Here is a 92,558-nt window from a genome sequence, read left to right as displayed (position 1 = left end):
CAGAAGCTAAAAGGCCTGAGTCCGGTAGAGTATCGAACTCAGGCCCAGATAACCGTCTGACAAACCGTCCAACTTTATGGGGTCAGTTCAGATAATTCTGCGGCTTCTATTTCCCTTTAGGATGGCTAACGCCAAATAGTATTGGCTAGCACTGACTAATACTGCTTACTGAAGTCATTTATCCAACGGGATCAACGGGGTATGTGAGGGTGCCAAGATGCCCATGGCTGGCGTAAGGGGTGCCGGTGTCATTTGGCTCGCGGGTTGCGATTGATGCTGCGTCCCGCCAAAATAGCAGAGCGTTTTCCAAGGTTCCGAAAGCGGACTACAGGTCTTTGCACAATTGTCGCCATAATGCGAATGAGGACCACCACACGCATAAGTTAGAGTGGAAAATCCTGTACCAACAATAAATAAGATGGCCGCACCGGTGGTTAACATAGACTTTTTCATATTAATGCTCCTTAGAGATGGGGTATTCCCCAAGAGCACTGTAACCACCAAGAATATCGTGATCCCAGCAGTATCAAATGATGATTGACCCTATGTTTATGTTAAGAAAACGTTATTTATAGTTGGCTTATATTTTCGAAAGAAGAGAGGTGAGTTATTTATACTTCGGGGCGAAAAGAGAAAGTACTGAAAATTGGCGACGCTATTAATGCGCAAAAATAGTGGGAAGAAAATCATCTCTTCCCACTGTATCACTTACCCGCGCTTATTCGATCCGCGACGCCCGGCAGTAGCGGCCGGAGCAGCATTACCTACATTTTGACGGGTAGAACCTTTACGGGCAGTGCCTTGGCGGCCAGCAACCTGACGACCAGCAACTTCCGTATGGCGTTTAACCGCGCGGCGAATTTGATTGGCTTTAACCCGGCGACGATCTTTTTCCACCGGCAATTTGCTGACGGTTTCAGAATCCAGCTCAACCAATTCACGCAGATAGTTGGTTGCTTTCAGATCTAACTCAGTCCAGCCACCACGTGGCAGACCTTTCGGTAGATTAATATCACCGTAACGCACTCGGATCAGACGGCTAACCTGCACGCCAACCGCTTCCCACAAACGGCGAACTTCACGGTTGCGCCCTTCGGTCAAGGTGACGTTGTACCACTGGTTAAGCCCTTCTCCGCCCTGGAAGCTAATGGTGCGGAATGCCGCTGGACCATCTTCCAATTGCACGCCACGACTCAACTGCTTGATCTTTTCATCATCAATTTGACCAAACACCCGCACCGCATATTCGCGCTCAACTTCGCGGCTTGGATGCATCAGGCGATTGGCGAGTTCACCGTCAGTGGTGAACAGCAATAAACCTGAGGTATTGACGTCCAAACGACCTACCGCTACCCAACGCGAACCACGCAGTTTAGGCAGACGATCGAATACCGTCGGGCGGCCTTCAGGGTCATTGCGAGTACAAAGTTCGCCTTCCGGCTTGTAATATGCCAGAACACGGCACACGGCCTCTTCAGATTCGGTAATAGCAAGAAGATGGCCATCAAGGCGGATTTTAGTGGCTTGGGTCACTTCAACACGATCACCCAGCGTGGATATTTTACCATCTACGCTGACACGGCCCTGCTGAATAATAGCTTCGATTTCCCGACGAGAACCATGACCGGCTCGAGCCAAGACTTTCTGTAATTTTTCACCCACAACTTTAGCGCCCTGCGGTTTAGGGCTTTGTGGCTTTGAGTTTGGTAATTTCTGGTCTTCTGACTTCTCGCTCATTGAGCAACCTCTAATGTCGCCTTCACAGGCGTCGTGTTATATATTGTAATCAATAAGTTAAGCTCACAATCAAGCAGAACTCATTGATTGTAATACATTTTGGAACCCAGCATGGCGCGCTAAAAATCGCGCAAAAGGCCCTACATGCTGGTTCGTGACCGAGCATATTACACTAATTTCACAGCCAAGGATTCAAAAAGTGTCTCATCACCCTTTTCGCCCTAAGAAACTTTCACTTTGCTGTAGCAAGAATCATCAAAATGTACCCATCGTCTCATTACAATGCTGAACAGCGGCATATTAGGCGTCAGTGGTTAAGGCACCCAATTATATTTAGTGCTACAGGTAATAATCAACACCTATTGGAATTCAGAGTCAACATAAGAACTCATCATCAACAGCTTGCGGTGCAAGTAAAGTTCTGAGTATCTCGTTGATCGTTTTAACCCCTAATTTATTATATATATTTCGCCGGTGAGCACTGGCTGTTTTACTTTTCATATTCAGCCGTCTTGATATGTCGGTATTTCTTAGCCCGAGTAATATGCATTCGAGCACTTCATTCTCCCGGAGAGTTAGCTGCGATTTTATTTTACTCGTCAGATCAAGTCGATCAAAGCCCTTAGGGGTTTTGCATGAAGAGATTAATTTAATTATCATTGACTTAACTTTATCTATAGAGGCTGTCTTACATAAAATCCCGTCCGCTAAGATTGCGAGATAAGTAAAATCCTCGGTCTCTTCATGTTTTCTGCAAAAAACCATCACGAAAGAGCAAGGGTTTGATTCTCTTATTTGACTAATGGTATTAAACACCTTAGATGGCGCGATATTATCAACATCTAAAATAACGACACTTTGCTCGTCTGATTTAATATATATGCTCTCATCATCGACTGAATGACTTTTCTCAATTTTGATATCTATTGTTTCACCCGCCACTTTCTTTATTTCTTTGACGATGATTTCGAATGAAAATATTGTTAGGTTACAATTACTCACCACCATGACTCTCATGACGTTGCATCGTTCCTTTTCCGCGAGTTTATTCTGAATGCGACAGTTTGAATTGGATGCAAATAAATAACGGTGCCGAAGCACCGTTTTTATCAGATCTCTCCAAGATTAGAAGTTGTATTTCACCCCTAACATCACTGCGGTATCGCTGTAACCTTTGTCGCCGAGTTGCTGGCCCACGTTACCCCAGACATTCAGTTGCTTATTCAATTGCCCCTCAACGCCCACTTTCAGTTCACCGATATTCTTCGCGCCAGCCTGCTTCACTTCAACTGCGTTCATATTGGTGCCAAAATCTTTGGTATTGTGGATCCAGTTGGCTTCCACAAAGGGTTGGAACTCGCGATCCTTACCATTATCACTTTCGTGGTGGCCTTTCATATAAGAACGCAGGCCCAGACGGGTCTGGATATTAGCGTCGCCCTGCCCACTCACTTGTGTGCCGTTAGCTTCACGATGGTCATCGGCCTTAACACCCATCCAGGTGATTTGTGCTTTTGGCTGGATAAAGTAGGTTTCGTTCTTCGACTTATTCTCACCGATCTTAAAGGTATAGCCGCTCTCTACCGAGGCGGTGATCCCTTTAGATTTGTACTCTTCAGTCGCCAGCCCTTCACCCTTCACGCTGTTGTTAAACCAGCTGTACTGCGCCCAACCATCGACATACAAGCCAGACTTATCTTCGTCGTTGGCATACCAGGTGCTGTAAATACCCGTGCTGTAACCATTAACCGAGCCGCTTGACTTATAACCAGTGCGCGCATTGGTGTCGCTTTTGCTATTCCCGTAACCGGCCATCACCCCCAGATGTAAGCGGTCCAGGCCATTATTGCTCCACTGAGCAATATCGCCGCCCAGTTGCATCACATAACGGTTGCTTTGCGTTTTCAACTGACCACTGGTATCACGTGAACGATTATGACCGCCTTCATTACGTAACCACATGCTGGTGACTTTCTGCTCACCGGTAAGCACATCAATATATTGTGTTTCGCCCAAACGATCATGCAGACGAGTCACAAACATATTGTTGGCTGATGCCAGGTTAGCGATGTAACTGCCCGCCTCTGGGCGTTTATCTTCTTCATCTGGGCCACCGGGGATGCTCGGATCAACCGGGTCATTGCTCAGGCTGGTCAGATACCAGTTAGTGGCATTCTGGCCCGCGCCACGCTTCAGGCTGTAGTCATATGCACCCGCAACGATACGGCCACTTTGCACGAAATCACCGTCTGACTGGCCGTTCACCTGAATCAATTCAATCCCGTTCAGGGTCTTAGCCCCCAAACCGCCCGCATTATCCACACTGACGTTGGTAGTACCGCTGGTGTTACCGTTGACAATCATGCTGTCGGTCGCGGAGTTATCATCACCCAGCGCCGTGTTGAAATGCAGCAGACCGTTGTCACCAATATAGTTGCCGTTGACCACTAATTGATTGCCCGTGGTGCCGGTACCGTCACTGATTTTATTACCAATAAATACCGTACCGCTGTTGGTCAGGTCAGTGCCAACAGTGAAGATATTGCTGGCCGGCGCCAGACGGTTCAAGAGTGATGTGATGGGTGCCGTTGGGTTGCCGACAAACAGCACGCCCTTGTTATCAATGGCACCTGCCACCCCACCGAAGCCGCCCATAAAGGCACCGTCAGCGATATTGACCTGCTGGCTGGCCAGCGTCATTGGGTCGGCGCTGCTACCTAAGATCAGGCCACCCGCATTGATATCGGTCTGCCCGGTGTAAGCCGCAGTTTGGGTCAATGACACTGTTCCGCTGCCGTTTTTAGTCAGGCTGCCGCTGCCGGTAATGCTGTTTGCCAGCAACCAGTCACTGGCGCTATTAAGCACTAATGAGCCGTCGTTGGTGACCGCAGCGGTGCCCAGATGCTCTGCCTGAGAGGCGGTTAACTGACTGCCGCTGGTAATATCAAACAGGCCGCTGAACAGAGTGTTATCACCGGTTAGCGTGATATCGCTGTTATCTTCCAACACCACACTACCCGCATCACTGATGGCGTTCGCCAACTGACCCGCGGCACCTTTCAGTGTCAGTAAACCGGCGTTGACGATATTGCCACTGCCCAGACCAACTGCGCTATTCAGTAAGGCTTGCGCACCGCTGGCAATGTTGGTGGTCGCCGTCAAAGTGCTGTTCGCACCGTTCACCGTCAATGTATCAGCAGCAATGGTGAACTCACCGCTGCCGGTCAGTTCACCATCAGACACACCGCCCTGACTCAAGGTTAAGCTGCCACCATTGAGATTGACCGATGAACCCGCACTGCTACTCAGCTCACCGACAGTTTGGCTGTGGCCGTTCATATTAAAGGTGGTATCCGCTGCCAAAGAGAGCAGTGAGGTGTTCCCCAGCACATGGTCATTTAGCATCTGCAAGGTGCCGCTGCGCACATCGGTAATACCGGTGTAGTCGTTGTTCAGGTTAGAGAGTGACACACTGCTGCCCGCACCCGTATCAATCGCCAAATCACCACTACCGGTCACTCTGGCACTCAAATCTGCCGCATTGCCAGTCTTATTAGTGGCATACAGCGATAACGCATCACTGCCGCTACCCAGCAGTTCCACTTCGGTCAGGCCGTAGCCGACATACAAACCGTCATTATTCACCCCACTGGTCAGGCGATAGTCGTAAGTCCCTTTCGCCACTGTGGTGCCCCCCTGAGCAATATCGGCTGTGGTGGCATCGGTAATCACATTGCCATTTTGGTCTTGTAGCACTAAATTGCCGCCGTTACCCACCACCGTGGCGTCACTAATGGCCAGTTGCAACTGGGTATTGGTGTCATCCTGTTCGAGGATTGGCAGCAGAGGATTGACTTGATTCTGGCTGTTATCAATGCTGCCGATATTCACTTCTACCGTGCCCGCCCCGCGCAGATCCATCTCATTGGTGGTGTGAATGGAGCCTTTCGCGACAGTCTCACCCGGAGTCCCGGTGTCAAACTTCACCGTACCACCATCAAACACTAATCCGCCGATAGTTTGGACATTGTCACCTACCGTGGTGATGCTGTCCGCGCCCAATTTCAGGGTGGCATTAACTAATGCTGCCGTGTTATCTGCTGCCAGTTCAAAGGTCGCATGGCCCAGAGCCAGTACCCCATTAAAGGCGTTTTGCGCCGCATTGGCGGTAAAATCGAATGCATTACCGGCGGTGTTAACTGCCATGGTGCCAAGGCCACTCAACTTGTTGTTAAAACTCACTGCATTCAGGTTGTTGAGTTGCAACAGGCTGCCGTCACCCAAGTTAAAACCGGTGTTCAGGTTGTCATCCTGGCTATCGCCAAGCGCCAGCAAGATATTTTCCAATGTGAATGTTGAGTTATTAACCAGGTCGATATAATCCATATTACTGATAGCATCAGCGTCACTCAGGGAATAAACCGAGTTATCAAAGCGCAGGGTATCCGTGCCCGTGCCGCCGTTCAGTGAACTGAACACGCCAGTATCGGCTAATGTCAGATCTTTCAAAATAAACAGGTCGTCACCCGTGCCGGTGGTGAAATCAGTGCCTTCACTGCCTTGCATCAGGGTCACGGTGTTGTTGCCCGCTAACAGATCCACCTTGCCGACAATCTTGCCATCAGTAGCATTGGTAAAGGCTACACCATTACCGCTAGTGGTGATCACCGCTTGTTGTGCCGCGCTGTTGGCCTGAATGGTGCCGCTGTTGACGAAGCTGTTGACAAAACCATTATCGATATCGACAACAGGGCTGCTCAGTGACTCAGAGATCAGGTTACCGGACTGTTCAACTTGCGCCGTGGTGCCGCCAACGATAAGCGCGGCACCGCCTGCTGCATTGTTAACATTCACGCTAGCGCCGGTTTTCAGATTCTGGCTGGAGTTGGTCACAATCCCTTTACCATCGGCCGAATTAACGTTAATCACCAAACCTGCCGAGTCGGACATATCCAGCGTGTTGTTGGTCTGCGTGTTGCCAGTATTGGCAAACAGAATACCTGTGCCGCTACCATTGACATTAATCTCACCAGAGTTGGTTGCCGCCATCGAGGCACCAGTACGCACACCGGCACCATTGCCGACGGTCAGCGTGGTATCTTTTAACTGAATACCCGCGATTTCCGCTTTATTTTCAATAGCATTACCGCTACCACCGGCTGTCATGGTGATAGTTGCGCCATCAACAGTCAGGGCGATAGCATCGGTATCGAGCAGTACGCCATGCGCAGTGCCGCCCGCTTTGGTTTCGCCGTTACCGGACAGAGTCAAACTCGCACCAGCCCCCAGCAGATAAGCGGCGGTGCCGTCAGTGGCGTTGACGATACCGCTGTTATTGACAGTCGAATTAGCGCCCTGAATATTCACCGCAGTACCATTTACGGTGATCAGGTTTTCGTTGGTCAGGATCCCGCCATCTACCAGCACACCCGTACTGCCGGCCTGGGTGAAATCGATAGTGCCACTATGAATCAGTTCACCGCCGTTGCGAGCGATATAACCGTAAGCGCCTGAGGCAGTGTTACCGGTGGTCAACACGGCAGAACTGGTCAGCACAGATTTGCCGGTAGCTCCGGTGGCAATACCATCCAGACCATAATAGTTACCATCGACGATACCCGCCGTCGCGCCGTCGCCACTTAATTGCAAACTGGCGTTCGCCGTGATAGTGCCTGTTGCGCCACCCTCGACTTTCACCCCAGAAGCACCCTCACCTGAGAGCACCATATCTAAAGCACCGGAGTTAAACGTACTGCCCGCGCCAGCAACCTGGATCAGCGAGGAGTCTTTACCGGTGCCATTCATGGTTGAGGCCGTGGTCCCAGTGAAAGAGGCCCCTTTATCGACACGATATAGGGTAGAGCCTTCGGTTGAAACAGTTTCATCACCACTGGCAATGTTATTAATGCTAGAGCCAGTACCGTAAATCAGGTAGCCCACCTGTTTTTTGCCAGAGACGAACTCAACCTGGCCCACGCCTGTGACATTAATTGTCCCTTTATCTTCAGCTACCACCCCGATAGCGCCATCGCCCGTTAAATTAACCTGGCCGGAGAGATTCGCCACCGCGCCCACACCGATGGCCTGAATACCGTAGTTTGCCAAATTGGTGGCTGGATCAAGCCCGTTATTGACATAGATATGGCCGCTATTGGTGGCTGAGCTATTGGTCAATACTTTAATACCGACGCTATTGATGCCATTAATGACGATATCGCCATTGTTGAAAATATTGGTGGCATTATTACTGGAAGAAATACCGATATTCTGCGCTGCATTTTGTCCTGGTGTCGCACCAGCACCGTTTAGTTCGATGGTGCCGTTCTGATTGACCGCAACTCTCTCCCCTTGCGCATCAATGGCGATAGAGTTTTCAGTTTTGCTGCCAATCACAATTTTGCCGATCGTATTATTGGTAAAGGTGGCAATATTGGTCAAATTTACCGTGTCTTGCACTAACCTGACGGCATAAGATTGGGTCTTAATGGCCAGGTCAGTGACCACATCTGTTAGTGTGCGTTGGGCCTGGCGGCCAACATAGACTGTGCCGTTGTTTTCAAAGGTAGAACCTTTCTGCACACTGACCCCTTCGTTGACATATCCGGCGGGAGGCGACAAATCGACGCTGGCTGCGATATTAATCGCGCCGTTATTGACGAAAGTAGAGTTGCCATCAATGATGGCCGCACGGGTATAAGAACTTGCCGCACGTGAAGCGGTATTAATAATACCGTTGTTAATGACTGACGAACTACCATTTGCCAAAATCGCAGTATGGCTGCCGCTGGCGATATTCAGAGGTAATACGGCGGTCGGTGAGGATTTGAAATCCAACATTTCAGGGTTAGTCCCTGCATCCAGCACACCGGTCGCTTCATTAATAACATGACTGTCCGTGGCAAAGATAATATTCGTTCCCCGCACACTAGCGGCGACTGAACCTAAGGTGCCGGCATTATTCAGTGTTGCACCATCGTTCAAACGAACCACTGAAATGTCAGTGTTGAAAGCCTGAATATTGGCATCAGTCCCAATATTCACAATGGCATTTTGCCCATCACCATGAATAAAGGCGACCCGACTAGAGTCGACAATGTGGTTGACGGCATCATTGGCGCCAATACCCATATCAATATAAATAGGAGTGACTTTGGGTGAAGTATTGGAGCCGTTGGTGATGTATGCCCGTGACAACTCAGCTTGATAGCCTTTGCTGTCCAGTACAATTGCGCCACTCTTTATGCCAGCGATCAAATCATTATTATATTTCTGGAAATCTGCAAAATTTTGAACATTCTGCGCACCTAAATAAGGGCTGGTAAAGGCACCGGTAAAGTCATCAAGTACAGCATTAGCCACTGAGGTGCTGCTATCACGAATGTTATTGCTGTTATTACCCAGATTTACCACGGTCTTGGAGTTATAATTTAAGACGGTATCCTGAGCGGAAACACTGTTTGATTCGACATAAAATGCCGAGGATGTTGTTACCGCTGCCTCACTTTTCAAACCACCTTTAAGAATGGCACTAAAATAGTTATCACTATTATTGACCCAGCCTGCGGCAGTGCTACCTACATTAACATTCAGGTCACTTCCATCTTCTAGATGGAATAAGTTACGATTAACATACTGACCATTTTCGCCGACCGCATAGGATATTGGCACCACAAACTCGGACAACGGCTTAATTGACATGCCATTGCTGCTATACACATTAATAGTGATTAATGCGCCAGTGCCTTTGGGATCAAGGAAGGTTTCGGTAACCGTATCACCTAGGTTGAAAATGTTCTTACTAATCAGATTCTCTGCACCATAAAGGAAATTACCTGCTGGAATATCGCCTAATTTGCTGTTTTTAAAACCAGCATCACCGCGGGCAATATTGTTAAAGCTCCCCGCTAAGGTATTGCCTGTGCCAGTAAAGGTCTGTGTAAAGTCAACTTCAGGCGTAAAAACAGGCACATCGATATCGGCAGCAAATGCTGAGCCGGCACCTAACGCCAATATCAGCGTCATCGCAATTTGACTTAAACGCGCAGGTGCCGCCACAGAGGAAGTTAGGCCGACAGTTCCTGAACAGAATGACTTAGTTTTTTTACCCGACTTGGAAAACTCTGATGCAACATCATAGCGACCTAAGGCACTATTCCAAATGACTTTAAATACTTGATTCATAGAACTCTCGACTTTCTCTGTATAATTATGGGGTGTGATTAACGAGCAGCATTTTTCTTAATTAATGCGCGCATAATTAATCTGACTAACTTCCACTGGTGGGTGAATTAATACTTATAATAGTTCATTGGTATCGATAATAAACCCTCACAGTCAATCAGATATATAGGAGTAAGTAACGAAATTCGTAGGACGCATCCTACATCCAGCGTGGAAATATCACATTATCCATATAAATCAATAAGTAGATGATCAGCAATAAGCAAGAATATTCTTAATGAATATATAATTCAGGCATAAGAATAACCTTATAACAGCTAAATCAGACCATTAAGAATAAATATTTAACAGCAGCACGGGATAGCGACTTAAATACTGTTTTGAAAAGAAATGTAAATAGCCTTCTTAAGAAGAGTTTTTATTTCATATGAGGGTTTCTCTTTTTAATACCTTTCTTATCCCATAGCCTTAAAAAAGCATGTCGAGTATACATAGAAAACATAATTATTGGTGTTTATAGTTTTAATTTATATTAAAACGATGCTTTACTCTGCAATTGTTGAGTTAAAGAGATACTGTGAAATTTTATTCTGTTAGTTGGATTAATTCCTAGAATAAAAGATCGTCTAATGAAATTGAAGGTGTCTTTATTATATTTACAATTAAAATCTCATTGGATCTGTCTTAAAAAGATAATTTATTAAAAGTAAGTGGCTAAGCAATAGAATATATAGATAATTATCGATGTGAAATTAGTTTTACATTTTAATAGTTTATTTAAATTGCTGAATTATGGCTATTTCATAAAAATCAAAACCAATAGCACAGCCATCAAACCGTAATTACTACATACATTTCAATTAGATACATTTAAGTGGTCGTTTTTTTACACCATAAAAACAGAAAATTGTTAATGTAAAATAGAAGGATTTTAATATGACCAAGCCACTGTCGGAATAACTGCAATGCATGAAAATACAAAATGTGTGATTTATTAAGCAATATCGAGTGGGTTGGCATTACTGGGTGATGGTTAAACGGGGGAGTATCGCGCAATCAAAGGATCAAAAAGTAGATGGGAACATCAGTGCCACGAGGAGAAAATAGGCCGCAGCAAAAGCCGGTTGGATACGACACGTTGAAATCACCCTGCCTCACACGGCAGCATGTTTGTTCAACAACCCAATCCTATCCAACAACGGCTAATTTTAACCAACGTAGTCACAACCAACAGCTGTGCGCGTTAGCGGAATGGTGTGGCGTCACCCGCGCCTTCACGGATAACTTCCACAGAAGAGTCAGTGAGATCAATTACCGTGGTCGGTTGCTGGCCCAGTGAACCGCCGTGGATGATTAAATCCACTTGTTTGCCCAGATGCTCTTTAATCTCTTCCGGATCAGATTCGGCAAAGTCATTGCCTGGCAGCATCAAGGTGGTCGACATCAACGGCTCACCCAAGACATCCAGCAAAGCCAGCGCTATCGGGTTAGAGGGCACACGCAAACCAATGGTTTTACGTTTATCATTCATCAAACGCCGAGGCACCTCTTTTGTCGCTTTTAAAATAAAGGTGTAGTTCCCGGGCGTATTGTTTTTGATCAGTCGAAATGCCGAGTTATCGACATACGCATAGGTCGATAGCTCAGATAGATCACGGCATACCAGTGTGAAGTTATGATTGCCATCCAACTGACGAATACGACAGATACGTTCCATTGCCGTCTTATCTTCTAAACGGCAGCCAAGGGCGTAACCAGAATCTGTTGGGTAAACCACCACACCGCCTTTGCGCAGAACATCAACACTCTGGTTGATTAAGCGCGGTTGCGGATTTTCTGGGTGAATATAAAAAAATTGACTCATGACTCTACCTCATCATCCAAACTGCGATCGGTAGTGGCTGGCTCTACAGGCCAATCACGCCATACCGGTTCCACCCCAGCGGGCAGCCACAATTTGCGGCCCAACTCAATCCAGGAACAAGGTTGATGGAAATCAGACCCCTGGGATGCAAGTAAATTATAGTCGCGCGCATATTGTGCCAGTTGCGCCCTTTCATGGGGAGCTTGCTGGCACTGGGCAACTTCCATGGCGTCACCACCATGTTCAGAAAAGTGCGCTAACAAACGCTTCAGCCATTTAGCGGTTAAATCATAGCGGCCGGGGTGCGCCAATACGGCTTGCCCACCAGATTGCTGAATTGCATCAATAGCTTGCTCTATTGTACACCATTGTGCGGGAACATAACCGGTCTTGCCCTTGGCTAAGTACTTTTTAAAAACCTGCCCGACATTACTTGCCAACCCCTGCTCCACCAGATAGCGGGCAAAATGCCCGCGGGTGACCTGACCACCCTGCGCCAATCGATTAGCCCCTTCCCAGGCACCTGGGATGCGCGCTTTTGCCAGACGGGCACTGATCTCCTGCGCCCGCACATAGCGGTGATCAGACTGTTCGCGCAACAGTTTACAGATGCTGGCATGGTTAACATCAATACCTAGCCCCACAATATGGATCTCGTGGTTTTCCCATAAAGTGGAAATTTCTACGCCAGAAATAAGCCGTAATGCCAGTTTTTCCTGCGCAATAGTCGCGGCTGCTTCAGTCAATCCTGCCGTGGTGTCGTGATCGGTGATCGCCAACACACTAACACGCATCTGCGCGGCTCTTAGCACCAACGCCGAGGGGGTGAGTGAGCCGTCAGACGCCGTGGTATGGCTATGCAGATCATAGAGCCTAAAGGCCGTTGATGTCGCAGCCGTGTCAGATAAGGTGGAGTTATCAGTCAAAACAAAAGTCCAGAAAAAACGTGGCTGACTATCATACCCGCGAATATGAGACTTAGGTTAATCAATCTTACACTGCCACTGATACTGTTAGCGCGCTCAACACAAAAAATCCGCCATTCTAAGCATGATAAAAAACAATCATTCAGGGGTTGACATTTACCTCACGAACCAGTTAACTAGTACACAAGTTCACGGAACATATAGCTGATGCCCAGCAATAGTGGCAGCACCATTAAACTGAATATAATCATAGGATAAGCAATGAAAATCACTCTGATCTCCTTACTGCGTTGGTGGCACATCTCCCTCTCTCGGGCGGTGTAATCGCGCATACCAGTCATCAGACAGTGCAGATTGCTTCAGCCCGCTAATAGCGGGTTTTTTTATGGATATATTTCGGCGTAACCGCTTTTTCAGGATCACTTTTCGAGACCAATAAAATGATGCAGACTCCGCGCCCCACTCTACAGTTACTGACCGCCACGGCGTGTTACCGCGATGACCCCACCGCGCTGTTTCACCAGTTATGCGGCGCTCGTCCAGCCACCTTGTTGCTTGAATCAGCGGAAGTCACCAGTAAACAGAACCTGAAAAGCCTGCTGATTATTGACAGTGCGCTGCGTATCACCGCACTGGCACAAACCGTCACCCTTGAAGCGCTGACACCTAATGGTGCCGCGTTATTACCTTTGCTGGATGCAGCATTACCGCCACAGGTTGAGATTCAGGTGCGCCCGAATGGCCGTGAATTAACTTTCCCGATGATTGATGAGGTGCAGGATGAAGACTCGCGGTTACAGTCATTATCGGTTTTTGATGCATTACGTCTGCTGCTGCAACTGGTTGAGACGCCAGCGGCTGAGCGGGAAGCGATGTTTATCGGCGGCCTGTTCGCTTACGATTTGGTGGCCGGTTTTGAAAATTTACCGCCACTACGCCATGACCAGAATTGCCCTGATTTCTGTTTCTATCTCGCCGAAACCTTATTGATTTTGGATCATCAGCATCGTTCAACTCAGTTACAAGCCAGTCTGTTCACGCCGAATAGCGATGAGCATCAGCGCCTGAGTCATCGTTTAGAGCAGCTAAGTTACCAGCTACAGCAAACCGCCCAACCTATTCCTGCCACATCCGTACCTGAGATGGCGTTACAGTGTAACCAATCGGATGAAGAGTATGGTGCGGTGGTCAGTGAATTGCAGCAAGCGATCCGCGAAGGTGAAATTTTCCAGGTGGTGCCATCCCGCCGCTTCTCTCTGCCTTGCCCCTCGCCGCTGGCGGCGTACCAAACACTAAAAGAGCACAATCCCAGCCCCTACATGTTCTTTATGCAGGATAACCAATTCGCCCTGTTCGGCGCATCGCCTGAAAGCGCACTGAAGTACGACGCCAGCAATCGCCAGATTGAGATCTACCCGATTGCCGGTACTCGCCCCCGTGGGCGGCGGGCCAACGGGGAGTTGGATGCTGATTTAGACAGCCGGATTGAGCTGGAGATGCGCACTGACCATAAAGAGCTGGCGGAACACTTGATGCTCGTGGATTTGGCCCGCAATGACCTGGCCCGTATTTGTGAACCGGGCAGCCGTTATGTCGCTGATTTAACGAAAGTTGACCGCTACTCCTTCGTGATGCATCTGGTTTCCCGCGTCGTCGGCACCCTACGCCAGGATCTGGATGTGCTCCATGCTTATCAGGCTTGCATGAACATGGGCACCCTGAGCGGTGCGCCAAAAGTTCGCGCCATGCAATTGATTGCCGAGCGCGAAGGCTCGCGTCGCGGCAGTTATGGCGGTGCCGTGGGCTATTTTACCGCCCATGGCGATCTGGATACCTGCATTGTGATCCGCTCGGCCTATGTCGAACAGGGTATCGCCACTGTTCAAGCCGGTGCGGGGGTGGTCCTCGACTCAATTCCGCAGGCGGAAGCCGATGAAACCCGCAATAAGGCACGTGCTGTACTGCGGGCAATTGCAACAGCACACCATGCCAGGGAGATTTTCTGATGGCCGACCTCTTACTGCTCGATAATATCGACTCCTTTACTTACAACCTGGTGGACCAACTGCGCGCCAGTGGTCATCGCGTGGTGATTTACCGCAATCAGATTGCCGCTGACACCATTATTGAGCGCTTACAGCAGCTGGAACAACCGGTGCTGATGCTATCCCCCGGCCCCGGCACCCCGGCTCAAGCCGGTTGTATGCCAGAATTATTGCAGCGCCTGCGCGGTCAGTTACCGATTATCGGCATCTGTCTCGGTCACCAAGCCATCGTCGAAGCCTATGGTGGCCATGTCGGTCAGGCCGGCGAAATATTGCATGGCAAAGCCTCAGCCATTGAACACGATGGGCAAGGTATGTTTGCGGGGATGCCTAATCCCTTGCCGGTAGCCCGCTATCACTCATTAGTTGGCAGCAATATCCCCACAGAATTAACTGTTAACGCCCGTTTCGGCGAGATGGTCATGGCGGTGCGTCATGATGCTCACCGCGTTTGTGGCTATCAATTCCATCCGGAATCGATTTTAACCACTCAGGGTGCTCGTTTGCTGGAACAGACACTGGCCTGGGCCTTATCCCCTGCGGATTTGAAGCCACCGCGGCGTTAGCAGCACGCCAGGTTCTTGGGGGATAGAATATTTAAGGAATTTATGATGCAAATATTATTAGAAAAATTATTCCGCGCCGAGTCACTGAGCCAGCATGAGAGCCAACAGCTGTTTGCCGCTATCGTGCGCGGTGAACTGGAAGCGAGCCAACTGGCAGCGGCATTGATCAGCATGAAAGTGCGGGGTGAAACACCAGCCGAAATAGCCGGCGCGGCACAAGCCCTTTTGGCCGATGCGCAACCCTTTCCGCGCCCTGACTACATGTTCGCCGATATTGTCGGCACCGGCGGCGATGGCACCAACAGCATTAATATCTCCACCGCCAGCGCCTTTGTGGCCGCCAGTTGTGGGGTAAAAGTGGCGAAGCACGGTAACCGCAGTGTCTCCAGCCGCTCTGGCTCGTCAGATCTACTGGCCGCTTTTGGCATTCGTCTGGATATGAGTGCCGAACAGTCACGACTGGCGCTGGATGAGTTAGGGGTCTGTTTCCTGTTTGCGCCGCAGTATCACACCGGTTTTCGTCATGCGATGCCAGTGCGCCAACAGTTGAAAACCCGCACCCTGTTTAATGTGCTGGGGCCATTGATTAACCCTGCCCGTCCGCCACTGGCGCTGATTGGTGTTTACAGCCCTGAGCTGGTGTTACCCATTGCGCAGACACTCAAAGTTCTTGGCTATCAACGTGCCGCAGTGGTACATGGCGGAGGGATGGATGAAGTGGCAATTCATGCTCCAACGCAGGTCGCTGAGCTGAATAACGGCAATATCGAAACTTATGAATTAGCGCCAGAAGATTTTGGTCTGAGCCGCTACCCACTGAGTTCGCTACAAGGTGGTGCGCCGGAAGAAAACCGTGACATTTTAGCACGCTTGTTACAAGGTAAAGGCGAACCGGCACACGCCGCAGCCGTCGCCGCTAACGTGGCGCTATTGCTGAAATTGTACGGCCAGGAAAACTTGCGTCATAACGCACAGCAAGCATTGGAAATGATCCACAGCGGTCAGGCGTTTGATCGTGTTACTGCTCTGGCAGCAAGGAGATAGATGATGCAGGAAACCGTACTTCACAAAATAGTGCGCGATAAAGAGATTTGGGTTGCCGCGCGCAAAGTGCAACAGCCGTTGGCTCGTTTTCAAAACGAGATCACCCCGAGCCAGCGCGACTTTTATCAAGCGCTGCAAAGCAATAAGAGCGTGTTTATCCTGGAGTGTAAAAAGGCATCCCCCTCCAAGGGCGTGATCCGCGATGATTTTAATCCAGCCGACATTGCGGCTGTTTATAAGGATTATGCTTCGGCTATCTCGGTGTTGACTGACGAAAAGTACTTTCAGGGTAGCTTTGATTTCTTGCCGCAAGTCAGCGCAGTCGTGACTCAGCCGGTGTTGTGCAAAGACTTTATTATCGACGCCTATCAGGTACAGCTGGCCCGTTTTTATCAGGCGGACGCCATCTTACTGATGTTATCGGTACTGGATGATGACCGCTATCGCCAACTGGCCGCGCTGGCACACAGTCTAAAGATGGGCGTGTTGACGGAAGCCAGTAATGCCGAAGAGCTGGAGCGCGCTATTGCATTAGGTGCCAAAGTCGTGGGCATCAATAACCGTGATTTGCGTGATCTCTCCATCGACTTGAACCGCACCCGCGAACTGGCACCGCGTCTGCCCGCCGGTGTGACGGTCATCAGCGAATCGGGCATCAATTCTTACCACCAGGTGCGCGAATTAAGTGATATTGCCCACGGCTTCCTGATTGGCAGCGCGCTGATGTCTGAAGCCAACCTCCATGCCGCTGTGCGCCGCGTATTACTGGGTGAAAATAAAGTGTGTGGCCTGACTCGCGCTCAAGATGCCGCTGCCGCCTATCACGCCGGTGCCCTGTATGGTGGGTTGATTTTTGTTGGCAGCTCACCGCGCAATGTGGATATTGCTCAGGCCCGGGCGGTGATCAGTGGTGCGCCGCTGAAATACGTTGGGGTGTTCCGTGATGCCAAAATAGAGACCATCCAACCCATCGCCGAGCGCTTAGCGCTGGCTGCCGTGCAGTTGCATGGGCAAGAGGACCAAACTTATATCGATCAATTACGTCAAGTTTTACCTGCCAATTGCCAGATCTGGAAGGCGCTGAGTGTCAGCGATACCCTGCCTGCCCGCAACTTGCAGCATGTTGAGCGTTATGTCCTGGATAATGGTCAGGGTGGCAGCGGCCAACATTTTGACTGGTCACTGTTAGCTGGCGAGTCACTGGATAACGTCTTGCTGGCCGGTGGCTTGAGTGCCGACAACAGTGCTGTTGCAGCACAATTGGGCTGCGCGGGCCTGGATTTCAACTCCGGTGTCGAAAGCGCCCCCGGCATTAAAGATCCACAGTTGATCGCCGCGGCATTCAAAGCATTGCGGACTTATTGATTTCATTTATAGCCACAGATTGGTTAATCCTATAAAGGACAAAAAAAATGACCACACTTAATCCCTATTTTGGCGAGTTCGGTGGCATGTATGTGCCACAGATCCTGATGCCAGCACTGAAACAACTGGAAGAGGCTTTTGTCAGCGCTCAACTGGACCCTGAATTTCAGACGGCATTTCAGGATTTGTTGAAGAACTACGCCGGTCGCCCGACGGCGCTAACTCTGTGTCAAAACCTGACCGCAGGGACGAAAACCAAGTTATATCTGAAACGTGAAGACTTGCTACACGGCGGCGCGCACAAAACCAATCAGGTTTTGGGTCAGGCGCTATTAGCAAAACGTATGGGCAAGACTGAAATCATTGCTGAAACTGGAGCCGGTCAACATGGCGTGGCGTCAGCACTGGCTTGCGCCCTGCTGGGCTTGAAGTGCCGCATCTACATGGGGGCGAAAGACATTGAGCGCCAGTCACCGAATGTGTTTCGTATGCACCTGATGGGGGCCGAAGTTATCCCGGTGCACAGTGGATCTTCAACACTGAAAGATGCTTGTAACGAAGCGCTGCGCGACTGGTCTGGTAGCTACGAAACCGCTCACTATATGCTGGGAACCGCCGCAGGCCCGCATCCTTACCCGACCATTGTGCGTGAGTTCCAACGTATGATTGGCGAAGAGACTAAAGCGCAGATGTTAGCCCGCGAAGGTCGTCTACCCGATGCCGTACTGGCGTGTGTCGGGGGCGGTTCCAACGCCATCGGCATGTTCGCTGACTTTATCGATGAGCCGAATGTGGGGTTAATTGGTGTCGAACCCGCGGGACTTGGCATCGAAACGGGTCAACATGGCGCACCACTTAAACACGGCAAAGTGGGCATCTACTTCGGTATGAAATCACCGATGATGCAGACCAGTGATGGCCAAATCGAAGAGTCTTACTCCATCTCTGCCGGGCTGGATTTCCCATCGGTCGGGCCACAACATGCCTATTTAAACAGCATTGGTCGCGCCGATTATGTTTCGGTGACCGATGATGAAGCGCTGGACGCCTTCAAAGCGCTGTCATGCCAGGAGGGGATAATCCCCGCGTTGGAGTCCTCCCATGCGCTGGCTCATGCCTTGAAAATGATTAAAGCGTCGCCGGAGAAAGAGCAGATATTGGTGGTCAATCTGTCCGGTCGTGGTGATAAAGATATTTTCACCGTTCACGATATTCTGAAAGCTCGGGGAGAGATTTAATGGAGCGTTATCAACAGCTTTTCCAACAATTAGCCGCCAAAAAAGAGGGGGCGTTTGTACCTTTTGTACAGTTAGGCGATCCCTCACCCGCGCTATCGTTAGAGATTATTGACACCTTGATTGCTGCCGGTGCCGATGCGTTGGAGTTGGGCATCCCTTTCTCTGACCCGCTGGCCGATGGCCCGACGATTCAAAATGCCGCGCTACGTGCCTTTGCCGCCGGGGTCACACCGGCTATCTGTTTTGAGATGCTGGCGGAAATTCGCAAAAAACATCCGGCGATCCCAATTGGCCTGCTGATGTATGCGAACTTGGTATTCCATAACGGGATTGATACTTTCTATCAACGTTGTGCTGAGGTGGGCGTGGACTCGGTGCTTATCGCTGACGTGCCATTTGAAGAGTCAGCCCCCTTCCGGGCTGCCGCTTTACGCCACAACATTGCGCCGATCTTTATCTGCCCACCGAACGCAGATGATGATTTGCTGCGGGAAATTGCCTCCCATGGCCGTGGCTATACCTATCTGCTCTCCCGCGCTGGTGTGACGGGCGCTGAGGATCACGGTCATCTACCGCTAAATCATCTGATCGATAAGTTGCGGGAGTATCATGCGGCGCCCGCACTGCAAGGTTTTGGCATTTCAGAACCTGAACAGGTGAAAAGCAGTTTAGCGGCTGGGGCAGCAGGCGCTATTTCAGGTTCCGCCATTGTAAAAATCATTGAAAACAATCTCTCGCAGCCCGCTGTGATGTTGGCACAACTGACCCGTTTTGTGGCTGAGATGAAAGCCGCAACACGCAGCTAATTGGTAGATAAGCGCCCGATGGCTTGTTCAGCTCCGGCGCTTTACTCTCTTTTTTCAATATCTTCCTCACTTCAGATTCACCGTGAATTTGAATAAAAGCCATCCATCACTAATAATCATGTAACACACTAAGCATTTTTTTACATTTATGGTGCCGTGCGTGCGCTATAGCACTGTGTAAACTATGCATTAATGCCACATTCAATGAGTGTTTAGTGTTTAACCCATCCCCTTGTGACATCAATAACATGGAGAGTCATTTATGAAGCTTTTTAAGACCCTTTCAGCCTTATGCATTGCCGTCATTATGGCAATGGCCGTATCAGCTTGTGCGCCAACAGCAAAATCAGAAGGAACCGGTGGTTATCTCGATGATACTGTCGTCACCACTAAGGTTAAGTCCGCGCTGCTGGGAGAGAAGAATTTAAAATCGACTGAGATCAGTGTTGAAACTTTCAAAGGGCGGGTTCAGTTGAGTGGCTTTGTTAGCTCACGTCAGGATGCAAACCGTGCGGTGCAGATCACCCGCTCCGTACCTGGGGTGAAATCAGTCAGTGATCAAATGCTGATCCGCTAGTGTTATGTTTGGAGGCGCATCTCTGCGCCTCCATTGCAAAGCCCCCTCTGCAATTATGAGTTCTCAAGTAAATGATTCGGGTGCGCGAGTGCCGCTAACACCGCTGTAGCCCCAAGGACGAAGGGTAATTAGAAACGGTAACCCGCGCCAAACATAAACACCCATGGATCAAGACGAGTGCTAATGCTCTGCTCTACACCACCTGCTTTGAATTTCACGTCTGACTCGATATTCATCCACCAGACTGACATATTCAGCATCCAGTTTTCACTGACCATGTAATCCATACCGGCCTGACCGGCAATCCCCCATGAATCTTTCACACTCAGGTCGGTTAGACCCGCAGCAGAACCGGTACTATTGAATTTTTCATCAAAGAACTTGGTGTAGTTCAAGCCAATACCCAGATATGGGCGCAGTTTGTCTTGTTTGTCGCGGAAATAGTATTGCGCTATTAAGGTTGGCGGTAATTGCTTAACTTCTGCAATATCACCGGTTGGCCCGAGGCCAATTTTATGGCGGAACGGCGTGGCGGCCAGCAATTCTACCCCGATATTATCCGTAATCAGATAACTGAAGGTCAGACCCAGTTGGGTATTATTATCCGCTTTGAAGGAACCATAACCTAATACGTCATCAGACCCGGTATTTGGCCTGACAGTTGCTGTCCCTGCCCGGAAAATATAATCGCCTGCTTGATGCGCGCTTGCCGCAGTCGGTGCCAGAGCTGCTACGGCTAACAATGCCAAAGTGATTTTTTTCATTATCCATTCCATTTGTAGGTATATTCGCGAGCAGAATATACCTACAAATGATTATTTATGATCCACTCGAGATCACATCTTTTGCAACAACTTAAATAAATCCTATTTTATGTAGGGTTATTTAATTCATTCATTATATTGAAATTGATCTGGATCATAAAAGCCGTTTTGGTGAGGTCGGCCACTCTGTTTCTTGCTCAATTTATGCTGACCACCCCTCTCCTTGCCAGCCATTTGCCCCCTCAGGCGAAGGCCATACCCATAATCACATCCTGTGATCACGCCCGCGCGCACTATGGGTTGCTACCGTTACCTATTGATAACGTCAAGGTAATTAGATTAGAAGAAATCAGTCGTCGGCCAATCTCAGTGTCCCATAGCGCCCCATAACAAGGTATAATCATTAGCTAAGCACTATTTTTTCGACTCCAAGGAGCTTTCATGCCTATCACGGCTAACACTTTATACCGTGACAGTTTTAACTTTTTACGTAATCAGCTGCCCGCGATCCTGCTGCTGGCCCTACTGACTGCGTTCATTACCGTCATGCTAAATCAGGCTTTTATCCCTGACACTGAACAACTGAATCTGTTAAACACCACGGAAAACGATATTACCTCATCGGCAACTGTCAGCATCAGTGAGATAGTCTCGCAAATGACACCAGAGCAGCAGATGGTGCTACTCAAAGTCTCTGCTGCGGCAACTTTCTCTGCATTAGTCGGTAACGTATTATTAGTGGGTGGAATGTTAACGCTGATCTCGATGGTCTCTCAGGGCCGGCGTGTGAGTGCACTGCAAGCGATTGGGATTTCCGTCCCTATTCTGCCTCGCTTACTACTGCTGATGTTTATCGGCACCTTGTTGATTCAGTTAGGGTTGACGATGTTTATCGTGCCCGGTGTTGTTATTGCCGTCGCACTGTCGTTGTCGCCGGTTATTGTGACCACTGAAAAGATGGGTGTTTTTGCCGCAATCAAAGCCAGCACTAAATTGGCCTTCGCCAATGTCCGGTTGATTGTTCCGGCCATGATGTTGTGGATAGCAGCCAAATTGATTTTGCTGTATCTGGTAAGCCACCTAACGGCTCTGCCAACCCCTATTGCGACGGTTGTTTTAAGTGCGCTGAGCAATCTGGTCTCTGCACTGTTACTGGTCTATCTGTTCCGCTTATATATGTTGTTGCGGCCAACAGATGTTACCGCGTAAATATCGCTGCAGATAAAGTGACAAAAGGAGGTTAATGACAAACCTATTTTGTCACTCCGAAACTGGCGGGGCGACTGCACCGATGGGTGCTCCGACGGCTCACGCCGTTACGACCCATTCAGCACATTTCCCCGCTTATCAACTTTTTCAGCCGTCTGAAAAGGGCCATTACGGGCCCTTTTTTACGGTTTAACTCCTGCTAACACTCCCCCTGGCTCAACCTGCTAACTGATTTCAGGCTCTGGATCAGCTGCTGATTCGTGCTTCTCGGCGACCCGCTGTTTACTCTGAATCAGCTTCAGTGCCAGATAGAGATCCGGCACCAAAATCAGGTCATCGTCATGGCTTTTCAGCCGATTAATACGGAACCACCGGGTCAGTTCAGTGCGTCGCCCCGCCAATATCAACTTAATATTGCGCTGTTTCAGATCACGCTTAAGCTCATCGATCGCCGCCAAAACACTGATATCGGCATAGGTGAAACTAGCCACCGCATCAATGACCACCCAATCCGCCGGATGAGGCGTGCTATCGACCAAATTTAGAATACGCCGCTTAAAATAGGCCACATTAAAATAGGTCAGTGGTGAGTTAAAACGATAAATCATCACTCCAGGCACAGGTTTAATGCCATTTCCACTGCGCATTGAATGAATCATACCATCGGCATTCACCCCTAATAGCTGCTCTGTCGGGCGGAATACGGTGCGTAAGAATTGTAATAAGCCCAATAATACCGCCAAACCGATGCCACTTATTACGCCGACCAATACCACACTGACAAAGGTAAAAATCGCCAGATAGAAAGCCTGCGTATTACGTTTACGCAACTGCCATAAACTGCGAAATCCCAGCAGTGACCAGGCGGCATAAATCAGCACCACACCCAGCGCCGCGATGGGAATAAATTGCAGTGGGCGGGTTAAAAACAGCAGTACCATCGCAATGACCAGTGCGGCAATAATCGACACCAGTTGGCTCTTACCATTATTAGCATCATTCACCGCAGTGCGGGTACTGGCTCCACTGATAGCAAAACCTTGGGATAACGCGGAAACAATATTGCTAATACCCAAGGCGCGCAGCTCCACATCCGCATCCACCTCATAGCCATTTTTGGCGGCAAAGCTGCGGGCGGTCAGCATCATGCTAACAAAACTGACCACCGCAAGGTTCAGGGCCGGAATAACCATGTCGCGCAGCAGACCCGGCTGGAAATCAGGCCAATGTACCATCGGCAGCCCGCCGTCAAATCCACCGACCACCGCGACACCAAATTGCGCCATATTGGCGGCCCAAGAGACGAAGGTCGCGATAACAATCGCCAGCAACGGCGCAGGCCAGTTGGGTCGTAACCATTTGACGCCATACAGCACCACAAAAGTCAGCAGCGAAATGGCGACCGTGGGCAGATGGCTGTTATACAAATTATGAGGTAGCGCCAAAACCCGCTCAATCAGTTGTGGCGGGCGGGTCATAAAACCAAAAACCTTACCCAACTGATCGACAATAATAGTAATAGCCACACCATTCAGTAAGCCGGTCAGGATGGGGCGCGATAATAGATCGGCCAATGCACCCAGCTTGAAGCGGCTGGCCACCAGACACCATGTCCCCATCATTAATGTCATCATGATGGTTAACTGCCAGTGAACCTCACTGCTCCCTGCCGCCAGGGGGGCAACCACGGCGGCTATCACCGCACAAGTCGCGGCATCTGGCCCGACAATCAATTGTCGCGATGAACCAAAGAATGCGTACGCAATCATCGGTAAAATACATGAATATAAGCCGACGGCGGCACTGACACCGGTCAATTCGGCATAGGCAATGGCAATAGGAAGTGCCACTGCCGCCACGGATAACCCGGCCCTGAGATCGGGTTTGAACCAGTCACGTTCATAAGCCATTAATTGGGTCAAACCTGGCATCCATTGCCGAAGTGATTTTCTCTGCATATTGACTCCATCAACCCTTAACCCAATATTTATTACTTATCATGCTGGCTAAATGCATCACTAGCAATATACCGACAAGAACTGTTACTTGTTTATCGTAAGTTTCTGCAAATTCCACTGGCAGAGCGCGCATTCCGGCAGATAATTAAGGATAATAGTGTTTTACCGCTAGTACCCTCACCTCACTGAATCCGGTATAGTCGGGCGGTGTACAAATGATGGATTGATTCATGAAGCAACTTTTAGATTTTCTCCCATTGGTCGTATTTTTCGTTTTCTACAAGATGTATGACATTTTTGTCGCCTCAGGGGCATTGATTGTCGCAACATTATTGGCGTTGGCCTTTACCTGGCTGAAATTCCGCAAGGTAGAGAGGATGACGCTGATAACCGCCGCGATGGTGTTGGTATTCGGCACCTTGACGCTGGCATTCCACAGCGACCTATTCATTAAATGGAAAGTGACGGTGCTGTATGCGCTGTTTGCCGTCGCCTTGTTGGTAAGCCAATGGTTTATGAACAAACCATTGATTCAGCGGATGCTCGGTAAAGAGCTGACACTGCCTGATGCAGTCTGGTCAACGCTCAATATGGCATGGGCACTCTTTTTCCTGGCCTGTGGCTTGCTGAACATCTATGTGGCGTTCTGGTTACCACAAGATATCTGGGTGAACTTTAAAGTCTTTGGCTTAACCGCGATGACTCTGGTATTCACCCTTATCAGCGGCGTTTATATCTATCGGCATATGCCAGAAGAGCAGAAAAAGTCATAATTTCAAATAACAAATAGCCCAAGTCATTGGCGTTGCTGGGGGTAATATCCTCGCAGCGTCAAGTAATCAGGTTGAGAAGCAGGCAGAGATGACTCAGGAACAACTATCACCTCGCGGTGAGCAATCATTACCTAACGGTGAATTAGTACTTCGCACCCTTGCCATGCCCGCAGATACCAATGCCAATGGCGATATCTTCGGTGGCTGGTTAATGTCGCAAATGGATATTGGTGGTGCCATTCAGGCTAAAGAGATAGCACATGGCCGCGTTGTCACGGTAAGAGTTGATGGCATGACTTTCCTTAAACCGGTCGCGGTGGGTGATGTGGTCTGTTGCTATGCGCGCTGTATTAAAACGGGCCGTAGCTCCATCACCATCAATATTGAAGTCTGGGTGAAAAAGGTCTCTTCCGAGCCAATTGGTCAGCGCTATCGCGCCACAGAAGCGGTGTTTACCTATGTGGCCGTGGATGATGCAGGTAAAGCCCGTGGGCTGCCTGATGGCCGAGGGAATTTTGAGGTTGGTGCAACGCAATAGCGGCAAACCAGCCCACTGATGTCAGAAGGGTCGCCCTAACAGCGACCCTTCTGCTTTTATAAGCGAATATGGCTGGTGACCGAGTATCTTGTGGTCGGTTAATCCATCTCCATATTGCCACCAATCTTAAAGACGATGGTGGTGACATAATCTTTGGCGGCAACCGCTTCAAAGCGCCATTTGCGCATCACTTGCTTCACTTCACGCTCAAAGGTATTACGCGGAGTGGCTTCCAGAATACGCACATTGGTGACACGACCCTCTTCGTCAATGTCATACTGTACTTTCACCTGCCCTTCGACCCCTAACGCCAGCGCTCTTGCTGGATAGGTGGGCTTCGCCTTGCTCAATGCTCTTGGCCCTGCCGTGGTAGAGGCCCCCGGTGCTGCGGCTTTCGGAGCCGATTTTACCGGTGCATTATTAGCCACCAGCGCGGGCTCATCCGACTTAAATGGCTTATCGTCCGGCGCTGCTTCTGTTCTCTTCACTTCCGGCTTTTTAACCTCTTTTTTCACCGGTTTTGGCTTAGGTTTCGGTTTTGGCTTTACCGGTTCAGGAATGGGCACGGGAACAGGTTCTGGCAGCACTTCAGGTTCAGGCGGTGCCTCTTCAACCGGTTCAGGTTCGGCCTGTGGTTCTGCCGCCGCAGGTTGTGGTGCAGCAAAGGCCGCAATATTGACCATAGTCACCGCAATGGGTGCATCCTCTATTTCAGGCTGTACACTCATCTGATCTACCGAAACATAGAGTAACGCCGCAACCACGCTGCCATGTAACCCTACTGAAAATGCGATTGGCCACGTAAGCCGTCGACCCAGGAAAAATTTATTTAGCTGCATAATAATTCAGTATCCTCTAATGCAGCTAAGTTTAAATGCAAATAGCAATCATATTCAATACGTAACAGCAAACAATCTTACCCTTAAACCTTAAATGGTGCTTTAAACGACGATATCAACGAAATAACACTTTCTGTTTACCCTCAGTTATCATTTTATTTCATCATTAACCATCGGTGTACCCACTTGCTCATCGGCAATATAACCCATTTGGCACTTGATTGAATTTATCGATTGAACATGCTGTTATGGTGCGCTGAATAAGTGACTGGGGTGAACACCCACAGCCGACATCCTTGAAACTTGATACATAATGAATAGACAAATTTAAAAGGTGAAACATGCTGTATGTAATCTTTGCCACTGATCTCCCTGATTCACTTGAGAAGCGTTTATCCGTGCGCCCTGCTCATTTGGCGCGTTTACAAGCATTACAGGATCAAGGGCGTCTACTGACTGCTGGCCCTAATCCGGCCATTGACAGCGCCGACCCCGGAGCTGCCGGATTCACCGGTTCTACCGTGATAGCCGAGTTTGCCTCACAACACGAGGCCGAAGCCTGGGCCGGGCAAGATCCTTATGTCGCCGCAGGGGTTTACCAATCTGTCATCGTCAAACCCTATAAGCGCGTATTCTGAGTCAATCCTCTTTTGTCAGAGCCGCTAACTCCCCCAGCGGCCCTATCCTGTCAGGCTATTACATCTCTTTAATCATCTTTACTTATCATTACTGAGAATCAGTGTCTAATCTGATATCACTTTTGTAGCATGACCCTGAGTCATTTTGTTAAATACGGAGATGAAGACTATGCAGTGTCCAGTATGCAAAGATACCCAACTGGTGATGTCTGAACGTAAAAGTATTGAGATTGATTATTGCCCAAACTGTCGGGGTGTCTGGCTAGATCGTGGGGAGCTCGATAAAATCATCGAAAAATCAGCTGAGAGCACACCAGCTCCGGCGGCTACCGCCCCTTACGCAGAGAACAGAGAGCGCGATCGTGACCATGGACGTGACCGCGATCATCATGGCTATTCAAAATCTAAGCCTTACAAGAAGAGAAGTTTTCTGTCAGATCTGTTTGATTAACCCTCTCACCGACCTCATAGATGCTGCATTAATCAGTACGCCTGAGCCTAGGCGTACTTTTTGTCATTGCACTTTAAGTTGATACCTTCACCTGCCAATATCAGGGCGCTAAACTTTGTAGTGCTTCAACCAATGCTCTTCGCAGGCATCAACGGCTTTATCCAGCATGTGCGCCGGTGATTTTAATATCATATGATCTTTTCTTACCCAGACAGGATAAGTGTGTTTGCCAGCAGCAATGACTTGCTCAGCATAAATTGCGGCGTGGTAGAGCAGCTCAGACTCTTCACAATAAATTTCGTACTTATAAAGCGCGGTGCTGACTTTCAAATCCCCGAAGAATACGGTTTTAGCTAATTTATATTGAGACATGAACGATAAGCCTTTGCTGTAATAGGGATGATATCATCCGCCGAACCGCGTTATATAACTGTGATACTCGCAGCAAAAGCCCCCTAACCTCATGTCCTATGAGCAAAAATTCAGATTTACTCTAGCGGTAACCGATGAACATCATTCAGCGGCAATGAATTAAATAGGTAACCTTGCATGGCATCAACGCCGATATCGGCTAATTGGATAAACTGCTGGCGAGTCTCAACCCCCTCGACTATCACGCACTGGCAATTTTCACGCAATCGCGTGACCAGATTTTCGAACGTGACACTCCCCGCCCATTGCCAATAAAAATGCTTATCCACTTTAACGCATTCAAAGAAGCCACTGGACACCGCCGCGAGGTGAGAATTACCACTGCCAAAATCGTCTAACCACAATGCGTATCGTTCAGCCAACTTACTTAATAGCGTATTCTTCGGCCCATCACTGAGATTGGGGAAACTCTCCATTATCTCCAGCCGGATAAAGGGCATCGACCCTAACAACGAGATGATCTCTTTGTCGTCCAGCACAGCCTGTGCCATATCAAAATCTATATTTATCGAGAGTACTATTTGATGATCAATAAACCATCTCTGGTGAATGGCTACTGCGAATAATTGGTCACATAACAATTTAGTTTTCATCTGAGCATTAAGTTGATGCAAGAATCGCTCAGTATAAATGGGCGACTTAAAAGAGGTAGTCGTAAACCGGCTCAATAACTCAACAGCAAATAACTTACCGTTCGGCCTGTAAACAGGCTCACAGATAAAAGAGCAATCAACTGCAATGTCTAGCCTGCTATCCACAGTAAAATCCTTTTATTTAATAAGGATAGCAGTATTGATCAATTGATAAAATTGATCAATTTTTTATTATTGATCAATAAAATCGATGAGCAGTGCTAACCAAAAAAGCAGAAATGAAAATCAACCCATTGATAGATAGGAAATATTACTTAATCATGACGATTAACAAACTTATAATTGAATTCTTATATATTTTACTGAGGGGAATGGCCGCTTCGAACAACCAAACAGTAACACCCCTGAAACTGAACGATCAGAACGAAGCGACCTAATATAGAGAGTAGCGCTATGTCATTCTTATGTGAAATAAACTGATAATCTACTATGTTGCACCACTTATTATTAATATTGACATAGGAATTGTCGTATTTTTCTAATTTAGGATAGGTATGTTTTTTCTGCGAAAAAGTTCGCCATTTAAAGTGGAAAATATCATCACTGAATTCAAAGCTGGCAACAATCTATTGACAAGAACACCCAGAGTGACCTGACAACGAAAAAGATTATAGGGCCTATTGGGGAGCGAAAAGCTATTAAGTGCCTGACATATATCATGGATAAAACAAAAACAGCCTCTAAAGAGACTGTTTTATGACTACCTCAGCGCATCACCACTCATAAGCAACCGTGAACAATAGCGACCTTCGATGCTGATGATCATTACGCTGTCTAATGCTGTAGATATGACGATAACGCCGTGACTGCCCTTCAAGCCAGCGACTTCTTCGACGCTGATTTTGCCGTAGCATACGCCAGCGGCCCACCTCATTTTTACTCCGTCTCATGAAACAACTCTTCCATAGCTGAGAACTGGGCTATTATAGACCTTTCATCTCCTCAGCCAAGCCGCTGTTGGGAGAAATCCTCTATTTAGCGAAAACGCTCTATATTTATTCGTCTGGATAGACCCCAAAGCCGTCTAAAAACACCCAAAAGTACCGATCAATTATTTAATTATCCGTTGCAAGTCCTTTAGGTTAAAAGATTTTACCTAGTAATATCTCTGCTTAAAGGTTTCGCCTTTGCCATACTGTGCGTACACTCTTTATTGACCGTTTGTGAACAGGACTTCCGCCCTCATGACAACATTTTATACCGTAATCAGCTGGCTCTCAGTTTTTGGCTATTGGTTGCTCATTGCCGGGGTAACCTTGCGTATTCTCATGAAGCGCAGAACCGTTCCTTCGGCCATGGCATGGCTACTTGTTATCTATATTCTGCCTTTGGTCGGAATAATCGCATACCTCTCGTTTGGGGAACTTCATCTTGGTAAACGCCGTGCCGAACGAGCAAAAGCAATGTGGCCCTCTACCGCGCGTTGGCTGAGTGAACTGAAGGATTGCCAACACATTTTTGCCACTTCCAATAGTGAAGTCGCCACGCCACTCTTCCAATTATGTGAGCGCCGCCAAGGCATCAGTGGCGTTAAAGGCAATCAACTACAGCTATTGACCACCACTGACGACACGTTAAAAGCGCTGGTGCGTGACATTGAATTAGCCCGCCACAACATAGAAATGGTGTTTTATATCTGGCAACCCGGTGGCCTGGTTGATCAGGTTGCCGAATCCTTAATGTCCGCAGCACGCCGTGGGGTCCATTGCCGACTGATGCTCGACTCCGCCGGTAGCCAGCAATTCTTCCGCACCCCGTACCCCGCCATGATGCGCAATGCCGGGATTGAGGTGGTCGAAGCTCTCAAAGTGAATGTATTTCGCGTTTTTCTGCGCCGCATGGATTTACGCCAGCACCGCAAAATCGTCTTGATTGATAACTATGTCGCCTATACCGGTAGCATGAATATGGTTGATCCACGCTTCTTCAAGCAAGATGCCGGAGTGGGCCAGTGGATTGACATGATGGCGCGGATGGAGGGCCCAGTAGCGACCACCATGGGGATCGTGTATGCCTGTGACTGGGAGATTGAAACCGGTAAACGAATTTTGCCGCCCCCGCCGGATAACCCTATTATGCCGTTCGAAGAGGAGAGCGGCCATACGATTCAGGTTATCGCCTCCGGCCCCGGCTTCCCTGAGGAGATGATTCATCAGGCGCTGCTAACTGCCGTGTATGCAGCTCGCGAACAGTTAATCATGACCACCCCCTATTTCGTGCCGAGCGATGATTTACTCCATGCCATCTGTACCGCCGCACAGCGCGGTGTCGATGTCAGTATTATCGTGCCACGAGAAAATGACTCGATGATGGTCCGCTGGGCAAGCAGAGCCTTCTTTTCAGAATTGCTGGATGCTGGGGTTAAAATTTACCAGTTTGAAGGCGGGCTGTTGCACAGCAAAAGTGTGCTGGTCGATGGTCAACTGAGCCTGGTGGGGACAGTCAATTTGGATATGCGCAGCTTATGGCTGAACTTTGAAATCACGCTGGTCATTGACGATGATGGCTTTGGTGCTGATTTAGCGCAAGTGCAAGACGATTACATTGCCCGCTCGGTGTTATTAGATGGTGAGTTGTGGAATAAACGCCCTCTCTGGCACCGTGTCACTGAGCGACTATTCTACTTCTTCAGCCCACTATTATAAGACGTCGAGCCGTTCATGGCTGTCTTAATGAAGATGTTCTGAGTTATCGGCATCAAACCGCATAATAATTGTAAAAGCGGTCTATGGAGTGTTTTAATGAGCGCAATCTGCCAATGATAAATGGGAATCTGCACATGGACCAGAATGCACCAGAGCCAAGCTCAATGGATCTTAATAACCGCCTGACTGAAGATGAAACACTGGAACAGGCTTACGATATTTTTCTTGAGCTGGCGGGTGATAATCTCGACCCAGCTGATATTTTATTATTTAACCTTCAGTTTGAAGAGCGCGGTGGCGCAGAGCTATTTGACCCCGCCGAAGATTGGCAGGAACATGTCGATTTTGATTTGAACCCTGACTTTTTCGCCGAAGTGGTCATTGGTCTGGCGGACAGTGATGGCGAAGAGATTAACGATATATTTGCCCGTGTTCTCTTATGCCGCGAAAAAGACCATAAACTTTGCCATATCTTGTGGAAAGAGTAATTACACCATCGCAATGGTTGCTCTATTGAGTCATGGTTTTTATAACGTCAGCATTTTATAAAACCATAATTTTATAAAACCATAGATAGCAAAAACTCCCCGTCATCTATTTGGCGGGGAGTTTTTTTACTGGCCGATGACAGCCTGCATCATCGCTTTATAGCGGATCAACTTTTAGACAAGAGACTGCATGACGGAAACTACCTTCCAGCAATGGGCGGGTTTTCGCACATTCTGGCCCGGCAATGGGGCAGCGAGTCCGAAATACACAGCCTGATGGCGGGTTAATCGGCGAAGGCAACTCACCTTCCAGCAACTGAATAACTTTCGCCCTCTCTTTATCTGGATCAGGAATTGGCACCGCCGACATCAGCGCCTTGGTGTAAGGGTGCTGCGGATTATGATAAACCTCATCATAAGTGCCCAATTCAACAGCATGGCCGAGATACATCACCAAAACGCGGTCAGAGATATGTTTTACCACCGCCAAATCATGAGCAATAAAAATCAGTGATAATCCCATTTCACGCTGCAATTGCTGCAACAAATTTACCACTTGCGCCTGAATTGACACATCCAGCGCAGAGACCGGTTCATCACAAATCACCAGCTTCGGCTCAAGGATCAGCGCGCGAGCAATACCAATACGTTGACACTGACCACCCGAAAACTCATGGGGATAGCGGTTGATTAAGTTTGGCAGCAAGCCAACCTTCAGCATCATCGCTTTGACTTTATCTTTGACCTCCTGGCGCAGCATTTTGGGATGATAAGTCCGCAGTGGCTCGGCAATGATTTCGCCAATCGTCATGCGCGGATTCAGTGATGCCAGCGGGTCCTGAAATATCATCTGAATATCACTGCGGATGTCACGCCACTCGGTCGCATTCATGTTAAGCAAATCTTTACCTAACCATGCCACACTGCCGCCAGTGGCTTTCACCAAACCAATAAGGGCGCGCGCAAAAGTCGATTTACCACAACCTGACTCACCCACCACACCCAAGGTTTCGCCTTCATACAGACGTAATGTCACACCATCAACGGCTTTTAATGTTTTTGAGGGTTGCCAGAACCACTGTTTGCCGTCCTGAATATCAAAATGAACTTTCAGGTCGGCCACCTCCAACAAGACTCTCTTCTCTGTCATGGCATTCATACCAACTCCCCCACTGGCTTGTAGCAGGCACGTAAACGGCCTTCACCAAAATGCTCCAATGCTGGCGCCGTAGAGCAGCGATCCATTGCATATTGGCAACGGGGCTGGAACGGGCACCCTTTCGGCAAGCGCAGTAAATTTGGCGGATTACCCGGTATCGTCATCAGAGAGTCGCCTTCGGCATCCAGACGAGGAACCGCATTCAGCAGACCAATAGAATAAGGGTGGCTTGGGTGGTAAAACACGTCGCGGGCTTGACCATACTCCATTGTTCGCCCCGCATACATCACCAAAACTTTATTACAGATACCGGCAACCACCCCCAAATCATGGGTGATCATGATGATTGCGGTATTGAACTCACGTTTTAGTTCATTCAGCAAAGTCATGATTTGAGCCTGAACTGTAACGTCCAGAGCAGTGGTAGGCTCATCAGCAATCAATAACTTAGGCCGACACAGCAGCGCCATCGCAATCATCACTCGCTGACGCATACCGCCAGAGAATTCATGTGGGTACATGCGCATACGTTTACGCGCTTCCGGCATTTTTACCGCATCCAACATGCGGATTGACTCCTCGAACGCCTCACTTTTACTCATCTTTTTATGCAGTTGCAGCACTTCCATTAGCTGCTCTCCCACCCGCATATAAGGATTCAGCGAGGTCATTGGGTCCTGGAAAATCATCGAGATCTCTTCGGCCCGCAAACGGTTCAACTGCTTCTCTGGCAGATTCAAAATCTCCCGGCCATTAAACTTCGCCGAGCCGCCTATCCGGCCATTACTGGCAAGCAGCCCCATCAAGGCAAAAGCTGTTTGCGATTTGCCAGAACCGGACTCGCCCACGATGCCTAATGTTTCCCCGGCACGCAGATCAAAATTGAGTGCATTGACCGCAGTCACATCACCATCCGGAGTGCCGAAGGTCACGGTAAGATCTTTTACATCCAACAGTACATTTTGTTCCAACAACGCAGATTGCTGAACAGCAGAGTGATTATCAATAGTCGTCATGGTGCTACTCCTCAGCGATCTTTCGGGTCGAGGGCATCACGCAAGCCATCGCCGATAAAGTTAAAACAGAACAGAGTCACGACCAGAAATCCGGCAGGAAACATCAGTAACCATGGGGAGACCTCCATTGAGTTGGCACCATCACTCAACAATGCGCCCCAACTACTGAGTGGCTCTTGTGTGCCTAAACCGAGGAAACTCAGGAAAGATTCAAACAAAATCATGCTGGGAACCAGCAAAGAAGCATACACCACCACCACGCCCAAAACGTTCGGGACGATATGGCGCAAGACGATATTGCGAGTGGAAACCCCCCCCACCAATGCCGCTTCGATAAACTCTTTGCGCTTCAGACTTAATGTCTGCCCACGGACAATACGCGCCATATCCAGCCAGGACACCATGCCGATCGCCACAAATATCAACAAAATATTCTGGCCGAAGAAGGTCACCAGCAGAATAACGAAGAACATAAACGGAAATGAGTTAAGGATCTCCAGCAAGCGCATCATCAGTGAGTCAACTTTCCCACCCAAATAGCCCGATAAAGAACCATATAATGTGCCGACAACCACGGCAACCAGCGCCGCAGCAACCCCCACCATCAATGAGATTCGGCCACCAATAGCGACACGAACCAGCAGATCACGACCAGAGGAGTCGGTGCCGAAATAGTGCCCGGACTCGAGATCAGGAGCCGCCGACATCATGCCCCAGTCAGTATCCGAATAGCTAAACTGCGCTAGCATCGGGGCAAAAATAACAAACAGAGTAATCAACACCAGGATCACCAAACTGGTGATCGCCGCGCGGTTATGAATAAAGCGGCGGCGGGCATCCTGCCAAAGGCTGCGCCCTTCAACTTCCAGCTTCTCACTGAAAACTTCCAGAGCTTCGCTATTTTTCTTGCTCAACATAATTGGCGTGCTCCAGTGCTAGTAACGGATTTTAGGATCGATAACGGCATAGAGCACATCAACAATCGCATTGAATAAAATGGTTAAAGCGCCGACCAAAATAGTCAAACTCAAGACCAGAGAGTAATCGCGGTTTAACGCTCCGTTAACGAACAGCTGACCTATCCCCGGCAAGCCGAAAATAGTTTCAATTACCATTGAACCGGTAATAATGCCGACAAACGCAGGCCCCATATAGGACAAAACTGGCAGTAATGCCGGTTTCAATGCATGGCGTAAAACGATAGTGCGCAGCGGTAAACCTTTCGCGCGCGCTGTGCGAATAAAGTTGGAGTGAAGCACTTCAATCATTGAACCACGGGTAATACGCGCGATACTGGCAATATAGGCCAATGACAACGCCACCATCGGTAAAATAATAAACTTCGGCGCTCCACCGTTCCAACCACCGCCCGGTAACCATTTCAATATAATGGCGAAAACCAGCACTAATAACGGTGCCACCACAAAACTCGGGATCACCACCCCAGTCATGGCAAACCCCATGACGGTATAGTCCCACTTGGTATTTTGGTTTAACGCCGCAATAACGCCAGCGCTAACACCCAATACGACGGCGAGCAAGAATGCAGCAAATCCGAGTTTAGCTGAAACAGGAAACGAGGCGGAAACCAACTCGTTCACCGTGTAGTCTTTATATTTAAACGAAGGCCCAAGATCACCTTGTGCCAGTTGACCCAAATAATTGAAATATTGCTTATAAACGGGGTCGTTGAGGTGATATTTTGCCTCAATATTAGCCATCACTTCGGGTGGAAGATTACGCTCACCGGTAAATGGACTACCAGGGGCGAGACGCATCATAAAGAATGAGATGGTTATCAAAATAAATAGTGTCGGAATTGCTTCCAGACAGCGGCGTAGAATAAATTTTAACATTGCCTGTACCTTTAGCCTCTTACTACAAATATCATCAAGCAATCAGGGCAGCACGCAAGTTAAGCGGCTGCCCTGAAGATATTAGTGCTTGATAATATAAAGATCTTTAACGTGCATATTATCCAGTGGATCTTTGCCGGTATAACCACCGACATAAGGTTTCACTAAACGGGCATTCACGTAATAGAACAGCGGCACAATAGCAGAATCTTTATCCAGCAATACCTCAGCTTGTTGGTACAAGCCAGCACGCTCTTTTTCAGATTTAACTTTCAGCGTATCTTGTATCAGCTTATCAAACGCCGGGCTCTTATAATGCACGGTGTTATTACTGCTGTCAGAGAGCATCATGTTCAGGAATGAAGAGGGTTCATTGTAGTCAGCACACCAGCCGGCACGGGCAACATCGAAAGTCCCTTGATGGCGGGTATCAAGGAAGGTTTTCCACTCCTGATTTTCCAATTTAACCTCAACACCCAGATTTTTCTTCCAGATCGATGCCGCAGCAATCGCCAGCTTCTTATGCAGGTCAGAGGTGTTGTATAACAGGTTGAATGTCAATGGCTTATCTTTAGTGTAACCAGCTTCTGCCAGCAACTTCTTCGCCACTTCATTACGTTTTTCTTGTGTCCAGCTAAACCACTCTGGTGGCGTCAGTTCGGCACCACTGGTGTACGGTGGGGTGAAACCATAAGCCGGTAAATCACCCTGATTTTTCACTTTGTTCACGATGATATCGCGATCCATACCCAGCTTCAGCGCTTCACGAACGCGAGCATCGGTGAATGGTGCTTTTTGGTTATTGATTTCGTAATAATAGGTACACAGGTACGGGTCAACATGAACTTCTTGTGGGATCTCTTTTTTCAGTTTCTGGAATAACTCGATCGGCATATTATTATAAGTCATGTCGATTTCACCGCTGCGATAGCGGTTAACGTCAGTCACTTCAGAAGAGATCGGCAGGTAAGTCACTTGATTGATTACTGTTTTCGCGTTGTCCCAATAAGTTGGGCTGCGCTCTAATACAATACGTTCGTTAACGACCCAGTCTTTCAGCTTATAGGCGCCATTACCAACAAAGTTCTGTGGCTGGGTCCACTTCTCACCAAACTTCTCTACCACAGTTTTATTAACCGGGGACATAGATGGGTGAGCTAACAGTTTTTCCAGATAAGGAACTGGCTCAGTTAGCGTGACTTCCAGAGTATGGTCATCCAACGCTTTTACACCCAAAGTATCAGGTGATTTTTTGCCAGTAATAATATCGTCGATATTTGCGATATGGGCATATTGAACATAGCTTGCATAAGGAGAAACCGTTTTAGGGTCTGCCAGGCGCTGCCAGCTATAAACAAAATCCTGTGCCGTTACAGGGTCACCATTTGACCATTTTGCATCTTTACGAAGATGGAAAGTCCAGACTTTAAAGTCTTTATTATCCCAGCTTTCTGCCACACCCGGCAGGATCTTGCCGTTAGGATCGTTAATTACCAACCCTTCCAGCAAATCGCGAGAGATATTTGATTCTGGTACACCTTCAATTTTATGTGGATCCAGTGACTGAGGTTCAGAACCATTATTACGGACTAAAACTTGTTTCTCCGCCAGTTGTACGCCAGCTGGCACATTAGCTGCAAACGTATTTCCTACAGCCATCATACCCAAGGCAGCCGCAATGCCCGCGGCCAGCAGATTTTTCTTCGTGATGTTGGTCATGCTTATATCCACTCCAATTTTTATTATTGCATCACCCAGTGACTGGGCAAGCTTCACCTTTAAAAGGTATTTTTAATTTACATCGTCCGGGGAACGAATCCGGCAATGTAAGACCCTATATGTATTAGCATCAGGTTGAAAAATATACTGTGCTATACATCCCTATTACCTGGCCTATCGGCCTATAGACTTCTACTGCTCTATTTCTGACTACTGCAATTTACGGATATAGAGATTTTTTAAATCCGTTAAATCTTGTGGGTCCTTACCAGTAAATCCCCCCACCGTTGGCCGAATAAGGCGGACACTGACACGATAGTAAACCGGCACCATGGCAGAATCCTTATCCAGCAAATTTTCAGCCTGTTGATATAGCGCCGTGCGCGCTTTGACATCTGGAACCACCAGCGCTTTGGCTAATAGCGCGTCAAACTCAGGGCTTTTATAGAAGAAAGTATTATTGCTGCTATCTGATAACAGCATGTTCAGAAAGGCGGTTGGCTCATTGTAGTCACCACACCAGGTTGCTCTGGCAACATCAAACTGACCTTGGTGACGGCTCTCTAAAGATGTTTTCCACTCTTGGTTTTGCAAAGTGACGGTCGCACCCAGATTTTTTTGCCACATAGATGCTGCGGCAATGGCTTGTTGCTTATTTTGATCTGACGTGTTGTAGAGCAATTTAAACTTCAATGGATTTTCTGCGTTATAACCCGCTGCAGCGAGCAGTTTCTTAGCCTCAGCATTACGCTTTTCCTGAGGCCAGTTTGCCCACGCCGGTAAGGCAAAATTGCCGCCGTCAGTAAATGTTGGGGTGAAACCATAAGCTGGGATCTGCCCTTGCCCCATAATTTTGGTCGCGATAATGTCGCGATCCAGCGTTAATTTAATTGCCGTTCTCACCCGCGCATCAGTAAATGGCGCTTTTTTATTATTAATTTCGTAATAGAAAGTACAAAGATATGGGCTAACGTGAACCTGCGATGGCAGCTCTTTTTTCATTTTGGCAAATAGATTAGGCGGAATGGCACTATTGGTTATATCAATCTCACCGCTGCGGTAGCGATTGATATCGCTGACTTCTGAGGTTATCGGTAAGAAAGTCGCCTTATTAATCACCGTCTCGCTGTTATTCCAGTAAGTCGGGCTGCGTTCCAGCGCAATCCGTTCGTTTACCACCCACTCTTTTAACTTAAAAGCGCCGTTACCGACAAAGTTCTGTGGCAGCGTCCATTTATCACCATATTTTTCAATAGCTTCACGCTTAATCGGTTTCATCGAAGTGTGCGACAACATGCTGATAAAATAGGGGACCGGCTCGGTGAGCGTGACCTGCAAGGTTTTAGTGTCTAGCGCCTTAACACCTAATTCATCTGGTTTTTTGGTGCCTTTTAGCACCTCGTCAACATTTTCAATTTGGGCATACTGCAAATAACTGGCATAAGGCGAGCCTATTTTAGGGTCAGCCAAACGTTGCCAGCTATAAACAAAATCTTGTGCCGTGACCGGCGTACCATCACTCCAAACTGCGCCATCCCGTAGATGGAAAGTCCAAACTTTATAGCCGTCATTATCCCAGTGAGTGGCAACAGCCGGAATAATATGGCCATTGGCATCATTACTCACCAGCCCCTCTAATAGATTCAGAATAATATTAGTTTCAGGGTTACCTTCAACCTTATGCGGATCTAAAGAAGCCACTTCAGTACCATTATTAATGGTAATGCTCTGATCTATCGCTAATGTCTCACTGCCAGGAACGACTGCCGCGATTGATACCGCTGAAAATGACAAACTCAGAATAGTGCTCATTATAGCCAGTGGTCGTTGCTTAAGCTTTATTTGCATTTCTAACCGCCCTTTTACGAGATTTGTGATGTTTTTCTCAAGGTTTGCATTAATCTGCCGCCCACAACGACTAGCAATAACTATTCCAGAAATCAAAATTACGGTTCAGTTTCGTTGAAAAAATAAGAAATCTCTCACCAGAGAGTTGACCGAAAACTAACAGATGCCGAAATCTGACGCCAATAATTTTTACAGAAATGTTAAGCAATTCTCTTTTCTACTGGATGACTAACGATAGTAGCTATCTGTATTTGTATGCTTAAAAAACTATAATACTATGATTTTATTCATTTTAATTGGTTTTTATTTTAGCTTTATGACGAAAAAAAAATCCTAAACCCGGCGAAAGATACATAAAGTTAACATTTTCACTGTAGCCAGAATAAACCCCTACTCATGAGGGTGTAATCACTAATAACATCTAGCTAAATTCAGCACAAGCCCTACAGAATGATGTGAGCATTTTAACAACAAATAGCGTGGTAATTTTAATCAGAAGGATGATTTGGCTTTTATTAAAGATGAATAAATAGGTCTTAAGCTAAATTATTTATGCAGAACAGCTATTACTGCAACATTAGGGTGCAATAGCGTAAACTTCATACATTATTTGCACCAAAATATTGCTTAACCATTTGAATATCATGATGACATAAAGGCAAAAGGCCACCGGTAATATAACCAGGTGGCCTCTCGACTATCATAAGTTGGGATGCTATGAATGGCGATGGAGAATTAAAGTAGTCCGGGGAAAAGCGCCTTGATTCCTGTGACAATAAATTCGATACCTAATGCCATCAGCAGTAAACCCATAATACGGGTTATAACGTTAATGCCAGTCTGCCCTAACAATCGCACCAATAGTGGTGCAGCACGGAATAAGAGCCAGCAACAAAACGCAAATAAAGCAACAGCAACGGTTAACCCCAGTAAGTTCTGCCAACTGTGGTAGCGAGAACTCCAGACAATGGTTGAGCTGATCGCCCCCGGCCCGGCCATCAATGGCAATGCCAGTGGAACAACGCCAATACTTTCGCGAACCGCCGTCTCTGTTTTTTCCTGCTTGTTCTGCTTATCTTCACCGAGTTTGCCGCTGATCATCGACATCGCAATGCTGACAACCAGAATCCCACCGGCAATACGGAATGAGTCAATAGAAATACCAAATATCTTCAGGATGGCATCACCCAGGAACAAGGAGATCCACAAGATAATGGCGACCGAAAGGTTAGCTGTCAGGTTGGTTTTATCCCGCCCGGCCGCCGCCTGATAACTGGTCATACTGATAAATACCGGCAAAATACCTACCGGGTTAACCAGGGCAAATAAGCCAACAAAAAACTTGATGTAACCTGAAAGGTCCAACAGTGATTGACTCACACATCACTCCGCGAAATTGCTGATAAATAGATCACAGATTACAGGTCATTATAACTAATGCCCCAAGACAACACCGCTTACGGCTCAAGCATAGAAAATTGGCAGCGTAAAAGATATCGCCATGCGCAGACGCCAGCCAGCATAACTCCAACACTTGATCGCAGTTCTTTCCACTGGAAATAACCCTTAGGGCAACGCCACAGCAGATATCCGCGCTAATGTAATAGAATTAGTCACAGGAATCCATGGAATAAACCAGCATTTATATATGAAGAGTTCCCACCATTTAAAATGATGATTATTGTTAATTTTCTGTGGTGTTAGTGATGCTTTAACGTCATTAAGTGTCAATTTATAATCTCAAATGATAATTACTCTCAACAAATAATAGCTGAATGGTGTCAGCTTGACGATTTTGTGATTTAAATCACAAAAAACATACCTAAGAATAGTTAAGCTCTGGGCAGTGGTAGAGAAGAACATCACTGAGAAATAGGGTAAAAGGTTGAAAGTGGCATTTTATCCCTAGCTTTATTCTTAGTGAAGAAAAAGCTCTTTCAGTAAATTAGCGGTAAGAATGAGAAAGTAGGATATAAAAACTATCTCTATTTGTTCATACAGCATGCTAGAGCCTGTCTATACTAGTTGCTTCAACAGCTCATTTACTAAAAGAGTTTAACATTATCAGGAGAGCATTATGGCTGTAACGAATGTCGCTGAACTTAACGAGCTAGTAGCACGCGTCAAGAAAGCCCAGCGCGAGTATGCCAACTTCACTCAAGAGCAGGTTGATAAAATCTTCCGCGCCGCAGCCTTGGCTGCAGCAGATGCCCGTATTCCCTTAGCCAAACTGGCAGTAGAAGAATCAGGCATGGGTATTGTGGAAGATAAAGTGATCAAAAACCACTTTGCTTCTGAATACATTTACAATGCCTACAAAGATGAAAAGACCTGTGGCATTCTGGAAGAAGATAAGACCTTTGGTACTATCACTATCGCTGAGCCAATCGGCTTAATCTGCGGTATCGTACCAACGACTAACCCAACTTCTACCGCTATCTTCAAGGCATTGATTAGCCTGAAGACTCGTAACGGTATCGTGTTCTCTCCACATCCACGTGCTAAAGACGCAACCAATAAAGCTGCTGATATCGTGCTTCAAGCCGCTATCGCAGCAGGTGCGCCAGCAGATATTATTGGTTGGATTGATGCGCCGACTGTTGAGCTATCTAACCAACTGATGCACCACCCAGACATTAACTTGATTCTGGCAACCGGTGGCCCAGGCATGGTTAAAGCCGCTTACAGCTCAGGTAAGCCCGCTATCGGTGTAGGTGCCGGTAACACCCCGGTTGTTGTTGACGAAACCGCTGATATCAAACGTGTTGTTGCATCGATTCTGATGTCTAAAACCTTTGATAACGGTGTGATTTGTGCGTCAGAACAGTCCATCATTGTCGTTGATTCAGTTTATGACGCGGTCCGCGAACGTTTCTCCTCCCACGGCGGCTACCTGTTACAAGGTAAAGAACTGAAAGCGGTTCAGGATATCATCCTGAAAAATGGCGGTCTGAACGCAGCCATCGTGGGTCAACCAGCCACTAAAATTGCTGAAATGGCTGGCATTAAAGTGCCAAGCAACACCAAAATTCTCATCGGTGAAGTTAAAGTTGTTGATGAATCCGAACCATTCGCTCACGAAAAACTGTCACCTACTTTGGCAATGTATCGTGCGAAGAGCTTCGAAGACGCCGTTGAAAAAGCAGAAAAACTGGTAGAAATGGGCGGTATCGGCCATACATCTTGCCTGTACACAGACCAGGATAACCAGCCTGCACGCGTTAAGTATTTTGGCGATAAAATGAAGACCGCCCGAATTCTGATCAACACCCCTGCCTCTCATGGTGGTATCGGCGACCTGTATAACTTCAAAGTAGCGCCATCACTGACGCTGGGTTGCGGTTCTTGGGGTGGTAACTCCATCTCTGAAAACGTCGGTCCGAAACACTTGATCAACAAGAAAACTGTGGCTAAGCGAGCAGAAAACATGTTGTGGCATAAACTCCCGAAATCTATTTACTTCCGCCGTGGCTCCCTGCCTATCGCGTTGGAAGAAGTGGCAACTGACGGTGCAAAACGTGCCTTCATCGTGACTGACCGCTATCTGTTCAACAACGGTTACGCCGATCAAATCACCAGCGTACTGAAATCTCACGGAATCGAAACTGAAGTCTTCTTCGAAGTGGAAGCGGACCCTACCCTGAGTATCGTGCGTAAAGGTGCAGAGCAGATGAACTCCTTCAAACCAGACGTGATTATCGCGCTGGGTGGTGGTTCACCGATGGATGCCGCAAAAATCATGTGGGTGATGTACGAACACCCTGAAACCCACTTCGAAGAGCTGGCATTACGCTTTATGGACATCCGTAAACGTATTTACAAGTTCCCGAAAATGGGCGTGAAAGCGAAAATGATCGCGGTCACAACCACATCAGGTACTGGTTCAGAAGTGACACCATTTGCGGTAGTTACCGACGATGCAACTGGCCAGAAATATCCATTGGCTGACTATGCATTGACTCCAGATATGGCAATCGTTGATGCCAACCTGGTTATGAATATGCCTAAGTCTCTGTGTGCCTTCGGTGGTCTGGATGCAGTTACCCATGCGCTGGAAGCTTATGTCTCTGTATTGGCAAACGAATATTCTGACGGTCAAGCCCTGCAAGCGCTGAAACTGCTGAAAGAATTCCTGCCAGCCAGCTACCATGAAGGGGCAAAAAATCCGGTTGCTCGTGAACGTGTTCACAACGCCGCGACCATTGCCGGTATCGCTTTTGCCAACGCCTTCTTGGGTGTCTGCCACTCAATGGCCCATAAACTGGGTTCTGAGTTCCACATCCCACACGGCCTGGCAAACGCCATGTTGATCTCTAACGTTATCCGCTACAACGCGAATGACAACCCAACCAAACAGACTGCTTTCAGCCAGTATGACCGCCCACAAGCGCGTCGTCGTTATGCTGAAATTGCAGATCATCTGGGTCTGAGTGCACCGGGCGACCGTACTGCACAGAAAATTCAGAAACTGCTGGCCTGGTTAGATGAGATCAAAGCTGATTTAGGTATCCCTGCTTCAATCCGTGAAGCTGGCGTCCAGGAAGCTGATTTCTTAGCGAAAGTAGACAAACTGTCTGAAGATGCATTTGATGACCAGTGTACCGGTGCTAACCCACGTTACCCACTGATCTCTGAGCTGAAACAGATTCTGATGGATACTTACTACGGCCGCGAATTTAGCGAAGAGCTTGATGGTGAAGAGGTTGCTACAGCAGCTCCAGCACCTAAAGCAGAGAAAAAAGCTAAGAAGTAATACTCTTAATGTGCAAACCCCATTTTCGGATGGGGTCAATCACTAAAGAAATAACCCCCACTAGCAATCGTCTATTGGGGGTTTCTTTTTATCATCACACTTCGCCCTATTCTCTATCCCCAAGGGGCCACCACGGCGACTTACCCTTCCCCTTTAGTCTCAGCCATAAGTGAATAATCAATGCCGCTACGTTGTCTAGACCCACGCCAATTAGGCATGACAATATGACCCACATTCGCCAATAGATGGTGCTTAAGAGGAACTGACGTGACCCAATAATTGGCCTGCATCTCTGTTGCAATATCAGGATTGCAATATTGGGTAAAATACCGAGATAAACATCACTGCAAATGTTCTAACTAAGGATAGGGTGTAAAGCCGATGTTTTAACCCAATACAACGTATTTAACGGCGCTGTATTGGGCGGTGTGACATGAACGCATTAGAAGGCAAGTTACCCCATGACATAAAACAAAAATCCTGTGAGACGCCCTTTGGCGAATAATTAGCGCTTAAGGATAATGTTAAAGGCAAGCGGCTTTAATTGCTTCTTTATAGTGGCGTCGGCAGACGGAGACATAGCTCTCATTACCACCAATAACGACCTGTTCGCCATCATGTACGGCTCTTCCCTGCTCATCCAGACGCAACACCATGTTTGCTTTGCGGCCACAGTGACAAATCGTTTTTAACTCAACCAATTTGTCAGCCCATGACAACAAATATTTGCTACCGGGAAATAACTCGCCGAGAAAATCGGTGCGCAAGCCGTAACAGAGAACAGGGATATGCAATTCATCCACCACCTGACACAACTCTTGAACTTGCTCTTTGGTCAAGAATTGGCATTCATCAAGTAAAATACAATGAATCGATTTTTCCTGATGCTCAGTGGTGATAATGGATAACAGTGATGTGCCGTTATTATAGAGCAGGGCCTGCGAAGATAGACCAATACGTGAACTGACGGTCCCAACACCAAAGCGGCTATCTATCTCAGCCGTAAACACTAAGGTACGCATACCCCGCTCTTGGTAGTTATAAGAAGACTGCAACAGCGCGGTGGATTTCCCTGCATTCATCGCAGAGTAATAGAAATAAAGTTGAGCCATGGGCCCGTAACTCCAGTAGTATAATAAATAGTCATAGTGACAACGTGTAGGCAGTCTATCATAAATTCACTCTTTACGTGGCGCGGACTGCCTCTCTCTATATTACTGTTTTCTCTATTAAGTAATGATTGGGTTAATGAAATTGATAGCACCTTCATTTGAAACTGCTCGCTATTATTAGGTACATTACATGACCAACCTCACAATATTGATGCAGCAAAAACATACTGCTTGAACATTAACCAGAATAGAGAGGGGAAAACAGCTACGCTGGATATGCATTCCGCACGATTGGTTCATTAATGATACAAGTAATGTGCTGCCATGATTAATTCGTAAAATAGTGATAACAAATACTCTCAGAATCTGACAAATCCAATACAGCATCCTTTTTTTCCTTACTGAGTCTTTCGTGGCGCCTATATCAATATCCTGATTTTCTGTGTGCTCCGTTATTGTGCATACCAACATGGATAGAAGGCTATTTTTGCTTTATTGATATAAAGCAAACTTATAACTTAGTGAGAAAATCATGTTCTCGTGTAGGGTCATTAGCGAGCAAAATGAACTTTTACGTTAAAAAAACACGGCGAATAACAAAACTCCATCGCTTATTAGTAGCAAGCAGCAACTTTTCGCTAATAAAATACGTAAATTCGAGGATGCTAATCAAATTGGCTATTGCAGAAATTAAAATAGCACTCTATTATTATCCAGACGCCCCCCCACCAATTATAATTTGAGACCAGGACAATGAGCGAAGCGTTAAAGATTCTTAACAACATCCGTACTCTACGTGCACAAGCACGCGAATGCACTCTTGAAACTTTAGAAGAAATGCTGGAGAAACTTGAAGTGGTCGTTAACGAACGCCGCGAAGAAGATTCTCAAGTACAAGCTGAAAATGAAGAACGCGAACGTAAATTGAGCCAATACCGTGAAATGCTTATTGCTGACGGTATTGATCCAAATGAACTGCTGCAAACTATGAGTGCAACTAAAGCTACTACTAAAGCAAAGCGTGCTGCACGCCCAGCTAAATATAAGTATGTAGACGAAAATGGCGAAACGAAAACCTGGACAGGCCAAGGCCGTACTCCAGCAGTGATTAAGAAAGCCATTGAAGAAGAAGGCAAATCATTGGATGATTTCCTGCTGTAATAGTATTCGTTAATTTACTATTGCGATAAAAATACCCTCCTATAATACGGGGGGTATTTTTTTATCCGTCTCAAGCGTCTCACCAATCATAGTTGAAGCCCCTACTGCAGTTTCGATGAATTAACGTACAACCGGCAAGTCACAGTTGAGCTAAACATATCCACGTTGATAAATAACCTTCTGTTATTACTCTGTTTGTAACACCATAAGAATACTCTGTTAATTTATTGCATCACAATAATTCATATAGCTAAAGTAACTGAGCCTTTTCATAATTTTACAATATGAAGAAGTATTTAACTCAAACTGCTATCGGGGTTCATCCATATGAGGGTTGAGTACAAAAAGGAAACACATTTGATTTTGTACCCAACACATAATCATCTTTTAACGCCTATTTCACGCGATTAATCGACGCGCCGCGACCGATCCCATAATAAGTAAACCCTCGGCTATTTAAGCGATCCGGATCGTACAAATTGCGCCCATCAAAAATAACCGGTTGTTTTAATCGAGACTTGATCACGTCAAAATCAGGCGCTCTAAAATTCTGCCACTCCGTGCAAATAATCAAAGCATCAGCCCCCTGCAGTGCCGACTCTTTTGTACCCATTAATTTTAGGTCATCTCTTGCACCATAAATGCGCTGAGCTTCATCCATTGCTTCAGGGTCATAAGCTTGAATAATCGCCCCAGCCTGCCATAGTGCCTCCATTAAAACCCGACTTGGAGCCTCACGCATATCATCTGTATTGGGTTTGAATGCCAACCCCCAAAGAGCAAATGTTTTACCCGCAAGCTGTGAATCAAAATGATGCTGAATAAAATCTGTTAATTTATACTTTTGTTCGTTATTGATTTGCTCCACAGCCCGCAATAACTGAGGCTGATAATCGCAACTTTCTGCTGTTCGAATTAATGCCTGGATATCTTTTGGGAAGCAAGAACCACCATAGCCACAACCCGAATATATGAAATGATAACCAATGCGTGAATCAGACCCAATGCCTTGCCGCACTTTTTCGACATCGGCACCAAGTCGCTCCGCTATATTAGCAATCTCATTCATGAAACTGATTTTTGTCGCCAGCATACCATTTGCTGCATATTTGGTCAGTTCTGCGCTGCGTACATCCATAATTAGCAGGCGGTCATGATTACGATTAAATGGCTCGTATAACTCGCTAATTAAATCAATTACACCATTATCATTAGTATCAATACCAATAACGATACGTTCAGGCCGTTTGCAGTCCGCAACGGCAGCCCCTTCTTTTAGAAATTCAGGATTTGAAACCACATTGAAGGCTATTTCCAGGCCACGCTGCTGCAGAACAGCTTTTACCTTTTGTTGCACCTTATCCGCAGTACCCACAGGGACTGTAGATTTATCAATGATGACTTTAGGGCTATCCATATATTTAGCAATGGTGCTAGCAACTTCCAGTACATATTTAAGGTCAGCGGCCCCATCCTCATCAGGGGGCGTACCCACGGCAATAAATTGAATGCAGCCATGTGCAACACCAGCTTCTGCATCTGTTGAAAATCGAAGTCTACCCTCCTCATAATTTTCTTTTACCAAAGGTGCCAGACCGGGTTCAAAAATAGAGATACGGCCTTTTTGGAGGTCAGCAACCTTTTTTGCATCGACATCGATGCAGAGAACATCATGGCCAACTTCAGCAAGTACTGCGGCCTGGACGAGTCCTACATAGCCAATACCAAAAACCGTTACTTTCATTCGTTCAATCCTTCAGTTTCAACAAAATAAGGAACCTACAGCCAACCATTATCAGGAACTAACCTTAAGTTAGCCTGAGGCGGCACGACCTTATTGCAGCGAATAATAAAATCTGATTAAAAATTCTCAGACATAAGTAAGGAGAAAAGTATATCAATCGATATTTCGCGCATCTCGCACATACTCATTGATTGATACAAATTAGGCCTATTTCGAAAATCCGTTATAGAACCATTTATATTCGCTGGAAAAATGAGGTAAATAAAAGAAAGGAATGCATTAATTATATGAACTAGTTGTTGTGCTACTTATACAAGAGATGAACTACTCATCGGCTGAAAGCATCAATCTTAAACGACTCCCGCCTCCCCACACTTGACATTGCCACGCGTCACAACGCTGACTAATTTGATTTAAGTGCGCAGTTTTTAACGTACCTAATGGCACCCCATTACTGAGTTGAACCTGGTTTTTCCCCGCGCTAACGTTGGCATGTAAACCCGCCGAGACCAAAATTAAATTCTGATACTCCACATGGTAATAGCCGACAAGCAAGGGAAATTGCCCATCCAGATGGGTACGTCTTAAGAGTTGATTAACCTGTTTGAGTAAAGATGACATTTGCGGCAAACGCTGTTGTTGATGTGCCAAATGCTCTTGTAAGATCCCGTTAAATAGTACTCGCAGTAGTAGTGCCGCCAGAACACCGTTATCTCCCGCACGGGTGACATCCAGACAATAAAAAGCCAAATCTTTATCTGATAATGCGGCGATATCGAGTACAAGTCCCGGTTGTTCAACCATGGTTAATTGCCGATAATTTATTCGACAATGCGCAATAGTCTGCTGTGCCGGTGGTTGTAATTGTTTTAATAACTGAGCAGCATCATGAGGATTTTTGCGTAGTGCTTCCCAATCTTGAATAAGTTCTGTTTCTTCAATGGCATGTGAGGTAAATAGCGCAGGATAAAGACAGGCTAACACCGCCTCACGTAAGCGATTCAGATCAACTATCGGCTTCAATAAGACGTCTTTTACACCGAGGCGTAAGACTTTTGCGATATCAGTCATTTTATCGGTGGCTGATATCACAAGAACCGGGATTTTCACCCCTTGAATTAGTAAGCGCTCAACAAACTCGATCCCCCCCATTTGGGGCATAGCGAGATCACAAAGTATCAAGTCCGGAGACTCGATTTTAAGCTGTTCTAACGCCTCCAGTCCGTTTGCCGCTTGATAAACCGTAGCGCCAAGTGAGCCAAGGAATTCTGCGATGACAGTACGAAAGACCGTTTCATCCTCGACAACTAAAATATTTTTACCTACTAGTGGTTTTTCCATGCACTGCTTCTCTTGCTAACCTTATACGTAATAGTGGCTCAAAATGATTGATTGTGCTTGTCAGAAACTGTCATGCGCTACCAGACTTTACTGACGCTGGTTTGTCGTTTCGTTGCTACCTTATTAAATGACGCAGTTGCTCAAATTTCTTCTCAGTAGCCAATTTTCCGGCAGTAATAGCTTCATCTGCACGATGGAAATCCAGCATGGATATCTGTGGGCAATAAGGCTGGATCAACACATCAGGAGGATCTCCTGCCATGCGATTACGCTTCAGCCTATTCTCCAGTACCTGTATTGATGTAGACATTATTTCCATGGCGCTGGGAACTCTCTTTGTTGCACTGAGCGAAATATTGGCTATTCGCTCCTTCAGGCGTCGATGCCAATTTTCAGACATATCAGACGGTTTGTTTTCAGGGGAGGTTTGCGAAGAAAACAGATCTTGTTGAACAAGATGTGCATCATGTTGCAAATCAACGGCAATAACCACATCAGCTCCCATTGCCCTGGCCAGAGAAACAGGAACGGGATTAACGACAGCACCATCGACCAACCAATAACCACCGAACCAAACAGGAGAAAATAATCCAGGCATACTACATGACGCCCTGATAGCCTGCTTAATATCCCCTTCTGTAAACCATAACTCGCGGCCTGTCGTTAAATTTGTGACCACCGAACCAAAAGGCAACTGACACTCGGCTATCTCCTGCACTGCTATTATGTTATTTACCGCATTAAAAACCCGCTCTCCGCGCAACAATCCGCCACGGCGCCAGGACAAATCCATTAAGCGGATCACATCCCAGTATTTAAATGAACGAACCCAGCGTTCCATCTCATTCAAGTGATCGCTGGCATAAGCTGCGCCAACTAGCGAGCCAACCGAACAACCAGCGACAACATCAACTTTTACGCCCATCTCTTTCAGCACGTTTATAACGCCGATATGTGCCCACCCTTTTGCAGCGCCAGCTCCTAGTGCCAGTCCAACCTTGATTTCTCTCATTTTATTTCATCCATTTTAATCGGTTTGGCACTTTATTTATCAACTGAACAAGCCCGGTAAAGGGGATCTCATCAACACAATCGCTTAGCGCTTAAATTAGTGGGCAACAGTTTAGCTGTCACTCAGAAGGAAAACGTATATTCCTCAATCTGAGTGATAGCCTGACTTAGAAAACTATAGTGAATAATTATCGTTCTGGTAAATTGCTACAAATAGTTTACATTTCATGACTAAAATATAGCGTAAAGAGCGAAGGATATACGGTGAATGTTGAAATATGCCAAACCGATCTGTTTAATACTGAGCTTATTGCACTCATTTCTCAATTAGATGCGTACCAAAAGGCACTCTACCCGGCTGAAAGCAATCATGCTGAACCGATTGAGAGTATGCGTCTGATAAAAACATTTGCTTATATTGCTAAATTGGAAGGTAAGGTAGTTGGCTGCGCGACTCTTTTTTTGCCGGATAATTCCCCCCCCTGAAATTAAGCGAGTATTTGTTATCCCTGAGTGTCGAGGCCTTGGCATCGCCTACTTGCTATTGACAGCTATTATCAATAAATCCAAGATGTTGAGCTTAGAAAGCATCTATCTGGAAACGGGCATCTATCAGCCAGATGTAGTGAGTTTATATCAGCGATTAGGTTTTGAACTTACATCCAAATTTGGTGGCTATCAATATGATCCACTTAGCATATATATGGTGAAGTTTTTGGCGATGAGTCACTAGGTGATAGGATTACGAAATAGTATTCAGTCAAGATTAACTGATTTTGCGGTGGTCATGATTGTGTTAATTAGCGATACAAAATAGCGATTATAATGGCGACAATTCAGGATAGATGCCTGAGATTAATCTTAATAAGAAGCTATGTGTAGCTATAATAATATGAAATTCGATGAATAGAGAGTCTCATATTTATCGAATTTCACTGTTAGTCCTTGATGGCTATAGCGTCTTTGACTCTATATAGAAACCACCCCAGAACATTATGATGCGTTACAAAATATTAATAAAACTATTATCCGTTGATAGTACCAAATGAAACACTCATTTTTTCAAACATTGCGATAACTTTATTGATCAATTTCATGGGTTGCTCCTGTAAATATCATTATTTTTATGTGACACACATCACAGTTGTTAAGTTACGCCATAGTGAAACGCCGGTCAACTATTTTTGTGAGATGAATCACAAAACTTCATATCATCAAATACCTTCACTAAATGATCAACTTTGAACCTCAACTCGTGATTAGGTAAGATGGCCTGATATCTACTCAGCTTTTGCCGCCCCTATCTGTTGCTGATCGATATTCAGCAGATATCGTGGCATGATTATTTGTTTCGGAGAAATTTTGTCAGAACAGTGTCCGTGCGGTAGTACCATTGAATATCAAAAATGCTGTGAACCTTATATCCTGGGTACTCAGATTGTGGCTAAGCCAGCAATATTGATGCGCTCCCGTTATAGTGCCTATGTCAAAAAGGATGTTGATTACCTGATTAAAACCTGGCATCCAGATTGCGGCGCACAAGATTGGCGGGCGGGGATAATTCAAAGCTTTGCCCAAACTTCATGGTGCGGGTTAACCGTCATCGCCGAAATGGCGGGTAACCATGATGATGAAGCTTTTGTTGAGTTTATTGCCCATTTTACTGATGAATATAAGGCACAGGTAAGCGCGATGCATGAACGTTCTCGCTTCCTTCGAATAAAAGAACACTGGTACTATATCGACGGAGTACGACCTTCCGTGGGTAGAAATGATCTATGCCCTTGCGGTTCAGGGAAAAAATATAAGAAGTGCTGCGGACTTTCGCAATAAAATTGCTTTATAAGCTTCGCAACATTAAAAACTAAACTTACACAACATCAAGTATTGCTAAGACAGGATTTACCACCTTATGCCACACCAGAATGTACAGAAGAAAGTGTTACGCACAATTTGCCCTGACGCCAAAGGCTTAATCGCAAAAATCACCAATATTTGTTATAAACATCAGTTGAATATTGTACAGAATAACGAATTCGTTGATCATTTGACGGGGCGTTTCTTCATGCGTACAGAGCTAGAGGGTATTTTTAACGATACTACTCTACTGGCAGATTTGGACGATGCCTTACCTGAAGGCACTAACCGTGAGTTGCACGCGGCCGGACGACGTCGGATTGTCATTATGGTAACAAAAGAAGCACATTGCCTCGGCGACTTATTAATGAAGAGCGCCTATGGTGGCCTGGATGTCGAAATTGCGGCGGTGATCGGCAACCATGATGCGCTACAGGTTCTGGTAGAGCGCTTTGATATTCCTTTCCACCTGATAAGTCATGAAGGTTTGACTCGAGATCAACATGATCAACGCTTAATTGAGCAAATTGAGCAATACCAACCAGACTATGTGGTATTAGCTAAATATATGCGTGTTCTGACGCCAGCCTTTGTTCAACGCTTCCCTTACCAGATTATTAATATTCACCACTCATTCTTGCCCGCATTTATCGGCGCTCGCCCATACCATCAAGCATATGAGCGCGGTGTGAAAATCATTGGTGCCACTGCCCACTATGTCAACGATAGCTTGGATGAAGGCCCAATCATCATGCAGGATGTCATTCATGTTGACCATTCATATACAGCTGAAGATATGATGCGTGCTGGACGCGATGTTGAAAAAAATGTTCTTAGCCGCGCCCTGTATCGTGTTTTAGCGCAACGTGTTTTTGTTTACGGTAACCGCACCGTTATTCTGTAAGCACACAAGAAACCGATCTTTTTTGCCCATATAATCATCGGCGCGGACAAAAAAGCATCGAACAAATTATTTTTTTCATTTCAAGTCTTTACAGGGGCGCTTCATTTGATATGATGCGCCCCGCTTACCAAGAGAGCTTTGTTAAGTTGTTAGGCCAGTGGTGGGGTTCCCGAGCGGCCAAAGGGAGCAGACTGTAAATCTGCCGTCATCGACTTCGAAGGTTCGAATCCTTCCCCCACCACCATCTTTCCTGATATCTCGACTCCCAGAAAAAAAACAGATCAAAAATAGCCTCACCGGGGAAGGTAAGAATCTTCGATAAGGTTCGCGCCGAGCGCAGCTATACAGCGCCCGCCATTATTTCTCATATAAATCCTTAGGTTTCGGATAGACAATCAAGTAAAAAAGTGTACTACTAGGAAAGATAAGAACCTTTAAAAAGGTTGTGCCGAAGACAACGAGACAGCTATTGAGAAAAGACATATCTAGACTAGGGTATGGATATAATCAATTAGCCTATTTAATACACTTGAATGTGAACGTGACTTATAGAAATATAATTTACTCTGATGATTAAAACTCGATAAACTTATAAAATCCAGTTTCGAATTGCCATCAAAATCATCCATAACTGAATCTGTAATGCATATATACCTACCGGAGTAGATAAAATCCAGGCAACAGAGCAAATTATCCACTTGTCTAACACCTACCTTACCATGCTGTTTTTTAACGTTTTCTTCAAGATTCTTAACGAAATTGCTTCTGTATAATACTGGATTACATAGCCAAATATTATGATGAAGGACACTTAAAACATCCTGGCTTTCATTAATGACATCTTTGCGGCCATAAATACCAAAAGCACTATTTGGTACTTCATTTAGCAACATAAACTTATCGCTAGGAATAATTTCTGATGACAGGATAAGTGAGTTTCCATCATAATCTCCAATGTCATCAATATTTTCATAATAGAATTTAATTACATTGGCTTGAATGTTATTTTTTTCAGCCACTTTACACAATTTTGTTAGGCTCTCATTTTTACCCCAATCGTAGTAAATATTGATGACATTGGAGACATGTCCGGTCAGGTGTTTTTTAGTAATTTCTTTTTCTTGCTGATACAAATCTTTTAGATCGTTATATAAAACCTCACCATCTCTAGTTAGACTCATACCAAATTTTTCTCGTTTAAATAATTTCTTCCCTATTATATATTCAAAATCTTTTATTGATTTTGCCACAGGTGGTGTGGTTCTGTTCATCACCCTTGCAGCCTTACTCAGTGAGCCATTTTCAACTACTGCCATAAAGGCTTCTAGCTTTCTAGATAGAAACATAATTCACTAGTCCTTTGAGTCAAAATTTACCAAAAAAACAGCAGGCATATTTAGATGCTTGCTATTATCTGTAGACATTATTAAGCATTTGATAGTTTGAGAATATGAATTGCACTTCAAATAATTGACATATAAATCATTATCGCATAGGAACTAATAACTTTAAGCCACATTTAATAATTACTACTGAGGATATCTTGGCGCATTAACACCTTGACATTACCAATAGTTTTAGCAGACGCCACATCGTAGATCCATGATTTCTAATAACTATCTTTTATTCCTCGTGTTACAAAATCAATTAACGCCCATACACTGGAAAATAAAATAATCATAGATAAGGCTTAATCCTTATTGACAATGAAAAATATCAGCTGCAAGTGTAATCAACTAAATTAATTAGTTTTTGACTACCTCCACCAGGAGAATTCATTTAATTTATAAATCGATACTCTTATGATAAATAAATCAATAAACAAGTTGCATGAGTTATTTACTAGAAACAGCATTTATAATAATTCACTAAGTGTTGAATGTTTTTTGACATGACATGCTTATTCGAAAGCAGGCGGAAATAAAAAACAAATCAGTTTTAAATCACCAAATAATAGCCACCCCATAAATTATCTGATGGTTTCAGCCTATTCTTTAAATCTTGGATTTCGTAATAGTGTTTCCATATCTAAAAATGACAATATAACATTATCCACTTTCTTCTATTCTCTGTTCATGGATTACATTTTTATCCTGTATCTGCTAATATTCGAAGCCATTTCTTAGCGAACCAACGGTGCTGACCATGAAGTTTGTCTCTTTTAACATCAATGGGCTACGTGCTAGACCACATCAACTCGCCGCAATAATTGAGCAGCATCAGCCGGATGTTATCGGCCTGCAGGAAACAAAAGTACACGATGATATGTTTCCTCTTGAAGATGTCAGCCAACACGGTTATCACGTTTTTTATCATGGGCAAAAAGGCCATTATGGTGTCGCACTATTAACCAAGGAAAAACCCTTGGCTGTGCGCCGTGGCTTCCCTACAGATGAAGAAGATGCTCAGCGCCGTATTATCATGGCTGATATTGCTACACCACAGGGTCCTTTAACCGTCATTAACGGCTATTTCCCTCAAGGGGAAAGCCGCGATCATCCAATAAAATTTCCAGCAAAAGAGCGTTTCTACGCAGATTTACAGCAATATCTGGAACAACAGCATTCAGCCGACTCTCAGTTGCTGATTATGGGTGATGTCAATATTAGCCCGACGGATCTGGATATTGGTATTGGTGAAGAGAATCGTAAGCGCTGGCTACGTACCGGTAAATGTTCATTCCTACCTGAAGAGCGTGCATGGTTGGAGCAGTTACAAAATTGGGGGTTGGTTGATACATTCCGTGCCGCAAACCCGGAATGTAACGATCAGTTTTCGTGGTTTGATTACCGCTCGCGGGGCTTTGATGAAAATAGAGGTCTGCGTATTGATCTGTTGCTGGCAAGCCATCCATTAGCTGCCCGCTGTATCGCCACAGGAATTGATTACGAGATCCGTGGAATGGAAAAGCCATCAGATCACGCCCCTGTCTGGTCTGAATTTGCACTCTAATATTGTGGTTTGCTTAATGGCAGGGCTATTGGTTTATCCCTGAGTGCCAGGATGTGGGTAAATAAAAATGATCGATGTCGTCGCCGCAATTATTGAACGCAACGGTAAAGTTTTGCTAGCTCAACGAAACTCATCCAGTGATCAAGCGGGCTTGTGGGAGTTTCCCGGTGGAAAAGTTGAGGCGGGTGAAAACCAGCCTCAAGCTTTGATACGAGAGCTTGCCGAAGAGTTAAATATTGCGGCGACAGTCACTGATTATATCGCCACCAATCAGTGGGATTCAGGTAAAAACATCATCCGCTTACACGCCTGGCATATTGAAAACTTCAGTGGCGAACCAATACTGCATTGCCATTCAGCCATTGTTTGGCTGTTGCCGCAAGAGGCTTATCACTACCCTTTGGCGCCCGCTGATATTCCGCTATTAGACGCTTTTATTGCCCAAAAACGCTAAATCACTATTCGGTTAGCCCTATTATCGGGTTAATCTTTTCCATATCAGTGGATTGGTGCCAACTACACTGGCGTCACGCACACATTGCAAAACCTCACCTTCGATGCGCAATACCGCACCTTCCGAGTAATTCTGGTTTTGGTAAACACAGCAACGGGTGCAAGGATTATTGTTCGTATTGCGATTCGATGAGTTATTCCAAACCTCCGGCGGTAATGGAACGACAACATCAACATTGTTTCGATTAGCCATTGCCGCACTGGAGATCAATGAGGCAAAACCAATACAACCCAGCAATACCCATGTTCTCATGACTTATTCTCCTTGGCCTTGGTTGGTGTTTTCTTACGTTTCTTTGTCGCACCAGCAGGTGCGGCTGGCAACCCACGGAACACCTGAGATGATCGGCTTTGATTTTGTTTTGCCTGACTGATTAAATCTTGCAATGTCGCCACCAGCGGTTGCATAAAATCCTGATAACGGCAGTTTTTTTCACTAATTTGTGTCAACGTTGACTCCCAATGCGCCGTCATATCCGGACGCGCGGCAATATCCGGCAGTGAGTGAATCAATGCCCTTCCCGCGGGGCTTGCATGGATATAGCGGCCTTTTTTAAACAGAAAAGTCCGTTTGAAGAGTAGCTCAATAATCCCTGCACGTGTCGCCTCCGTCCCCAAGCCGTCCGTTGCCCTTAGCACTTTTTTCAGCTCTTTATCCTGCACAAAACGGGCGATACCCGTCATGGCAGATAATAGGCTGGCATCGGTAAATGGCCGCGGCGGCTGGGTTTGTCGCTCAACAACCTCACCACGCTCACACAGTAATTCTGCGCCTTTCTCTACCACGGGTAACGGCGCGCCTTCGTTTTCCTCATCGCGCTCTTTATTGCCGAGCAGAGTACGCCAGCCAGCTTCCGCCAAAAAACGGGCTTTAGCGACAAATTTCCCACCCGCAATATCCAGCTCAATGACACATTTTCTAAACTGTGCATCAGGGCAGAACTGCATCAGATATTGTTGTGCCACCAGTCGATAGACTCTGCCCTCGTCGCTGGTCAGATTCACTTTACTCGCCCGCGCGGTCGGGATAATGGCGTGGTGCGCATCAACTTTTTTATCATCCCAGCAACGATTACGGCGATCACGCTCCATCACCTCCAGCGGCAATAGATCTGCCTGATGAATGCTAATGGCATTAAGCACCGAATGACGCCCAGCGAAATGCTCCTCTGGTAGGTATCGGCAATCTGAACGGGGATACGTAATCAATTTGTGCGTTTCATACAGTCGCTGACAAATATCCAGCACTTGTTGCGCGCTCAAGCCAAAGCGCTTGGCGGCTTCAATCTGCAAGGTCGAGAGTGAAAATGGCAACGGGGCGGTTTCTGATTCCCGTTTATCATTATAGGCGGTGACTAATGCGGGCTGGCCGGTGATGCGATTCACAACGTGCTCTGCCAGTGGGCGATGCAACAACCGCCCCTCTTCATCCTGATAAGATTCGCAGGAGTCACTCGGCTGCCACTGTGCAATAAAACGCTCATCAGCGGGGGTGACGATATGGGCTTTGACTTCAAAAAAGTCTTTGGGGATGAAATCTTCAATCTCTTCATCACGACGTACCACCAGCCCCAATACCGGTGTTTGCACGCGGCCGACGGACAAAACACCGTCATAGCCTGCATTGCGCCCGAGAATAGTATAAGCTCGAGTCATATTAATGCCGTAGAGCCAGTCAGCTCTAGCCCGTGCCAAGGCGGAGACACACAGGGGAATAAATTCCCGGTTATAACGTAGGCGCTCCACCGCACGTTCAACCGCTTGCGGATTTAAATCGTTAATCAGGCAACGGCGCACATTTTGCCGTTTCTCGGCAACCAAATCGAGGTAATCCAGAACTTCATCGACTAAAAGCTGCCCTTCGCGATCAGGGTCACCCGCGTGAACTACTTCATCAGCCTGCTGTAACAACTGTTTGATAACATTCAACTGTTTACTGACTGACGGGCGTGGTTGTAGCCGCCATTTTTCAGGAATAATCGGTAAATCAGCCAGTGACCAACGGGCATAGCGGCTATCGTAAGCATCCGGTTGGGCCTGTTCCAGCAAGTGCCCCACACACCAGGTCACCATTTGATCATTACCACAGGCAATGAATCCATCACCCCGACGATGCGGCTTTGGCAAGATATCGGCAATCGCCCGCGCCAGGCTCGGTTTTTCGGCAATAAAAAGTCGCATCATTCACCGCGTAAATATGTCAAAGAAAAGGTCACGGTGTAATCTCAATCAGTGCCCGGCTACCATCCAGCGAGCTTAACTCGCCAATGGGGCTGAGTATCAAACCATGTTGCGCAGCAATGGCCTGCACATCGGCTTCAGCTTCAGGCAACACAGCTAACAGCAAGCCGCCAGAGGTTTGCGGATCACATAATAATTTTTTCTGTAAATCAGACATTTTGCCAATCAGATGACCATAGCTGTCGAAGTTACGTTCCGTCCCCCCCGGCACACATCCCTCGGTAATATACTCTTCAACGGCGGGCAGGCGTGGAATGGCGGAGAAATGCAGCGTGGCCTGCACCCCGGAACCTTGGCAAATTTCACTCAAATGTCCCAGCAGACCGAATCCGGTCACATCCGTCATTGCCGTCACCCCAGGAATATGGGCGAAATCAGCGCCAGATTTATTCAACTGACACATGGTTGCAGTCGCCATCCCTTGATGCTCAGGTCGTAATTTGCTTCTCTTTTCTGCCGTGGTCAGAATGCCGATACCTAGCGGCTTGGTCAGAAACAGCTTACAACCCGCCTTGGCTGCACTATTTTTCTTCACCTGCTCAGTGCTGACAATACCAGTGACCGCTAAACCGAAAATTGGCTCAGGTGCATCAATGGAGTGACCGCCCGCCAGAGAAATACCCGCCTGCTGGCAAACAGATCGCCCACCTTCGATCACCTGTTGAGCTATTTCTGGGGCCAATTTATCAATCGGCCAGCCCAGGATCGCAATGGCCATAATAGGTTTGCCGCCCATCGCATAGATATCACTGATGGCATTGGTGGCGGCTATTCGGCCAAAATCAAAGGGATCGTCAACGATCGGCATGAAAAAATCGGTGGTGCTGATAATACCGACGCCGCTGCCAATATCATAAACCGCCGCATCGTCACGTGTTTCATTTCCCACCAGCAGACGGGGATCGAGAAATTTCTGTTGATCAGAATGCAAAATTTTATCCAACACTTTAGGTGAAATTTTGCAACCGCAACCCGCTCCGTGGCTGTATTGAGTAAGACGTATCGCTGGCGATGTCATAACACTCTCCCGTCTGGTGGTCAGTAATAAGCAGTTTAATCAATCAGTAAACTATTTAGTCCGGAATGCTGCTATAGGGCAAGTATCCAGGGTGCCTATGGTAGCGCCTATGGCGTGGCTTGGTAAGTAGAGAGCCGCTGTTGGGCAGATAGGTTGGTCACAAAGCAGGCGAAAACGCAGCTTGTGGTCGATAAAAACCACAAGCTGCAAAAGAAAACCTGAGAAAAACGTATACCAATTAGAAATGGCGAACAAAAGTGCTGTGATCAGGTGGCGTCACTTTCGTCGCAGATTTTAATAGTGGTGTGCCGAGATAGAGGAAGCCAACAATTTCATCTTGTTCACGGCAAGCAAAACCCTGACGGACTACCGGATGGTGGGTCCAGGAGCCGGTACGCCAAATGCCATTGTAGCCTTGCGCTAAAGCCGCCATCTGCATCGCTTGTACCGCACAACCGGCAGAAACCACCTGCTCCCAGTTGGGTACTTTCGGATTTTCCGTTACATGTGCAATCACCGTGATAATTAAAGGTGCGCGGAAAGGTGCCTGCTTCGCCTTTGCCAATACCGTCTCATCGGCACCATCGTGTTCAACTGCTTTTTGTAACAATTGACTAAAACGTTCCAAACCATCATTTTCGATTAAAACAAAGCGCCACGGCTGTAATGTTCCGTGATCTGGCGCACGCATAGCCGCATGGATAATATGGTCCAATGCCTCTCCTGCCGGGGCTGGGGTGGTTAAGCGGGACGCCGAGCGGCGGTTAAGTAGTAGTTCCAACGCATCCATCATTTTCTCCTGATAACGATTTTCATTTTCATCACGGTAGCATAAGTTGTCGTTTTGTTACCAGTGTTGACCTATAAGCTAGGTTTCTCTGAGATTTAAAGCTGACTTTTGTACGTCAGGTCATTAGGATAGCCGTACTTGCACCGTTTTGTTGGAGATAACATGCACACTTTGTGGCGAATTTTTTCTGGCTTTTTCAAGTGGACCTGGCGTCTATTGAATTTTGTCAGAGAATTTATTCTTAATCTTTTTCTTATACTGTTAATTTTAATCGGTGTCGGCGTTTACCTACAGTTCCAAACTAAGCCGGTAGAGCCGGTAAAAGGTGCATTATTAGTTAATTTAAGTGGCGTGGTGGTTGATCAACCGGCGGTGAATAATAAGTTGCGCCAATGGGGCCGCGAGTTATTAGGGGCATCCAGTAATCGATTACAAGAAAACTCGCTGTTTGATGTGGTAGAAACCATTCGTCTCGCCAAAAACGATAATAATATTAATGGCATAGTACTGTCACTGAGCGACTTTACTGGCGCTGATCAGCCCTCGTTGCAATATATCGGTAAAGCACTTCGAGAATTCCGTGACAGTGGCAAACCTATTTACGCCATTGGCGACAGCTATAATCAGAATCAATACTATTTAGCCAGCTTCGCCAATAAAATCTATCTGTCACCACAAGGTGTCGTCGACCTACATGGTTTTGCCAGCAATAATCTCTATTACAAATCGTTGCTAGAAAAACTCAAAGTCACCACCAATATCTTCCGCGTGGGTACTTTTAAATCTGCGGTTGAGCCGATGATCCGCGATGATATGTCACCAGCAGCCCGTGAAGCTGACAGCCGCTGGATTGGTGGGCTATGGCAAAATTATCTCACCGCTGTTGCCGCTAATCGGCAATTAACACCTGAGCAACTCTTCCCCGGTGCCGCAGGTGTTATCAGTGGATTGCAAGCCGCCGGTGGTTCAACGGCTAAGTATGCGCTGGACAACAAACTGGTTGATCAATTGGCTTCACGTCCTGACGTAGAAAGTGAGCTAATCAAAACCTTCGGTTGGAATAAAAAGAGTAATGATTTCAATTATATCAGTATTTATGACTATCAACCGACACCCGCTCCACAACAAGGCGAGCAGATAGCGGTTATCTTTGCTAACGGTGCCATCATGGATGGCCCACAGACGCCAGGAAACGTCGGTGGTGATGCATTGGCGGCACAAATCCGTCAGGCGCGTCTTGATCCGAAAATCAAAGCCGTTATCTTGCGTGTCAACAGCCCTGGAGGCAGCGTAAGCGCCTCTGAGCTGATTCGCTCTGAGTTGTCAGCCTTACGTGCGGCTAATAAGCCATTGGTGGTGTCAATGGGTGGCATGGCCGCTTCCGGTGGCTACTGGATCTCAACGCCAGCTAACTATATCGTCGCCAGCCCAAGCACCCTCACGGGTTCAATCGGTATTTTCGGGGTGATTAATACCTTCCAGAACTCACTCGAAAGTATTGGTGTCCATACCGACGGTGTGGCGACTTCACCCCTGGCTGATATTTCCATTACCAAAAACTTGCCACCTGAGTTCTCTCAGATGATGCAAATTAATATCGAAAATGGCTATAAAACCTTTATTGATCTGGTCGCAACCTCGCGTCACAAAACTGTAGAGCAAGTGGATCAAATCGCTCAAGGCCATGTGTGGATTGGTTTTGATGCTAAAAATAATGGCCTGGTGGATCAATTAGGTGACTTTGATGATGCGGTGAAGAAAGTGGCCGAACTGGCGAAACTGAAAACGTGGCAGTTGAATTGGTTTGTTGATGAACCTAGCCTAAGTGACTTAATTTTCGGCCAAATGAGTGCGTCAGTTCAGGCGATGTTGCCTGCCGCTATTCAGGCATGGTTACCCGCACCGATATCAGCCATGGCACAAGCTGTAAAAGAGCAGCCGAGCTTGCTTAATACGCTGAATGACCCACAGAGCCGTTATGCCTTATGCCTCAGTTGCGGTGATGTCCGCTAGTCAAAGCATAAAATAACTTAGCCCGACATCTGTCGGGCTTTTTTTCCTCGCCAGTCGCCCTATAATCCCTCCATCTCATTTAGTCTCTTTTCAGGTCCCATTGCTCATGCAGAAGAAATCTATTTATGTTGCCTATACGGGCGGTACTATTGGTATGCAACGCTCGGAAAACGGATACATTCCGGTGTCCGGTCATCTGCAACGCCAACTTGCCCTAATGCCTGAGTTCCATCGGCCTGAAATGCCCGATTTTACTATCCATGAATATGCGCCACTGATTGATTCCTCAGATATGACGCCGGAAGACTGGCAGCATATCGCCAATGATATTCAACAGAATTACGATTTATACGATGGTTTTGTTATTTTACATGGCACCGACACCATGGCTTTTACCGCCTCGGCGCTCTCCTTTATGCTAGAAAATTTGTCCAAGCCAGTGATTGTCACCGGCTCCCAGATCCCCCTGGCGGAGCTGCGCTCTGATGGGCAAACCAACTTGCTCAATGCCCTCTATCTGGCGGCCAACCACCCGGTGAATGAGGTCAGTTTATTCTTTAATAACAAACTGTTTCGCGGCAATCGCACCACGAAAGCCCATGCTGATGGCTTTGATGCTTTCGCCTCGCCGAATCTCTCCGTTCTGCTCGAGGCAGGTATCCACATTCGGCGAATCGCATCAGTTGAATCACCACTCAATAGCGGCCCATTAATCGTCCATAACATTACACCGCAACCCATTGGCGTGGTCACTATCTACCCCGGCATTTCCGGGGCTGTGGTGCGTAACTTCCTGTTGCAGCCAGTGAAAGCACTGATTTTGCGATCCTATGGCGTGGGAAATGCGCCGCAAAAAGCGGAGTTACTCGACGAGTTAAAAAACGCCAGCGAACGCGGCATTGTGGTGATCAATTTGACGCAATGCATCTCTGGTAGCGTCAATATGGAAGGTTATGCGACCGGCAATGCGTTGGCTCATGCCGGGGTGATCAGTGGCTTTGACATGACGGTTGAAGCGGCACTGACCAAGCTGCACTATTTGTTGAGCCAATCTCTATCCCCTGAAGACATTCGCCGGTTAATGCAACAAAACCTGCGTGGGGAATTAACCGACACTCAGTGATCCTACGGGGTATCAATGAACACAGCCTTACTTTTAATTGATCTGCAAAATGATTTCTGCCTCGGCGGGGCGCTGGCGGTGACCGATGGCGATCGCGTGATTGCCATTGCGAATCAGGCCATTAATGCTTGCCTCCAGCAACAGATAGCCGTTATCGCCAGCCAGGATTGGCACCCTGCGGACCACCGTAGCTTTGCCATCAATTCGAATGCGGTGCCGGGTACTATCGGGGAGCTGAATGGGCTGCCACAAGTCTGGTGGCCAGTACATTGTGTGCAGCATACGCCGGGAGCTGATTGGCATCCGCAATTGCAGCAAGAGGCCATCACCGCCACCTTCCGCAAGGGGCAAGATCCTGACGTCGATAGCTATAGCGCTTTCTTTGACAATGGTCGGCGGAGTAAAACAGCGCTGGATGATTGGTTGCAGCAGCAAGGTATAGATCGCTTGTATATTATGGGGCTAGCAACAGATTACTGCGTAAAATACAGCGTGCTAGATGCATTATCTTTAGGTTATCAAACCACGGTCATCAGTGACGGTTGCCGCGGCGTAAATTTACAACCGCAGGATAGCCAGCAAGCGTTTGATGTGATGAGCAAGGCGGGGGCTGACTTACAAACGCTGGCACAATTTGTGGCTGAAATTAATCCCACTCGTGGATAACCGCTTGGTGGTATAAGCATCAACGGAGCCAGATAGGCTCCATTGATTCGCACAGATATTACATTTGCCAATCAGCTTGCAGGCAGTGCCCTACTCTGGTTTCAGTTTAACCAATGTCGGCTGGCTAAATTGCTGCTTCAGCTCTTGCTTGGTTTTCATCACTATCTGGCCATCGGTGCCAATGCTCATATGCTGTGCATCCTCGTTATGACGTGCTTGCCATAACATGACCATTTGCAGGCTGTTCTCTTTCTGCTTCGGTGTCAGCGCCACACCATCCGGCCATTTACCCAGCTCGACTGCCTGGACTAAACGCTGGTAAATTTCAGGTGTCATCACTGAAATCAGATCTTCAAGCTCCATCAGAGCATCCTTAGCTAAATGAATAATAAGCTGAATCGATTTTTCATACGCCAAATTGTGACATTAACAGCTATTTAGCCCGCTATTTGCTCGCCATTTTGATCGTCAACAAAATTCAGTGACGCCGAATTTACGCAATAGCGCTCACCGGTAGGCTGTGGCCCATCAGGGAAAACATGCCCTAAATGCGCATCACAATTGCCACAACGAATCTCCACGCGATGCATATTATGTGAGTAATCATCAACATAGCGGATAGAGTCTGCATCAAGCGGCTGATAGAAACTCGGCCAACCGCAACCAGAATCGAACTTTGATTCTGAGATAAAAAGTGGCTGGTGACAACACAGACACTGGTAGACGCCATCACGCTTGTTATGCAGCAATTTGCCGCTAAAAGGCGCTTCCGTCCCCCGTTGCTGGGTGACATGCCGCTGAATATCGGAGAGTTTCTCAATATTTTCTGTAGGGTTCAGCTCTTTAGCCATTTGTGCGATTCTCTGGCAGGGAATAAAGTCAACGAAAACAACGTCTAATAATAACAAAAAATTAACAACAAAGCATTTAAAATTGTCCTAAACTGTATGCCATCGAGGTGTTAACGGTATAAATGTGATAAAAATCTCAAATATTATGGATTCTCACTTTAAACTGAATAATTCGCCCCAATATAAAAATGAGGCTAATCGTATCTGGAAACGCGCGATTAATGTTCAATCTACCTACCCTGGTTTGATTTGTAGCAATAATTGACACGATTCCGCTTGACGCTCGGTAAGGTTTTTGTAATTTTACAACCAACCTTTTATTCACTAACAAATAGCTGGTGGAATATATGACTATCAAAGTAGGTATCAACGGTTTTGGCCGTATCGGTCGCATTGTTTTCCGTGCTGCTCAAGAACGTTCTGACATCGAAATCGTTGCAATCAACGATCTGTTGGACGCTGACTACATGGCGTACATGCTGAAATACGACTCTACCCACGGTCGTTTCGACGGTACTGTAGAAGTAAAAGACGGCCATCTGGTTGTTAACGGTAAAACCATCCGTGTTACCGCAGAGAGAGATCCGGCTAACCTGAAGTGGAACGAAGTTAAGGTTGACGTTGTTGCTGAAGCAACTGGCCTATTCCTGACCGACGAAACTGCACGTAAGCACATCGCTGCTGGCGCGAAGAAAGTTGTTCTGACCGGTCCTTCTAAAGATGACACCCCTATGTTTGTTATGGGCGTTAACCACAAGGCATACGCTGGCCAAGAGATCGTTTCTAACGCATCTTGCACCACAAACTGTCTGGCTCCACTGGCTAAAGTTATCAACGACAAGTTCGGTATCGTTGAAGCGCTGATGACCACGGTTCATGCAACTACCGCAACTCAGAAAACTGTTGATGGCCCGTCTCACAAAGACTGGCGCGGCGGCCGCGGCGCATCCCAGAACATCATCCCTTCTTCTACCGGTGCTGCTAAAGCAGTAGGTAAAGTTATCCCAGAACTGAACGGCAAACTGACTGGTATGGCGTTCCGCGTTCCTACTCCTAACGTTTCTGTTGTTGACCTGACTGCACGTCTGGAAAAACCAGCTTCTTACAAAGAGATCTGTGCTGCAATCAAAGCAGCTTCAGAAGGCGAGCTGAAAGGCGTTCTGGGCTACACCGAAGACGACGTTGTTTCTACCGATTTCAACGGCGAAAAACTGACTTCAGTATTCGATGCTAAAGCAGGTATCGCGCTGAATGACAACTTTGTGAAACTGGTTTCTTGGTACGATAACGAAACTGGCTACTCAAACAAAGTTCTGGATCTGATCTCTCACATCTCCAAATAATTGGATTGATGTCGAGCTCTGCCAAAAGCCACCTTCGGGTGGCTTTTTTATTTTAGTTGCGCAATATCAATAAGTTACTACAACGACGCCCTGCATTTGCTGCAAGATTTAAAGCCTGTGATATTATCGAAAGACTGAAGTTCAATGGATCCCAAGCTCCCTTTCCCATAAGGCCAAACGAATGAACGAGAAAGTATTCACCCTACCTGTTGTTGAACAAATTTCACCTTACATCAGCCAACGCCAGTTGGATGAATTACCCATCGTGGTTGTTTCCCATCCGAAGGTGCGTGCGGCAGTGAGCTTGCAGGGCGCACACTTATTAGCCTATCAACCTAGTGGTGAACAACCGATTATTTGGTTGAGTAATAACACGCCATTTAAGGACGGTGTCGCTATTCGCGGTGGTGTGCCAATATGCTGGCCGTGGTTTGGCCCATCAGCACAACCGTCACACGGTTTTGCACGTCTTCTGCCATGGACCCTCAGTGCCCATGATGAAAATGAAAATGGCGTGATTTTGACCTTCACCCTGGAAGACAGTGATGCTTCACGCAAATTCTGGCCTCATCCATTCACTTTGATTGCCCGCTTTAAGTTGGGTGAAGAGTGCGAAATGGAGTTGGAATCACACGGCGATTATCAGGCGGTTGCGGCGTTACATACTTACTTCCAGATTGGCGACATAAGCCAGATTAAGATCAGTGGCTTAGGTGATACCTATCTCGATAAAGTGCTGAAAATTGCCGATGCGAAACAGCAAGGCGACTTAGTGTTTGATGGTCAAACTGACCGTATCTACACCAAGCCAGATGCCTACAGCCTGATCAAAGATGCCGCGTTGAAACGCACCATTGAAGTACACCATCATCACCAAAGTGATGTGGTTGCCTGGAATCCAGGGGCTGAGTTGTCTAGCAGCATGGTGGATATGCCAAATGATGGCTATAAAACAATGGTTTGCGTGGAAACAGCGCGCGTGAATCAGCCTTTGGTCGCGACTGCTGATGCCCCCGCGCGTCTCGCCATGACCATTCGCAGCCGTAAAAATGGCTAATAGCGCTATCCGCTATTAGAAACAGAAATGGGGCGCTATGCCCCATTTCTGACTGCTGACAAAGTTGATAAGCGGGGAAATGTGCCGGATGGGTCGTAACGGCGTGAGCCGTCGGAGCGCCCATCGGTGCAGTCGCCCCGCCAGTTTCGGAGTGACAAAATAGGTTTGTCATCAACCTCAAATATCATCTACGCTAAATTAGCGGAAGCTATAGGTCACACCCGTCCACAACACGCCACTGTATGAAGCATCAACCATTGGGCTATTTTTCACTTCATTGGCTAAACGCATGTAACGGCCAGTAAAGAAAGCATTCCAATTTGGATTGATATTGTAGTTAGCTGATAACTCCAGATATGGTGCCCAGCTGTCACTTGGGTTGTATTGCGCTAAGCCACTGCGGGCAGACTCCCTGCTGCTGACACCGTAATAGTAGCTGTTTTGATCGCCACTGCTCCAGCTCACACCCACACCTGGTGTCAGTGTCCAGCTATCGACGCTATAGCGGTAAAGGTAGGCGAAATCACCGATAAAGCCGCCACTGTTATCCAGCACATCACCCGAGAAGGCTGCACGCAAGGTGCCCCAATCCTCAATATGAGAATATGACATACCGGCCATCATGGTGCTGCGACGTCTGTCCAACTGCTGCATCTGGTAATCATCACTGTCACCCGGCTTAAAGTGCAGCGGCAGAAAATAAGCATCGATTGACAGGCGGTTGCTATCATCATTCCACAGGTAATAGCCGGCAGCCAAGGTGCGGAAGTAGAAGTTATCACTCTCATAAGAGATGATCGGGACCGGATAGACGCGGTCATTCTTGCCACGATAAGGGTCAGGGCTCACTAAGGCAGAAGCCCCCAGAGACCAGGTTCCCGCCATTGCCGTCGGCATACAAACAGCCGTAGCCACTGCCAATACAGCCAATGTTTTTATTTGTTTCACTTTTAGATAACTCTTTCTCACAGATAAAATCCCTTTGGTAAAAAATAATTAGTTAACTTAGTGTAAATCAATTGGTTGCCAGTGGCGAAATCTTTACACAGCTTAGTCAGACATTCATCTTGCCTGTACAACTTACCATCAATTATTGGACGGGTGATAACCAAAAATTTACGTCGATTTGATCACAATAAAATAACGAGATATTCAAATAGATAAGTTCAATTACTCATATATAAAACACTGACAATGAAATAAAAAATAGCTTTAATTACCGAACAATGGTTATTTATTGCTCTATGGGTGGCAAATCGTCGGTTAAGACTAACTTGACCTTTAGAGGAGACGCGACCATAACAATAAGGTAGTAGTTTCAAAATTTTAACCCAATAAAGCGCTACTACTATTTTATGTTCCCAACCATTCAAACAGGACGGGCATCGCTATGAACATATTTGATCACTATCGCCAACGCTATGAGGCGGCCAAGGACGAAGAGTTCACACTGCAGGAGTTCCTCACCATCTGCCAGCAAGATCGCAGTGCTTATGCCAATGCGGCTGAGCGTCTGCTGATGGCTATTGGTGAGCCAGTCATGGTCGATACCGCACTAGAGTCCCGCATGTCTCGGCTATTTTCTAACCGGGTTATAGCCCGTTACCCTGCTTTTGAAGAGTTTTATGGCATGGAAGAGGCCATAGAACAGATAGTCTCCTATCTCAAACACGCCGCTCAAGGGCTGGAAGAGAAGAAACAGATCCTCTATTTACTCGGCCCAGTGGGTGGTGGTAAGTCATCACTGGCTGAACGCCTAAAAGCACTAATGCAGCGGGTGCCTATCTATATTTTAAGTGCCAATGGCGAGCGCAGCCCGGTCAATGACCACCCTTTGTGTTTGTTCAACCCGCAAGAAGATGCGGCGATTCTGGCCAAAGAGTACAGCATCCCGACCCGTTATCTCGGCACCATTATGTCGCCGTGGGCGGCCAAGCGCCTGCATGATTTTGGCGGGGACATCACTAAGTTTAAAGTGATTAAAGTCTGGCCTTCGATTCTTGAACAGATTGCGATAGCGAAGACGGAACCTGGCGATGAAAACAACCAGGATATCTCTGCGCTGGTGGGTAAGGTTGATATCCGTAAGTTGGAAAACCATGCGCAAAACGACCCCGATGCTTATGGTTATTCCGGTGCTTTATGCCGTGCTAACCAAGGGATTATGGAGTTCGTCGAGATGTTCAAAGCGCCGATTAAGGTGCTGCATCCCCTGCTGACGGCCACTCAGGAAGGGAACTATAACGGTACTGAGGGGATATCCGCCCTGCCATTCAGCGGCATTATTCTTGCCCACTCGAATGAATCAGAGTGGGTCACCTTCCGTAATAACAAAAATAATGAGGCATTTCTTGACCGTGTCTATATCGTCAAGGTTCCTTATTGCCTGCGTGTATCAGAAGAGATCAAGATCTACGACAAACTGTTGAATCACAGTGAGTTGACCCATGCACCTTGCGCCCCTGGCACCTTGGAAACACTGGCCCGCTTCTCGATTCTCTCCAGGATGAAAGAGCCAGAAAACTCCAGCATTTACTCCAAGATGCGGGTGTATGACGGTGAAAGTCTGAAAGATACCGATCCGAAAGCCAAGTCTTATCAGGAGTATCGAGACTACGCCGGGGTGGACGAAGGGATGAACGGTCTCTCTACCCGTTTCGCCTTTAAAATCCTCTCCCGAGTGTTTAACTTTGATCATGCTGAAGTTGCGGCCAATCCGGTACACCTCTTCTATGTACTGGAGCAACAGATCGAGCGTGAGCAGTTCCAGCAGGATGTGGCGGAGAAATACCTTGAGCACCTGAAAGGCTATCTGATCCCGAAATACGCCGAATTTATCGGTAAAGAGATCCAGACTGCTTATCTGGAGTCCTACTCTGAGTATGGTCAGAACATTTTTGACCGCTATGTTATCTATGCCGACTTCTGGATTCAGGATCAGGAGTATCGAGATCCAGACACCGGGCAACTGTTTGACCGTGAGGCGCTGAATGCTGAACTGGAGAAGATTGAAAAACCTGCGGGTATCAGCAACCCGAAAGATTTCCGCAATGAAATCGTCAACTTTGTGTTGCGCGCCAGAGCGAATAACAGTGGCCGCAATCCAAACTGGACCAGTTACGAGAAGCTGCGCACGGTGATTGAGAAGAAGATGTTCTCTAACACCGAAGAGTTACTGCCGGTTATCTCGTTTAATGCCAAGACCTCAACGGATGAGCAGAAAAAACATGATGACTTTGTCGATCGGATGATGGAGAAAGGTTATACCCGCAAGCAGGTTCGCTTGCTGTGTGAATGGTATCTGCGAGTCAGAAAATCGTCATAACCCTGTGGCAAGACGGCAACTGAATGAGGCCCCAGGAGCTTAGTCCACTAAGTGACTGGGGTGAGTGAAAGCAGCCAACACAGCAACAACGTGGAAAATGCAGGCGGAGTCGTTTGGGGGATATATGGGCTACTTTATTGACAGACGACTTAACGGCAAAAACAAAAGCATGGTTAATCGCCAGCGCTTTTTGCGCCGCTATAAGTCGCAAATTAAACAGTCGATTTCCGATGCCATCAACAAAAGGTCGGTTACTGATATTGAGAGTGGTGAGTCAGTCTCGATACCTATTGATGATATTAATGAGCCAATGTTCCATCAGGGGCGGGGCGGGTTACGTCACCGGGTACACCCTGGCAATGACCATTTTGTCACCAATGACCGTATCGAACGCCCACCAGGTGGCGGCGGTGGTAGCGGAAGCGGTCAGGGGAATGCGGGTCAGGACGGTGAAGGCCAGGATGAATTTGTCTTTCAGATCTCCAAAGATGAGTACCTTGACTTGCTGTTTGAAGATCTCGCCCTGCCTAACCTGAAGAAAAATCAGTATAAGCAGCTAACAGAATTTAAAACCCACCGCGCGGGTTACACCTCTAATGGAGTGCCGGCCAATATCAGTGTGGTTCGCTCGCTGCAAAACTCACTGGCTCGGCGTACCGCCATGACGGCCAGTAAGCGCCGCGAGCTGCGTGAGTTAGAAGAGACACTCAGTCTGTTGGAAAACTCTGAACCGGCGCAATTGCTGGAAGAGGAGCGAGTACGTAAAGCCATTGCCGAGTTAAAGCAAAAAATCGCCCGTGTGCCTTTTATTGATACTTTTGATTTGCGCTATAAAAACTATGAAAAACGGCCTGAACCATCCAGTCAGGCGGTGATGTTCTGTCTGATGGATGTGTCCGGTTCGATGGATCAGGCGACCAAAGATATGGCAAAGCGGTTTTACATCCTGCTTTATCTGTTCCTGAGCCGAACCTATAAAAACGTTGATGTGGTCTATATCCGCCACCATACGCAAGCCAAAGAGGTGGATGAGCAAGAGTTCTTCTATTCGCAAGAGACCGGTGGGACTATCGTCTCCAGCGCACTGAAGCTGATGGATGAGGTGGTTCAGGAGCGTTACGATCCTGCACAGTGGAATATCTATGCCGCCCAAGCCTCTGATGGGGATAACTGGGCCGATGACTCACCGCTGTGTCATGAGTTACTGGCGAAAAAACTGCTGCCGATGGTGCGTTACTACAGCTACATTGAGATAACCCGCCGCGCTCACCAAACTCTGTGGCGTGAATATGAAGATCTACAGGCGAAATTTGAGAATTTTGCCATGCAACATATCCGTGAACCTGAAGATATCTACCCGGTCTTCCGCGAATTGTTCCATAAACAGACAGTTGATAATTAAGCTAAAATGGCCGGTGACTCTTTTCTGATCAATAATTTCTGATGCAGAAACGGTTTTCCGGCCTTCTCTTGCGCTAAAATTAGCTCTCCTTATGATCCTCAGAGTTAACCCCATGAAATGGCATGATGGACTACGGCAGCCGGGTGTCCTGGCAGCATTAACCGCTGCGGTGCTATTTGGTGCCGGCACCCCACTGGCAAAGCAATTACTCAATACCGTCAGCCCGTGGCTGCTGGCGGGCTTACTCTATCTTGGCTCAGGAGCAGGGTTAGCGCTCTATCGACTGATCACGCGCGCAGCTGCCGTCAACCTGCCGCGTAACGAATTGCTGTGGTTTATCGGCGCGATTACGGCGGGGGGTATTGTGGCTCCGGTGCTACTGATGATTGGCCTCACCGCCATGCCAGCTTCGGGTGCATCCTTGCTGCTCAATGCCGAAGGGGTGTTCACCGCCCTGCTAGCCTGGTTCGCCTTCAAAGAGAATTTTGACCGCCGTATTGCGCTGGGCATGATAGTGATTGTGGCTGGCGCGGCCATTTTAAGCTGGCCGGGCGAAGCGCGTTTTACTGGCCTGTGGCCTACGCTGGCGATCCTGGGCGCATGTTTTGCCTGGGGTATCGATAATAATCTGACCCGCAAAGTTTCGCTGACGGATGCCACCTGGATTGCCGCCGTCAAAGGTCTGGTGGCTGGCGCGGTGAATCTCAGCTTAGCTTTTGCGCTCGGCGCAACTTTACCGCCACTGGCAAATCTGGCGGGCGCCCTACTGGTCGGATTTTTCGCCTATGGCGTGAGTCTGGCGCTGTTTGTCATTGGCTTGCGCCATCTTGGTACGGCACGCACTGGCGCTTATTTTTCTATTGCCCCCTTTTTAGGCGCGGTATTAGCCGTCATCATGGGTGACACTGTCACGCTACCATTGATTCTGGCGGGCCTACTGATGGCGCTAGGCATTTGGCTGCATCTGACGGAACAGCATGAGCATCAACATATTCATGATGAGTTGGAACACGAGCACACGCATATCCATGACGAGCATCACCACCACTCACATGACCTCCCCATTGTCACCGGCGTGCCGCATAAGCATCGCCACCAACACCGCCCAATGACGCACACTCATCCCCATTTTCCCGATTCACATCACCGCCATAAACATTGATCTACCCTAAACACTGATTTGCCATAATGGCCTACTTTTATCGGTCATCCAGTTGGCTAAAACGCAGTGCCAGATAATCCAGCACACTGCGCACCGAGGGCAGCAGACCGCGCCGTGATGGAAAGACTGCATGAATAATCTCATGGCGCAGCGACCAAGCCGGTAATAGCCGAACTAATGACCCCTGTGCCAGCTGCTCTGCCACCATCATCACTGGCAGTTGTACCGCCCCGACACCACGCTGTGCTGCACTGCGCAGTGTGGTCATGTCAGCGGTGACCAGTCGTGGCTGGTGATAAATGGCAGCATGTGCCCCCTCTGGCCCGTCTAAACGCCAGATAAACTCCTGCTGGGGTTGCCCTAATCCGAGGCTCGGCCAGCCACTCAGATCCGCAGGAGCCGTGACGGCGCCCTGTCGGGTGATCAATTCAGGGCTGGCCACCAGGCACTGACAGCGATTGCCCAACACCTTCAGCACCAGGTCACTGTCTTGCAACGGCGGTGGCCGCACACGGATGGCAATATCAATGGCTTCCGCCACCAAATCCACCTGTCGATTGGTCGCTTCAAGATGGAGGGTCACCAAGGGGCAACTGGCCATAAAATCCGCCAACATGCTACTGACGGTGGTCTGCAACAGCGCCACAGGACAGGTGATGCGCACCACGCCTCGTGGCTCTGCGCGGGTTAAATCAATTGACTCCTGAGCGGCCCGCGCCTCTTCCAGCATCGCCTTACAATGCTCGTAATAGGTACGCCCGACGTCTGTCACCGCAAAGCGCCGCGTTGAGCGCTGAATGAGCCGCACCCCCAATCGCTCTTCCAGCAGTGCCACTCGCCGACTGAGCTTTGATTTTGGTAAGCCCAGTACCCGCGCTGCGGCACTGAAACCACCGTGTTCCACTACCTCGGCGTAATAGTAGAGATCATTGAGATCTTGCATGTCTGTCTCGTTGTTATCCTGCCATCGTCACTATCATTGTTCCAATAATAGGACACTGATGCTTAATTTTGCTATCTGGCACTTAAATTATCCCAAATATATACTTTCTTCAACTTGCAGCTGGTGCGTTTTACCGCAAGGCTGCTATACCCTATTCATGCTGTTGTAAGGAGATTAAGATGAAAAAAGTCCAAGGCATATATCGTGCGCCACGCCAACATTGGGTGGGTGATGGTTTCCCGGTGCGCTCACTGTTCTCCTATCAGAGCCATGGCAAACAGCTTAGCCCTTTCCTATTGTTAGACTACGCCGGACCTGCGGATTTCACGCCAACCACCCATCGCCGGGGTGTTGGGCAACATCCGCATCGCGGTTTTGAAACAGTCACCATTGTCTATCATGGGGAAGTTGAGCATCGTGATTCAACCGGCAAAGGCGGCATTATCGGCCCCGGTGATGTTCAGTGGATGACGGCGGGTGGCGGAATTCTGCATGAAGAGTTTCATGCAGAGACTTTCGCTCAGCGTGGCGGTGCCTTTGAAATGGTGCAGCTGTGGGTCAACTTGCCAGCCAAAGACAAGATGACCGCGCCGGGCTATCAGGCTATTGGCAGTGAAAGCATTCCTCAGGTCGCGTTACCTGAGGATGCCGGTAGCCTGCGCGTTATCGCCGGTGATTACGCCGGTGAACAGGGCCCTGCTCACACCTTCTCACCACTGAACGTTTGGGATATCCGGCTAAATCAGGGGAAAAGTGCTGAGTTCTCCCTGCCTGTTGGCTGGAACACCGCCTTGATCGTGCTGCGAGGTAGTGTGCTGGTTAATGGTGATGCCATTGCCCGTGATGCCGAAATGGTGCTGCTGGACGCGGCGGGCAGCACCGTGACTATCGAGGCCAATAATGACGCTCTGCTGCTGTTGCTCAGTGGCGAACCTATTGATGAGCCTATTGTCGGTTACGGGCCATTTGTGATGAATACCCAGCAACAGATCAACGAAGCCATTGCTGACTTTAACAGTGGCCGCTTCGGTTCGATGGATAGCCCGTCATAACCTCTGCCTTTATCGCCATTACCTGATAGCCATTTTGTCAGGTAATGGCATTTACCCCGCCAGTTAAAATAGAATTTATTCCACCCAATGGCTTAGTGAAAAATAGTTCACTTGCTGTCACTTGCTGTCACATGCCAACTATAAATACCCTATTTGCCGTCCCAATTATCGACTAAACTTAATGACTAATCTTGCCTTGCCCACCATCTGTTCATTGAGTGAGGGTGAGAATAATTAAGACTGTCGTATCTTTAATATTTTCATCTTTAATACTTTTATCATTAATTTTCGCTAAACATTTGTCATTTATCCTATGTTATTTATTAAAGAATGGTGTTATTCCATGGCTATCAAGGTGATTTTATTGAAGTAATAGACTGCCAAGCGCTTATTTTGCATAGGAATTTTCCATGAAGGCTAAAAAAACAGCAGCATTGCAAGAAGCCACGCAGTCTGAATACAATGAAAATAGTGCGTTATTAACCGCGCTGGATAGCTCATTAGCTATTATTGAATTTGATCTTTCCGGCCATATTATTGCGGTTAATCAAAACTACCTTGATTATTTTGGCTATCAACGTGAGGAGGTCATTGGTCAACATCATTTAATGTTTTGCCACTCAGACTACGCCACCTGCGAAGAGTATCAGAAGATTAAAAAGTGCTTACTGGCGGGGGAGTCACTGGAAGGCAGCTTTAAGCGATTGCACAAAGATGGTTCAACTGTCTGGTTAGCGGCTATTTATCAGCCGGTCCCTGGCCCTGACGGCCCGGTGACTCACATGGTGAAAATCGCCAAAGACATCACTTTTTTAATTGAGCAGCAAGATGCCACTCAGGAGTGGGTGCAACTGTTAACCCAGTTAACGGATCGCAGTGACAGCGCCATGTTTATCACGGCGAACAGTGATAATGGGCAAGAGGCGATCTATATTAATCAAGGATTTACTAAGCTTTTCGGTTACACACCAGAACAGGCGATGGGGCAAAATATGGTTGATTTGCTGCAAAGCGAACACCATGTGCAGCTGGCAATGATGGATGCCACTTCACCCAATGCCCGTCAACAACTGCTGCCTCAAGAACTTTTCTATGGCAAAGATCGCCAACCCCACTGGTGTTCCGCCGTCATCAACTCACTGGTGGATGAACAGGGAAAACCGAATTTTAGCATCGGTGTACTCACTGATATCACCCTGACCAAAATGTATGAAGTGCTGCAATATCGGGTGCTGGAAGCCCTGGTCCGGGAGCGCCCCCTCGAAGAGGTGATGTCCTTACTGTGCCATGAAGTTGAGCGCATTGCTCCCGAAGTGACCGCCAGCATTTTACAAGCCAGCGGACAAAATTACCTTAGCCACCTCGCCGCCCCTAGCCTGCCCCTGATTTACACCGCCGCACTCTCCTGCGTGCCCATCGGCCCGATAGCGGGTTCATGCGGGACGGCGGCATTTCGTAAACTGGCAGTGGAAGTACAAGATATTACAACTGATCCGCTATGGGAGAACTATCGCCATCTCATCCTGCCCCATGGGTTGCGGGCATGTTGGTCAACCCCCATCCTATCCAGCCAGGCTGAGATTCTGGGCACCTTTGCTTTTTACTACAAAGAGGTACGTGGCCCCAGTGAGTTCCACTGTCAGTTGGTAAAGCTCATTGCCAACTTGTGCTCTCTGGCGATGGAACGCGAGCAATCACGTAAGCAAATTCAGCATTTAGCCTTTTATGATTCACTGACCGGGCTGCCAAATCGCAGCCAGTTTCAGGTTTATGCCAAACAAGCCATCGCCATAGCCACTGAAATGGGTCACACACTGGCGGTATTAGTGATTAATCTGGATCGTTTCAAGCAAGTGAATGACTCACTCGGTCAAGGGGCTGGCGATGAACTGCTCGCCTTAATCGCCCAGCGTCTGCGCAACGACCTGACCAAAAGTGACATTATTGGCCGCCTGTCCGGTGATGAATATATTATTATTTTGGCCCCCTGCACCATGCAGCAAGCCACCCTAAAAGTTGAGAAAATTCTCAGCCAGCTGTCTCAACCTTGCCAGATAGCCAGCGTCAATATTATTCCCTCAGCCAGTATCGGGATCAGCTTATATCCAGAAAATGGTCTGGATATGGATACGCTGATGAACCATGCTGACATCGCCATGCATAAGGCCAAAAATATGGGGCGCGGGCATTTTAATTTCTTTAGCGCCGAGATGAATAATCTCAATCAGCAACGGCAAGATATGGAAGATGCCCTGCGCCACGCCTTTCATATCGGCTCCCTTGAGCTATTTTATCAGCCACAAGTGATGTTGAAAGATGGGCATCTGTATGGGGTGGAGGCCCTTAGCCGCTGGAACCACCCGATACTGGGCAGTATCCCCCCGCAGCGCTTTATTCCTATCGCCGAAGAGTGTGGCCTGATTAACGAACTGGCGCTGTGGGCAATTGAGACCGCCTGCCAACAGTTAGCCGACTGGCGCTTGCGCGGGATTGACATCCCCTCTGTTTCAGTCAATTTATCCCCCACCAACTTTCATAATCCGGGTCTGCCGGAGATGATCCTCCATATCTTGCAGCATTACCACTTGCCGCCACAGGATCTGACGTTGGAGATCACCGAAGATATTTTGATCGAGAATAATCCGGCCATTTTCGCCACCATAGAGAAAATTCATCGCCTGGGCGTGCGGTTATCGATGGATGATTTCGGCACCGGCTACTCCAGCCTGAGTTACCTGCGCCGTTTGGATCTGGATGAAATAAAGCTGGATAAGAGTTTTGTCCATGATCTTGAATATGACGAAACCAGCCGCACCCTCAGTGAGGCGGTGATACGCATTGGCGAGAGCCTACAGCTGTCGGTGATTGTCGAAGGGGTGGAAAATGAAGCCCAGCGCACCTTATTGAGCCGGCAAGGTTATCAGATTGGTCAGGGCTTTCTCTTCTCTGAGGCACTGCCCGCCATCAAGTTGGAGCACTGGTTAGAACATCGCACTATTAGTTAATCGCACTAATCAGTTAATCACATCATAAGTTAACTGATGAATAACAAGAGATAAATTATTAGTTGTAGTACTCTATTCACGGCACTAAGCACCCCGAAAAGTGACGTTGTCACCGCTATTAAGTGGGTCATACCCAATCTTCTCATTTGCCAGCAAATTATTTATCCTTGCGGCCTTTGTTCTCTGGATGTTGTTTTATTGTTATGCAAAAATTTCTTTTCCTGCTGTTAAGCCTGATTTTACTTGGCCCCTTAGGTATCGACCTCTACTTACCGACCATCCCGGCGATTGCCAAAGGGCTGCAGAGTAGCGAGTCACTGATCCAATCCACCATTGCCCTGTTCATATTGGTGCTGGGTTTGGGTCAGCTCATTGCCGGGCCATTGGTTGATAAATATGGCCGCAAACCGATCGCCATCATCGGCATCATCCTCTACATGCTGGGTGCGGCTATGGCCGCGCTAGCGGTCAGCCCGCTGATGTTCGTCAGCTCCCGTCTGTTACAAGGTGTGGCGGTTTGCTGTACGGCGGTGGTGGCATTCAGTGGCGTGCGTGACCGCCTCAACGGCAATGAAGCCGCCCGTGCCTTTGGTTTCCTTAATGGGACATTAAATATCGTCCCCGCGTTGGCACCACTACTGGGTGGATTACTGGCGGAAGCTTTTGGCTGGCGCGCCCCCTTCTGGTTCCTGGCGCTGTACGGCTTACTGGTCTTAATCCTCATCATCTGTTTTCTACCAGAAACTCGCCCGGTGGATACCCAGCCCTCAAACGGCTTGCCAATCAAAAATTATCTGCGCATTTTGCGTGATGAGCGTTTTCTGAAATTTTCACTGGTGAATGCGGGGGCGATGGGCATGGCGTTAACCTATGTCTCGCTGGCCCCCAATGTATTGATGGTGGGCGCGGGGCTTAGCCCGCTGCAATTCTCGCTGGTTTTCGGCGCCAATGGCTTTTGGATCATGGCCGTCAGCTTTTTTGCCAATCGGATTATCCAAAAAGTGGGCCGCCCGACCTGCTTAATGGTCGGTAGCTGGCTGATGGCGTTGGGCGCTCTGGGGCTACTGTTTGGCCTAACGCAGTTAGCGGCGGAAACACAAAACCATTGGCTGGTCTATATGTTACCTGTCGCCAGCGCCTGTGCCGGTTTAGCCTTTATGATGGGGCCGGCCACCAGCTATGCGCTGGAACCTTACGCCAATGAAGCAGGTGTCGCCTCCGCGTTGGTGGGCTTTGTTCAGATGGCCGGTGGTGCTGGGCTGGGCCTGTTGGCTATGGCCTTACCGATTGAGCCTAAGTTGTCGCTCGCCATCGTGATGCTGGCGGGCTGCTTACTGGCATGGCAGGCGCGCCGCGCCAGTAAACATGTTCGCGGCACCTTGCAAAAAATAAACTAGCCGCCGCCCTAAGGCGATTGTCGTCATCCTCAACATTCTGGGGGTGACGACTCACCATCATCACATCTTAAATTCCTTAATTTTTGTTATCTGTTTTGCATCCAGCGCAACCAAGCTCCCCCTCTTTATCAAACTACGTGACAACAATAATCGTGTTTCCAGCGGGAATATGCCGGGCGTTTACTCCCCGTTAACACTAACACCGCCATGATGGATCATTGGGATGGCCGCTTTTATCGCTATGAAAACACCGGACACTCTGCTAATGAAACTCACTGCTCACCGCCTGACACTTATCGCCGCCGTATTCATCGTTAGCGCCGTTGCGCTGGTGATCTATTGGCAACGCCCGCCGCCGCCCGCTTACGTTACCGCACCCGTGCGGCTGGGCGATATTGAGAATGCCGTCCTGGCCACCGGCCGCCTTGACGCGTTCGAACGCGTCAACGTTGGTGCACAGGTGTCCGGTCAGGTCAAATCACTGAAGGTAAAACTGGGCGACCGGATCACCAAAGGGCAACTGGTCGCCGATATCGACTCTCTGCCGCAGCGCAACGAGCTGCGCACCGCCGAAGCGGCACTCAACATCGTCAAAGCTGACCGGCAGGCTAAACAAGCGCAGCTAAAGCAGGCCGAATCGCACTTCAAGCGCCAACGCCGCATGTTGAACGACGAGGCCAGCTCCCGTGAAGACTTCGAAAAAGCCGAAGAGCAACTTGCCACCACCCGTGCCGAGCTTTTGTCGCTTAACGCCAAGCTGGTGCAGATGCAGGTAGACGTCGAAAAGAAAAAAGTCGATTTGAGCTACACCCAGGTGTTGGCACCGATGGACGGCATCGTCATCGCCGTGGTCACGCAGCAAGGCCAAACGGTAAATTCCAGCCAGAGTGCGCCGACCATCATCAAGCTAGCGCGGTTGGACGTGATGACCATCAAAGCGCAGATATCCGAGGCCGACATCACCCATATTTTCGCAGGCCAGAAGGCCTACTTCTCCATTTTCTCTGAGCCGGATCGGCGCTACTATGCCACCTTGCGTACCATCGAGCTGGCGCCGGAATCGGTGATGAAAGACGATGCGCCCGGTGCCAGCAGCAGCTCCGCTACCGACTCCGACACTTCAAAAAATGCCTCTGTGTACTACAACGCGCTGCTGGACGTGCCCAACCCGGAAAACAGCCTACGTATCGGCATGACCTCACAGGTTTCGCTGTTACGTGAGAACGCCAAAAACACCCTGTTGGTGCCGATCCAGGCGGTGCAGAAAACCGAAGGAAAAAAACAGCAAGTGCGGGTGCTGACCCAAAGTGGTCAGTTGGAAATGCGCGAGGTGAAAACTGGCATCACCGATAACCTCGACATCCAAATCCTCAGCGGGCTGAAAGTCGGTGAACGTGTGGTGCTGTCACAGCCCAGCGCCAAATCGGCTGAGGATGGCATATTCCTGTGAACAATATCATTGAGCTAAAGGGCATCAGCCGCACTTATACCCACGGCGATCAGGCATTGACGGTGCTGAAGAACATCAACCTGACCATTGCCGCCGGTGAATGGGTGGCTATCATCGGCGCTTCCGGTTCCGGCAAGTCAACGCTAATGAATATCATGGGTTGCCTCGACGTGCCGGACCGCGGCGACTATTACATCGGTGGCCAAAATGCCGCTCACTTGTCGCCGGATGAACTTGCCAGATTACGCCGCGAGCATATTGGCTTCATTTTCCAGCGCTATCATCTGATGCCTGATCTCAGCGCGCTGAGTAATGTCGAAATCCCGGCGATTTACGCCAACAGCTGCCGCGAACAGCGACGTCAACGGGCCACGCAGTTACTGGCACGACTGGGTCTGGAAGGCCGAGAGGATCACAAACCCGGCCAGCTTTCCGGCGGTCAGCAGCAGCGCGTCAGTATCGCTCGCTCGCTTATCAACGGCGGCGAGATTATTCTGGCGGACGAACCGACTGGCGCACTGGACTCCCAATCCGGCCAGGAAGTGCTGGCGATCCTCAATGAGCTGAACCTGAGCGGCCACACCATAGTGATCGTCACCCATGACATGACGGTGGCGCAGTACGCCCAGCGTGTTATTGAGCTGAAGGACGGCGAGATCGTGGCGGACAGCGGCCGCAAATCGGTCAGTTCGCCGTCACTGCTGACGCCGAATCGCAGCTGGCAAAGCGGTTGGCAAAACCTGTTTGACCGCACCCGCGAATCGTTGCACATGGCGCTGAAAGCGATGAACGCCCACCGCCTGCGTACCACACTGACCATGACCGGCATTATCTTCGGCATCGCTGCAGTGGTGATGGTGGTGGCGCTGGGCGAAGGCGCCAAACAGCGCACGCTGGAAGAGATCAAAGGACTGGGCACCAACATGGTTAACATTTATCCGGGGCGCGACTTCTTCGATAACGGCACTGACAGCATCCGTACCCTGGTGCCGTCGGACGCCGAGGCGCTGGCGAAACAACACTTTGTCGATAGCGTCAGCCCCGAGGTTCGCACTTCAGACAGTATCCGCTTTCGCCACAAATCCGCCACCGCCTCGATCCGCGGCGTTGGACTCGACCATTTTCGCGTCAACGGCATCACTATCCTGCAGGGCTCAAACTTTCGTGACGACCGTAATGCACTGCAGGAGGTGATCATCGACGACATCGCTCGTCAGGCTCTGTTTGATGACGTCGGCGTGAACCCGCTCGGCCAGATAGTGTTTCTCGGCGCAGTGCCAGTGCGGGTGATCGGCATCGCAAAGAGCAACATCAACTATGAGCCAAATAGCATCAATGTGTGGATGCCCTACAGCACGGTAATGTACCGCATGGTGGGCAAACTGATGCTTAGCAGCATCAGCGTGCGGCTGAGGGATAACGTCACCAACGAGTCGGCTGTCAGCGCCATAACCCAACTACTGACCCAGCGCCACGGCGTGAAGGATTTCAGGCTATTCAACCGTGATCAGTATCGAAAATCCATCGAGCGCACCTCGATGACCCTCAGCCTGCTGATCCTGATGGTGGCGTCTATCTCGCTGGTAATCGGCAGTCTGGGCGTAATGAATATCATGCTGGTCTCAGTGACCGAACGCACTCATGAGATAGGCGTGCGCATGGCGGTCGGTGCGCGGCGCCGCGACATCATGCAGCAGTTCATGATCGAAGCTGTGCTGGTGTGTCTGATCGGCGGCGCATTGGGCATCGCATTGTCGTTCGCCGCCGGTTCGCTGTTCACCGCTTTGGCAGGCGGCATGCTCACCGCCATCTATTCCTGGCAGGCTGCGGCGGCGGCGTTTTTCTGTTCAACATTAATCGGCATGATTTTTGGTTATCTCCCCGCACGTAAGGCAGCAAGGATGGATCCGATCGTCTCATTGGCCAGCGAGTAACCCATGAAAATTTTATCCCCTTTGACTTTATACCTCGCCGCCCTGCTCAGCACCGGCTGCGGTAACCAGCTGAAAAGCGAGTATCTGACGCCGCAGGTCAACTACCCGGCCCACTGGCAGCATGAAACCGAGGCCGCCGCGCCGCCGCCGTTCGACTGGCGCGATTTCCACGATCCGAACCTCGAACGCTGGCTGCAGCAGGTGATGGCCAATAACAACGATCTGGCCGTGGCTGCGCTGCGACTGTATGACGCGCGGCTCAAGGCGGAGCAAGTCGACATCAATGCCGCCCCCGCTGCTGATGCCTCGCTGGGCATCAAAGCCAACACATCACTGCCTGACGCATCGCCATGGAACAAAAGCAGCAATGTCAGCCTCAACACCAGTTATGACGTTGACTTGTGGGGCAAGCTGGCGAGGCAGCGCGACGCGGCGGAATGGGCCCGTCAGGCGACGGAGCAGGATCTGCAAACAACCCGCCTGACGCTGTTGGCCGACGCCAGCACGAACTACTGGCATATAGGCTTCCTCAATCAGCAAATCGGCATCAGCCGGGAGAGCATCGCCTACGCCAAAGAGACGCTGCGACTGGCCACTGCCCGCTATCACGCTGGCAGCACATCGGCGCTGGACATGGTGGATGCCGGACAATATCTGCTGACGCAGGAGGGTCATCTACTGACATTACGGTATGAACGCCAGCAAGCGCTGAATGAACAGGCAACTCTGCTGGGCGCACCGCCGGGCACCGCCGTGGTCGAACCCATACACTTGCCGGTAGCCCCATTACCGCAGATTAACACCGACATTCCGGCCTGCGTATTGAGCCGCCGACCGGACATCAGCGCCAAAGAGCTGCGGCTGCGCGAAACATTGGCCAATGTCGACGTGAAACGCACTCAATATTACCCGGCATTCAGCCTGACGGGCTCGCTGGGTACTAGCAGCGCCGCGTTGCTGGAATTTCTGAGCAACCCGGTGGGTAGCGTTGGCGCTAGCCTGACACTGCCGTTCCTCGAATGGCGGCAGATGAACGTGGATATTAAGATCGCCCGCAACGACTATGAGCGACAGAGACTGGAATTCAAACAGGCGCTGTACAAGGCGATGGCCGACGTCAACGACGCGTTGTCGCTGCGCGCACAGCTGATGGCACAGGAAACGCATCTGCGGGCAGCCTTGACGTTGGCGCGCAAGTCGGAACAGTTGAACGCTATCCGCTACCGGCAGGGCGCGGTCACCATCACCGACTGGCTGAACTCACAGGAAAAACGCCGTCAGGAGGAGCTGGCACTGAACGAAAATCGTTTCAATCAGTACAAGAATCTGGCGGACATTTACCTGGAGTTTGGTGGCTCAGCGGCATAACACGGCTGGCACTCCCTTGTGGTTGGGTCTGATGGTAGAGGCCGCCGGTTAACCTCGGCCCGCGGCGTTTCAACCGCGGGCCATGACGGCTATGGTCTCAAGGGCAAACACTCACCGGCACTCTGGCCGCCAATGCACACATCAACTCATAGCCTACCGTGCCTGCCGCTGCGGCCACATTATCGATCGGCAGGTTTTCGCCCCAAATCTCAACTCGACTGCCCACCTGCGCCTGCGGGCAGGGTGTTAAATCCACCGTGAGCATATCCATCGAAATCGCCCCCACCGTCTGGGTCAAAATGCCATCCACCCTGATTGGTGTGCCACTGGGGGCTAATCGCGGGTAGCCATCGGCATAGCCACAGGCCACCACACCAATCCGCTGCGAGCCACTGGCACGGTAGCGGCTGCCATAACCCACCTGATGTCCGGCGGATAGCGCCTGAACCGCGATAATCTCACTGTGCAAATGCATCACCGGACGCAAGCCAATTTCTGCAATATCGGCAATATCCCCGCTGGGAGATGCTCCGTAGAGAATAATCCCAGGGCGCACCCAATCGTAGTGGGTCTCAGGATTTCGTAGGATAGCCGCCGAGTTGGCAAAGCAGCGGGTCGCCGAAATATGCCCGCTGGCCTGTTGAATGCGCGAAAATTGCTCATGCGTACCAATATGATTATCTGCATTGGCGAAGTGGCTCATTAACGTCACCTCAGCAACATTGCTCAGGCTATTTGCCCATTGCCATACCGCATCTGCCTGCCCGACCGGAAAACCTAAACGATTCATGCCGCTATTGAGTTTTAAATAGATATTCAGCGGTGCGGATAAACGCGCGGCGTTGATGGCCTCGAGTTGCCAGTCACTGTGCACCGTGGTGGTCAGCCGATAGTGATCCAACAGCGCCAGATCTTGCGGCTGGAAGAAGCCCTCAAGCAGTAAAATTGGCCCTTGCCAGCCCTGTTCGCGCAATAAGATGGCTTCATTCAAATCCAGTAGCGCAAAGCCATCGGTGGCAGCTAGCCCCTGCCAGATGCGCGCCAAACCATGGCCATAGGCATTGGCTTTCACCACCGACCAAATCTTCGCGGTGCCTGCGTGGCGGCGAATAAGACTCAAATTGTGGCGCAAAGTGGACAGATGAAGCGTAGCGGCTATCGGGCGAGGCATGCTTATTCCTTCCAGAACTGTATTCAATGACTCACCGCTCAGCAGCATCTCTCTGCATGGCGGTGATGATTAATAGATAAATATTTGCTAACGAACCGGATGCACATCGTGCAACGGCGAGAAATTCAGCGGCCGAAAGCCCGCACTATAACGCGCGACCGCCAAGTCATCAGCCAATATAGCAGGACGGCGGCCATCAATAATATCAGCCAATAGTTGGCCTGAGCCGCACGCCATGGTCCAGCCCAAGGTGCCATGGCCGGTGTTCAGATAGAGATTCTTCAGCGAGGTACGGCCAATAATCGGCGTGCCATCGGGCGTCATCGGGCGCAAACCCGTCCAGAAGCTGGCCTGACTGATATTGCCGCCATGGGGATAGAGATCCCTGACCACCATCTCCAGAGTTTCACGCCGCGCTGGTGCCAGTTGAGTATTAAAGCCAACAATTTCAGCCATCCCCCCCACCCGAATGCGATCATCAAAACGGGTAATCGCAATTTTGTAGGTCTCATCCAACACGGTAGAAACCGGGGCCGAGGCGGGATCGGTAATGGGAATAGTCAGTGAATAGCCTTTTAGCGGATAGACCGGAATGGAGACCAGCCCCGCCAGTAGTGCCGTAGAGTAGGCGCCAAATGCCACCACATAGGCATCAGCTTTAATAATATCGTCGCCACACAACACACCAGCGATTTGATCGCCATCCACCAGTAGTTTATCTACCGGGCGATTAAAGAGAAATTTAACCCCCGCCTGTTCAGCCATCTTGGCTAAACGTTCGGTAAACAGCTTACAGTCGCCAGTTTCATCATTTGGCAAACGTAACCCGCCGGTGAGTTTATGCGCCACTTTCACCAATGCGGGTTCTACCGTTGCCAGTTGATCTGCGGTTAACAGCGAATAAGGCACGCCGGCATCGTCCAATACCGCGATATCCTTGGCGGCGTTATCAAACTGCTGCTCGGTTCGGAACAGTTGCAAAGTGCCCCCCTGCCGCCCCTCATACTGAATGCCGGTCTCTTCCCGCAGATCTTTTAAGCAATCACGGCTATATTCTGCTAACCGCACCATGCGGCTTTTATTGATCATGTAGTGAGAGGTGTCGCAGTTTCTCAGCATCTGCCACATCCAGCGCAGCTGGAAACTACTGCCATCAAGGTGGATCGCCAGCGGTGCATGGCGTTGGAACATCCATTTTATCGCCTTAAGCGGCACGCCTGGCGCGGCCCAAGGGGCAGCATATCCCGGTGATATCTGCCCCGCATTGCCCGCACTGGTCTCCTGCGCTGGCCCTTCCTGGCGATCAATCACGGTGACATCATGACCCTCTTTCGCGAGATACCAGGCACTGGTTACACCCACAACGCCACTTCCTAAAATGACAATGCGCATATCACTCTCCCAAACCACACCAAAAGCATAATATTCCGTTGACAGAAAATTAACCTAGCAGAAAAAACTAGCCAACATATTAATTATAGACTGTGACTTAATTCACAATTAATTTACGCTGTAATCACTTTTGAGTTCAATAGCCTGTGCGAAATAGCGATAAGATTCTATTTTTATGTGGTTATACGCCAGAAAGGCTAAAAAATAGCTTATTTATCCCTATTAACAGCATGAATAATTAGCATATTGTATATGCCATGTTTACTGGTTTTATATTCTGTAAATTCAGCTTACAAGCAGAATAATAATCCAATGATAGTCTGTTTAACTTTGTGCATTCTTAGGGTTAATAATAATCTAGGTTGACATAAGGTCTTGCCATGCCTCAATTTGTTCATATTAAGCTAGGATTATTGAAGTGACCGGTATTTTGCAGGGTTATAAAACCGTGAGGATGCGCTAATGACAACTTCAACACCGAAACAGACCGCGCAAGATAAGCGCCTGACTGACGGCCCGGACTGGACATTTGAATTGTTGCAGGTCTATCTGGACCAGATAGACCGGGTAGCAAAACATTACCGGCTTGATACTTACCCCCATCAAATCGAGGTTATCACCTCAGAACAGATGATGGATGCCTATTCAAGTATTGGTATGCCCATTAACTATACCCACTGGTCTTTCGGTAAGAAATTTATCGAAACCGAGCAAAAATATAAGCATGGTCAGCAAGGTCTGGCCTACGAGATCGTGATTAACTCCAACCCTTGTATCGCTTATTTAATGGAAGAGAACACCATTACCATGCAGGCGCTGGTGATGGCTCACGCCTGCTATGGGCATAACTCTTTCTTCAAAAATAACTATCTGTTCCGCGCCTGGACAGATGCCAGCTCGATTGTGGATTATCTGCTGTTTGCACGTCATTACATCAGTGAATGCGAGGAGCGCTACGGCGTGGAAGAGGTCGAGCGGCTACTCGACTCTTGCCATGCGCTGATGAATTACGGGGTAGATCGCTATAAACGCCCACAAAAAATCTCGCTGGTTGAAGAGACCGCCCGCCAGAAAAGTCGCGAAGAGTATCTGCAAAGCCAGGTCAACTCATTGTGGAAAACATTGCCACGCAAGGATCGGGGCGAAGTTCAGGCGCAGGCTCACCGCTACCCTAGTGAACCGCAGGAAAACTTGCTCTATTTTATGGAGAAAAATGCCCCACTGCTGGAGTCATGGCAGCGGGAAGTGCTGCGCATAGTGCGTAAAGTCAGCCAGTATTTTTACCCACAAAAACAGACTCAGGTGATGAACGAAGGCTGGGCGACATTCTGGCACTACACCATTCTTAACCATCTGTACGATGAAGGTCAGGTCACTGATCGATTTATGATGGAGTTTTTACACAGCCATACCAATGTTGTCTACCAACCGCCCTATAACAGCCCTTATTACAACGGAATTAACCCCTACGCACTGGGTTTTGCCATGTTTCAGGATATTAAGCGCATCTGCCAATCGCCTACCGAGGAGGACTACTACTGGTTCCCGGATATCGCGGGCAAAGATTGGTTAGACACCCTGCATTTTGCGATGCGCGACTTTAAGGATGAGAGCTTTATCAGCCAGTTCTTATCACCAAAAGTGATGCGTGACTTCCGTCTCTTCACTGTGCTGGATGATGATAAACATAATTATCTGGAGATTTCCACTATTCACAATGAAGAGGGCTACCGTGCCATCCGCAATGAGTTATCAGCTCAATATAATCTGAGCAATCATGAGCCAAACATTCAGGTCTGGAACGTGGATCTGCGCGGTGACCGCTCCTTAACCCTGCGCTACATTCCCCATGACCGCGCACCACTGGATAAAAGCCGCCAACAAGTGATGAAACATATTCATCGCCTATGGGGGTTCGATATTCATATGGAGCAACTGAATGAGGATGGCAGTATCGAGCAATTGGACAGCGTACCGCCCAGAGCGAATAAGCTCTAGATTTTACCGCACCCGTCGCTATTTAGGGCGGGCAGCAGTGGCTAAGTCACTGGATTGCCCGGCAGCAGGAAGCTGCAAAAATACGACATCTACTCTTCATCATGACAGTGGTTATCACCCAGTTCACTCACTCGCTTATTCATATCATCAGGGCCCCCCTTTGGGGGCGCCTTGGAAAACGGATATTTTTCTACCTTAAGTGTAAAGGCTCGCATTTCATTTTTTTACTCATGATAAATGATAATAAAATTAGCTCCCTGCCGTAGCCTATTGTCCTGCATGGATGTACTCAAGGAGGACACTGCAATGAGACACTATCCATGCACCAACGCCATGCAGACGTTTGGATACTTTTCGGGTCAAATATATTGTTAGATTATTTAATAAATAAAAACAGTATGTTACCAAAAATTCAAAGCGACAATGCGGGCCAAAAGAGTTGACGCTTACCGGAAAAGTAATTAACGCCTGATCGCGCGATCTTTATAAAAATATCCGGGACAACATTAATCTTAATGTGAGGTATTTATGCCGAAATATGATGAACAAAATTCCAAAACAGACAAAAAAAAACCTGGCAGTCATCCTTACAGGTCTGGCAAGCCCGAGGCACGTCCTCACGAAGAGTATGCAGATCCCTCTCATCATTATTTAAGTGGCCTTCCTGGTGAGTCGGATAAGTTTTTAGGTAACCCAAAACGATTTGCTACAGATCACTCAATAAAAGAACTTGCTCGGGGAGCGTTGGAGTACAGCCGTCGCTGTTATCCGTTAAAATCACCAAACAAAATTTACTTAGACAAGGAGGCTCCCAATGTGGTGGACAACTATTCTCGTTCTGGTCTTATAGATTTATGCCGAGACGTGGCCCTGCGGGACCTTCGGGTCGCTCAGGAAAAATGCGGCTTGAACTCGGGGCAACTGGCAGATTATGCACATAATCAGAATAAAATTGGCAATGGCAATGAATTCGCGGGAAATTGTGATGAACTTGCTGCAAGTGCATTTCGCTTCATTATCACTGAGGGGCATTCTATTCTCGATAACGAAAAACGTCTGGAGGTACTGCAGGTGGGTCTTATAAACCCGAATCCATTCGGTCATACTTGGGTCATAGTACGGTATATAAAGCCTGATGGCGGTGAGTCATATGACACCAGTTATGGGATAGTATGTGACCCTTGGGCTAATATTATCTGTGATACTGCGGAATTTAGTTATATTTGGGGCCAAAAAATGTCGAAATGGTCAACAGCGGGAAAATATATCTCGGTGCCCACTGGGTATCTTTCTCCTACCGATCCTGGTGTTTTAAACTTCCTGAACAAGGGCGTGAGAATGTTGCAATATCAGCTGATGCTAGCCCAAGTATCTCGTATTTAGGCACTGTAGCGCCTGATTAACTATGAAACGGAACATCTTGGTAAAATAGTAATCACGCTATCATGCAATATATAAATTCTAATTTTTATGCGGAGCAATTTTAGTGGGAAATAGCTTTGAACAAAAAAAAATTTTGCTCACAAGTGGCAACAGCGTATTTGAAGTGACCGTGCTACAAGCCGAATCAGCTACCCGATGTATTCTTTTTGCTGCAGGATTTGGAGGCGATCCATCACGGCACTTGGGTCTTTTGCAGACCTTTGCCAGGCATGGGATTTCTGTTGTTGCACCGCATTTCGCTAGGTTGGAATCTGCTATCCCAACAAAATCAGAATTACTCGAGCGTAGCCACAGGCTGGCTCTTGCTGTGGATGAATATTGTCCACAGAATATGTCAATCGCAGGCGTCGGACATTCAATTGGAACGGTGATTTTGCTGATGCATGTCGGGGCCGAGGCATCGACTTTGACAGGGGAGCAACTGGTATTCAGAGGAAAAAAAGTTCTGGGCCGACTGGTGCTTTTCACTCCTCCCACCGATTTTTTCAGACGTTCAGGCTCACTGGTATCCGTAAAGGTGCCAATCCAGATTTGGGCGGGCGGAAAGGATCTGCTCACACCTCCGGCACAAGCTGCATTTCTCAAGGAAACGCTTGGTGCTCAAACGCAGGTGGAGATGCGGGTAGTTGAAGATGCTGGCCACTTTACCTTCATGAACGAACTGCCTCCGCATGTTAATGACCCGCATCCTGAACGCGATGCCTTCCTGCTGTCACTGAGCGATGAAGTAAGGCGTTTTCTGACCCTGTGAGTTTTGTCGAAAAAAGAAAAAGGCCGCTGAGTTGAAGTTGTGAAAGGCATATCGTATTGCGCTTGATAATGTTGATGTGAGTGCGGCGCCGGATACCCCATACAGATCATTACATGTCTTTAAGGATTAAAAAATTATGAACGTTAACGAAGAAAAGCTTTTAAAATCAGGATTTACAAATGCTGAACTACAAAAGATTAAAAATAACGTGGAAAGCTATGGTGGAACCCTTGGGGAAGCCATTCAAGATTTGGCAAATAGATTTAGGGTTGTTCTTTGGGTTACATCAGCTTGTCTGATGGTTTTTATCTTCCTCATGTTATTTTCATCGAAACAAACCGTAGTAGGTGGGGGATTATCTCTTCTGATCGCTGTAGTGATCGTCACTTTCATCCAACCGCCAGTCCTTTCTTATAAGTCATGGCGGTATTGGAGAGGAAATATAAATTAACTGGCATTGTTGTCTGTAGCCAGTAAGTCGAAAACTACTTTTGCTTTGATACCGTAGCCCACTATTTTCATTGTTAGTTTTGGCCGACTCATAGTATCTACCTTTCGGTAGTAATCCCGTGGCAACCATTTGAATAATCGCCAGGCTTCTGGTTTTCTTGCCAGCCCGAAGATGCTGTAAACACCTGCACTTAATGTAACTGCGTTATAAAAAGCAAGGCCGGATTCTGGCTTAAACCCCATAAATTGAGCAGCCTCCACGACTCCATCAGCAAAAAAACCCTCGGTTTGGTATTGTTCGCCATACAGGCGAGGGATGATTTCTTTTGATAAACCATTAACGCCGTCCATTACAAGTATTGCTCCAGCCAGCATACCAAGAGGCGTCATTGTTGAAATCATTAAAGCGCCGCCGACAATAGCAGTACCGGAAACAACAATATGTACAGCCGAAATGACATACCCAACAATTTTGTTATTTTCCCGGACGAACTCCACTTTGGCGTAAAGTTTCGCGGTTTCCATCCGCA

The 92,558-nt window shown here is 47.9% G+C and carries 72 protein-coding genes, 1 tRNA gene, 2 pseudogenes and 1 other annotated feature; of the genes and pseudogenes, 41 read left to right on the top strand and 34 right to left on the bottom strand.

Annotated elements, in window-relative coordinates; translation table 11 throughout:
* Window positions 1-708: 708 nt before the first annotated feature.
* The 5 genes from rluB to rnm all read right to left on the bottom strand — a co-directional run bounded on the left by rluB (window position 709) and on the right by rnm (window position 12,708).
* Window positions 709-1,737, bottom strand: a complete 1,029-nt coding sequence (gene rluB, locus AACW11_RS05150) for a 23S rRNA pseudouridine(2605) synthase RluB (RefSeq protein WP_212586229.1) — start codon at window positions 1,735-1,737, stop codon at window positions 709-711.
* A 375-nt stretch (window positions 1,738-2,112) separates the two neighbouring features.
* Complete coding sequence (locus tag AACW11_RS05145; protein WP_212586228.1) at window positions 2,113-2,754, bottom strand: helix-turn-helix transcriptional regulator; 642 nt, start codon at window positions 2,752-2,754, stop codon at window positions 2,113-2,115.
* Window positions 2,755-2,862: 108 nt separating this feature from the next.
* Window positions 2,863-9,918, bottom strand: a complete 7,056-nt coding sequence (locus AACW11_RS05140) for an autotransporter outer membrane beta-barrel domain-containing protein (RefSeq protein WP_212586227.1) — start codon at window positions 9,916-9,918, stop codon at window positions 2,863-2,865.
* A gap of 1,243 nt (window positions 9,919-11,161) precedes the next feature.
* Window positions 11,162-11,782, bottom strand: a complete 621-nt coding sequence (locus AACW11_RS05135) for an L-threonylcarbamoyladenylate synthase (protein WP_145498008.1) — start codon at window positions 11,780-11,782, stop codon at window positions 11,162-11,164.
* Window positions 11,779-12,708, bottom strand: coding sequence for an RNase RNM (gene rnm, locus AACW11_RS05130; protein ID WP_212586226.1), 930 nt, complete (start codon window positions 12,706-12,708; stop codon window positions 11,779-11,781). The genes AACW11_RS05135 and rnm overlap by 4 nt, the downstream gene beginning before the upstream one ends.
* A gap of 285 nt (window positions 12,709-12,993) precedes the next feature.
* Window positions 12,994-13,095, top strand: a sequence feature (Trp leader region).
* Window positions 13,096-13,151: 56 nt separating this feature from the next.
* Between rnm and AACW11_RS05125 the strand changes: the two genes are divergently transcribed.
* The 7 genes and pseudogenes from AACW11_RS05125 to AACW11_RS05100 all read left to right on the top strand — a co-directional run bounded on the left by AACW11_RS05125 (window position 13,152) and on the right by AACW11_RS05100 (window position 20,349).
* Window positions 13,152-14,714 (top strand): anthranilate synthase component 1, encoded by a 1,563-nt coding sequence (locus AACW11_RS05125; RefSeq protein WP_212586236.1) that lies wholly within the window; start codon window positions 13,152-13,154, stop codon window positions 14,712-14,714.
* Window positions 14,714-15,296: pseudogene (locus AACW11_RS20805) on the top strand (glutamine amidotransferase-related protein); the annotation flags it as partial. The gene AACW11_RS05125 and the pseudogene AACW11_RS20805, both read left to right, overlap by 1 nt.
* Before the next feature lie 71 nt (window positions 15,297-15,367).
* Window positions 15,368-16,363: pseudogene (gene trpD / locus AACW11_RS20800) on the top strand (anthranilate phosphoribosyltransferase); the annotation flags it as partial.
* Window positions 16,364-16,366: 3 nt separating this feature from the next.
* The gene (trpCF, locus tag AACW11_RS05115) at window positions 16,367-17,728 is read left to right on the top strand and encodes a bifunctional indole-3-glycerol-phosphate synthase TrpC/phosphoribosylanthranilate isomerase TrpF (RefSeq protein ID WP_212586235.1); all 1,362 of its coding nucleotides are present in this window, start codon (window positions 16,367-16,369) and stop codon (window positions 17,726-17,728) included.
* A 47-nt stretch (window positions 17,729-17,775) separates the two neighbouring features.
* Window positions 17,776-18,966, top strand: a complete 1,191-nt coding sequence (gene trpB, locus AACW11_RS05110) for a tryptophan synthase subunit beta (RefSeq protein ID WP_212586225.1) — start codon at window positions 17,776-17,778, stop codon at window positions 18,964-18,966.
* Complete coding sequence (gene trpA / locus AACW11_RS05105) at window positions 18,966-19,772, top strand: tryptophan synthase subunit alpha (RefSeq protein WP_212586224.1); 807 nt, start codon at window positions 18,966-18,968, stop codon at window positions 19,770-19,772. Before trpB ends, trpA begins: the two co-directional genes overlap by 1 nt.
* A 262-nt stretch (window positions 19,773-20,034) precedes the next feature.
* Window positions 20,035-20,349 (top strand): BON domain-containing protein, encoded by a 315-nt coding sequence (locus tag AACW11_RS05100; RefSeq protein WP_212586223.1) that lies wholly within the window; start codon window positions 20,035-20,037, stop codon window positions 20,347-20,349.
* 128 nt (window positions 20,350-20,477) lie between these two features.
* On the opposite strand, the gene ompW is transcribed toward AACW11_RS05100, so the two are convergent.
* Window positions 20,478-21,113, bottom strand: a complete 636-nt coding sequence (ompW, locus tag AACW11_RS05095; protein ID WP_212586222.1) for an outer membrane protein OmpW — start codon at window positions 21,111-21,113, stop codon at window positions 20,478-20,480.
* A 441-nt stretch (window positions 21,114-21,554) separates the two neighbouring features.
* Between ompW and AACW11_RS05090 the strand changes: the two genes are divergently transcribed.
* Entirely contained in the window at window positions 21,555-22,322 is a 768-nt protein-coding gene (locus AACW11_RS05090; RefSeq protein WP_212586221.1) for a YciC family protein, read from the top strand.
* 224 nt (window positions 22,323-22,546) lie between these two features.
* Here the strand turns inward: AACW11_RS05090 and AACW11_RS05085 are convergent, their stop codons facing one another.
* The gene (locus tag AACW11_RS05085) at window positions 22,547-24,280 is read right to left on the bottom strand and encodes a SulP family inorganic anion transporter (RefSeq protein ID WP_212586220.1); all 1,734 of its coding nucleotides are present in this window, start codon (window positions 24,278-24,280) and stop codon (window positions 22,547-22,549) included.
* A 230-nt stretch (window positions 24,281-24,510) separates the two neighbouring features.
* On the opposite strand from AACW11_RS05085, the gene AACW11_RS05080 reads away from it, so the two are divergent.
* Both AACW11_RS05080 and yciA read left to right on the top strand, forming a co-directional pair.
* On the top strand, window positions 24,511-25,053 hold the full coding sequence (locus AACW11_RS05080; RefSeq protein WP_212586219.1) for a septation protein A: 543 nt from the start codon (window positions 24,511-24,513) through the stop codon (window positions 25,051-25,053).
* Between the two features lie 88 nt (window positions 25,054-25,141).
* The gene (gene yciA, locus AACW11_RS05075; RefSeq protein WP_049600565.1) at window positions 25,142-25,591 is read left to right on the top strand and encodes an acyl-CoA thioester hydrolase YciA; all 450 of its coding nucleotides are present in this window, start codon (window positions 25,142-25,144) and stop codon (window positions 25,589-25,591) included.
* 98 nt (window positions 25,592-25,689) lie between these two features.
* Here yciA and tonB read toward each other — a convergent pair whose 3' ends face one another.
* On the bottom strand, window positions 25,690-26,430 hold the full coding sequence (gene tonB, locus AACW11_RS05070) for a TonB system transport protein TonB (protein ID WP_212586218.1): 741 nt from the start codon (window positions 26,428-26,430) through the stop codon (window positions 25,690-25,692).
* A 341-nt stretch (window positions 26,431-26,771) separates the two neighbouring features.
* Between tonB and AACW11_RS05065 the strand changes: the two genes are divergently transcribed.
* A complete protein-coding gene (locus AACW11_RS05065) occupies window positions 26,772-27,068 on the top strand; it encodes a YciI family protein (RefSeq protein ID WP_212586217.1) in 297 nt (98 codons plus the stop codon).
* Between the two features lie 169 nt (window positions 27,069-27,237).
* Window positions 27,238-27,519 (top strand): TFIIB-type zinc ribbon-containing protein, encoded by a 282-nt coding sequence (locus AACW11_RS05060; RefSeq protein WP_212586216.1) that lies wholly within the window; start codon window positions 27,238-27,240, stop codon window positions 27,517-27,519.
* Window positions 27,520-27,627: 108 nt separating this feature from the next.
* Here the strand turns inward: AACW11_RS05060 and AACW11_RS05055 are convergent, their stop codons facing one another.
* The 3 genes from AACW11_RS05055 to AACW11_RS05045 form a co-directional block, all read right to left on the bottom strand.
* Entirely contained in the window at window positions 27,628-27,891 is a 264-nt protein-coding gene (locus AACW11_RS05055) for a hypothetical protein (protein WP_212586215.1), read from the bottom strand.
* 116 nt (window positions 27,892-28,007) lie between these two features.
* Window positions 28,008-28,709 (bottom strand): EAL domain-containing protein, encoded by a 702-nt coding sequence (locus tag AACW11_RS05050; protein ID WP_212586214.1) that lies wholly within the window; start codon window positions 28,707-28,709, stop codon window positions 28,008-28,010.
* A gap of 608 nt (window positions 28,710-29,317) precedes the next feature.
* Entirely contained in the window at window positions 29,318-29,494 is a 177-nt protein-coding gene (locus AACW11_RS05045; protein ID WP_212586213.1) for a YciY family protein, read from the bottom strand.
* A gap of 294 nt (window positions 29,495-29,788) precedes the next feature.
* Between AACW11_RS05045 and cls the strand changes: the two genes are divergently transcribed.
* Together cls and AACW11_RS05035 are read left to right on the top strand one after the other, a co-directional pair.
* Window positions 29,789-31,249 carry a cardiolipin synthase gene (gene cls / locus AACW11_RS05040; RefSeq protein ID WP_212586212.1) on the top strand — a complete coding sequence of 487 codons (1,461 nt, stop codon included), beginning with the start codon at window positions 29,789-29,791 and terminating at the stop codon, window positions 31,247-31,249.
* 164 nt (window positions 31,250-31,413) lie between these two features.
* Window positions 31,414-31,737, top strand: a complete 324-nt coding sequence (locus AACW11_RS05035) for an HI1450 family dsDNA-mimic protein (protein WP_032898566.1) — start codon at window positions 31,414-31,416, stop codon at window positions 31,735-31,737.
* A 157-nt stretch (window positions 31,738-31,894) separates the two neighbouring features.
* Here the strand turns inward: AACW11_RS05035 and oppF are convergent, their stop codons facing one another.
* The 7 genes from oppF to AACW11_RS05000 all read right to left on the bottom strand — a co-directional run bounded on the left by oppF (window position 31,895) and on the right by AACW11_RS05000 (window position 40,715).
* Window positions 31,895-32,896 (bottom strand): murein tripeptide/oligopeptide ABC transporter ATP binding protein OppF, encoded by a 1,002-nt coding sequence (gene oppF / locus AACW11_RS05030; RefSeq protein WP_212586211.1) that lies wholly within the window; start codon window positions 32,894-32,896, stop codon window positions 31,895-31,897.
* A complete protein-coding gene (locus AACW11_RS05025; RefSeq protein ID WP_212586210.1) occupies window positions 32,893-33,912 on the bottom strand; it encodes an ABC transporter ATP-binding protein in 1,020 nt (339 codons plus the stop codon). The genes oppF and AACW11_RS05025 overlap by 4 nt, the downstream gene beginning before the upstream one ends.
* A gap of 11 nt (window positions 33,913-33,923) precedes the next feature.
* Entirely contained in the window at window positions 33,924-34,832 is a 909-nt protein-coding gene (gene oppC, locus AACW11_RS05020) for an oligopeptide ABC transporter permease OppC (RefSeq protein WP_050125196.1), read from the bottom strand.
* A 15-nt stretch (window positions 34,833-34,847) separates the two neighbouring features.
* Window positions 34,848-35,768 (bottom strand): oligopeptide ABC transporter permease OppB, encoded by a 921-nt coding sequence (oppB, locus tag AACW11_RS05015; RefSeq protein WP_004875191.1) that lies wholly within the window; start codon window positions 35,766-35,768, stop codon window positions 34,848-34,850.
* 81 nt (window positions 35,769-35,849) lie between these two features.
* Entirely contained in the window at window positions 35,850-37,487 is a 1,638-nt protein-coding gene (oppA, locus tag AACW11_RS05010) for an oligopeptide ABC transporter substrate-binding protein OppA (protein WP_212586209.1), read from the bottom strand.
* A 210-nt stretch (window positions 37,488-37,697) separates the two neighbouring features.
* Window positions 37,698-39,335: an ABC transporter substrate-binding protein gene (locus AACW11_RS05005; RefSeq protein ID WP_212586208.1), complete on the bottom strand. Its 1,638-nt coding sequence runs from the start codon at window positions 39,333-39,335 to the stop codon at window positions 37,698-37,700.
* 735 nt (window positions 39,336-40,070) lie between these two features.
* Window positions 40,071-40,715 (bottom strand): YchE family NAAT transporter, encoded by a 645-nt coding sequence (locus AACW11_RS05000; protein WP_005277523.1) that lies wholly within the window; start codon window positions 40,713-40,715, stop codon window positions 40,071-40,073.
* 697 nt (window positions 40,716-41,412) lie between these two features.
* On the opposite strand from AACW11_RS05000, the gene adhE reads away from it, so the two are divergent.
* The gene (adhE, locus tag AACW11_RS04995) at window positions 41,413-44,088 is read left to right on the top strand and encodes a bifunctional acetaldehyde-CoA/alcohol dehydrogenase (RefSeq protein WP_212586207.1); all 2,676 of its coding nucleotides are present in this window, start codon (window positions 41,413-41,415) and stop codon (window positions 44,086-44,088) included.
* A 524-nt stretch (window positions 44,089-44,612) separates the two neighbouring features.
* Here adhE and AACW11_RS04990 read toward each other — a convergent pair.
* A complete protein-coding gene (locus AACW11_RS04990; protein ID WP_212586206.1) occupies window positions 44,613-45,200 on the bottom strand; it encodes a thymidine kinase in 588 nt (195 codons plus the stop codon).
* Window positions 45,201-45,953: 753 nt separating this feature from the next.
* On the opposite strand from AACW11_RS04990, the gene hns reads away from it, so the two are divergent.
* On the top strand, window positions 45,954-46,361 hold the full coding sequence (gene hns / locus AACW11_RS04985; RefSeq protein WP_212586205.1) for a histone-like nucleoid-structuring protein H-NS: 408 nt from the start codon (window positions 45,954-45,956) through the stop codon (window positions 46,359-46,361).
* 394 nt (window positions 46,362-46,755) lie between these two features.
* Here hns and AACW11_RS04980 read toward each other — a convergent pair whose 3' ends face one another.
* From AACW11_RS04980 to rssA, 3 genes are all read right to left on the bottom strand, one after another.
* Window positions 46,756-48,105 (bottom strand): UDP-glucose dehydrogenase family protein, encoded by a 1,350-nt coding sequence (locus AACW11_RS04980; RefSeq protein WP_212586204.1) that lies wholly within the window; start codon window positions 48,103-48,105, stop codon window positions 46,756-46,758.
* A 324-nt stretch (window positions 48,106-48,429) separates the two neighbouring features.
* Complete coding sequence (gene rssB / locus AACW11_RS04975) at window positions 48,430-49,446, bottom strand: two-component system response regulator RssB (RefSeq protein WP_212586203.1); 1,017 nt, start codon at window positions 49,444-49,446, stop codon at window positions 48,430-48,432.
* A gap of 115 nt (window positions 49,447-49,561) precedes the next feature.
* Entirely contained in the window at window positions 49,562-50,458 is an 897-nt protein-coding gene (gene rssA / locus AACW11_RS04970; RefSeq protein ID WP_212586202.1) for a patatin-like phospholipase RssA, read from the bottom strand.
* A gap of 263 nt (window positions 50,459-50,721) precedes the next feature.
* Here rssA and AACW11_RS04965 point away from each other — a divergent pair, with 263 nt between their 5' ends.
* From AACW11_RS04965 to AACW11_RS04945, 5 genes are all read left to right on the top strand, one after another.
* Window positions 50,722-50,943 (top strand): hypothetical protein, encoded by a 222-nt coding sequence (locus AACW11_RS04965; RefSeq protein ID WP_339379040.1) that lies wholly within the window; start codon window positions 50,722-50,724, stop codon window positions 50,941-50,943.
* Window positions 50,900-51,190, top strand: a complete 291-nt coding sequence (locus AACW11_RS04960; RefSeq protein ID WP_339379039.1) for a GNAT family N-acetyltransferase — start codon at window positions 50,900-50,902, stop codon at window positions 51,188-51,190. The genes AACW11_RS04965 and AACW11_RS04960 overlap by 44 nt, the downstream gene beginning before the upstream one ends.
* A gap of 629 nt (window positions 51,191-51,819) precedes the next feature.
* A complete protein-coding gene (locus tag AACW11_RS04955) occupies window positions 51,820-52,290 on the top strand; it encodes a YchJ family protein (protein ID WP_212586234.1) in 471 nt (156 codons plus the stop codon).
* A gap of 79 nt (window positions 52,291-52,369) precedes the next feature.
* A complete protein-coding gene (gene purU, locus AACW11_RS04950) occupies window positions 52,370-53,218 on the top strand; it encodes a formyltetrahydrofolate deformylase (protein ID WP_054872084.1) in 849 nt (282 codons plus the stop codon).
* 159 nt (window positions 53,219-53,377) lie between these two features.
* A tRNA-Tyr gene (locus AACW11_RS04945) sits at window positions 53,378-53,462 on the top strand.
* Window positions 53,463-53,703: 241 nt separating this feature from the next.
* Here the strand turns inward: AACW11_RS04945 and AACW11_RS04940 are convergent.
* Window positions 53,704-54,564, bottom strand: coding sequence for a LysR family transcriptional regulator (locus AACW11_RS04940; protein ID WP_212586201.1), 861 nt, complete (start codon window positions 54,562-54,564; stop codon window positions 53,704-53,706).
* A 799-nt stretch (window positions 54,565-55,363) separates the two neighbouring features.
* Between AACW11_RS04940 and xthA the strand changes: the two genes are divergently transcribed.
* Both xthA and AACW11_RS04930 read left to right on the top strand, forming a co-directional pair.
* Entirely contained in the window at window positions 55,364-56,170 is an 807-nt protein-coding gene (xthA, locus tag AACW11_RS04935) for an exodeoxyribonuclease III (protein WP_212586200.1), read from the top strand.
* A 67-nt stretch (window positions 56,171-56,237) separates the two neighbouring features.
* Window positions 56,238-56,624, top strand: coding sequence for a pyrimidine (deoxy)nucleoside triphosphate diphosphatase (locus tag AACW11_RS04930; RefSeq protein ID WP_212586199.1), 387 nt, complete (start codon window positions 56,238-56,240; stop codon window positions 56,622-56,624).
* A 21-nt stretch (window positions 56,625-56,645) separates the two neighbouring features.
* Here AACW11_RS04930 and AACW11_RS04925 read toward each other — a convergent pair whose 3' ends face one another.
* The 4 genes from AACW11_RS04925 to AACW11_RS04910 form a co-directional block, all read right to left on the bottom strand.
* Entirely contained in the window at window positions 56,646-56,936 is a 291-nt protein-coding gene (locus tag AACW11_RS04925) for a DUF1496 domain-containing protein (RefSeq protein WP_212586198.1), read from the bottom strand.
* Entirely contained in the window at window positions 56,933-58,864 is a 1,932-nt protein-coding gene (locus AACW11_RS04920) for a DNA topoisomerase III (RefSeq protein ID WP_212586233.1), read from the bottom strand. The genes AACW11_RS04925 and AACW11_RS04920 overlap by 4 nt, the downstream gene beginning before the upstream one ends.
* Window positions 58,865-58,895: 31 nt before the next feature.
* The gene (selD, locus tag AACW11_RS04915) at window positions 58,896-59,942 is read right to left on the bottom strand and encodes a selenide, water dikinase SelD (protein ID WP_212586197.1); all 1,047 of its coding nucleotides are present in this window, start codon (window positions 59,940-59,942) and stop codon (window positions 58,896-58,898) included.
* Window positions 59,943-60,180: 238 nt separating this feature from the next.
* Window positions 60,181-60,732: an NAD(P)H nitroreductase gene (locus AACW11_RS04910; RefSeq protein ID WP_212586232.1), complete on the bottom strand. Its 552-nt coding sequence runs from the start codon at window positions 60,730-60,732 to the stop codon at window positions 60,181-60,183.
* A gap of 162 nt (window positions 60,733-60,894) precedes the next feature.
* Between AACW11_RS04910 and sppA the strand changes: the two genes are divergently transcribed.
* From sppA to pncA, 3 genes are all read left to right on the top strand, one after another.
* The gene (gene sppA / locus AACW11_RS04905) at window positions 60,895-62,745 is read left to right on the top strand and encodes a signal peptide peptidase SppA (protein WP_212586196.1); all 1,851 of its coding nucleotides are present in this window, start codon (window positions 60,895-60,897) and stop codon (window positions 62,743-62,745) included.
* 106 nt (window positions 62,746-62,851) lie between these two features.
* A complete protein-coding gene (gene ansA, locus AACW11_RS04900) occupies window positions 62,852-63,868 on the top strand; it encodes an asparaginase (protein WP_212586195.1) in 1,017 nt (338 codons plus the stop codon).
* 15 nt (window positions 63,869-63,883) lie between these two features.
* Window positions 63,884-64,534: a bifunctional nicotinamidase/pyrazinamidase gene (gene pncA / locus AACW11_RS04895; RefSeq protein ID WP_212586194.1), complete on the top strand. Its 651-nt coding sequence runs from the start codon at window positions 63,884-63,886 to the stop codon at window positions 64,532-64,534.
* A gap of 90 nt (window positions 64,535-64,624) precedes the next feature.
* On the opposite strand, the gene AACW11_RS04890 is transcribed toward pncA, so the two are convergent.
* The gene (locus AACW11_RS04890) at window positions 64,625-64,897 is read right to left on the bottom strand and encodes a YeaC family protein (RefSeq protein ID WP_212586193.1); all 273 of its coding nucleotides are present in this window, start codon (window positions 64,895-64,897) and stop codon (window positions 64,625-64,627) included.
* A gap of 74 nt (window positions 64,898-64,971) precedes the next feature.
* Window positions 64,972-65,385: a peptide-methionine (R)-S-oxide reductase MsrB gene (gene msrB / locus AACW11_RS04885; protein ID WP_005279312.1), complete on the bottom strand. Its 414-nt coding sequence runs from the start codon at window positions 65,383-65,385 to the stop codon at window positions 64,972-64,974.
* 347 nt (window positions 65,386-65,732) lie between these two features.
* Here msrB and gapA point away from each other — a divergent pair, with 347 nt between their 5' ends.
* Both gapA and AACW11_RS04875 read left to right on the top strand, forming a co-directional pair.
* Entirely contained in the window at window positions 65,733-66,728 is a 996-nt protein-coding gene (gene gapA / locus AACW11_RS04880) for a glyceraldehyde-3-phosphate dehydrogenase (protein ID WP_032899016.1), read from the top strand.
* A gap of 181 nt (window positions 66,729-66,909) precedes the next feature.
* On the top strand, window positions 66,910-67,785 hold the full coding sequence (locus AACW11_RS04875) for a D-hexose-6-phosphate mutarotase (RefSeq protein WP_212586192.1): 876 nt from the start codon (window positions 66,910-66,912) through the stop codon (window positions 67,783-67,785).
* 198 nt (window positions 67,786-67,983) lie between these two features.
* Here the strand turns inward: AACW11_RS04875 and AACW11_RS04870 are convergent, their stop codons facing one another.
* Entirely contained in the window at window positions 67,984-68,682 is a 699-nt protein-coding gene (locus AACW11_RS04870; RefSeq protein WP_249192893.1) for a MipA/OmpV family protein, read from the bottom strand.
* A 493-nt stretch (window positions 68,683-69,175) separates the two neighbouring features.
* Between AACW11_RS04870 and yeaG the strand changes: the two genes are divergently transcribed.
* The 3 genes from yeaG (at window position 69,176) to AACW11_RS04855 (ending at window position 73,674) form a co-directional block, all read left to right on the top strand.
* Complete coding sequence (gene yeaG, locus AACW11_RS04865) at window positions 69,176-71,110, top strand: protein kinase YeaG (protein ID WP_005278618.1); 1,935 nt, start codon at window positions 69,176-69,178, stop codon at window positions 71,108-71,110.
* A gap of 124 nt (window positions 71,111-71,234) precedes the next feature.
* Window positions 71,235-72,512, top strand: a complete 1,278-nt coding sequence (locus tag AACW11_RS04860) for a YeaH/YhbH family protein (RefSeq protein WP_212586190.1) — start codon at window positions 71,235-71,237, stop codon at window positions 72,510-72,512.
* 112 nt (window positions 72,513-72,624) lie between these two features.
* Window positions 72,625-73,674, top strand: a complete 1,050-nt coding sequence (locus AACW11_RS04855) for a DMT family transporter (protein ID WP_212586189.1) — start codon at window positions 72,625-72,627, stop codon at window positions 73,672-73,674.
* A 37-nt stretch (window positions 73,675-73,711) separates the two neighbouring features.
* On the opposite strand, the gene AACW11_RS04850 is transcribed toward AACW11_RS04855, so the two are convergent.
* Complete coding sequence (locus AACW11_RS04850) at window positions 73,712-74,617, bottom strand: LysR family transcriptional regulator (RefSeq protein WP_212586188.1); 906 nt, start codon at window positions 74,615-74,617, stop codon at window positions 73,712-73,714.
* A gap of 179 nt (window positions 74,618-74,796) precedes the next feature.
* On the opposite strand from AACW11_RS04850, the gene AACW11_RS04845 reads away from it, so the two are divergent.
* The 6 genes from AACW11_RS04845 (at window position 74,797) to AACW11_RS04820 (ending at window position 84,823) form a co-directional block, all read left to right on the top strand.
* On the top strand, window positions 74,797-75,669 hold the full coding sequence (locus tag AACW11_RS04845; protein ID WP_212586187.1) for a pirin family protein: 873 nt from the start codon (window positions 74,797-74,799) through the stop codon (window positions 75,667-75,669).
* Window positions 75,670-76,079: 410 nt separating this feature from the next.
* The gene (locus AACW11_RS04840) at window positions 76,080-78,674 is read left to right on the top strand and encodes a sensor domain-containing protein (RefSeq protein WP_212586186.1); all 2,595 of its coding nucleotides are present in this window, start codon (window positions 76,080-76,082) and stop codon (window positions 78,672-78,674) included.
* 203 nt (window positions 78,675-78,877) lie between these two features.
* Window positions 78,878-80,071: a multidrug effflux MFS transporter gene (locus AACW11_RS04835; RefSeq protein ID WP_212586185.1), complete on the top strand. Its 1,194-nt coding sequence runs from the start codon at window positions 78,878-78,880 to the stop codon at window positions 80,069-80,071.
* 265 nt (window positions 80,072-80,336) lie between these two features.
* Window positions 80,337-81,521, top strand: coding sequence for an efflux RND transporter periplasmic adaptor subunit (locus AACW11_RS04830; RefSeq protein WP_212586231.1), 1,185 nt, complete (start codon window positions 80,337-80,339; stop codon window positions 81,519-81,521).
* Entirely contained in the window at window positions 81,518-83,455 is a 1,938-nt protein-coding gene (locus AACW11_RS04825; RefSeq protein WP_212586184.1) for a MacB family efflux pump subunit, read from the top strand. Before AACW11_RS04830 ends, AACW11_RS04825 begins: the two co-directional genes overlap by 4 nt.
* Window positions 83,456-83,458: 3 nt before the next feature.
* Window positions 83,459-84,823, top strand: coding sequence for a TolC family protein (locus AACW11_RS04820; RefSeq protein WP_212586183.1), 1,365 nt, complete (start codon window positions 83,459-83,461; stop codon window positions 84,821-84,823).
* Window positions 84,824-84,920: 97 nt separating this feature from the next.
* Here the strand turns inward: AACW11_RS04820 and dadX are convergent, their stop codons facing one another.
* Together dadX and AACW11_RS04810 are read right to left on the bottom strand one after the other, a co-directional pair.
* Complete coding sequence (gene dadX / locus AACW11_RS04815) at window positions 84,921-85,994, bottom strand: catabolic alanine racemase DadX (protein ID WP_212586182.1); 1,074 nt, start codon at window positions 85,992-85,994, stop codon at window positions 84,921-84,923.
* A gap of 87 nt (window positions 85,995-86,081) precedes the next feature.
* Window positions 86,082-87,386 carry a D-amino acid dehydrogenase gene (locus tag AACW11_RS04810; protein WP_212586181.1) on the bottom strand — a complete coding sequence of 435 codons (1,305 nt, stop codon included), beginning with the start codon at window positions 87,384-87,386 and terminating at the stop codon, window positions 86,082-86,084.
* A 462-nt stretch (window positions 87,387-87,848) separates the two neighbouring features.
* On the opposite strand from AACW11_RS04810, the gene AACW11_RS04805 reads away from it, so the two are divergent.
* The 4 genes from AACW11_RS04805 (at window position 87,849) to AACW11_RS04790 (ending at window position 92,029) form a co-directional block, all read left to right on the top strand.
* Window positions 87,849-89,384, top strand: coding sequence for a SpoVR family protein (locus tag AACW11_RS04805; protein ID WP_212586180.1), 1,536 nt, complete (start codon window positions 87,849-87,851; stop codon window positions 89,382-89,384).
* 528 nt (window positions 89,385-89,912) lie between these two features.
* Window positions 89,913-90,767, top strand: coding sequence for a hypothetical protein (locus AACW11_RS04800; RefSeq protein WP_212586179.1), 855 nt, complete (start codon window positions 89,913-89,915; stop codon window positions 90,765-90,767).
* A gap of 103 nt (window positions 90,768-90,870) precedes the next feature.
* A complete protein-coding gene (locus AACW11_RS04795; RefSeq protein ID WP_212586178.1) occupies window positions 90,871-91,578 on the top strand; it encodes an alpha/beta hydrolase in 708 nt (235 codons plus the stop codon).
* Between the two features lie 136 nt (window positions 91,579-91,714).
* The gene (locus tag AACW11_RS04790) at window positions 91,715-92,029 is read left to right on the top strand and encodes a hypothetical protein (RefSeq protein WP_212586177.1); all 315 of its coding nucleotides are present in this window, start codon (window positions 91,715-91,717) and stop codon (window positions 92,027-92,029) included.
* Here the strand turns inward: AACW11_RS04790 and AACW11_RS04785 are convergent.
* A partial coding sequence (locus AACW11_RS04785) for a DUF4225 domain-containing protein (RefSeq protein WP_249192890.1) occupies window positions 92,026-92,558 on the bottom strand: 533 nt, incomplete at its 5' end. The genes AACW11_RS04790 and AACW11_RS04785 overlap by 4 nt on opposite strands.

The sequence above is a fragment of the Yersinia sp. Marseille-Q3913 genome (assembly GCF_963892745.1).
Taxonomy (GTDB): Bacteria; Pseudomonadota; Gammaproteobacteria; order Enterobacterales; family Enterobacteriaceae; genus Yersinia; species Yersinia bercovieri.
The sequence above is the reverse complement of the archived record's forward strand: the minus strand, read 5'-3'. Positions and strand labels throughout refer to the sequence as shown.

What these genes read in the sequence shown, in the direction of transcription:
- rluB (WP_212586229.1), bottom strand. Translation starts at nt 1,737, where the DNA reads ATGAGCGAGAAGTCAGAAGACCAGAAATTACCAAACTCAAAGCCACAA.
- AACW11_RS05145 (WP_212586228.1), bottom strand. Translation starts at nt 2,754, where the DNA reads ATGAGAGTCATGGTGGTGAGTAATTGTAACCTAACAATATTTTCATTC.
- AACW11_RS05140 (WP_212586227.1), bottom strand. Translation starts at nt 9,918, where the DNA reads ATGAATCAAGTATTTAAAGTCATTTGGAATAGTGCCTTAGGTCGCTAT.
- AACW11_RS05135 (WP_145498008.1), bottom strand. Translation starts at nt 11,782, where the DNA reads ATGAGTCAATTTTTTTATATTCACCCAGAAAATCCGCAACCGCGCTTA.
- AACW11_RS05125 (WP_212586236.1), top strand. Translation starts at nt 13,152, where the DNA reads ATGCAGACTCCGCGCCCCACTCTACAGTTACTGACCGCCACGGCGTGT.
- trpCF (WP_212586235.1), top strand. Translation starts at nt 16,367, where the DNA reads ATGCAGGAAACCGTACTTCACAAAATAGTGCGCGATAAAGAGATTTGG.
- trpB (WP_212586225.1), top strand. Translation starts at nt 17,776, where the DNA reads ATGACCACACTTAATCCCTATTTTGGCGAGTTCGGTGGCATGTATGTG.
- trpA (WP_212586224.1), top strand. Translation starts at nt 18,966, where the DNA reads ATGGAGCGTTATCAACAGCTTTTCCAACAATTAGCCGCCAAAAAAGAG.
- AACW11_RS05100 (WP_212586223.1), top strand. Translation starts at nt 20,035, where the DNA reads ATGAAGCTTTTTAAGACCCTTTCAGCCTTATGCATTGCCGTCATTATG.
- ompW (WP_212586222.1), bottom strand. Translation starts at nt 21,113, where the DNA reads ATGAAAAAAATCACTTTGGCATTGTTAGCCGTAGCAGCTCTGGCACCG.
- AACW11_RS05090 (WP_212586221.1), top strand. Translation starts at nt 21,555, where the DNA reads ATGCCTATCACGGCTAACACTTTATACCGTGACAGTTTTAACTTTTTA.
- AACW11_RS05085 (WP_212586220.1), bottom strand. Translation starts at nt 24,280, where the DNA reads ATGCAGAGAAAATCACTTCGGCAATGGATGCCAGGTTTGACCCAATTA.
- AACW11_RS05080 (WP_212586219.1), top strand. Translation starts at nt 24,511, where the DNA reads ATGAAGCAACTTTTAGATTTTCTCCCATTGGTCGTATTTTTCGTTTTC.
- yciA (WP_049600565.1), top strand. Translation starts at nt 25,142, where the DNA reads ATGACTCAGGAACAACTATCACCTCGCGGTGAGCAATCATTACCTAAC.
- tonB (WP_212586218.1), bottom strand. Translation starts at nt 26,430, where the DNA reads ATGCAGCTAAATAAATTTTTCCTGGGTCGACGGCTTACGTGGCCAATC.
- AACW11_RS05065 (WP_212586217.1), top strand. Translation starts at nt 26,772, where the DNA reads ATGCTGTATGTAATCTTTGCCACTGATCTCCCTGATTCACTTGAGAAG.
- AACW11_RS05060 (WP_212586216.1), top strand. Translation starts at nt 27,238, where the DNA reads ATGCAGTGTCCAGTATGCAAAGATACCCAACTGGTGATGTCTGAACGT.
- AACW11_RS05055 (WP_212586215.1), bottom strand. Translation starts at nt 27,891, where the DNA reads ATGTCTCAATATAAATTAGCTAAAACCGTATTCTTCGGGGATTTGAAA.
- AACW11_RS05045 (WP_212586213.1), bottom strand. Translation starts at nt 29,494, where the DNA reads ATGAGACGGAGTAAAAATGAGGTGGGCCGCTGGCGTATGCTACGGCAA.
- cls (WP_212586212.1), top strand. Translation starts at nt 29,789, where the DNA reads ATGACAACATTTTATACCGTAATCAGCTGGCTCTCAGTTTTTGGCTAT.
- AACW11_RS05035 (WP_032898566.1), top strand. Translation starts at nt 31,414, where the DNA reads ATGGATCTTAATAACCGCCTGACTGAAGATGAAACACTGGAACAGGCT.
- oppF (WP_212586211.1), bottom strand. Translation starts at nt 32,896, where the DNA reads ATGAATGCCATGACAGAGAAGAGAGTCTTGTTGGAGGTGGCCGACCTG.
- AACW11_RS05025 (WP_212586210.1), bottom strand. Translation starts at nt 33,912, where the DNA reads ATGACGACTATTGATAATCACTCTGCTGTTCAGCAATCTGCGTTGTTG.
- oppB (WP_004875191.1), bottom strand. Translation starts at nt 35,768, where the DNA reads ATGTTAAAATTTATTCTACGCCGCTGTCTGGAAGCAATTCCGACACTA.
- oppA (WP_212586209.1), bottom strand. Translation starts at nt 37,487, where the DNA reads ATGACCAACATCACGAAGAAAAATCTGCTGGCCGCGGGCATTGCGGCT.
- AACW11_RS05005 (WP_212586208.1), bottom strand. Translation starts at nt 39,335, where the DNA reads ATGCAAATAAAGCTTAAGCAACGACCACTGGCTATAATGAGCACTATT.
- adhE (WP_212586207.1), top strand. Translation starts at nt 41,413, where the DNA reads ATGGCTGTAACGAATGTCGCTGAACTTAACGAGCTAGTAGCACGCGTC.
- AACW11_RS04990 (WP_212586206.1), bottom strand. Translation starts at nt 45,200, where the DNA reads ATGGCTCAACTTTATTTCTATTACTCTGCGATGAATGCAGGGAAATCC.
- hns (WP_212586205.1), top strand. Translation starts at nt 45,954, where the DNA reads ATGAGCGAAGCGTTAAAGATTCTTAACAACATCCGTACTCTACGTGCA.
- AACW11_RS04980 (WP_212586204.1), bottom strand. Translation starts at nt 48,105, where the DNA reads ATGAAAGTAACGGTTTTTGGTATTGGCTATGTAGGACTCGTCCAGGCC.
- rssB (WP_212586203.1), bottom strand. Translation starts at nt 49,446, where the DNA reads ATGGAAAAACCACTAGTAGGTAAAAATATTTTAGTTGTCGAGGATGAA.
- rssA (WP_212586202.1), bottom strand. Translation starts at nt 50,458, where the DNA reads ATGAGAGAAATCAAGGTTGGACTGGCACTAGGAGCTGGCGCTGCAAAA.
- purU (WP_054872084.1), top strand. Translation starts at nt 52,370, where the DNA reads ATGCCACACCAGAATGTACAGAAGAAAGTGTTACGCACAATTTGCCCT.
- AACW11_RS04940 (WP_212586201.1), bottom strand. Translation starts at nt 54,564, where the DNA reads ATGTTTCTATCTAGAAAGCTAGAAGCCTTTATGGCAGTAGTTGAAAAT.
- xthA (WP_212586200.1), top strand. Translation starts at nt 55,364, where the DNA reads ATGAAGTTTGTCTCTTTTAACATCAATGGGCTACGTGCTAGACCACAT.
- AACW11_RS04930 (WP_212586199.1), top strand. Translation starts at nt 56,238, where the DNA reads ATGATCGATGTCGTCGCCGCAATTATTGAACGCAACGGTAAAGTTTTG.
- AACW11_RS04925 (WP_212586198.1), bottom strand. Translation starts at nt 56,936, where the DNA reads ATGAGAACATGGGTATTGCTGGGTTGTATTGGTTTTGCCTCATTGATC.
- AACW11_RS04920 (WP_212586233.1), bottom strand. Translation starts at nt 58,864, where the DNA reads ATGCGACTTTTTATTGCCGAAAAACCGAGCCTGGCGCGGGCGATTGCC.
- selD (WP_212586197.1), bottom strand. Translation starts at nt 59,942, where the DNA reads ATGACATCGCCAGCGATACGTCTTACTCAATACAGCCACGGAGCGGGT.
- AACW11_RS04910 (WP_212586232.1), bottom strand. Translation starts at nt 60,732, where the DNA reads ATGGATGCGTTGGAACTACTACTTAACCGCCGCTCGGCGTCCCGCTTA.
- sppA (WP_212586196.1), top strand. Translation starts at nt 60,895, where the DNA reads ATGCACACTTTGTGGCGAATTTTTTCTGGCTTTTTCAAGTGGACCTGG.
- ansA (WP_212586195.1), top strand. Translation starts at nt 62,852, where the DNA reads ATGCAGAAGAAATCTATTTATGTTGCCTATACGGGCGGTACTATTGGT.
- pncA (WP_212586194.1), top strand. Translation starts at nt 63,884, where the DNA reads ATGAACACAGCCTTACTTTTAATTGATCTGCAAAATGATTTCTGCCTC.
- AACW11_RS04890 (WP_212586193.1), bottom strand. Translation starts at nt 64,897, where the DNA reads ATGGAGCTTGAAGATCTGATTTCAGTGATGACACCTGAAATTTACCAG.
- msrB (WP_005279312.1), bottom strand. Translation starts at nt 65,385, where the DNA reads ATGGCTAAAGAGCTGAACCCTACAGAAAATATTGAGAAACTCTCCGAT.
- gapA (WP_032899016.1), top strand. Translation starts at nt 65,733, where the DNA reads ATGACTATCAAAGTAGGTATCAACGGTTTTGGCCGTATCGGTCGCATT.
- AACW11_RS04875 (WP_212586192.1), top strand. Translation starts at nt 66,910, where the DNA reads ATGAACGAGAAAGTATTCACCCTACCTGTTGTTGAACAAATTTCACCT.
- AACW11_RS04870 (WP_249192893.1), bottom strand. Translation starts at nt 68,682, where the DNA reads ATGCCGACGGCAATGGCGGGAACCTGGTCTCTGGGGGCTTCTGCCTTA.
- yeaG (WP_005278618.1), top strand. Translation starts at nt 69,176, where the DNA reads ATGAACATATTTGATCACTATCGCCAACGCTATGAGGCGGCCAAGGAC.
- AACW11_RS04860 (WP_212586190.1), top strand. Translation starts at nt 71,235, where the DNA reads ATGGGCTACTTTATTGACAGACGACTTAACGGCAAAAACAAAAGCATG.
- AACW11_RS04855 (WP_212586189.1), top strand. Translation starts at nt 72,625, where the DNA reads ATGAAATGGCATGATGGACTACGGCAGCCGGGTGTCCTGGCAGCATTA.
- AACW11_RS04850 (WP_212586188.1), bottom strand. Translation starts at nt 74,617, where the DNA reads ATGCAAGATCTCAATGATCTCTACTATTACGCCGAGGTAGTGGAACAC.
- AACW11_RS04845 (WP_212586187.1), top strand. Translation starts at nt 74,797, where the DNA reads ATGAAAAAAGTCCAAGGCATATATCGTGCGCCACGCCAACATTGGGTG.
- AACW11_RS04840 (WP_212586186.1), top strand. Translation starts at nt 76,080, where the DNA reads ATGAAGGCTAAAAAAACAGCAGCATTGCAAGAAGCCACGCAGTCTGAA.
- AACW11_RS04835 (WP_212586185.1), top strand. Translation starts at nt 78,878, where the DNA reads ATGCAAAAATTTCTTTTCCTGCTGTTAAGCCTGATTTTACTTGGCCCC.
- AACW11_RS04830 (WP_212586231.1), top strand. Translation starts at nt 80,337, where the DNA reads ATGAAACTCACTGCTCACCGCCTGACACTTATCGCCGCCGTATTCATC.
- AACW11_RS04820 (WP_212586183.1), top strand. Translation starts at nt 83,459, where the DNA reads ATGAAAATTTTATCCCCTTTGACTTTATACCTCGCCGCCCTGCTCAGC.
- dadX (WP_212586182.1), bottom strand. Translation starts at nt 85,994, where the DNA reads ATGCCTCGCCCGATAGCCGCTACGCTTCATCTGTCCACTTTGCGCCAC.
- AACW11_RS04810 (WP_212586181.1), bottom strand. Translation starts at nt 87,386, where the DNA reads ATGCGCATTGTCATTTTAGGAAGTGGCGTTGTGGGTGTAACCAGTGCC.
- AACW11_RS04805 (WP_212586180.1), top strand. Translation starts at nt 87,849, where the DNA reads ATGACAACTTCAACACCGAAACAGACCGCGCAAGATAAGCGCCTGACT.
- AACW11_RS04800 (WP_212586179.1), top strand. Translation starts at nt 89,913, where the DNA reads ATGCCGAAATATGATGAACAAAATTCCAAAACAGACAAAAAAAAACCT.
- AACW11_RS04790 (WP_212586177.1), top strand. Translation starts at nt 91,715, where the DNA reads ATGAACGTTAACGAAGAAAAGCTTTTAAAATCAGGATTTACAAATGCT.